The sequence below is a fragment of the Burkholderia humptydooensis genome, assembly GCF_001513745.1.
Taxonomy (GTDB): Bacteria; Pseudomonadota; Gammaproteobacteria; order Burkholderiales; family Burkholderiaceae; genus Burkholderia; species Burkholderia humptydooensis.
This window is the reverse complement of sequence record NZ_CP013380.1, coordinates 980418-1091358: the sequence shown is the minus strand read 5'-3', so window position 1 is coordinate 1091358 and position 110941 is coordinate 980418. Positions and strand designations below refer to the sequence as shown.

Below are 110941 nucleotides of genomic sequence, written 5' to 3'. Positions count from 1 at the left end.
CGGGCGACACCGCGCATCGCGAGCCGCGGCATCGTCCCGCTCAATAGATGACGACAGGCGCCGGCCGGTAATACACCGGCCGCGCCGGCACGACGACGCAGCCGGCCAGCGTCAGCGCGACGAGCGCGAGGGCGAACAGGGTCCGTTTCATCGCTAGCCCCTCCTCAGGCCCAGTGGCCGCGAACCCAGACCCAGCCCGGGCCGCGCTGCGACCAGTGCCCCGGCTCCCAGTGCATGCCGACGCGCTCGATTTCCCAATGCCCGGCGATCCACACATAGCGGTCGTGATCCCAGCGCCAGTGGCCGCGATCCCATACGTAGCCGACACGCGGCTCGGGCACGACCTCGTGGCGCACGGGTGGCGGCGCGCTCGGCGCGACGACGACGACTTCGCGCACGGCCGGCTCGATGACGACGGGCGCCGCCTGCGCGACGACGATTTCGTCGGCGCTCGCGACAAGCGGCGCGGCGAGCGCGCAAACGCCCGCGCCCGCGACGGCGAACGGCAGCACGACACGATGAAGAGAGAAAGACATCACGGCCTCCATGAACGATTGAACACGCGACGAGAGCGTATCCATTCAATGCTCAGGAAAGCGTAACGGCGGACAGGCGCTGCGTTACCGGCGGCCCGAAAGTGCAACGAGAAGTAAAGACGCGCGCGGCGGCGGCGCGCCGCGCGCGATGAGACGGGAAACGCGTCAGGCTTGCGGGATCTCGATCTTCACTTCGAGCACTTCCAGATCGTCCTGGCGCTCGAGGCTCACGCGGATGTCATCGTTCGAAATCTTCACGTACTTCGAAATGACCGCGACGAGTTCCTTTTGCAACGCGGGCAGATAATCGGCGGGCGGCCGGCCGCCCACGCGCTCGTGCGCGATGATGAGTTGCAGGCGCTCCTTCGCGACGGCCGCGGATTTCTTTTTCTCACCAAGCAGAAACGACAGAATCGACATGACGCGCCTCCGTTACTTGGAGCCGAAGAGGCGCTGCAGCAGGCCCGGCTTCTGATAGTCGGTGAAACGCAGCGGCTTGTCCTCGCCGAGGAAGCGCGACACGATGTCCTTGTACGCCTCCGCGACGTCGGTGCCGTCGAGGTGGACGGCGGGCAGGCCCTGGTTGGACGCGTGCAGCACCGCTTCGGACTCCGGCACGACGCCGATCAGCTTGATGCGCAGGATCTCGCTGATGTCGTCGAGCGACAGCATCTCGCCTTCGGTCACGCGTTTCGGGTTGTAGCGGGTGATGAGCAGGTGCTCCTTGATCGGATCCTTGCCTTCCGACGCGCGCTTCGTCTTCGACGACAGGATGCCGAGGATGCGGTCCGAATCGCGCACCGACGACACTTCCGGGTTCGTCACGACGAGCGCCTCGTCCGCGAAGTACATCGCGTGCAGCGCGCCCGACTCAATGCCCGCTGGCGAATCGCAGATGATGAATTCGAAGTCCATCCCGATCAGGTCATTGATGACCTTCTCGACGCCCTCGCGCGTCAGCGCTTCCTTGTCGCGCGTCTGCGACGCGGGCAGGATGTACAGGTTCTCGCACTTCTTGTCCTTGATGAGCGCCTGGTTCAGGTTCGCTTCGCCCTGGATCACGTTGACGAGGTCGTACACGACGCGGCGCTCGCAGCCCATGATGAGGTCGAGATTGCGCAAACCGACGTCGAAATCGATCACGGCCGTCTTGTGGCCGCGCAGCGCGAGACCGGAAGCAAAGCTCGCGCTCGTCGTCGTCTTGCCCACGCCGCCCTTGCCCGAAGTCACCACGATGATTTTTGCCATTTACCTACCCTGTGTTCGTCAATGAGGACCGACCGACCCGTTTGTCGCGCCACGCGTATCACGTGAGACGCAGCGGTTCGATCATCAGTTTTTCCTGTTCCAGCCGGATCTGCACCGACTTGCCGAGCACGTCGGCCGGCAGCGGGTTCTCGGTGGTCCGATAGATGCCCGCGATCGAGATCAGTTCCGGTTCGAGACACGTGCAGAAGATGCGCGCGTCGTGATTGCCGTGCACGCCCGCGAGCGCGCGGCCGCGCAACGGCGCGTAGATGTGGATGTTGCCTTCCGCGATGACCTCGGCGCCGTAACTGACCGGGCCGAGCACCACGAGATCTCCCTTCGCGTAAATCTGTTGTCCTGAGCGCAGCGGCTTGTCGATGACGAGCGTCGCCGACTGCGCCGCGACAGCGGGCGCGGCGGACACGGCCGGCGGCTCGCCCGCGTCGGCGCCGGCCGGCGTGGGCGGCTCCGCCTGCTGCGCGGGCGCGTCGTCCTCCGCCTTCGGCGCCGGCGCGCGCCGGTCGCGCGCCTCGAGCAGCGGCAGACCCGCGCCCGCCGCCCACGCGTGCTGCCCCGGTTGCGCGACGACGCCGATCGCGCGCATCCGCACGTCGCTCAGCATCCCGCGGATGTCGTCGAGCGGCACGCGCTCGTTATCCGCGAGCCGGCGCACGTCGATCGCGACGACGTCATCCGCAAAGAATTCGGGAGTCGCTTCGAAACGCTTGACCAACTCGGCGCGCAACGCATCGAGGTCGGCGGTTTTCACGATGAACAGCAACGTGTCGACCGAGCCGCTGCGCAGTTCGAAGAATGGCGATTTTTTAAGCGACATGGACGTTCTGCAAAAAAATTTTGCGTATTTTACAGGCGTCCGCGCCCGGGGCCATCATTTTCGGGCGCGCCGAATGCGCGCGCGGCGGCCAGCCTGCCCGCGGCACCCCGTCCGGGCGCGGCAAGGAAGGTCCGGGACCGGTTCGCACGCCGCTTACGCGTGCTCGCGCCAGACGAACAGCGACTTCATCGCACCCGGCACGCGGGTGATCGGCGCACGCTCGCCGGTGTCGGCGAAACCGACGTGCTCATAGAAACGGATCGCGCTGCGGTTCTGGTCGGCGATCCACGCGTAGATCTCGCCGGCGCCGCGTGTGGCGAGCCACGCGCGCGCCGTGTTGACGAGCAGCACGCCGCCGCGCAGATGACGGACCGCATGCGCGACCCACAGCTCGCTCACGAACGCGCGGCGCGCGGGCGTACTGTCGAAATACGCGCCGATCATGCCGGCCGGATGGCCTTCGGTGTACAGCACGAACGTGGTCGATTCATCGGACGCCGCGCGCTGCTGCGCGATCGCGGCCGCTCGCGCGGCGTCGACGGCCAGTTCGGCTTCCGGCGTCTCGCCGCTCGCATAGGGCTCGCGCAGCGAGGCCGCGCGCAGTTCGCGATACACGCCGCCCTGATCCGCGGCAATACGACGAACAGTCAAGGTCGAACTCATGCAGGCACAGCCCCCTTCGGACAGCAAGCCGTTAGCTTCAACCGAAAGCGGGGCATGAGTCAAATCGTAATTTTTGAATGGCTGCGAAATGTCGTCGATAAACGCGATATCGAGCGCAATTTCGCGCTTATGCGGCAGCGCAGCAATATGCGGCGGTCGGTCGACGGGACGTGCCGCGCGAAAACGGGCATCAACGTCATGGGTTTGATCAGTCGACGCGTTCGCCTCGCACGTCGTGCGCGCATGGCTCCGATTGGTCGCGCCGTTCAGTTCTTATGCAGTCCGTTCGATCGGAGCGAGTCGGGAAAACCTGTGCGCGCATCGGCGGCGGCTACCGTCTTGCCCCGGCCCGAGCCGCGTCTTTCGACATCGATCGAGCGGTCGAACGTGTCCACCCGCGCACCTCGATTCATTCGCTTCGGTCACGGCGCTCCCGCATCTCCCATCGTCCAATACCTTCATCGAGGCGCACTCCGCACCGCCGAAAAAATCTCACGCCGATCCGAGGATCAAATCATCCCAATAATCGATCCCCCCGATCAATATGCCGCCGCCTCGTTGGCGCAGGCATATCTGTCCGACAACGATTACCGAAACACCCTCCCGATGCGCCGGCGACGCACGACGATCTCCACTCGGCTCTCGTGTCTGCTCGACATGCACACATGCCGACGACGAACGTCAACGTTCCGTCGTGTCTTAAACTTCAAAGATTCGAGACGATTTTTCAGATTCCGGCATTGAGTCGAACTATAAACGGCAATGGCATCGGTCCGATTTCGCAACCCCTTTTTCAATTGCCGGCATGCCTACCAAATCTGGGCGTTTAGTCTCGGGTCGATTAATTTATTATTGTTTGCAGTCGATCTGCCATTACCCGCGCATTTCGATTGACCCAATCCTTTAACGAATTTCAGAAAGAGAAATTTCGTTATGGGAATCCGGCTAAAACAGACTGATAGACCGAGGTGAAATCATGGCGATAAGCGTCAAAAACAGCGCATCGAACACGGTTGAAGTGTCGATCAATCACTGGGAAACGGACGTAGACACCAGCACCAAGCCGTTCAAGATGGCGCCCGGAGCCAGCGATTCCTGGAATCGCACCGACCTACGTGGCTACGTCATCTATGTGCAGCTGGGCGGGTCGGCGACGCCGTACTATGTGCTGAGCACCAGTAATATCGTGATCTACGACGACAAGGTGACGGATAGCGGGCAAACGCTCCTTCCCGCAAACAAGCGTTTTGGCTGAGCGCGCGACAAGAAACCGGGCACATTGGCCTCTGAACGGCACCAGGGCGCCGATTGGCGCGGCGCGCGGAACAAGCCGAGCGCATCATCGACGTTGACCGCTCACGGCGTGCAACCACATTGCCCGATCGGAACGGATTGTTGATGCGCCGCTCAGCCACGATTCCCGTGACGCAATAGAAAAACCCCCGCAAGCCTTTTGGCGTTGCGGGGGTTTCCTGTGTATCTGGCGGAAAGGGTGGGATTCGAACCCACGATACGGTATAACCGTATACCGGATTTCGAGTCCGGCGCATTCGACCTCTCTGCCACCTTTCCTTTTTCGCTCACCGGCAGGTCAGCCCGGCGAAGCGAAGATTATAGAACAACTCTTCGCGGACTTCCAAGTTTTTTCTTCAAAAACTTTTCGAAGCCGCTCGGACGCCCGTTCAGGCCGCGCTCGACGGCGCGTCGATCCGCTCGACGCCGCCCATGTACGAGCGCAGCGCAACGGGCACCGTCACCGAGCCGTCGGCGTTCTGGTAGTTCTCCAGCACCGCGACGAGCGTACGGCCGACCGCGAGCCCCGAGCCATTCAGCGTATGCACGAGTTCCGGCTTGCCCTGCGCGTTGCGGAACCGTGCCTGCATCCGGCGCGCCTGGAACGATTCGGTGTTCGAGCAGCTCGAGATCTCCCGATACGTGTTCTGCGCGGGCAGCCATACCTCGAGGTCGAACGTCTTCGCCGCCGAGAAGCCCATGTCGCCCGTGCACAGCGTGATCACGCGGTAAGGCAGTTCGAGCTTCTGCAGGATCGCCTCAGCATGGCCGACCATCTCGTCGAGCGCCGCGTACGACGCTTCCGGCGTGACGATCTGCACCATCTCGACCTTGTCGAACTGGTGCTGGCGAATCATCCCGCGCGTGTCGCGGCCGTACGAGCCCGCTTCCGAGCGAAAGCACGGCGAATGCGCGGTCAGCTTGATCGGCAGCGCTGACGCCTCGACGATCGAATCGCGCACGGTGTTCGTCAGCGAGATCTCCGATGTCGAGATCAGGTATTGCGTCACCGTGTTCTCCGCGCCGCCCTTCTCGACGCGGAACATGTCCTCCGCGAACTTCGGCAACTGGCCCGTGCCGTACAGCACGTCCGGATTCACGATGTAAGGCGTATACGTCTCGCTGTAACCATGCTGCAGCGTGTGCGTATCCAGCATGAACTGCGCGAGCGCGCGATGCAGGCGCGCGATCGGGCCGCGCAGCACCGTGAAGCGCGCGCCCGACAGCTTCGCGCCCGTCTCGAAATCGAGGCCGAGCGGCGTGCCGACGTCGACGTGGTCCTTCACGTCGAAATCGAACTGGCGCGGCGTGCCCCAGCGGCGCACTTCGACATTCTCCGTCTCGTCGCTACCGACTGGCACGCTCTCGTGCGCCAGATTCGGCATCTGCAGCATCAGGTCGGACACGCGCGCCTGGATCTCGTCGAGCTTCACCGCCGATGCCTTCATCTCGTCGCCGATGCCGCCCACTTCGGCCATCACCGCCGTCGTGTCCTCGCCCCGCCCCTTCATCGCGCCGATCTGCTTCGACAGGCTGTTGCGGCGCGCCTGCAGTTCTTCGGTGCGGGTCTGGATCGCCCGGCGTTCCGCTTCGAGCGCGGAAAACGCGGCGACGTCGAGGGTGTAGCCGCGATCGGCGAGGCGTTTCGCGACGCCGTCGAGGTCTTTGCGCAGCAACTGGATGTCGAGCATGGGAGAACAGGAAAATCGTTGTGTAAGAGGGGAATTCTAACGCACCGCGCGTCCGCCACGGCGTCGGCTAAACGGCCGGTGTCGCAAACCGGGCGTCCGTGGCAGTATCGCGTTGCCGGCATGCGCGCCGGTCCACATCCGCTTCACAGGAGAATCGATGGCCATCGAATTGGACAAGGACGTGCGCGATCGCGCAATCGCGTCGCTGCAACGCTATTTCACCGAAAACCTGGAGGAGCCGATCGGCAATATCCAGGCCGGCGCGCTGCTGAATTTCTTCGTCGAGGAAATCGGCCCGGCGATCTACAACCTCGCGATCGCCGACGCGCAGTCGAGCCTGCACACGCGCGTCGCCGAACTCGACATCGACTGCCATCAGGAGCCGTTCGACTACTGGAAGAAGCAGCCGGCGCGCAAACGCTGAAGCAGCCGACGGACGACCGCCGCCGCCCGCGCCGGCTTCGCTAGTCCTTCTTGCCCGCTTCGCGGTCGAGCTCGCGCAGCCAGGCGAGCTTGTCGGCGATCTTCGTCTCGAGCCCGCGCGGCACCGGCTTGTACCAGCGCGGCTCGCGCATGCCGTCCGGCAAGTATGTCTCGCCCGCCGCGTATGCGTTCGGCTCGTCGTGCGCGTAGCGGTACGCGTGGCCGTAGCCGAGCTCCTTCATCAGCTTCGTCGGCGCGTTGCGCAGATGCACCGGCACCTCGCGCGACTTGTCCTGCCGCACGAACGCCATCGCCTCGTTGTACGCGTTGTAGCCGGCGTTGCTCTTCGCCGCGCACGCGAGGTAGAGCACCGCCTGCGCGAGCGCGAGCTCGCCTTCCGGCGAGCCGAGCCGCTCGTAGGTCTGCGCCGCATCGTTCGCGATCTGCATCGCGCGCGGATCGGCCAGGCCGATGTCTTCCCACGCCATGCGCACGACGCGCCGCGCGAGGTATTTCGGGTCCGCGCCGCCGTCGAGCATCCGGCACAGCCAATACAGCGCGCCGTCCGGGCTCGAGCCGCGCACCGACTTGTGCAGCGCGGAGATCTGGTCGTAGAAATTGTCGCCGCCCTTGTCGAAGCGGCGCGCGTTCATCGTCATCGCGCTCTCGACGAACGCCGCGTCGATCGTCGTCACGCCCGCGGACGTCGCCGCCGTCTGCGCCTGCTCGAGCAGATTCAGAAAACGCCGCGCGTCGCCGTCCGCGTAGCCGACGAGCGTGTCGACCGCCTTGCCGTCGAACGCGAGCCCGTCGAGCGCCGTGTCCTGCGCGCGCTTGAGCAACTGGCGCAACTCGTCTTCCGCGAGCGACTTCAGCACGTACACCTGCGCGCGCGACAGCAGCGCCGAATTCACCTCGAAGCTCGGATTCTCGGTGGTGGCGCCGATGAACGTGACAAGCCCCGATTCGACGAACGGCAGCAGCGCGTCCTGCTGCGCCTTGTTGAAGCGGTGGATTTCGTCGACGAACAGGATCGTGTGGCGGCCGGTGCGGTTCAGCGTATCGCGCGCCTGCTCCATCGCCTCGCGGATGTCCTTCACGCCGCCCAGCACCGCCGAAAGCGCAATGAACTCGCAATCGAACGCGAGCGCGGTCAGGCGCGCGAGCGTCGTCTTGCCGACGCCGGGCGGCCCCCAGAGGATCATCGAATGCGGCTTGCCCGATTCGAACGCGAGCTTGAGCGGCTTGCCTTCGCCGAGAAGATGCGTCTGCCCGATCACGTCGGCGAGCGTCTTCGGGCGCAGCGCCTCGGCGAGCGGCCGGCGCGGTTCGACTGCAAACAGGTCGGACATGGACCTTGGCTCCCACGAAAAACGATGGCGGCACGCATGCGCCGCCGGACCGGACATTATGACAGCCGCGCGGCGCAACGCCACGGCGCGCCGGACAGCGGCGCGACTGCCGGCTCTCGAGGCGGCGCCGCGCCGAAGAAACGAATCGGGCCCGCCATCGCTGGCGGGCCCGGTCGCGAATCGATGCGGCCGCCGCGCTCAGCCGGTAACGACGTCCGCGCCCTTCGGCACGACGAACCTGAACTGATCGGCCTTGAGCGGCGGATTCGTCTGAATGTTCGTGAACGTGAGCAGCGTCACGTTGCCGAACACGTCATGCAACTCCATCGCGGCGAGCATGCCGTTCCTGAAGCCGATGCCGATCCGCTGGAACTGCGTGTCCTGCGCCTTCGGCACCATTTCGAGCCAGTCGATCCCGCCCTTCTCGCCCGCGTCGCGCAGCGTGTAGTTCTTCTCGAGATCGTTGCTGCCGAACAGGATCGCGGCGGGGCTCGCGCCGAGCGCGCCCGCGAGCTTGCGCTCGGTGACCTGGTTCAGATCCTTGTCGTACACGTAGAGCTTGTCGCCGTCGGCCTGCAGCACCTGCTGGTACGGCTTCTGATACGTCCAGATGAACTTGCCGGGCCGCGAGAACACGAAGCTGCCGCTCGAATTGTCAGTGGGCTTCACGGTCGGCACCGCGCCGCTCGCCGCCTTCGACGGCGCCTTGACGATCTGCTGCGTGAAGTCGCCCCTCGCCGCGTGAACCTTCGCGACGAACGCCTTCAGTTGCTCGGTGCCGCTCGCGAATGCGCGCGACGCGACGAGCGCGAGCGCGGCGCCCGCGAGCGCGGCGCGCAGCGTGCGCGCGAACCCGCGCTTCGGCGCGGAACCCGAACCGGTATGAACTGCCAACGACTGATGCTGCATGCTGTGGTTTTCTCCGTAGAGGGCCGGCGCGCGTTCGGCAGGCGCGCCGGCGCGGATTCACTCCGCGTCGCGCGCGGGGGTGAGGATTTCGCGATTCCCGCTCGACGACATCGCTGACACGAGCCCCGACTGCTCCATTTGCTCGAGCAGCCGCGCCGCGCGGTTGTAGCCGATGCGCAGGTGGCGCTGCACGAGCGAGATCGACGCGCGCCGGTTCTTGATGACGATCTCGACCGCCTGGTCGTACAGCGGATCAGACTCGCCGTTCGCGTCGCCCGTTCCCGCGGCCGAGCCTTCGTCGCCGTCGACCGTACCGCCTTCGAGGAGGCCCTCGATGTAGTTCGGCTCGCCGTGCTCCTTCAGCTTCTCGACGACGCGGTGCACCTCGTCATCCGACACGAACGCGCCGTGCACGCGCACGGGCAGCCCGGTGCCGGGCGGCAGGTACAGCATGTCGCCCTGGCCGAGCAGCGATTCGGCGCCCATCTGGTCGAGGATCGTGCGCGAATCGATCTTCGACGACACCTGGAACGCGATCCGCGTCGGCACGTTCGCCTTGATGAGGCCCGTGATCACGTCGACGGACGGACGCTGCGTCGCGAGAATCAGATGGATGCCCGCCGCACGCGCCTTCTGCGCGATTCGCGCGATCAGCTCCTCGACCTTCTTGCCGACGACCATCATCAGATCGGCGAGCTCGTCGATCACGACGACGATGTTCGGCAGCCGGCCGAGCGGCTCCGGATCGTCCGGCGTCAGGCTGAACGGATTCGGGATCTTCTCCTCGCGCTTCTTCGCGTCTTCGATCTTGTTGTTGTAGCCGGCGAGATTGCGCACGCCGAGCTTGCTCATCAGCTTGTAGCGGCGCTCCATCTCGGCGACGGTCCAGTTCAGCGCGTGGCCCGCCTGGCGCATGTCGGTGACGACCGGACACAGCAGATGCGCAATGCCTTCGTAGACGCTCATTTCGAGCATCTTCGGATCGATCAGGATCAGACGCACCTGCTCGGGGCTCGCCTTGTAGAGCAGCGACAGGATCATCGCGTTGATCCCGACCGACTTGCCCGAACCCGTCGTGCCGGCGACGAGCAGGTGCGGCATCTTCGCGAGATCCGCGCACACCGGCTTGCCGCCGATGTCCTTGCCGAGGCCGAGCGTGAGCATCGACGGCGCGTCCGCGTAGACCTCGGAGCCGAGGATCTCGGACAGCCGCACCGTCTGGCGGCGCTGGTTCGGCAATTCGAGCGCCATGCAGTTCTTGCCGGGAATCGTCTCGACGACGCGGATCGACACGAGCGACAGCGAGCGCGCGAGATCCTTCGACAGATTGACGATCTGGCTGCCCTTCACGCCCGTCGCGGGCTCGATCTCGTAGCGCGTGACGACGGGGCCCGGGTACGCGGCGGCGACGCTCACCTCGACGCCGAAATCCTTCAGCTTCTTCTCGATCAGGCGCGACGTGAATTCGAGCGTGTCCGCGGAGATCGTCTCCTGCGACGCCGGCGCGGGATCGAGCAGCGAGATCGCGGGCAGCGTCGAATCGCCGGGCAGATCGGTGAAGAGCGGCTGCTGGCGCTCCTTCTCGGCGCGCTCGGATTTCGCGGGCGTGACGACGGGCGGCACGATCGTGACGGGCTCGTGCTCCTCGATGCGCACGCGCTCCTCCTCGACCTTGCCTTCGCGCTTGACGGCCGCGGCCTCGCCGAGCTTGCGGTCGCGCTCGGCCTCGCGGCGCAGCTTCGCGAGCGTGAACGCGTTGATGATCGCGTCGCCGACGCGCTCGGCGACCGACAGCCACGAAAAGCGGAAATACAGCGACAGCCCGATCGCGAGCGCGATCAGGAGCGCGAGCGTGCCGCCCGTGAAGCCGAACGCGTGCGACACGCCGCGCGCGACCGCCTCGCCGACGACGCCGCCCGGCGCGCGCGGCAGCTGCACTTTCAGCGACCACATCCGCAACGCCTCGATGCCGTCGCTCGCGAGCAGCACGAGCACGAACGCGAAGCCTTCGGCGAGCCAGCCGGCCGGCTTTTCCGGCTCGTCGGGCAGCGCGTCGTGCCGGGTGATGCGGCGATAGTTCGCGGCGACGCGCCGGCCGAGCAGCACGATGAGCCAATACGCGGAGAGGCCGAAGAGGAGCAGCATGATGTCGGCCGTCCACGCGCCGACGCGCCCTGCCCAGTTCGCGATGTGGTCGACCTGCGCGGCGTGCGTCCAGCTCGGATCGCGCCGGCTGTAGCTCAGAAGCGCCATCAGCAGGAAGGCGAGCAGCGCGACCTGGAGAATCCAGCGGATCTCGGTCAGCAGGCGCGACATCCGGTGCGGCAGTGCCTGGGCCTGAGCGGTATAAGGTGCTTTTGCCATGAATCCGTCAAAAGGGGCGATGAGGCGGCTGCGCGCGGCAGGACCGCCGATCGTTCGATCCGATCTATTGTAAACGCTGCGCCGCCGCGCCAAGTGTAAATGACGGTAACGCGCGGGCCGAGTCGCGCCGAAATGTGCGCGCGCCGCCACAACCGCGCCGCGCGACGCTATCGCGCCGATTGAAAAGTCCATTCGGCGGCGCAGCAGGCAGCCCTTTATAATGCGGGCTTTGCACCCATCTGCGACGGTATCCCGCTCGCAACGGGCCGCCCGGCAGCATCGTCCGCCCGGCCGGCCGCTTTTTACGGATCCTGCTCATGTCCACGCCCAAACACGCGAAAGTCCTGATTCTCGGTTCCGGCCCCGCCGGCTACACGGCGGCCGTCTACGCGGCCCGCGCGAACCTGTCGCCCCTCCTGATCACGGGCATCGCGCAAGGCGGCCAACTGATGACGACGACCGACGTCGAGAATTGGCCGGCCGACGCGGACGGCGTGCAGGGCCCCGAACTGATGCAGCGCTTTCTCGCGCACGCGCAGCGCTTCAACACCGAGATCGTGTTCGACCACATCCACACGGCGAAGCTGCACGAGAAGCCGATCCGCCTCGTCGGCGACGCGGGCGAATACACGTGCGACTCGCTCGTCATCGCGACGGGCGCGTCCGCGCAATACCTCGGCCTGCCGTCGGAAGAGGCGTTCATGGGCCGCGGCGTGTCGGCGTGCGCGACCTGCGACGGCTTCTTCTATCGCGGCCAGAACGTCGCGGTGGTCGGCGGCGGCAACACGGCCGTCGAGGAAGCGCTCTACCTGACGGGCATCGCGAAGAAGGTCACGGTGATCCACCGCCGCGACAAGTTCCGCGCGGAGCCGATCCTCGTCGATCGTCTCCTCGAAAAGGAAAAGGAAGGCGCCGTCGAGATCAAGTGGAACCACGTGCTCGACGAGGTGACGGGCGACGATTCGGGCGTCTCGGGCGTGCGCATCAAGCACGTGGCGACGGGCGCGACCGAGGACGTCGCGGTGCAGGGCCTCTTCATCGCGATCGGCCACAAGCCGAACACCGACATCTTCAAGGGCCAGCTCGAGATGAAGGACGGCTACATCATCACGAACAGCGGCCTGTCGGGCAACGCGACGGGCACGAGCGTGCCGGGCGTGTTCGCGGCGGGCGACGTGCAGGACCACATCTACCGCCAGGCGATCACGAGCGCGGGCACAGGCTGCATGGCGGCGCTCGACGCGCAGCGCTATCTCGAAAGCCTGCACGACCACAAGTAAGAAGCGGCGCGGCGCTACAATGGCGTCGCCGCGCGCCGCCTGACGGGTCTGACTGACGGGTCTGACACACCGCAGCCGCTGTGCCCCGCGCAGCGGCTTTCTCACGTCCGTCGGGCCGAACCGCAGCGTCGGCGCGCCCGCCCTTTTCGTATCCGATTCATCATGGCGAAGAACCAGCCTCATCCGAGCGACCCCGCGAAGCGGCAAGCCGCCGCCCGCGAGCCGGCGCCCGCGCCCGCAAGCCCGCCTCCCGCGCCCGCCGCGCTGCGCGGCCAGGGCCTCGCCGGGCTCGACGCGCTGCGCGCCACCCTCGCCGGCGAATCCGAGCGCCGCACGCGCGAAGCGGTGCAGGCGAAGCAGGCGGCCCGTCAGGCCAACGCCGACGCCGACCTCTTTCGCCGCGAGATCGGCGCGATCACGCCGCTCGCGGCGCCGCCGCGCGCCGCGGGCGGCCGCCCGGCGCCCGCGCCCGTGCCGAAGCACACGCAGCAGGACGAGGAGGCGGTGCTGTCCGAGACCTTGTCCGACGAATTCGATCCCGAGACGCTGCTCGATACCGACGAGACGCTGTACTACCACCGCCCCGGCGTGAGCCGCGACGTCGTGCGCAAGCTCAGAAGCGGCGCATGGATCGTCCAGGCGCAGCTCGATCTGCACGGAATGCGGCGCGACGAGGCGCGCGAGGCGCTCGCCGAATTCATCCGCGAATCGGGCAAGAAAGGCCTGCGCTGCCTGCGCGTGATCCACGGCAAGGGGCTCGGCTCGATCGGCAAGGAGCCGGTGCTCAAGGGCAAGGTGCGCGCGTGGCTCGTGCAGAAGGATGAGGTGATCGCGTTCTGTCAGGCGCGCGGCCATGACGGCGGGGCGGGCGCCGTGCTCGTGCTGCTGCAGCCGGCCTAGCCTCAACTCGCACGCGACACGCGACGCAAAAAGGGCGGCGCACGAAGGCGGCCGCCCTTTTTCCTCCTTGATTCCACCATCGTCCGGATCGCCCGAATCATCCCGGTCGATCGCCGCGTCCGCGCGCGCCGAATGGCGACGTCACGCCCGCGCGAGCCGCGCCGCGATCCAGCGCCGCCGCCCGCGCGCGTGATCGCGCGCGATCACGCGATGCGCGCCTCCGTCGACGGATCGAACAGCACCGCCTTCGACACATCGAACAACAGCGACAGCTTCTGCTGCGGCTGCGGGTTCGCGGCCGGATGCACGCGGCTCACGATCCGCTTGCCGTTGACCTGCGCGAACACATGCGTATCGGGGCCCGTCGGCTCGGTCACGTCGACCGTCACGTCGACGGGCTGCAGGCGCGAGCTCTCGCCGTTGTGCGCGCTCCGCGCGTCGGTGATCCGCTCCGGCCGCAGGCCGAGGATCACGTCGCGGCCGACGTGGCCGTTCATCCGCTTCGCGTCGAACGGCAGGTTCAGCACGCCGCGCATCGCGCCCGTGTCGAGCTCGATGCCGACGCCGCTGCCCTGCTCGACGAGCTTGCCGTTGATGAAGTTCATCGGCGGCGCGCCGATGAAGCCCGCGACGAACAGATTCGACGGCGAATCGTAGATGTCCTGCGGCGCGCCGAACTGCTGGACGACGCCGTCCTTCATCACCGCGATCCGGTCGCCCAGCGTCATCGCCTCGATCTGGTCATGCGTCACGTAGACGATCGTCGTGCCGAGGCGCTGATGCAACAGCTTGATCTCGGCGCGCATCTCGATGCGCAGCTTCGCGTCGAGGTTGGAGAGCGGCTCGTCGAACAGGAAGAGCGCCGGGTCGCGCGCGAGCGCGCGGCCCATCGCGACGCGCTGCCGCTGGCCGCCCGAGAGCTGCCCCGGCTTGCGATCGAGCAGGTGCTCGATCTGCAGCATCGCGGCGACGCGCTCGACGATGCTCTTCTGCTCGTTCTTCGGCACCTTGCGGATGTTCAGGCCGAACGAGATGTTCTCGCGCACCGTCATCGACGGATAGAGCGCGTACGACTGGAACACCATCGCGATGTCGCGATCCTTCGGCGACAGATCGTTGACGACCTTCTCGCCGATCCGGATCTCGCCCTTCGTCACGGTCTCGAGGCCCGCGATCATGTTGAGAAGCGTCGATTTCCCGCAGCCCGAACCGCCGACGAGAATCAGGAACTGACCGTCCTCGATGTCGATGTCGACGCCCTTCAGGACGGGCACGCCGTTCGGGTAGGTCTTGTACACGTCACGGATGGAAAGGCTTGCCATGCTGTGAATCCTCTGTCTCATTGCGGCGCGCGTGCGCCGCGTCATGTCTCGTATCGTTGCGCCGCGCGCGGCGCCCGTGTTCGCGTCGTGCGCGCCGCGCTCACCCCTTGACCGCGCCCGCCGTCAGGCCGCGCACGAAGTAGCGGCCGGCGATCACGTAGACGACGAGCGTCGGCAGCGCGGCGATGATCGCGCCCGCCATGTCGACGTTGTACTCCTTCACGCCCGTCGACGTGTTCACGAGGTTGTTCAGCGCGACCGTGATCGGCATCGAATCGACGCCGGAGAACACGATCCCGAACAGGAAGTCGTTCCAGATCTGCGTGAACTGCCAGATCAGGCACACCATGAAGATCGGCAGCGACACCGGCAGCAGGATCTTCGTGAAGATCGTGAAGAAGCCCGCGCCGTCGATGCGCGCCGCCTTCACGAGCTCGGCCGGCACGCTCACGTAGAAGTTGCGGAAGAACATCGTCGTGAACGCGATCCCGTACACGACGTGCACGAACACGAGGCCGGGAATCGTGTTGGCCATCCCGAAGTAGCCCTGCAGGCGCGCCATCGGCAGCAGGATCACCTGGAACGGGATGAAGCAGCCGACGAGCAGCATCGTGAAGAGCGCATCCGCGCCGCGAAAGCGCCAGTGCGTGAGCACGTAGCCGTTGAACGCGCCGATCAGCGACGAGATCAGCACGGCCGGGATCACCATCTTGATCGAGTTGAAGAAGAACGGCTTCATTCCGTCGCAGCGCACGCCGGTGCACGCCTCGCCCCATGCCTTCACCCACGGCGCGACCGTCCAGCTCGACGGCGGCGTCAGCAGGTTGCCCGTGCGCAACTGGTCGAGATCCTTGAACGACGTCGACAGCATCACGTAGATCGGGAACAGGAAGTACAGCGCGAACAGGATCAGCGCCGCGTAAATGACCGCCCGACTGAGTGTCATCTTAGGCTGCATTGCGGGTGCTCCTCGATTCCAGATACATGAGCGGCACGAGCACCGCGACGACGGTGGCGAGCATCATCACCGACGACGCCGCGCCGACGCCGAGCTGCCCGCGGTTGAACGAATACGTGTACATGAACATCGCGGGCAGCGACGACGACGTGCCCGGCCCGCCCGCCGTCAGCGCGACGACGAGGTCGAAGGTCTTGATCGTGATGTGGCAGAGGATCAGCAGCACCGAGAAGAACACCGGGCGCATGCTCGGGATCACGATCTTGCGGTAGATCGTGGGCAGCGTCGCGCCGTCGACCTGCGCGGCCTTGAAGATCTCGCTGTCGACGCCGCGCAGGCCGGCGAGGAAGAGCGCCATCACGAAGCCCGTCGATTGCCAGACGGCCGCGATCACGACGCAGAAGATCGCCTTGTCCGGATCGTCGAGCCAGCCGAACGAGAAGTTCGTGAAGCCCCAGTCGTGCATCACCTTCTCGAGGCCGAGGCCCGGGTTCAGTATCCACTGCCACGCGGTGCCCGTGACGATGAACGACAGCGCCATCGGATACAGGAACACCGCGCGCAGCGCGCCTTCGTTGCGGATCTTCTGATCGAGCAGGATTGCAAGGAAGAGGCCCAGCGCGACGCAGATCGCGATGAACGGGATGCCGAACCAGCCGAGGTTCGCGGCCGACGTCCACCAGACGTCGTTCTGGAACAAGTCGGAATAGCGGCCGAAGCCGTCGAACTCGTAGTTCGGCAGCAGCCGGGAATTCGTCAGCGACAGATAGCTGGTGACGACGATGAAGCCGTAGATGAAAACCAAGGCGATCGCGATGCTGGGCGCGAGCACCAGTTTCGGAATCCAGCGGTCGGCGAACGCCGACAGCGGCGACGTGCGGTGCGCGTCAGCCGCGCTGGTTCCGTTTCCGCTAAGAGGGGCAGCCACGTATTTCGACTCCTGGAACGAGGCCGCCGCGCGCGGGCGCGAAGCCGGCGCGGGCGGCGGGTACGGCGCGGGCCGGCTCGCGGCCCGTTTGCTGCGCCTGCGGCACGAAGCGCCCGGCGCAGCCGTGCGTTACGCGCCGTGCGTTACTTCACCTTCGCGGCGCGCGCGAGCGCGGCAACCGCGCTCTTCGCATCCTGCTGAGAGTTCATGAACTTCGTCACGACGTCGGAGATCGCGCCCGCCGTCGCGTCGCCCTGCGCCATGCCGTGCGCGAGCGACGGCACGTAGCCGTTCGACTTGATCGCCGTCTGTTCATCAGCGTAGGACTTCTTCGCGCAATCGTCGAACTTGTCCATCTTCACGCCGAGGCGCACCGGGATCGAGCCCTTCAGCAAGCTGAACTGCTCCTGGAACGCGGGCGTCATGATCGTCTTTGCGAGCGCAATCTGGCCGGGCGTCGCCGCCTTCTGGCCCTTCTGCTGGAAGAACACGAACGAGTCGACGTTGAACGTGTACGCATTCGCCGTGCCCGGCACCGCCGCGCAGATGTAGTCCTTGCCCGGCTTCTTGCCGGCCGCCTCGAACTCGCCCTTCGCCCAGTCGCCCATGAACTGCATGCCCGCGCGGCCGTTGATGACCATCGCCGTGGCCAGGTTCCAGTCGCGGCCGTTGCGGCCCGAATCGAAGTAGCCCTGGATCTTGCGGACCGTGTTGAACACGTCGAGCATCTTGTCCGACGTGAGCGTCTTCTGGTCGAGGTCGACGAGCGCCTTCCTATAGAAGTCGGCGCCTTGCGACAGCACGACATCTTCCCACAGCGTCAGGTCCTGCCACGGCTGGCCGCCCATCGCGACCGGCTGGATGCCCGCCGCCTTCAGCTTGTCGGCGATCTGGAAGAATTCGGGCCACGTCGCGGGCGGCTTCGCGCCGATCTTGTCGAGCGCGGCCTTGTTGATGTAGAGCCAGTTGACGCGGTGCACCGAGAACGGCGCCGCGACGGTGTTGCCCTTGTACTTGATGATCTTGTCGATCTCGGGCGGCAGGTTCTGCTTCCAGTCGCCCGCGGCGGAGTCGATGTTCACGAGCACGCCCTGGTCCGCCCACTCCTGGATGAGGGGGCCCTTGATCTGCGCGGCCGACGGCGCGTCGCCGCTGATGACCTTCGTCTTCAGCGCGGTCATCGCCGCGGCGCCCGCGCCGCCCGCGACCGCGAAGTCCTTCCAGACGTAGCCCTGCTTCTGCAGGTCGTCCTTCAGCACGCCGACCGCCTTCGATTCGCCGCCCGACGTCCACCAGTGCAGCACCGTGACGTTCTCTGCCGCTTGCGCCGCGGCAGCGCCGAACAGCAGGCCTGCGGCGCCGAGCGCGCCCATGATCGCGCGAATTTTCATCAGTTATCTCCTCCAGATTTGGATCGATTCGTCAGGCTTTCGACTGCGCGGATGCGCGAAAGCCGGCTTTGCTACGGAACGACACGGGAAATCGAGCCGCGAACGACGCATGATCGATGCGTTCGGGCCGATGCCGGCCGCGGGCTCAGGAACTGAGTGACTCGAGATTCAACGACCGTCTCCTCTTTGGGCTATCCGGTTCCGCCGCCGCATGGCTCGAACCCGGGGCAGCGACGCGCGCGAACATGCGCTTCATCAATGTCCGATAACATTTGCCGCGTGCGGCTCACACGCCGCACGGCCCGCCCGAAGTTCGCGCCTCTTCATGCCGTGCGCTTCTTTTCTTCGTTCGGGTGCTACCCCTTGCGGCGGATTGTAGTTAAACTACAATTCAGTGTCAAAAATATTTTTATCGCACTACGGCCCGCGTCGCGGGCATCCCCAAACGGCGGAGACACATGCATACCGATTCGAGCTTCACCTTCGTTCTCTTCGGCGGCACCGGCGATCTGTCGATGCGCAAGATCCTCCCCGCGCTCTTCGAGGCGCATCGCGCGAACATGCTGTCGGAAGCCGGCAGGATCGTTGCCGTGGCCCGCCATGCGGCGGACCGCGACGGCTACCTGCAGTGGGTCGAAGAGCACGTGAAGCCGCACGCGGCGAAGGCGGCGGGCGGCGCGTTCGACGAAGCGGTCTGGCGAAGCTTCCTCGAGCGCATCGTCTACGTGAAGCTCGACCTCGGCCGCGCGGAAGACTACGCGCTGCTGCGCGACACGGTCGGCCAGCTCTCGGGCATCCGCGTGTTCTATCTCGCGACGGGCCCGTCGCTCTTCGTGCCGATCTGCAAGGCGCTCGCCGCCGTGGGCCTGAACGAGGGCGCGCGGATCGTGCTCGAGAAGCCGCTCGGCTACGACCTGCGCTCGTCGAACGCGATCAACGACGCGGTGGGCGAGATCTTCGCCGAAGACCAGATCTACCGGATCGACCATTACCTCGGGAAGGAGCCGGTGCAGAACCTGCTCGCGCTGCGCTTCGGCAATGCGCTGTTCGAGCCGCTGTGGCGCCGCGAATGGGTCGAGAGCATCCAGATCACGATCGCCGAGGAGCTCGGCGTCGAGGCGCGCGGCGATTTCTACGACAATACCGGCGCGCTGCGCGACATGGTGCAGAACCACCTGCTGCAGCTCCTGTCGATCGTCGCGATGGAGCCGCCGCACTCGATGGATTCCGATTCGGTGCGCGACGAGAAGCTGCGCGTGCTGCGCGCGCTGAAGCCCGTCGAGCCGCGCGACATCGGCAAGGTCGCGGTGCGCGGCCAGTACCACGCGGGCGTGATCAAGGGCGCGCAGGTGCCCGCGTACGCGACCGAGCCCGGCGTGAAAGCGGACAGCCAGACCGAGACGTTCGTCGCGCTGAAGGTCGAGATCGAGAACTGGCGCTGGGCCGGCGTGCCGTTCTTCCTGCGCACCGGCAAGCGCCTCGCCGACCGCGTCGCGGAGATCGTCGTCAACTTCCGCCCGGTGCCGCACTCGGCGCTCGGGCCGACCGCGCTGCGCGCGGGCGCGAACCGCCTCGTGATCCGGCTGCAGCCGAACGAATCGATTCGCCTGTACTGCCTCGCGAAGCAGCCTGGCGAAGGGATGAATCTGGCGAGCGTGCACCTCGACCTCGCGTTCGACCAGTTCTTCAAGGAAGGCCAGATGGAGGCGTACCAGCGCCTGCTGCTCGACGTGATCAACGGCCGCCTCGCCCTCTTCGTGCGGCGCGACGAGCAGGAAGCCGCATGGCGCTGGGTCGAGCCGATCCTGAACGAATGGGCGCGCTCGCTGAAGCCGCCGAAGCCGTATGCAGCCGGCACGTGGGGGCCGGCCGCGGCGAGCGCGATGCTCGCGCAGCACGGCACCTGCTGGCTCGAAGAAGAAAACTGATGCAACGCGGCGCGCGGGCGGCTTCGTCCGCGCGCCGCCCGATGTCCCCATCGAATTCAATCCATTCAATAAAGGCAGTCTGGAGGAGAAGTGATCGAGGTTCACGCTTTCGAAACCCCGCGCGCGCAAACCGAAGCGCTCGCGCAAGCGGTCGGCGAAGCGCTCGCGGCTTCGCTCGCGCAACGCGCGCGCGCAACGCTCGCGGTGTCGGGCGGCACGAGCCCGCGGCCGTTCCTGCAAACGCTGTCGGGCGCCGCGCTCGACTGGCCGCGGATCGACGTGACACTCGTCGACGACCGCTGGGTGCCCGACACCGACGACGCAAGCAACGCGAAGCTCGTGCGCGAGACGCTGCTGCAGAACACGGCCGCGCACGCGCGCTTCGCGCCGCTCGTCGACATGCGCGAGTCGCTCGACGCGCAAGTCACCGCGCTCAACCAGAGCCCCGCGCACCCGCTGCCCGACGTCGCCGTGCTCGGCATGGGCGAGGACGGCCACACCGCGTCGATCTTCGCGGACGCGCCCGAATGGGACCACGCGATCGCGACGACCGAGCGCTTCGTCGGCGTCCACCCGGGCGCCGCGCCCCATGCGCGCGTGAGCCTGTCGCTCAGCGCGCTCAAGCGCATCGATCGGCTGTTCCTGCTGATCGCGGGAAGCCGCAAGCGCGCGGTGCTCGAGGCGGCCGCGGCCGCGTCGCAGAAGAACGCGATTTCGCAACTGGCCAACCACAACGGGACGAAGCTCGATGTCTACTGGTGCGCAAACTAAGGCCGCTGCGGCGAGCCAGCATGCGGACGGGCCGCGCCTATTGGCCGACGTCGGCGGCACGAACGCGCGCTTCGCGCTCGAGACGGGTCCGGGCGAAATCTCGCAGATCCGCGTGTACCCCGGCGCCGAGTATCCGACGCTCACCGACGCGATCCGCAGGTATCTGAAGGACGCGAAGATCGGCCGCGTGAATCACGCGGCGATCGCGATCGCGAATCCCGTCGACGGCGATCAGGTCCGGATGACGAATCACAACTGGAGCTTCTCGATCGAGGCGACGCGCCGCGCGCTCGGCTTCGACACGCTGCTCGTCGTCAACGATTTCACCGCGCTCGCGATGGCGCTGCCCGGCCTGACCGACGCGCAGCGCATGCAGATCGGCGGCGGCGCGCGCCGGCAGAACAGCGTGATCGGCCTGATGGGGCCGGGCACGGGGCTCGGCGTGTCGGGCCTCATCCCCGCCGACGACCGCTGGATCGCGCTCGGCAGCGAAGGCGGCCACGCGACGTTCGCGCCGATGGACGAGCGCGAGGATCTCGTGCTGCAGTACGCGCGCCGCAAGTACCCGCACGTGTCGTTCGAGCGCGTGTGCGCGGGCCCGGGCATGGAAATCATCTATCGCGCGCTTGCCGCGCGCGACAAGAAGCGGATCGCCGCGAACGTCGACACGGCCGACATCGTCGAGCGCGCACACGCGGGCGACGCGCTCGCGCTCGAAGCGGTCGAGTGCTTCTGCGGGATTCTCGGCACGTTCGCCGGCAACCTCGCGGTCACGCTCGGCGCGTTGGGCGGCATCTACATCGGCGGCGGCGTCGTGCCGAAGCTGGGCGAGCTGTTCATGCGCTCGTCGTTTCGCGCGCGCTTCGAGGCGAAGGGCCGCTTCGACGCGTATCTCGCAAACATCCCGACTTACCTGATCACAGCCGAGTATCCGGCGTTCCTCGGCGTATCGGCGATCCTCGCGGAGCAGTTGTCGAACCGCACGGGCGGCGCGTCGTCGGCCGTGTTCGAGCGGATCCGCCAGATGCGCGACGCGCTGACGCCCGCCGAGCGGCGCGTCGCCGATCTCGCGCTCAATCATCCGCGCTCGATCATCAACGATCCGATCGTCGACATCGCGCGCAAGGCCGACGTGAGCCAGCCGACCGTGATCCGCTTCTGCCGCTCGCTCGGCTGCCAGGGGCTGTCGGACTTCAAGCTGAAGCTCGCCACCGGCTTGACGGGCACGATCCCGATGAGCCACAGCCAGGTGCATCTCGGCGATACGGCCACCGACTTCGGCGCGAAGGTGCTCGACAACACGGTGTCGGCGATCCTTCAGTTGCGCGAGCACCTGAACTTCGAGCACGTCGAGCAGGCGATCGACATCCTGAACAACGCGCGGCGCATCGAGTTCTACGGGCTCGGCAATTCGAACATCGTCGCGCAGGACGCGCACTACAAGTTCTTCCGCTTCGGCATCCCGACGATCGCTTACGGCGACCTGTACATGCAGGCGGCGTCGGCCGCGCTGCTCGGCAAGGGCGACGTGATCGTCGCGGTGTCGAAGTCGGGACGCGCGCCGGAGCTTCTGCGCGTGCTCGACGTCGCGATGCAGGCGGGCGCGAAGGTGATCGCGATCACGTCGAGCAACACGCCGCTCGCCAAGCGCGCGACGGTCGCGCTCGAGACCGATCACATCGAGATGCGCGAGTCGCAGTTGTCGATGATCTCGCGGATCCTGCATCTCGTGATGATCGACATCCTCGCGGTCGGCGTCGCGATCCGCCGCGCCGCGCCGAACGCCGAGCTCGCGGAGGCGATGGCGCGCGCGAAGGCGCGCGCGGGCGCGGGCGACGAGGCCGCCGACGTGCTCGACTGGCTGAGCCACGGCGCGGCGCCCGCGGCGAAAGACTGACGCGCGTTGCGCGTCTCGGCTTGCAGCCATGCCGGAGCCTTCGCGCTCCGGTTTTTTTATCCAGTGAATTTCCGGCACGCGACACTAGCCGCGCGGCATCCGACCTGACGGGCGCCGCAGCCCTCACCATTGCGCCGGTTCAAGCGTGCGCTCGAACGCAGCCTCGAGCAGCGCGGTTTCGTCGTCGTCAAGCGTCAGCTCGAGCGCGGCGAACGCGTCGGCCGCCTCGTGCCGCTGCTGACCCGGCACGTCACCTGCCGTTACGGGCTCTACCTGTGCATGCCGCAGCGAACGCACGTACCGCGACGAAGCCGCCTGCTCATGGACTTCCTGGCCGCCCGGCTCGGCGAACATCCGGACATCGCGCCGATACGTTTTGATCAGGGCGCAAGTGATGCCGATTGGCGAACCCGTTCGATCGCCGATGAACCGTTAGCGTCCGAATAGCGTTTGCCTCGGCCCGATGATCCGTTTTCGAGGATGTTTCAAAAAGAGCAAGCGCGGCTGACCGGAACGTCGCCGCCGGCACACGGCACAAGTCGCAATGATTCATCGCTTACGAGACCCGCGACGACGCGGCGCCGCCCCGATCGCACCGGTTGCGCAACCCGCGCAAACGATAGAAAAACTTTCCACGCGGCGCTGTAAATCCGTACTTCTTTGGAAACATTTTCCATTTTGGCGAAATTAAGCTTGCCGTCAATCGTCACGCATTTGCAGCGTGCCGAACGGCGCCCTCGCCGCGCGCATGCCGCAAGATCGGCGTTCGCGGCGAGCGCCGTCGACATGACGATGCGGCCTCGAAATCGCTCGCTCGGTTTTCCCCACGGAGATCAAAGATGAAGGCATTCAAACCGATGTTCACGTCAACACTCGTCGCCGCGCTGCTCGGCATCGCAACCGCGTCCGCGCACGCGGCCGATCTGCTCGACAACGTCAGGCAGGCCGGCGTGCTGAAGATCGCGCTCGAAGGCACCTACCCTCCGTTCGACTACCGCAACGGCGACGGCCAGCTCGAAGGCTTCGACGTCGACGTCGCGAAGGAAGTCGCCGCGCGGCTCGGCGTGAAGCCGCAATTCGTCACGACCGAGTGGAGCGGGATTCTCGCCGGCCTGCAGGCGGGCAAATTCGACGTGATCGTCAACCAGGTCGGCATCACGCCCGCGCGCAAGCAGGCGCTCGACTTCAGCCAGCCGTATGTGTACTCGGCCGCGCAACTGATCCAGCGCGCGGACGACAAGCACGATTACGGCGCGCCGGGCGCGTTGCAGGGCAAGCGGATCGGCGTCACGCTCGGCACCAACTTCGCCGATCTCGCGAAGACGCTGCAAGGCGTCGACGTGAAGACCTATCCGGGCGCGCCGGAGAAGCTGCGCGACGTCGCCGCGGGCCGCATCGACGTCAGCATGGACGACCGGCTGATGCTGCCGTATCTGATCAAGAACGCGCACATGCCGCTGCGGCCCGGCGCGACGATCAAGGGCGGCGAGACGCAGATGGGCATCCCGTTCCGCAAGGGCAATCCGAAGTTCGCGAAGGCGATCGACGACGCGCTCGCGTCGATGCGCGCGGACGGCACGCTCAAGAAGATCTCCGTGCACTGGTTCGGCGTCGACACGTCGACCCCGACCGCGCAATGACCGGCCGGGCGCCGCCCGACCGCGCCGCGCGCGCCGGCGCGCATGCCGCCGCCGGCGCGCCCGTCAACGATCTGGAGACAAGTTCATGCAAGCGTTCGATCTGGTCGTGCACACCCTCCCCGTCCTCGCGAAAGGCGCGGTCCTCACGATGAAGTTCGCGGTCGCGGCGATGGTGCTCGGGTTGATCGTCGGCCTCGTCGTCGCGATCGTGCGGATCGGCGACAACCGGTTCCTCTGCGCGATCGCGCAGGGCTACGTGAGCCTGATGCGCGGCACGCCGCTCCTCGTGCAGATGTTCGTCGTCTACTACGGGCTGCCCGACATCGGCATCTCGCTCGACCCGACGGCCGCCGGCATCTTCACGCTGACGCTCAACGCGGGCGCGTACCTGTCCGAAAGCATGCGCGGCGCGATCCTCGGCATCGGCCGCGGCCAGTGGGCCGCGTCGCACAGCCTGGGCCTCACGCATGTGCAGACGCTGCGCCACGTGATCTGCCCGCAGGCGCTGCGCCTCGCGGTGCCGAGCCTCGGCAACACGCTGATCAGCCTCATCAAGGACACGTCGCTCGTCTCGGTCATCACCGTCACGGAGCTGCTGCGCTCGACGCAGGAAGTGATCGCGTCGACCTTCCAGCCGCTGCCGCTGTATCTCGCCGCCGCCGCGATCTACTGGGCGCTGAGCACGCTGCTCGCGCGGCTCCAGGGCCGCATCGAAACGCGCTGCGCGCTGCCGTCCGCGCACTGAACGCGCACCGGGGCCGCCCGTCCCGGCCGCGCCCGACCCATCTCGCGAAGAATCCCGACATGATCACGCTCGACAACGTATCGAAGTGGTACGGCTCGCATCAGGTCCTCGCCGATTGCAGCGCGGCCGTCTCGAAAGGCGAAGTGGTCGTCGTCTGCGGGCCGTCCGGCTCCGGCAAGTCGACGCTCATCAAGACGATCCGATCAACGGCCTCGAGCCGTTCCAGAAAGGCAGCATCACCGTCGACGGCGCGCGGCTCGGCGATCCGTCGGTCGAGCTCGCGCGGTTGCGCGCGCGGCCGCATCGAAGGAAACGGCCCGGTGCTGTTCGTGCATACGGGCGGCGCGCCCGCGCTGTTCGCGTATCAGGACGCGTGCCGCGCGAACCGATGACGCGCGGCGCACGCGCACATCGCCGGCCTGCGCGCCCGCGCCGCCGGCCGCGTTACGCGACGTCGGCGCTACCGAGCCTGCCCTTCACCGGCCGGCCGTGCCAGCGCAGCACGAGCGCCCGCCCGCCGAGACACAGCAGCCCGGTGACGCCGATCGTCACGCCCATCGCGAACGGGGTGCCGTCGGCGAGCGCGCCAATCGCGACGCTCGCGAGCGCGCCGAGCGCGAGCTGCATCGCGCCGAACACGGCGGCCGCGGCGCCCGCGTTGTGCGGATAGCGCAGCATCAGGTCGGTCGTGCAGTTCGCGGACAGGATTCCGACCACGCCAACGACGAAGAAGAGGCTCGCGACGATCGACCACAGTCCGCCCAGCCCCGTCAGCGCGAAGAACGCAACGCAGAACGACGCCGCGCAACTCAGCAGCGATGCGCCCGCGATGATCTTCAGCGAGCCGACACGGCCGACGAGGCGCGTGTTCAGGAGGTTGCCGGTCATGATGCCGGCGACGTTCAGCCCGAACAGCAGCCCGTAATGCTGCGGCGACACGTGGAAGTAGTCGATGTAGACGAACGGCGTCGCGGTGATGTACGCGAACATCGACGCGAACGCCATTCCGCCGCACAGCATATGGCCCCACGCGACGGGATCGACGAGGATGCGTCCATACGCGGCGAACGAATTCAGCACGGCCGAGCTCGCGCGCTTCTCGCGCGGCCAGGTCTCGGGCACGCGCAGGAACGCGGCAGTCGCGCAGACCGCGCCGAACAGCGCGAGCACGACGAACACGCCGCGCCAGCCGGAGAAGCGCAGCACCTGCCCGCCGACGAGCGGCGCGAGGAGCGGCCCGATCGCGGTGACGATCGCGACCATCGACAGCACCTTCGCGGCGTCGGAGGGCTCGTGCGCGTCGCGCGCGATCGCGCGCGCGAGCACCGACGCGGCACCCGCGCCGAACGCCTGCAGGAAGCGGACGGCGATCAGCATGTCGATCGATGCGGCGACGAAGCAGCCGATGCTCGCGAGCGTGAAGAGCGCGATGCCGCCGAGCAGCACGGGACGGCGGCCGTAGGTGTCGGACAGCGGGCCGTAGAGCAGCATGCCGATCGAGAAGCCGGCCATGAAGCTCGTCAGCGTGCGCTGCGCGGCGGCGGCGGTCACGCCGAAGCCGTCCGCGATCGCGGGCAGGCTCGGCAGATACATGTCGGTGGCGATCGGCCCGCACGCGGCAAGCGCGCCGAGCAAGAGGATCAGCCGGCCGTCGGGCCGGCGTCTTGCGACGTGAGGCATTGGAATTCCACGAAAAGCGGCGCCTCGCGCCGGTGGCGCGCAGACGGTCAGACAAGGAGGACGGCGGCCGGTCGGGTCGACGCCGAAAGGTCCTGATTGTACGCGTGCCTTCGCCCGGCCGCCGAACGCGCCGCCAACGGGTATATTGCGGGTTCGACACGAAGCGACGGGAGAATCGCGATGAAAGGCGGGCGGCAGACGCGCTGGATGCCGACGAGCAGCGATATCCGCAATCCGGCTCGTCCGAGATCCGGCCGAGTGGCTGCGCATCAAGCGCAAACGGGAATTCCCGACGCCCGGCAAGCTGATCGCCCACGTCGCGCAACGGGCGGCGTCGTTCGCCGTGACCGCCGCGTCGGTCGTCGCCGGCGTGGCGGTTGTCGCGGCGGTGTCGGGCGGTTCCGTGCATGCGATCAAGTTCGCTTTTTTCCTGCGCCTACCGGCTGTGCGTCGGGGAAGCGGCGGCGGTCAACCCGCTCATCGCGCCCGGACAGTCGCGCCTCGACGGCGCCGCCATGAACATTCTGAGCGGGATGCCGCTCGGGTTCCAGTTGACGGGCCAACGATCCGCCGCGCGCCGCGCGCGAGCTTGCCGGCGCTCCGGTCAAGCTCGCGCTTTCCATTCAATTCATCTGTTCGAGTGAGCGACATGACCGCCTTCCTGCTGATCTGGAGCCCCAAGAAATGGCCGTGGCCCGAGTTGCCCGAGATGGCCGCGCGCGTGAAGGCGGGCGAAGCGGTCGCGGACGTCTGGGGTTGCGGCTTCTCGCGCAGCATCCTGCCGGGCGACCGGGTGTTCCTGCATCGCGTCGCGAAGGAGCCGAAGGGCGTGTTCGGCTCCGGCTACGTCGCGCGCGGGCCGTACGAGGTGGCCGATCCGCAGATGAAGCGCGGCTACCGGCTTTGCATCGATTTCGTCTACGACTGGCTCGTCGACGGCCACCGCGAAGTGGTGATCCCGCGCGACGCGCTGCGCGCGCATCCGTTCTCGGTCCAGACGTGGGACGCGCAGACGTCCGGCATCTCGATCAAGCCGGTCGCCGAAGGCGCGCTCGAAAAGCGCTGGGCCGAACTCACCGGCAGGCGCAAGCCGCCGAAACGCGCGTAGCCCGCCGCGACGCGCGAAGCACGCGCGGGAGCGCATGTGCCGGGGGCATCTCGCCCCGCGCGTCACGGCGACGAATCTCGGCGGACGCCGCCGTGCCGCGTCGAACCCAACCGCCAATAACCGCCGATACCACAAGACGACGAAGCGCCGACGAATCACCGGCGAAACCCGCTCCCCGCGTCTCCGGTACAATCAGTCGGATCGATACGCCCGACGCGAGCCGCGGCGCTTCGCCGCTCGCGCGCACTCTCTCGCAGGTCCAAATTCATGTCGAACAATCAAACTCTCTTCGAACGCGCTCAGCGAACCATTCCGGGCGGCGTCAATTCGCCGGTGCGTGCGTTCCGCTCGGTCGGCGGCACGCCGCGCTTCGTCGCCCGCGCGCAGGGCGCGTACTTCTGGGACGCGGACGGCAAGCGCTACATCGACTACATCGGCTCGTGGGGCCCGATGATCGTCGGCCACGTGCACCCCGACGTGCTCGCGGCCGTGCAGCGCGTGCTCGCCGACGGCTTCTCGTTCGGCGCGCCGACCGAAGCCGAAATCGAGATCGCCGAGGAGATCTGCAAGCTCGTGCCGTCGATCGAGCAGGTGCGGATGGTGTCGAGCGGCACCGAAGCGACGATGAGCGCGCTGCGCCTCGCGCGCGGCTTCACCGGCCGCAGCCGGATCGTCAAGTTCGAAGGCTGCTATCACGGCCATGCGGACAGCCTGCTCGTGAAGGCGGGCTCCGGCCTTCTCACGTTCGGCAATCCGACGTCGGCAGGCGTGCCGGCCGACGTCGCGAAGCACACCACCGTGCTCGAGTACAACAACGTCGCGGCGCTCGAAGAGGCGTTCGCCGCGTTCGGCAACGAGATCGCGGCGGTGATCGTCGAGCCCGTCGCGGGCAACATGAACCTCGTGCGCGGCACGCCCGAATTCCTGAACGCGCTGCGCGCGCTCTGCACGAAGCACGGCGCCGTGCTGATCTTCGACGAAGTGATGTGCGGCTTTCGCGTCGCGCTGGGCGGCGCGCAGCAGCACTACGGCATCAAGCCGGACCTGACCTGCCTCGGCAAAGTGATCGGCGGCGGCATGCCGGCCGCCGCGTTCGGCGGCCGCAGCGACATCATGTCGCACCTCGCGCCGCTCGGCGGCGTCTATCAGGCGGGCACGCTGTCGGGCAACCCGGTTGCGGTCGCGGCGGGCCTGGCGACGCTCAGACTGATCCAGGCGCCGGGCTTTCACGACGCGCTCGCCGACAAGACCCGCCGGCTCGCCGACGGCCTCGCGGCCGAGGCGCGCGCGGCCGGCGTGCCGTTCTCGGCCGACGCGATCGGCGGGATGTTCGGCCTCTACTTCACCGAGCAGGTGCCCGCGAGCTTCGCCGACGTGACGAAGAGCGACATCGAGCGCTTCAACCGCTTCTTCCATCTGATGCTCGACGCCGGCGTGTACTTCGCGCCGTCCGCATACGAAGCGGGCTTCGTGTCGAGCGCGCACGACGACGCGACGCTCGACGCGACGCTCGACGCCGCGCGCCGCGCATTCGCCGCGCTGCGAGCCTGATCCGCCGCACGACTGACAGGACGAACCGATGTTCTCGGAAAGCGACTTCACCCACATGCAGCGCGCGCTCGCGCTCGCCGCGCGCGGGATGTACACGACGACGCCGAATCCGCGCGTCGGCTGCGTGATCGTCAAGGACGACGTCGTGATCGGCGAGGGCTTCACGCAGCCGGCGGGCCAGGATCATGCGGAGGTGCAGGCGTTAAAGGACGCGCGCGCGCGCGGCAACGACCTGCGCGACGCGACCGTCTACGTGACGCTCGAGCCGTGCAGCCACTTCGGCCGCACGCCGCCGTGCTCGCACGCGCTGATCGATGCGCGCGTCGGCAAGGTCGTCGCGGCGATGGAAGACCCGAACCCGCAGGTGTCCGGACGCGGCCTCGCGATGCTGCGCGACGCGGGCATCGACGTGCGCTGCGGCCTGCTCGCGCACGAGGCGCACGAAATGAACATCGGCTTCGTGTCGCGGATGACGCGCGGCCGGCCGTGGGTAAGGATGAAGACGGCCGCGTCGCTCGACGGCCGCACCGCGCTCGCGTCCGGCGAAAGCAAATGGATCACGGGCGACGCCGCGCGCGAAGACGGCCACAAATGGCGCGCGCGGGCCTGCGCGGTCCTGACGGGCATCGGCACCGTGCGCGAAGACGATCCGCAGCTCAACGTGCGCGGCGTCGACACGCCGCGCCAGCCGCGCCGCGTGCTGATCGACAGCCGTCTCGACATCCCGCTCGCCGCGCGCCTGCTCGAAGGCGGCTCGCTCCTCATCTTCTGCGGCGCGCTCGATTCGCAAAGCGAAGCGCGAGCGCAGGCGCTGCGCGCGCGCGGCGCGGAAATCGTGCCGCTCGCGAACGCGCGCGGCAAGGTCGATCTGCCCGCGATGCTCGCCGCGCTCGGCGAGCGCGGCATCAACGAACTGCATGTCGAGGCGGGCCACAAGCTGAACGGCTCGCTGCTGCGCGAGCGCTGCGTCGACGAGCTGCTCGTCTATCTCGCGCCAAGCCTGCTCGGCGCGGACGCGGCAGCGATGTTCGATCTCGCCGCGCCGGCGTCGCTCGTCGACCGCACGCGGCTTGCGTTCCATAGCGTCGAGCGCGTCGGCGACGACCTGCGCATCCTCGCGCGCTTCGCGAACGCCTCCCCTACCCATTCATAACGGAATCCGACACGATGTTTACCGGAATCGTCGCGGCGGTCGGCCGCATCGAAACGATCGAGCCGATCGCCTCCGCGCCCGACGCGGGCGTGCGCCTCACGTTGCGCGCGGGCGGGCTCGACCTCGCCGACGTCGCGATCGGCGACAGCATCGCGATCCAGGGCGCGTGCATGACTGTCGTCGCGAAGACGGCCGGCACGTTCGACGTCGAGGTGTCGCGCGAAAGCCTGAACAAGACGGTCGGCCTCGCCGAGCCGGGCGACGTGAATCTCGAAAAGGCGCTGCGCGCGCACGATCGCCTGGGCGGCCACATCGTGTCCGGGCACGTCGACGGGCTCGGCACCGTCACGCGCTTCGCGCCCGTGGGCGAATCGCACGAGTTGCGCGTGCTCGCGCCGCGCGCGCTCGGCCGCTATCTCGCGTACAAGGGCTCGATCACCGTCAACGGCGTGAGCCTCACCGTCAATTCGGTCGAAGACCGCGACGACGGCTGCGAATTCTCGATCAACCTGATTCCTCACACGGTCGAGGTGACGACGCTGCGGCATCTGACGACCGGCGCGAAGGTCAATCTCGAGATCGACATGATTGCGCGGTACGTCGAGCGGATGACGAACGCGCCGAAATAAGCGCGGATCGGCACGGCACGCGCGTCGGGCGGCCGGAATTGCCGCAGCGCGACGCGCGTTCGTTCGATCCGACTCCCGGACGGCTATCCGACGATCGATCGGACGAGCTGATGCTCGGGCGAGCAGCGGTCCGGCCCGCGCATTTGCGCCTTTTCGGGCCCGTTTTTCGGGGCCTCGTTTGGGGCCTGCGTGTGGCCTGCTTGTGGCCTCTTCGGGCCCCGTTTCGGCCCTCTTCGCGCCTGACCGCCGCGCCGCAACCGCTGCGCCCTTACCGCACCGGAAAACGCACCGGAAAACGCGCCGGATACCACGCCAATATCCGCCGGCGCCCGCCGAAAGGCCGCTGCCCGTCGATCCGGACGCGCCGTCCGGCGCCCCGCCATCGGCCATCCGGCCAACGCGGCCGCCCGTCACGCCGCGTCCGGCTAAAACCCGCCGCGCGTGGCGTAAAATACGCGCTTTCCCTTCCCCCTGATCCTTTTATGACGCTCGCCTCCACGCCCGACATCATTGCCGAGCTCAAAGCCGGCCGGATGGTGATCCTGGTCGACGAAGAAGACCGCGAGAACGAGGGCGACCTCGTGCTCGCCGCCGAGTTCGTCACGCCGGAAGCGATCAACTTCATGGCTCGCTACGGCCGCGGCCTGATCTGCCTCACGCTCACGCAGGAGCGCTGCAAGCAGCTCAACCTGCCGCTGATGACGTATCGCAACGGCACCCAGTACGGCACCGCGTTCACGGTCAGCATCGAGGCGGCCGAAGGCGTGACGACGGGCATCTCGGCCGCGGACCGCGCGCGCACGATCGCAACCGCGGTCGCGCACGACGTGCGTCCGGAGCACATCGTGCAGCCGGGCCACGTGTTCCCGATCATGGCGCAGCCGGGCGGCGTGCTCGTGCGCGCGGGCCACACCGAGGCGGGCTGCGATCTGACGGCGCTCGCGGGCCTCACGCCCGCCGCCGTGATCTGCGAGATCATCAAGGACGACGGCACGATGGCGCGCCTGCCGGACCTGCTCGAATTCGGCAAGGAGCACGGCCTGAAGATCGGCACGATCGCCGATCTGATCCACTACCGCAGCCGCACCGAATCGATCGTCGAGCGCGTCGCCGAGCGCACGATGCAGACGGCGCACGGCCCGTTCAAGACGGTGCTGTATCGCGACCACCCGACTGGCTCGCCGCACATCGCGCTCGTGCGCGGCACGCCCGCGCCGCACGACGAGACGCCCGTGCGCGTGCACGAGCCGCTGTCCGTGCTCGACTTGCTCGAGACCGGCGTGTCGACCCACTCGTGGACGCTCGACGCCGCGATGAAGGAAATCGCCGCACGTGAGCTCGGCGTGATCGTGCTCCTGAATTGCGGCGACACGAAGGAACATCTCGTCGACGTGTTCCTCGCATTCGACGAGAAGGAAAAGGCGGCCGAGCTCAAGCGCCGGCCGGTCGATTTCAAGACGTTCGGCATCGGCGCGCAGATCCTGCGCGACGTCGGTGTCGGCAAGATGCAGGTGCTGTCGAATCCGCGCAAGCTCGGCAGCATGTCGGGCTACGGGCTCGAAGTCACCGGCTTCGCGCCGATGCCGGGGAGCGCAACGTCCGCGTCCGACGCCGCATAGCGGGTTTCGCGTCATCGCCGTACTGTTGTCAGCCTGTGCTGCAGCCCCTATCACCGCTCATCCACTCTACGGAAAGAATATGGAAATCGGACAATATCAACCGAACCTCGAAGGCGATGGCCTGCGTATCGGCATCGTTCAATCGCGCTTCAACGAGCCTGTCTGCAACGGCCTCGCGGACGCATGCGTCGAAGAGCTGGAGCGCCTCGGCGTCTCCGGCGAAGACGTGCTGCTCGTGACCGTCCCGGGCGCGCTCGAAATCCCGCTCGCGCTGCAAAAGCTCGCGGAAAGCAACCAGTTCGACGCGCTGATCGCGCTCGGCGCGGTGATCCGCGGCGAGACGTATCACTTCGAGCTCGTGTCGAACGAGAGCGGCGCGGGCATCACGCGCATCGCGCTCGACTTCAACACGCCGATCGCGAATGCCGTGCTCACGACCGAGACCGACGAGCAGGCGATCGCGCGGATGACCGAAAAGGGGCGCGACGCCGCGCGCGTCGCCATCGAGATGGCGAACCTCACGATGACGCTCGATCAACTGAGCGACGACGAAGAGGACGAAGACGAGGACGAGGACGACGAAGACGAAGAGGAGCGCGCATGAAGAAGAGCGCCCGCCGACAATCGCGCGAGCTGGCGACGCAGGGCCTGTATCAGTGGCTGCTGTCGAACGCGGCGCCGGGCGAGATCGACGCGCAATTGCGCGGCGCGCTGGGTTACGACAAGGCCGACAAGACGCTGCTCGACACGATCCTGCATGGCGTGATCCGCGAGCATGCGACGCTTGCCGAGGCGATCTCGCCGAGCCTCGACCGTCCGATCGATCAGTTGTCGCCCGTCGAACGGGCGGTGCTGCTGATCGCGACGTACGAGCTCACGCATCAGATCGAAACGCCGTACCGCGTGATCATCAACGAAGCCGTCGAGCTCGCGAAGACGTTCGGCGGCTCGGACGGCTACAAGTACGTCAACGGCGTGCTCGACAAGCTGGCTGTCAAGCTGCGCCCGGCCGAAACGCAGGCGCGGCGCAACGCGTGATCCTCCGTTCGCGGGCGCGCGGCGCGCGCCCGCTTTTCACCTTCCCCACCGTTTTGATTCGACGATGAATGCCGCTGCCGATTCGCTCCTGAGACTCGCGTCGCGCGTCGACGCGATCGAGCCGTTCTACGTGATGGAAATCGTCAAGGAGGCCGCCGTGCTCGAGCGCGCAGGCCGCGACGTCATCCATATGAGCATCGGCGAGCCGGATTTCACGGCGCCCGAGCCCGTCGTCGACGCGGCCGCCGCAGCGCTGCGCCGCGGCGTCACGCAATACACGGGCGCGCTCGGCATCGCGCCGCTGCGCGAGGCGATCGCCGCGCACTATGCGCGTGCGTACGGGCTCGCGATCGAGCCGGAGCGCATCGTCGTGACGGCGGGCGCTTCGGCCGCGCTGCTGCTCGCGTGCCTCGCGCTCGTCGGCCGCGACGACGAAGTGCTGATGCCCGACCCGTCGTATCCGTGCAACCGCCACTTCGTCGCGACCGCCGAGGGCCGCGCGGTGCTCGTGCCGAGCGGCCCGGAAACCCGTTTCCAGTTGACCGCGGACGACGTGAAGGCGCGCTGGGGCGAGCGCACGCGCGGCGTGCTGCTCGCGTCGCCGTCGAACCCGACGGGCACGTCGCTCGAACCCGCCGAGCTCGGCCGGATCGTCGACGCCGTTCGCGCACGCGGCGGCTTCTCGATCGTCGACGAGATCTACCAGGGCCTGAGCTACGACGGCGAGCCCGTGTCGGCGCTGTCGTTCGGCGACGACGTCGTCACCGTCAACAGCTTCTCGAAATACTTCAACATGACGGGCTGGCGGCTCGGCTGGCTCGTCGTGCCGCCGGCACTCGTCGGCACGTTCGAGAAGCTCGCGCAGAACCTGTTCATCTGCCCGTCCGCACTTGCGCAGCACGCGGCGCTCGCGTGCTTCGAGCCGGACACGCTCGCGATCTACGAGGCGCGCCGCGCCGAATTCAAGCGCCGCCGCGATTTCATCGTGCCGGCGATCGAATCGCTCGGCTTCAAGGTGCCCGTGATGCCGGACGGCGCGTTCTATGTCTACGCGCAATGCGGCGGCGTCGCGCATCCGTCGTCGGGAGACAGCGCCGCGCTCGTGAGCGCGATGCTGCACGACGCGGGCGTCGTGCTCGTGCCGGGGATGGATTTCGGCGTTCATGCGCCGCGCGACTATATCCGGCTGTCCTATGCGACCGCATACTCGCGGCTCGAAGAGGCGGTCGAGCGTCTCGGCAAGCTGTTCGGTCGATAGGACGGAAGGACGCCTCGCCGCCGTCCACTCGGCCTCCAGCCGGTGCGCTGGAGGCCGACGTCCGTTGCGGCCGGTCTCGCGCGGCGCGCCGTTCGTCCAACGCCTCAGCGCCACGCTTCGGCGTTCGGGCATGGCGTCGGCGTATGCGGTTTGAGATTCGGCCCCGGACTTCAGCGTAGTCCGGGAACCCGCCCCACACCAAGCGCGACGAGCCATAACCATCCGCCGCAACAGCGGATGCCCAAACTTGCCGTTAGTTGCATCAAAAAAACCATACTGCAAACACCGCTCGCCCAAACGAAAAAAGCCGGGTCCCACTCAACGCAGGACCCGGCTTTTTCAATGATTCCCAGTCTTCGATGCCCGGCGGCCATCGCAGCCGAGGCGGCCAACCGCTCCGGCACGCGTCGATCCGCGTCGTCAGGTGCCGAGCTCCGAGGCGGAGGCTTCGTGCTTCGATGTCGTGTCGACGCTCGCGTCGTCCTGCTGCGGCGCCTTCGGCGCGGCGGCAGCCTTGATCGTCAGCGGGTGCGCGCCGTCGAGCGTCGTGCGCACGCGCTTTTGCGTCGCGCCCGAAGTCGACACCGTCGTCACCGCGCCCTGCGCCGGCTGCTGCGACGCATAGATCGACACCTTGCGGCCGCGCGCGACATCGCGCAGCCGGTCGCGTTCGCCGATCACCTTTCCGCCGTAGCCGCCGTCGTCGGGCGTCGTCGCGCCGACGTACAGACGCAGCCCGCCCGCGAGCGAGCCGCCGCGCGCGATGCAGTCCTTCAGCACGAGCGCGCCGACCTGGATGTTGACGACCGGCTGCAGCGCCGCGTCGGTGCCGCCGAAATACTCGAACTTGTCCGAATGAACCTTCGACATCACCTGCATCAGCCCCTGGGCCCCGACGCCGCTTTCGGCATACGGATTGAAGCCGGACTCGATCGCCATCACGGCGAGGATCAGGAGCGGGTCGAGCCCGACGTCGCGGCCCGTCTGGAACGCCGCCTTCACGAGCTGGCCGACGGGCTCCTGCGCGACACGGTAGCGGCGCGCGAGATAGGTGGCGACGAGCGCCTGTTCGCGGTTCGACGCGAGCGCGCGGTCGTCGCGCGCGTCGGCGGCGACGCGCTGCGTCGGAATGAGCTTCGCGAGCGACACGGGCGACGGGCTGATGCGCGTCGCGTCGAACGTCGCGCCGGCGTCGGCCGGGGTAGCTGCCGTCGAAGGCGACGCGTCCGCATTGATCGATTCGCTCTCGTCGGCGTTCGCCGGGCCGAAAGTCGGCAGCGGATGGCCGCTCAGCAGCCGCGCAGGACCGGCCTGGACCGCGGCCGACACGAACGGCATCACTTTGGCCGCGAGCGTGCCGCGCACATTGGGCAGCAGCCACAGCGCCAGCGCGATCGCGACCGCGCAGCAACCGACCACGCTGAATAGATGGTGACTGACACGCGTCCCGCGACGCAGCGCTGCGCGCAACATCTGCGCATGCCGCTCCTTGGGACGCCACGTTAACCAAGCGTTCATTCAGATCCTCCACGGACATGATTCGTGCGGCTCGCTCGGCGCTCGAAGCGAGACATGGCGCGCTGCCGCGGAATCAAGACACCGAGCGTCTTGGTCGGACCGCCTCGGTATCGGAGAAACGGTATAAGTACCGTTCGGAGCCACGTCGAAACAGGGCCTGCACTTGCGGCAGGCGGACGCGCGAGGCTCCTACGCAAAAAACCAGCGTCGACTGGGCGCTGACTAGGACAACAAACAGACCGTCAGAAGGCCGTGCAGGTATCGGCGGACGGCGACGCGCTGCGTCTATAGGGCCGGGGATTGATGGTTCAACTACAGGGGCCTGCAACCAATGTGAGCGGATTCTAGCAGGGTTTTATAGATCGTCAACACTATAGAAATGCAATTTCATAACAAAAAGTAATGATTTATTACGGATCGGAATCGGAAGCCGCATGCCGTCTGGCGTTCGGATCCGCCGCCATTTTCTACGTTTTCATCGCCTGGCCGTCCGGCCGGGTAAAATCGGCGCTCGTTCGGGCGTGCTCCGTGCCCAGCCCCCACCGCCGCCGCCTGTCGCGCGCGGCCTGGACATCCTTCATGAAATACAAAGATTTACGCGATTTCATTCACAGCCTCGAGCAGCGCGGCGAATTACGGCGCGTCACGCAACCCGTGTCGCCCGTCCTCGAAATGACCGAGCTCTGCGACCGCGTGCTGCGCGCCGGCGGTCCCGCGCTGCTGTTCGACGCGCCGGCCGGCTACCGGTTTCCGGTGCTCGGCAACCTGTTCGGCACGCCGCGGCGCGTCGCGCTCGGGATGGGCGTCGACGCCGCCGACGACGCGGCGCTCGCGTCGCTGCGCGACATCGGCCGCCTGCTGTCGGCGCTCAAGGAGCCCGATCCGCCGAAGAGCCTGAAGGACGCGGGCAAGCTGCTGTCGCTCGCGAAGGCCGTGTGGGACATGGGCCCGAAGACGGTGTCCGCGCCGCCGTGCCAGGAGATCGTCTGGGAAGGCGACGACGTCGATCTGCACAAGCTGCCGATCCAGACCTGCTGGCCGGGCGACGCCGGGCCGCTTCTCACATGGGGCCTCACCGTCACGCGCGGGCCGAACAAAACGCGCCAGAATCTCGGCATCTATCGGCAGCAACTGATCGGACGCAACAAACTGATCATGCGCTGGCTCGCGCATCGCGGCGGCGCGCTCGACTTCCGCGAATTCGCGCTGAAGCATCCGGGCCAATCCTATCCCGTCGCCGTCGTGCTCGGCGCCGATCCGGCGACGACGCTCGGCGCCGTCACGCCCGTGCCCGACACGCTGTCCGAATACCAGTTCGCAGGCCTGCTGCGCGGCGCGCGCACCGAGCTCGCGAAATGCCTGACGCCCGGCGTCGACACGCTGCAGGTGCCGGCGCGCGCGGAGATCGTGCTCGAAGGCTTCATTCATCCGCAGCGGGGCGCGCCCGCACCGGCGCCGGAAGGCGCGCCGCCGAGGCCGACGGCGGGCGCCGCGGCCGGCTACGAGCATGCGCTCGAAGGCCCATACGGCGACCACACCGGCTACTACAACGAGCAGGAGTGGTTTCCGGTCTTCACGGTCGAGCGGATCACGATGCGCCGCGACGCGATCTATCACTCGACGTACACCGGCAAACCGCCCGACGAGCCGGCCGTGCTCGGCGTCGCGCTGAACGAGGTGTTCGTGCCGCTGCTGCAGAAGCAGTTCCCCGAGATCACCGACTTCTATCTGCCGCCCGAGGGTTGCAGCTACCGGATGGCGATCGTCCAGATGAAGAAGAGCTACGCGGGGCACGCGAAGCGCGTGATGTTCGGCGTCTGGAGCTTCCTGCGGCAGTTCATGTATACGAAGTTCATCGTTGTCGTCGACGAGGACGTGAACGTGCGCGACTGGAAGGAAGTGATCTGGGCGATCACGACGCGCGTCGATCCGGCGCGCGACACGGTGCTCGTCGAGAACACGCCGATCGACTATCTCGACTTCGCGTCGCCCGTCGCCGGTCTCGGCTCGAAGATGGGGCTCGACGCGACCAACAAGTGGCCGGGCGAAACCCAGCGCGAATGGGGCCGGCCGATCGAGATGGACGCCGCCGTGAAAGCGCGCGTCGATCGTCTGTGGACCGAAATCGGCCTGTCGTGAACGCTCGCGCGTCGAACATGTTCAATAACAACCGCACATGATGAGCTTCGCCCCCACGTCGATGCTGTCCGACGGCTTTTTCCTGTCGCTTTCCCTGTGTCTCGACATCGGCCTCGTGAATGTCGCGATGCTGTCGCTCACGCTGTCGCACGGATTCAAGCCGGGTTTCTGGCTCGGCGTCGGCTCGTGCGTCGGCGACCTCGTCTATGCGGCGCTCGCGCTCGCCGGCATGGCCGTGCTGCTGCAGTTCGAGGCCGTGCGTTGGGTCGTGTGGCTCGGCGGCGGCGCGGTGCTGCTGTTCCTCACCTGGAAGATGGCGCGCGAGGCGCTCCTTCCCGAGCCGGCGCGCGACATCGGCGACGATGCGCCCGCCGCCCTTGCCCGGAAGGGCACGTGGCGCAACTTCGCGCGCGGGATGCTGCTCGCGATGTCGTCGCCGTCGGCGATCCTGTGGTTCGCGGCGGTCGGCGGCGCATTGATCGCGAAGGCCGGCGCGACGACGCCCGCGACCGCATCGGTGTTCCTGTCGGGCTTCTTCCTCGGCGGGCTCGCGTGGACGCTCTTCCTCTGCACGCTCGCGAGCCAAGGCCGCAAGCGCGCGGGCGCGGGGCTGATGCGCGCGTGCCACGTCGTGTCGGCGCTGCTTTTTGCGTACTTCTCGTACAGCGTGATCGTCGGCGGCTATCGCGACCTGATCCTGAACGCGGCGGCTTGATGCAATGCGGCGCGGCTCGCCGCCCTCGCGGGCGGGCGGCGCGATGCGCGTCGGTGAGCGTGCGCGCGCGGCACGGCTCGCCCGCGCGCGCCGGCCGATCGGGTCAGGCGCGCGCCGCAATCCTGAATCGACGCAACGCATTCCGGCCGGCGCGGCAACGCACGCCGCCAGCCGTCCGCATCCACGCTCACCCGCGCAGGAACTCGCCGTAGCGCGCGAGATCGACGTTGCCGCCGCTCAGGATCACGCCGATACGCTTGCCCGCGACGGGCAGCACGCCGTCGAGCACCGCGGCCGCGCCGAGGCAGCCGGTCGGCTCGACGACCATCTTCATCCGCTCCGCGAAGAAACGCATCGTATCGACGAGTTGCGCGTCGCTCGCCGTGACGATTCGCTTGACGAGCCGCTGAAGGATCGGAAAGTTGTACGCGCCGACGTGCGTCGACGCCGCGCCGTCCGCGATCGTCCGCGGCACCGGAATGCGCACGACCTCGCCGCGCTCGAGCGACTGCTGCGCGTCGTTGCCCGCCTCCGGCTCGACGCCGATCACCGCGCAGCCCGCCGACAGCGCGGCGGCCGACAGCGCAGTGCCCGCCATCAGCCCGCCGCCGCCGAGCGGCGCGACGAGCATGTCGAGCTCGCCGACTTCCTCGATCAGCTCTTTCGCGGCCGTCCCCTGCCCGGCGATCACGTGCAGATGATCGTAAGGCGGCACGAGCGTCATGCCGCGCTCCTGCGCGAGCCGCGCGCCGATCTCCTCCCGGCTCTCCGTATAGCGATCGTAGGTGATGACTTCGCCGCCATAGCCCTTCGTGGCCGCGACCTTCGCGGCCGGCGCGTCGTGCGGCATCACGATCGTCGCGCGAATGCCCGCGAGACGCGCGGCGAGCGCGATCGCCTGCGCGTGGTTGCCCGACGAATACGTGAGCACGCCCGCGCGGCGCCGCTCGGCGTCGAAGTGCGAGATCGCGTTGTACGCGCCGCGGAACTTGAACGCCCCCATCCGCTGGAAGTTCTCGCATTTGAAGAAGACCGTCGCGCCCGTGCGCGCATCGGCCGTGCTGGACGTGAGGACGGGTGTGCGATGCGCGACGCCGGCGAGCCGGGCGGCTGCGTCGGTCACGTCGTCGAAGGTCGGGAGAACGAGGTCGGAGGCGGATTGAACAGGCATGGCAGCGAGTGCGAAAACGCATTGGACAAGGAAGCGGCCATTGTCCCAGCTTCGCTCGACTCGCGCAGCAACCGGAAAAGAAAACGGCGCGGCACGGACATCGCCGTGACGCGCCGCAGCGTCAGACGCTGCCGCCCGCCAGGCGGCGCGTCGACGTCATCAATCAGTAGCGCCAGTACGGACGGCCGTAGTAGCCGCGGTGATGGTGCCAGTACGGACGGCCGTAGCCGTAATAGCCGCCGCCGACCACGACGGCGGGCGGCCCGTAGTACACGGGCGCTGGCGCGTAGACGACGGGCGGAGGCGGCGCGTAATAAACGGGCGGCGGCGGCGCGTAGACCGGATACGCCGGCGCAATCGGCACCCCGATGCCGACACCGATCGACACGTGCGCCTGGGCGGCGCTCGCAGCTCCGAGGCCCAGTGCTGCGACGGCGATCAACGGAATGAGCTTTTTCACTTTGGTTCTCCTAACGGCGGGCGGCGGCGCTCGCCGTATCGACAGCGACGGCATCCTTGCCGTATGAGACGAATGTAGCGAAATCCGGAATCGCGAGCCACGCCCATTTGTTGCAAATTGCAATTGCACAAAGCTCTGCGGCACGGCGGCGCGGGCGCGGTCCGGCGGCCGTTCGGCGGATCGCGAGACATCGCGGGCGGCGCTGCGGACGCCGCCGCGCCGCTCGTTCGGCGCGCGGTAATGAACGATTACAAATTAGAGACAGTATGCGGACGGCGCGACACGGAAGGACGCCGCCGCATGCTCCGCCCCCGTCATCGATGCGGATTTGGGGCCAGACCGAACGCCGTCATGGCCGAATACGCGATACTGATGGTTTACCGCAGATGACGGATCGCTTCCATGTCCCTTTCCGCTACGCCCCGCATCGGCTTCATCGGCGCCGGCCGCCTCGCCCGCTGCGTCGCCCGCCGCTTCGCGCGCGCCGGGCATGACGTCGCGGCGATCGCGAGCCGCTCGAGCGCGTCGGCCGCCGCGCTCGCCGCGCAAATCGACGCCGAGCGAGCCGCGCACGCCGCCGCCGCGCGTGCCGCCCCGCACGCCGCTTCCGACGCCGACCGCGGCCGCACGCGCTGCGCCGCGCTCGATACGCCGCAGGCAGTCGTCGACGCGGCCGACCTGATCTTCGTCACCACGCCCGACGACGCGCTCGGCCGAATCGCCGCCGAGCTGCGCTTCGCCCCCGCGCGCGCCGGCGGCCAGGCGCTCGTCCATTGCAGCGGCGCGTCGAGCGTCGACCTGCTCGATCCCGCGCGCGCGCAAGGCGCGGCGACGGGCGGCTTCCATCCGCTCTACCTGTTCGGCGGCGGCGACGCCGATCTCGCGCGAATCGACGGCTGCTCGGTGACGATCGAAGCCGACGGCGCGCTGAAGGACGTGCTCGCCGCACTCGCCGCGGCGCTCGGCTGCCATCCGCTGTCGATCCCGGCGGGCGGCCGGATGCTCTATCACGCGGCCGCGAACTACGCGGCGAGCTTCGCGCTCTGCAACCTCGCCGAATGCGTCGAGCTGTGGCGCGCGCTCGGCTTCGCCGAGGACGAGGCGCTGCGCGCGCTGCTGCCGATGCTCGCCGGCACGCTCGAGACCGCGCGCGACAAGGGGCTCGCGAACGCGCTCGCCGGACCCGTGTCGCGCGGCGACGTCGGCATCGTCGAGCGGCAGCTCGCGCTGCTCGAATCGCGCGGCGGCGACCACGCGGCGTTCTACGCGCTCCACACCCGCCGCGCGGTCGCGCTCGCGCGCAGGCGCGCGTCGCCGCCCCCGTCACTCGACGCGCTAGAGCACGCGCTCGACGCATCGCTCGCCCGTTCGCTCGACCTCGCGCGCCCCGCCCGCGACGAGCCGTGATAAGGTGACGCCCGATGCACGCCGCCCGAAGGCGGCGTCGGCACGCTACCCGACTGGACTGGATAACGAAAAGGATTCAAAGATGTTCGGCGAAATCGCCCGTTTTCTGCTCAATACCATCTTCACGCTGTTCGGCGCCGCATTGATCCTGCGCGTCTGGCTGCAGGCCGTGCGCGTGCCGCCGTACAACCCCGTCACGCAGGCCGTGCTGCAGGTGACGAACTGGCTCGTGCTGCCGCTGCGGCACATCGTCCCGGGCGTGCGCGGCGTCGACTGGGCGAGCATCGTCGCGGCCGTCGTCACGTCGCTCGTCTACGTCGCGCTGATGGTGACGATGGCGGGCGTCGACGCGCTGTCGATCATCCCGACGATCCTCGTCGTCGCGCTGCTGACCGTCGTCAAGTGGGCGCTCAATCTCGTGCTGTGGCTCACGATCCTGATGGCGCTGCTGTCGTGGCTGAACCCCCGCTCGCCCGCGATGGCGATCCTGTATCAACTGACGGCGCCGTTCCTGAACCCGCTGCGCCGGCTGATCCCGCATCTGGGCGGCATCGACCTGTCGCCGATCCTGCTGTTCGTGATCGTTCAGGTGCTGATCATGATCGTCACGCGCGCGGCGGTGTCGCTCACGCTGTTCGGCATCTGACCGGCGGCAGGCGCTAGGCGGCAGGCGGCGCGGCGCCGGGCGCGCCGTCGCCGAGATTGTCGATCACGCCGAGACGTGCGGGAATCGTCGCGTAGCACACGCGCACCTTCTCGCGCGACACGCGCTCGATGAGCCGCCGCGCCTCGTCTTCCGTGACGACGAATTCGACCTCGATCGCAAGCGACCCCTGCAGCTCGAAGAAGCGGTCCTCGTGCAGCACCCGGTGCTGGCCGAACCCCGCCATCGCGCGAAACGCGGAGCCGCCCGCGACGCCCATCCGGTTCGCTTCCTCCAGCAGCCACTCCCAGAGCGGCTTCCAGTGCAGCCGGTGATTCTCGTGTACGTAGAAACGCAGAAAGATCCCGTCCATAGCCGCCTCCCCCGACGCCGGATCAGGCCGGCGCGAGCCATGCCCGCGCGGTCCACATGCCGAGCCCCGTCAACGTGAACGAACCTATCAAGTGTAGGGCAGCCACGGCGAGCGCCCAGCCGAACTCGCCCTGAACCGCGTGCGTCATCACTTCGACCGAGTACGTCGAGAACGTCGTGAGCCCGCCCATGAAGCCCGTGATCACGAACAGCCGCCATTCGGGCGGCAGCCCCGCCCGCGTCGCGAACGCGACCACCGCGATGCCGATCAGATAGCCGCCGATCAGGTTCGATGCAAGCGTGCCGAGCGGCACTTCGGGCAGGAGCGCATTGAGGCCGATGCTCAGGAACCAGCGCAGCAACGCGCCGAGCCCGGCGCCGACGAAAATCGCGACGATCGAATAGAACAAGGCGGCCCCCCACGCGTGACGGAGAAGATTGGCGCGACGCTTGCCGGGCCCGAGCCCGGCGTCATGCCGACGCAGTTGCGCGGCTGCATGGCTTCGCGGCTTCGGACGCGCCCGGCCGGCGACGCACATGCTCAACTTTATGCGGATTTCCGCACGCCCGGCAATCGGCCTGCTCGGCGCGCATCGGCACGCATCGGCGGGCCGGCCGGAACGTGCTGCGTCGTTTCGCCTGCCGGCCGCTTCGTCTCTTCGCCAATCCGGCTCCGTCGCCATGACGTAAAACTCCAAATAAAACTTCCGTTCGTTCTATTTTCAACAAGCCGAATAAAACGAAAACGATAAACACAAAAAATCAATTATTCGGATTATTAAGAACGAACGGCTCGGGTTACGCAGGATGTCGAATGCACGAATCGGTCGAATCGGCCGATGCTGCCGATTCGACCGATTCGCCGCGCGCTCGCCCGGCTCGGCGGCCTTCCCCCACCCGGCCTGGTCTCCCCGTTGATTCGACAGTGGCAACGATGCCCGTTTTCAGTGCTTGGAAACAGGCTCGGGAAATCCCTCGGCATGCCGATTTTTTTATTCAAAAAACCTTTCCGGTTCGTAGAATTCAAACAGACCACTCCATTTATTGATATGGAGAATACAGCATGAAAAACAAACCCTTGCTGTCCATCCTGATAACGGCCGCCTGCATTCAGGCATTCGCGGCGACAGCCTCGCTCGCGCAGGGCCCCGCGCACCCGCCGTCGTACGTCGAGGGCACTCGCGTGCCGATAGGCTTCGCGCGGCCGCCGTTCCACACGAATCCGGCGCGCTTCTCGGCGACGACCGTCTCGGGCCTCGCGCCCGCCACCGTGCGGCACGCGTACGGCTTCGACTCGATCGCGAACCAGGGCGACGGCATGATCGTCGCGATCGTCGACGCATACGACGATCCGAAGATCGAATCCGATCTTGGCGTCTTCAGCAAGAATTTCTCGCTGCCGCCCTGCACGACGTCGAACGGCTGCTTCAGGAAGCTCTACGCGAGCGGCAGCAAGCCGCGCGCCGACGCCGGCTGGTCGCTCGAGATGTCGCTCGACGTCGAATGGGTGCACGCGATCGCGCCGAAGGCGAAGATCGTGCTCGTCGAGGCGGCGTCGAACGGCTTCAACGATCTGATGACCGCGGTCGACGCGGCAGTCGGCGCGGGCGCATCCGTCGTGTCGATGAGCTTCGGCGGCAGCGAATTCAGCTCGGAAACGGGCTACGACAGCCACTTCAGCGCGCCGTCGCGCGTCACGTTCGTCGCATCGTCCGGCGACAGCGGCAACGGCACCGAATATCCGGCTGCGTCGCCGTACGTCGTCGCGGTCGGCGGCACGACGCTCGCCGTCGACGCATCCGGCAACTACGTCGGCGAAACCGCGTGGAGCGGCAGCGGCGGCGGCGTCGGCACATACGAGCCGGAGCCGTCGGGCCAGGCGCTGTGGCCGATTCCGTATGCCGGCAGCCGTGGCGTGCCCGACGTCGCATACGACGCGGATCCGGGCTCGGGCTTCGCGGTGTACGACTCCGTCACCTACCTGGGGCAATCAGGCTGGTTCGTCGTAGGCGGCACGAGCGCGGGCGCGCCGCAATGGGCGGCGCTCTTCGCGATCGCGAACTCGATGCGCGCCGCGGCCGGCAAGGGCAAGCTCGCCGGCTCGTACAACCAGCTCTATACGGTCGGCAAGTCCGCATACGGCAGCGACTATCATGACATCACGTCGGGCACCAACGGCAGTTGCGGGACGATCTGCACCGCGAGCGGCGGCTACGACTACGTGACGGGATTGGGCTCGCCGCAGGCGCTCGACCTGGTTCAGGGGCTCGTCGCGCAACCCTGACGAGTTGACCGGCTGCCCCCGCTCGGCGGCGGGCGACGCCGCGCCGCGAGAAGAATCCGGTAACGCGGGCCGAACGCGGACGAGCAGACGTTCGAGACGATCAAGAGAGGCGATGCGCGCAGCATGGCCTCTTTCGTTTTTCCCGGCAGCGCCCGGATCGCCGCCGATATCCGGTCGATCGTTCGCCCACCGGCCGGCAACCGCACGCGCCGACGCGCGTGGCCCACGCCGCTCGCGACCGCGCGAAGCACCCGCACGGCAACAGCCGTCGCGCGCGCAGTCGAGCGTCAATCCCGCCGCCACGCGGCGTCGAGCGCGCGCAGCGTCTCGAGCGCGCCGCCCGGCAATCCGATCACGTCGCCGCGCCGCGCGTGCGCTTCACGAACGTTGATCCGGATCACGTCGTCGCCGATGCGTTCGCTGAAGAAGCGCACCATCGGCACCGCGGTGCCGGCGCCGATTTCGACCACCGCCACGCGTCCCGCGCGCCGAGCCAACCGGCATCGTCGAACATCAGGATTCGTGGAACGCGTAGCCGACATCGCCGAGCGCCGGGTACGCGCGCCACAATCCTTCCGCGCCGCGGAAATCCGGCAGCCCGGAATCGATGCCGATGCCCGCGCGCGCCGTGACGAGCAGCGCATCGGCGCGCGACAACGCGCGAACGGCCGCGTCGACGAGCTCGGCCGCGACGGGCGTCGCGGCGGCGCGCATCGCGGACGACAGGTTCGAAGGCGGGCGGCGTGAATCGGACATGGCGCGGCGGTTTCGCTCCAGATTTCGTTCGAAGTCGGGACGATCATACGCTCGCGCGGCGCACCGCCAAGCGTTTTGGACCTTTGGACGGCAAGCGACGAGCGGCGCGCGGGCACGACCGATCCCATGCGCATCCACCGCCGCGCGATCAATGCGCCATCGCGCTCGAACGCTGCAGCGCGGGCGTGCCCTGCACCCGCTCGACGATGAAATCCATCACCGCGCGAATCGGCGGCGACGCCTTCAGTTGCCGATGCACGACGAGCCAGATGTCGCGCACGAACGGCTCGGCGTCGACGTCGAGCTCGACGAGATCGTCGCCCGCGGCCGGCAGAAAGCGCGGCAGCATCCCGATTCCGGCGCCGGCGCGCGTCGCCGCGTATTGGCTCGTGATGTCGCCGAGCCGGCACGCGATCGCCCGCTTGCCCGCGATCTTCTTCAGCCATCGCTGCTGCGGCATGTCGTCGAACTGATCGTCGTAGCCGACGAATTCCCAGCGTGCCGGCTCCTGCAGATACGGATAGCGCCGCGCCGCATAGAGCGCGAACTCCATCGCGCCGATGCGGCGCACGACGTTGCCCGCCTCCTTCGGGCGCACGAGCCGCACCGCGACGTCCGCCTCGCGCCGGCTCAGCGACACGCTCTGCGCCTGCCCCGACAGCGCGAGCTGAATGCCCGGATAGCGCTCGCGAAACGCAGTCGTCGCCTTCGCGAAGAAGTTCGTGACAAGTACGGGCGGCGCGCTGACGACGACCGCACCCGCCAGTTGCGAGCGCTCCGCCTGGATCGTGCGCTCGATCGCGAACGCGCCCGCCTCCATCGCCGACGCGATCTCGAAGATCCGCCGTCCCGCGCCCGTCAGCGCGCAATGGCGCGGAAAGCGCTCGACGAGCCGCACCTGCAATTCGGTTTCGAGCATCGTCACGCGCCGGCCGACCGTCGCATGATCGACGCCGAGCGCGCGCGCCGCGCCCGAAAGCGTGCCGACTCGGGCGACCGCCAGAAAATGCCGCAGGTTTTCCCAATCGAACATCGGTGCAATTTTCCACAGACACAGTGCAGATCCGGGGAATTTACACCGGATCGCATCGAGCCATAACCTTGGTTTCGATTCGGCGCATGGATCCGCGCCCGGCTCCCCCTTCTGTTCATCACGTTGGAGAAAACACCATGACGCTTGCGATGGCGATCACGCAAACCGGCGGCCCCGAAGTACTGAAGGCGATCGAACTCGACGTTCCCGATCCGGGGCCGCTCGACGCGCGCATCAGGCAATCGGTGATCGGCGTGAACTTCGTCGATACGTATTTCCGCAGCGGGCTGTATCCGGTCGCGTCGCGGCCCGCCGTGCTCGGTTTCGAAGGCGCGGGCGTCGTCGAAGCGGTAGGCAGCGAGGTGACGCGGCTGCGACCGGGCGACCGCGTCGCGTATGCGGGCGCGCCGATCGGCGCTTATGCCGAGTCGCGCGTGCTGCCGGCCAGCCGGCTCGTCAGGATTCCCGATGCGCTGTCGTTCGAGGCGGCGGGCAGCTCGATGCTGCGCGGCCTCACCGCGCACATGCTGCTGCACGAAGTGCATCCAACGACGCGCGGCGACTGGATTCTCGTGCACGCGGCGGCGGGCGGACTCGGACAGATCGTCGTGCGATGGGCGAAGCGGCTCGGCGCTCAAGTGATCGGCACGGTAGGCTCGGCGGGCAAGATCGAGCTGGCGCGCGCGGCAGGCGCCGATCACGTGCTGCTCCATACCGATCCGGGCTGGACCGACGAAGCGGTGCGCATCGCGGAGCGCCGTGGCGTCCATCTGGCGATCGACGGCATCGGCGGGAACATGGTCGCGCAGACACTGCGCGTCGTTCGTCCGTTCGGCGTCGTCGCGAGCCTCGGTCAGCCGGCGGGGCCGATTCCACCCGTGCGCGTCGAGGATCTCGGCTTCGCGCGTTCGATCGGCCTGATGCGGCCGAGCTCGCTTGCGTACGCGAACGATCCTCGGTTGTATGCGCGCGGCACGAGCGATCTGCTCGACGTGCTTGCCGACGGGGTGGTCGCGCCGATCGGCTCGAGCTACGCGCTGAGCGATGCGGCGCGCGCGCATGCGGCGCTCGAAGCGGGGAAGACGACGGGGAGCGTGATATTGACCGTGTGACGCGGAGGGCGGCGGGCGCGATGCGTCGCGCCTGCTCGCGGAAATCGATCTGGGCGCGCGGCGCCGCTCGTGCGGACGTGTGCGCAGCGCGTGATGGCGCTGGACGATGCCCGTCGGGTGATAACGGCGGCAATGCATCGAACGGTGGCCGGCCCATTGCATTTCTCCCGTCAAACCCTGTAGAATTATTTATTTTGCGGGCGTCGTATAATGGCCATTACCTCAGCTTCCCAAGCTGATGACGTGGGTTCGATTCCCATCGCCCGCTCCACTTGAGCTTCCATGGATATCCACCGATTTCCATAAGCTGCTGTCGATAAAGGTTTTTTCCTCGACAGTCCTCCAGCGAAATCCATCGAAATCCCCCTACTGCTGGACTGATTTGGTCCATCCGCTAGTCCACCAAAGCGGTCGGGTTCGAGTCCGGATTGTTGCTGGGGTCAAGCGAGCCATGGGATGAGTATCTGACTCCTGACTCTGTTCAGGAGCAGAGATGGCACTCACTGACATGGCCGTCCGGCAGGCCAAGGCCACCGGAAACGCTTACACCCTCCCCGATTTCGATGGCCTCTCGTTGGCAGTCTCGAAAACAGGCGCCAAGTCCTGGCACTTCCGCTACACGTGGCAGGGCCGTCAGAAGCGGATGTCCCTGGGAGACTACCCGGAGATCAGCCTGCGCGAGGCCCGCAACCGCCGCGATGATGCACGGACGCTGGTGGCCAAGAACATCAATCCGCAGCGGCAACAAGAAAAGGATCGGCACATCGCCACTCAAGTCGAGCAGAACACCTTCGAGGCGGTGTACGAAAAGTGGCTCACGTTCCGCCGCGAACACGGACGCCTCAAAATGGGTCGGCAGACCACGCTCGCGATGATCCCGCGCATCTTCGAAAAGAACATCCTCCCCCTTCTGCGCAAGCAGTCGATCTATAACGTCACCCGTGTTGATCTGCTCGAGATCGTCGGTCGTATCGAAAAGCGCGGCGCGCCGTCCGTCGCCGAGAAGGTACGCACCTGGTTCAACCAGCTTTTCCGGTATGCACTGGTGATCATGCCGGGCCTGGAGCAGAACCCACGCGAGCGTACAACAGGCCGGTGGCGGCGCTGTGCAGGCGGTATTCGCGTTCAGGGCGGTAGCGGAAGCGGTACGCCCGGCACAGCGGGCCGTGCCAAGGATGCCAGACGACGCCGTCGCCATACTCGACGTGCAGATCGACGGCCACCTTACCAATATCGTGCAGCAGCACCGCATAGGCGGTGCCGGCAGTCCACGCCTCGGCTTGGGCGGCCTGCGCTTCCGGCGTGGCACCGGCCGGCAGCAGATGGGACTGCCGCAGCTTCAGTGCATAGGCCACGATCTCCAGACCGTGATCCAGCATGCCGCCGGGGTAGTCGTGATGGTGGCTTTCCGATGCGGGGAACTGCTGGACCAACTCGGCGTAGGGCTCCAGCGGCGCGCGGTACAGCGCGGCGAATTGGCTGCGTGAGACGGACGTGCGTTGCCAGATGTGTTCCAGTAGCCGCTGCCGCCGCGGCGTCGCCAGCAGCGACGCGGCCAGCTCTGGCCGCGTCAGCCCTTTGGATGGCTCGATGGGCCGTGCCGACGGCGCGCTGGCGGCCGGCGGAACCTTTTTGCAGTGGAACAGCGAGAGCATGGCGAATCCCGGTGATGGACTGGCGGGGGAGTCTTTTGGCCCTTTCGGGTAGGGCCTTTCCCCTTGCCCCCCGTTCCCTTGCCCCTTGCCAGCCCTTTGACCTTCAACTTTTTGGGTATAGGGCAACCCGGAAGGTGGTTCCACCATCAATGTGGGATGGCCCCGATCGGATTGGCCGGCGCTCAGGCGCGAGGAGCCGTCCTATGCTGCGCGAGTGCCGCGTCCGCCCTGTCGATGACGGTCGGGTCGCGGAGGAAATCCGCAATTTTACAAAGTTGACAAACGAGACAAAGGAGATTAGAGTGGTTCTCGTGTTTCAATCCTGCCTGCGGGAGACGACCATGCCCAAGACCCTTGAATTCATTGCCGACCACCTGCCGCGCGTCACGGTGGAAGATGTGCATCGCTTCTTCACGACCGTCGAAATCCGGGACGCCCGTGCCTTTGCGGCCGAGCTTCAGGCGTTCGTGCATGAGCGCGTGGAAGCGGTCGAACTGCCTGCCAACCTGGAAGCGGAGACGGTGGAGCAAACCTTGGCACGCAAGGCGGCTGCATTGCGTGCCGGTACGCGCTGGACGCCTGGCGCAACTGACATCCAGCGTGGTCGCGCCGCGATGCTGGAAGCCTTCGAGCAGCCGCACAATCTGCCGCTCGCCGAGTTCGCCAAGTTGGCGGACAAGTCGCGCCAGCAAATCTACAAGGACATCGACGCTCGTCGGCTGCTGGCGTTGAACGTGGGGCCGCGCGGCCAGAAGCTGCCCGACTGGCAGCTCGACCCAGTGAAACAACAGTTGACGCAGGCCGTGCTCCAGGAAGTCGAAGGCATCGACAACTGGACGATCTACCGTGCGCTGTCCGAGCCGCTCGAAGGCCTGGACCGGCGTTCGCCGGTGGATGCGGTGACGGCCGGCTCGATCGACGACGTCGCCAGGGCGGTGTTCAACGTGCTGGGCGTGCACGCTCATTGAGACGAGGTTGGAGTGAGTATTGAATTGCCGTCGTTCCCGATCGAGGCCGGTGAACTGCTTCAGCACGTAAGCCGCGTTGCGTATCGGGGAGACCCGCTGTACTACGGCCGCGACGGCACCAACCGCTACGACGACCCCGCACGGAGCTACGGTGTGCTCTACTTGGGCCGCGACCTGCCCACGGCGTTGATGGAATCGGTGTTCCACAAACACCAATGGCTCGCGGACACGAAGCGCGCCATCGCGCTGAAAGAAGTTCAGAGCCGACTGGTGCGCGCCGTGGGTGTTCTGGACGACCTGCGCCTCGCGGACCTCACGGCCCCGGGCGTCATGGCGGGCTACTTCGGCTTGAATCTGGAGCAGTTGGCCAGCCGCGACTACACCCACACGCAGCAGGTGTCCGCTCAGGTGCATGCGATGCTCGGCGACGAAGGCTTTCCGCTGTTCGCAGGCGTGCTCTACCCATCGCGCAACAACTACCCCGCTGCGAGCATCGCCTTGTTCGACCGTGCCGAGGCGATGGTCAGGGTTATTGAGGACATCGACCTGATTGACCATGCGGATTGGCCACGCTTCGTCGATACCTATCGTGTCGCCGTGGAGCCTGATCCCGGCCCGGTGGAACCTGATGACGAAGTGTTCTGAGGCAGGTATGGAACGCATTGAAGCCATTAGCAGAACCGATTGGAGCAAACTGGCATAGCCCACACGCATGTAGCAGGTGACGAGAGCCATGAGCACGAAGACCCATCGCAGCCACGCAGAACGCCTCGGCCGCTGGTTAGGCAGGATGTGGCGTGCCTACGTCCGCCGTGAGCGCGAAGCTGTGGCCTGGCTGGTGGCTCAGGGGATGCCCGCCGGCGGCGCTACTACCACGCTGTGGATCGTCAAGCTCGGCGTGGTGGCCATCCTGTTCTACGCCGTCTTTTGGCTGGCACTGTTGCTGATATTTGCAGTCGTAGCAGCTTGGCTTGCGGAGCACGGTGGCTTGGATCAGGATGATCCGCAACCTGAGTGGCGGGAAGGCCCCAACGGCTTCGGCCTCTACGACAAGAGCAACTGGCGGATTGATCCGCACGTATCCGACGACGATTGAGCGGCGGGTCACTTCTTTGATCTTCAGAAACGACAGCACCATCGGCAGTGCCTCACGCACCACGTCCATCGCCGGGAAAAAGCCCAGCGAGCCCACGGCCAGCCCCACGTCGCCGGCACCGCGCGTCACCTCGTTCGGCAACGTCATGCCCACCTGGCCGCCGTAATCCGCATAGACCTGCCCTTGGTTCATCTTCTGCTGCTGGGGAGAAACGGTCGCCCGGATCACCGAGTCGTCGACCTCTGCCTGCGACAGGAAGCCGGCCCATTTCCCGATACGGGTCAGCAAGTCGGGATCGACCTGCGCCAGCAAACGGCTGCGCAGCCCCTGGCGCCCATCCGACCGCCACTGCCGGCACGTCGGATACCCGCCGCCGCTGTCCACCTGAGCCAACCCCGCGTCGCGGCTGGCATCGTAGGGCCAGGCCGTGCGCACCGCGCTCGAATGATAGGTGTCGTAGAAGCCGCCCGTGTAGAGAAAGTAGTTCGAGCCGATCCAGGTCACGTCGTTCATCTGCGCGTCCGACAGCGTGGGCCGGTTCATGAAGAGCTTGGCGCGCGACGGCCCGTAGCAGTCGTGCGTGAAGTCGGCGACCTCCTGGGCAAGCACCGGGTCGTTGATACGGGTGGCATCCACGTCCATACGGATCTGGCGCAGGTCGGTGCCGCACGGGATCGCCGCCACGGCTGCCCCGGTGACGGCCTTCGAGATGGCGTACATGAAGAACCACCAGACGAGCACCAGCGCGCTCTGGTTGTTAAGCGCGGTATACGACGTGCCCCAGCCCGTGTCCGCTGGCTGCGGGACTTTGACCTGGCACTGCTCGGAGCGGGTCGTGTCGAACTTGATCGTGGAGAGATTGACCGGGATGAACGGGATGCCGGCGAACATGATGAGCACGATCGCCACGAACAACCGGCACACCGTACACGCTGGCCGATTTCGGCGGACTCTGTCTCTACGTCTCCGCCACCGGCGCCAAAGACCTGGCGCTTCCGTTGCTCATGGGGCGACAAATGCGAGCGCATGTCGTTCGGAAGCTATCCGGTGCTCTCCCTGAACTATAGGCAGGACATTCCGAGGATATCGCGCGCGTCCTGATTCGGCAGTGCGTCATCCGCGTATGCGAAATCCCCTTCTCTCTGCCGTTTCGCGAGTTGCTGCAGCAGAATTCGATAGCGCAGACCGGCCTGATCAAAGCGCGAGAAAAGATCGCGACGCTCGCCAGATTCGAGGTAGCGACCACGTTGCCTATCAACCATGCTGTTGTCTTGAGGTCCAACGACATAGGGCATGAATGGCAATATGAGGCGCAACGGCCACGGCGATGCCGTCGCATTCAATGCGAAATTGAGCCGACAGTGGTTGCCCGACTCGGGCACGCACGGATGGAACAAGGGCAGATCGCTGCCCGGAATGTGGCGACCATACGCGAGCGCGATCGAACTGCGCACATGCACATGAATCACCGCATGAACGTCCTGATACTTCGCACGCACGCCACCGAACCAACGCATGATTGGTATCACCGACTTGTTCTTGCAGCGGCGGATCATCGTCACCGTTTCAGATGTATAACGCACGTCGATCCGATCCTCATCGGACCGTTCGTTACCAAACACCTTCGCGTGCAGGAAATCCGAGTGCGTCAAATCCAGCAGATTTTCGATCAGGAGCGGCGCGCAACAATTGAAACGGATGTTGCCCTGCATATATTTGGGCAGACCGCCATCGCGCGGCAGAAACGGCACATCTGGGAGAAAGGTGTCGCTTGCGGCCTCGGGATCGCCGTACCAAATCCATACATAGCCATATCGTTCGATCACCGGGCAATGTTCCGCGTGCTCCTGCCGATGCGACGGGGGACGTTTTGAGATTGGCAATTCGGGATGCCACTGGGATGTGTGGATGCGACCACCCGTTCGCCAGAGGTAGTACGGTTCCGATCGAATATGCCAGCGCGAAACCCGTTCGCTGATCTCAAACGCATGGGCAAGTGGAAGCCACGCGTTGCGCAGGCTAATCCGATCGGGTATCCAATCGTTCTCGTTGCGATGGTTCGTCAGATTGCAATCCTCGTGAACGGATAGCATCGTCTCCTCCTTACGTGGCAATCGATCGACATCGAGTTTCGCGACACACGCATCCTGCGAGGTCGGGCATTTTCATCCCGTTGAATTGAACTCATCAAGCATTAACAGCGCCAGGCTGTCGATCTGCTCGCGCATCGCGAACGGCGCGCCACAGGACATTCGTCGCGCCGCGGGAACGATGGCGAGACGGCGCTGCGGGCGTCGGGCGCTCGAACGCCTCGTAATCGCGGCGAGGAATGCCGCGCCGGTCGCGCCGGCCGGCCCGCCGCCGACGACGAGGACTCGTGTGCGATTCAGTAGACGCATGCTTGTTTCTCCTTGCATGGGGGACGCCATGATCGCGAGCGCGTGCGCCCCCCGGATCGGCGATTCAATTCGGATTCTTTAACGATTCGGCCGGGCCTCGGTCTCGCCCGAATCATGCCCGGGTGAACATTGCGGTCTCATCAACGGCGCGCTTGAGTTGGTAGACGCTTCTCGACACGATTGGTACCGTCATGCACGTGCCGTCCTCGTCCGCCTGGTTGCCCCAAAGCGATGTGTTCCGACGAAGTTCCGGCATTCGGAATGCATCGTCATCGCGAAGGAAATCAAATTGGCCCTCATAAAAGGAACCGTAAAGCGGACCCTCAGCTTGGAAATGTTGCTCAGGCTTTTCGAAAAAGGCGTGCGTACCGTGCTGGACGCGTGCCGAAATCGCGTGAAGATGCTCTTGCGCCATACATCCGAGAGGTTGCACTTCTACTGGCCCAAACCGAGTCTGGAGTACACGGCTTGCGTTCGAAGAGATCGCCGGGAAGCTCGGCCTCGGCACTAGCTTGGCCAGCAAAAAGATTGAGTGCCGATTGATCATCGATCCGCCACTTCGACACCGCTGTTTCGCCCTCCCTGATGCGACATTGAGGTACTTTCTTCGAACTGGTCCGGTAGTAAGCCGACCCTTGAGAAGGGCGCTCGTCGATAACAACCAATTGCAGAGGTAGGACTATCTCCACCGAGCCATCCGGATAGCGCTCGGCGACGCCGCGAGTCAAGCGGCAATCGCGCGTACTGCGGTAGACGGCGAAACCACAATCGCATTTGATTTGACTGTTTCTCATCTATAGCACTCCTTATTTATCAAGTGAGAAACGAAGAAAAACGGTTCCAATTGGATGACGAGCGGCGTAAGTCAGGTAAAAGTCCCTTGTGGACGATGACACTTCGCGTGGCGGGCTTCGAACGCGTCGTGGACTCAGGACAGTCCGACCCTGACCGTCTCTCGTTGTCCTATAATGTCATTATTGTCAACGTTGACACATTTGTCAAAGAACGTTGCAAGTGGAACCTTAACCGCTCTTTGAGGAGTATCGTTTTCATGGCGATGGTCAGGCAGTTCGACGAGGAATCCGTGTTGGACAAGGCACTGGAAGTCTTCTGGCAGAAGGGCTGGCAGGCCACGTCCATGTCGGACCTCGCCGAGGCGACTCAGGTCCAGCGCGGTTCGCTCTATCACGCCTACGGTGGGAAAGAGCAAATCTTTCTGCTTGCCTATGAGCGATACACGAAATGCTTCTTGTCGGAAGCGCAAGCCGCGCTTGATGCACCCTCCGCATCACTCGCTTTGCGACGCTTTTTCGACTTCGCAATCGGAAACATGTCGATTGGTTCTCCCCCACGCGGATGCCTGACGACAAAGATGGCGGGAGAAAGTGACGAGGTAAGCCCAGTGGTTCAAGAGTGCTTGCGGACGTTGCTCGATAGGTTGGAGACGCGCATAGCGGAATCTCTCTCGCGCGAGCCGCTTCGGTCATCGTTAAGCATTCCCCCGGCCCAGGCCGCCCGAATGATCGTGGTGTTCTCGCGAGGGCTTACCGTGATCGAGCGCGTTTACCACGATCCGGATCGACTGCACGCAACCGCCAGAAGCTTTACCAAACTGCTGTTAGGCACGTCCGCCTGACGTTTCGATAGCGAGACCCGCTGTTATTTTCCGCATGACGGTGACGGCCACGAGCAGCGAGTTCGCGTGGAAGCACGGCATGCAAGCGGCCCCGGTTGACGTGGGTCGGAGCTGGCTCACGCCGCAGGGGCACGCGAACTCACAGTGAACGCCGAAGCGATCCCGGTGCAGCAACGCCACGCTCGCACCGCTCGCCGGGCCGCGACGCGGCAGTGAAGGCGCTCGGATAGCTTTGCCACGCCCGGATTCGGTTCTGTTTCATCGATCAAAAGTCCTCGCGCTCCCTGCCAACCCATGCATCGGCCACCGCAGCGCCGCGTCGAACGGATTGGTGCGCGGCCCGATCGCATCGGTCTGCCGCCTGAGCAGTTCGACGACCATCGGCAGCCGGTCGTCGCCGAGGCGCGACGCGAGCGTGCCGACGCTCAGCGCGCCGACCGGATAGCCGGTGCGATCGAGGATCGGCACCGCGACGCCAGCCATCCCGTCGAGCACGCCGCTGTTGCGGCCCGCATAGCCGAGTTGCCTCACGCGTTCGATCTCGGTGCGCAGGTACACCTCGTCGAGCACGCCGTAGCCGCGAATGCGCGGTACATTGAAGCGGATCACTTCCTCGCGCTCGGCTTCGGGCAGGAACGCGAGGATCGCGAGGCTGCCCTGCCCCACGCCGAGCGCGATGCGCCCGCCGATGTCGCCGGTAAACGAGCGAATCGGGAACGGCCCTTCGCACAGGTCGAGACAGACCGCGTCGAAGCCGCTCTTCACGAGCAGAAAGATCGTCTCGCCGAGGCTCGCGCACAGCCGCAGCAGTGCCGGGCGGCACAGCGTGCGCATGCTGCTCGGGTTGCCGGCCTGCGCGGCGAGCGCGAAGAAGTCGACGCTCAGCCGGTACAGCTTCGACTGTACGTCCTGCTCGACCATCCCTTCGGCAATCAGCGATTGCAGGATTCGGTGCGCGGTGCCTTGCGTGAGACCGACGGCCTTCGCGAGATGCGTGACGCGCACGCCATCCTGCTGCATGCCGGCCAGCGCGCGCAGGATCGCGAATGCGCGTTGCAGCATGCCGGTGCCCGGCGCGCCGGCCGGATCGGCGGCGCGCGCGTCGTCGCCCGGCAAGCGCGCCGCGGCGGCCATTCCGTGCGAAAGAGGTTCCTGCATGCGGGTGCTCCTCGGCGATTTCGTTGAACGGAATACAGTAGCCGCCATTCTCGCCGTGTCGAAATTTCGCGGGCATTCGGGTGTGCACGGGATTGACGCATGCATTTCCGGATCTTTGCGCCCTTCACTCATCGGAACGGTTTGCACGCGGCTTGCCGTTTCATTCCGATCACCGGAATTTTCCAAAAATTCCTCCCGTTCAGCAGAATTCGAAATTGACGCTCCGAAATATGGCTGGCTAGAGTCCGCGTCAACGACCCATCGGCCGCACGATGCGCGAATCCGGAGCGCCCCATGTCGTTTCTCACGCTAACCGACTTGACGAAATCGTTCGGCAAGCTCGTCGCCGTGGCCGACGTCAACCTGTCGGTCGAAAAAGGCGAGTTCGTATCGCTGCTCGGCCCCTCGGGCTGCGGCAAGACCACGACGCTGCAGATGATCGCCGGTTTCGTCGACGTGACGCGCGGGCGCATCGCGCTCGACGGGCGGGACATCACGCGGATGAAGCCGAACCGCCGCGGGCTCGGCATCGTGTTCCAGAGCTACGCGCTGTTTCCGCACATGAGCGTCGCGGAGAACGTCGGCTTCGGCCTCGACATGCGCGGCGTCGACAAGGCCGAGCGGGCCGAGCGCATCCGCGCCGCGCTCGCGCTCGTGCGCCTCGACACGCTCGCGCACCGCTTCCCGCGCGAGTTGTCGGGCGGCCAGCGGCAGCGCGTCGCGATCGCGCGCGCCGTCGTGATCGAGCCGCCCGTGCTGCTGCTCGACGAACCGATGTCGAACCTCGACGCGAAGCTGCGCGAGGACATGCAGTTCGAGCTGCGCGCGATCCAGCGCAAGATCGGCACGACGACGATCATGGTCACGCACGACCAGTCGGAAGCGCTGTCGATCAGCGACCGCGTCGTCGTGATGGAAGCGGGCCGCATCACGCAGATCGACACGCCTTATCACGCGTACGAACGCCCGGAAAACCATTTCGTGTCGCAGTTCATCGGCAAGGCGAACCTGCTGCCCGGCACGGTCGTCGCGCACGATGGCGACGCGATCCGCATCGACCTCGGGCACGATCTCGCCGAAACAGGCCGCACCGCGCACCTGCCGCCGCGCGAGCGTGACGTGCGCGTCGGCGACGCCGTGTCGCTGTGCATCCGCCCCGAGAAGCTGCGGCTGTGCGCGCCAGGCGCGGGCCGCTTCGCGGCGACCGTCACGAGCCGCTTCTTCCTCGGCAGCCAGTGGCTATATCGCGTCGACAGCGCGCTCGGCGAGGTGCTCGTGTGCTGCCAGAACGAAGGCGCGGAACCGCTCGCGGAAGGCGCGCCGGTCGGCGTCGACTGGCGCAGCGACGCGGTGCGCGTGATGCGCCGGGAGGCTTGAATGCGACAGCCTTCCCGCCCGTTGCCGTCCGACGGCGCGCCGCCGGCCGGCCTTGCGCGCCCGGCCGCCGCCGCGGATGCCGCGCCTGCCCTCGTGCCCGCACGCGTCGCCGCCGCGCGCGCACTGCGTGCGACAGGGTCTGCGCATGCGCCGCCGTGGCTGATGTGCGCGCCCGCGTTCGCGCTGTTCGCCGCGCTCGTGCTCGTGCCGCTCGCGATGACGTTCGTGCTCACGTTCTACCGCTTCGACCCGGCCACGGGCCCGATCGCCGCGTTCCAGCTTCGCAACTATGCGGAAGTGCTCGGCGCGTCCTACTTCCACACGATCTTCGCGCGCACGTTCGGCATCGCCGCGCTGACGACGGCGATCTGCATCGCGATCGGCACGCCGGAAGCGGTGGTGCTGTCGAAAATGCGCGACCCGTGGCGCTCGCTGTTCCTGCTCGCGATCCTCGCGCCGCTGCTCGTGTCGGTCGTCGTGCGCGCATTCGGCTGGAGCATGCTGCTGAACACGAACGGGCTCGTGAACCAGGCGCTCGGGCTCGCCGGCCTTGGGCCGTACAAGCTCGAATACACGACCTTCGCGATCGTGATCGCGCTCGTGCATGTCATGCTGCCGTTCATGGTGATTCCCGTATGGACCGCGCTGCAGCGCCTCGATCCGCAGACCGAGCACGCGGCGCTGTCGCTCGGCGCGTCGCCGTTCACGACGCTGCGCCGCATCGTGCTGCCGCAGCTCGTGCCGGGCGTGCTGTCGGGCAGCCTGATGGTGTTCGGGCTGTCGGCAAGTGCGTTCGCGATCCCCGGCCTGCTCGGCGGGCGCCGGCTGAAGGTCGCCGCCACGGCCGTCTACGACGAATTCCTCGGCTCGCTGAACTGGCCGCTCGGCGCGACGATCGCGGTGCTGCTGCTGGTGGCTAACCTCATCGTGATGCTCACCTACTACCGCGTGCTCGAACGCCGCTACGCGCGCAGCCTCGGGGGCGCCTCCCGATGAGCAAGAACGGCCCCTTCGCCCTCGCGTTCCACACGCTCGTGATGGCGTTCGTGCTCGCGCCGCTCGCGATCGTCGTGCTCGTCGCGTTCACGCCCGACGAAACGCTGACGCTGCCCACGCACGGGCTGTCGCTGCGCTGGTTCCGCGCGATCCTCGACTACCCCGACTTCGTCACCGCGTTCGTCAACAGCGTGAAGCTCGCGTTCGCATCGGCGACGCTGTCGCTCGCGATCGCATTGCCCGCCGGCCTTGCGATCGGCCGCGCGACGTTTGCCGGCCGCGCGTTCCTGAACGGCCTGCTGCTGTCGCCGCTCGTGATCCCCGGCCTTGTGCTCGGCATCGCGCTGCTGCGCTTCTTCGCGCTGATCGGCGCGACTGGCTCGTTCGCGTGGCTCGTGCTCGCGCACATGATCGTGATCACGCCGTTCGTGATGCGGCTCGTGCTCGCGTCCGTCGCGGGCCTCGACCGCAGCGTCGAGCAGGCCGCCTGCTCGCTCGGCGCGGACCCGTGGACGACCTTGCGCCGCATCACGCTGCCGATGATCGTGCCCGGCATCACGGGCGGCTGGCTGCTCGCGTTCATCAACAGCTTCGACGAACTGACGATGTCGATCTTCATCACGTCGCCGCAAACGGTCACGCTGCCCGTGCGCATGTACATGTATGCGACCGAGTCGATCGACCCGATGATGGCGTCAGTGTCGGCGCTCGTCATCTTCATCACCGCCGGCGCGATGCTGCTGCTCGATCGCGTGTACGGCCTGAACCGCATCCTGATCGGTCAACATTGATGTCGACTCCCGTTTCCCGTTCCACCACGTCCGAAGCCACGGCCGACGGCGCGCAGTTCGTGCGCATCGCCGAGCGCGAGCGTGCGCACGTCGCGTTCACGCTCGACGGCCGCCCCGCGCACGCGCTCGCCGGCGACACCGTGCTCACCGCGATCCTCGTCGCGCAGCGCCGCGTGCGCGTGAGCGAATTCGGCGGCCAGCCGCGCGCGGGCTTCTGCCTGATCGGCGCATGCCAGGACTGCTGGGTGCGCACCGAGGCGGGCGCGCGCGTGCGCGCCTGTTCGACGCCGATCGCCGACGGCATGCGGATTCTCACCGGCGCGCGGCCGCCCATCACCGGAGACGCGCGATGAACGACGCGCTGCAACCGGTGATCGTCGGCGCGGGGCCGGCCGGCGTGCGCGCGGCGGAGGCGCTCGTCGACGCGGGGCTGCGCCCTGTCGTCATCGACGAGAACGCGTGCTGGGGCGGCCAGATCTACCGTCAACCGCCTGCCGACGGCGGCTTCGCGCGCGGCAAGCGCACGCTGTATGGCTTCGAAGCCGCGAAGGCCGATGCGGTGCACCGGACGATGGCCGCGCTGCTGCCGCACGTCGACTATCGGCCGGACACGCTCGCGTGGGCATGCGGCGCGGGCCGCGTCGACACGCTGCAGGACGGCCACGAAGTGACCGTGCCGTTCTCGCACCTGATCGTCGCGAGCGGCGCGACCGACCGCATGCTGCCCGTGCCGGGCTGGACGCTCGCGGGCGTCTACACGCTCGGCGGCGCGCAGGTCGCGCTGAAGGCACAGGGCTGCGCGATCGGCCGGCGCATCGTGTTCGCGGGCACGGGGCCGCTGCTGTATCTCGTCGCCTATCAGTATGCGAAGGCCGGCGCGCACGTCGTGGCCGTGCTCGACACGAGCCCGCTGCGCCGCCAGGCTGCCGCCGCGCCGGCGCTGCTGCGCATGCCGTCAACGTTCGCGAAGGGCCTCTATTACATCGGCTGGCTGCACGCGCACGGTGTCGCGATCGAAACGGGCGTCGCGCTCGAACGCGTGCTCGGCGAACAGCACGTGACGGGGCTCGCATGGCGCGCGGCCGGCAACGAAGCGCCGCCGCGCGTGCTCGACTGCGATGCGCTCGGTCTCGGCTTCGGTCTGCGTTCGGAAACGCAACTCGCCGATCTCGCCGGCTGCCGGTTCCGTTTCGATCCGGTCAATCGCGCATGGCTGCCCGAACGCGACGCAGCCGGCCGCACGTCGGTGCGCGGCGTCTATGTCGCGGGCGACGGCGCGGGCATCGCAGGCGCCGTCGCGGCCGAGGCATCGGGCCGGCGCGCAGCGCTCGCGTTGCTCGACGACGCCGGCATCGCGTCTGCGTCTCCGTCGCTGTCCGGCAAACCCGATGCGACCACGCTCGAACGCACGCTTGCTCGCATCGGCGCATTCCGCGCGGGCCTCGAAGCGGCGTTCGCACCGCCCGCCGAGGAAGCCGCGCGCTGCCCCGACGATACGATCGTGTGCCGCTGCGAGGAGATCGACGCGGGCGCGCTGCGGCGCTGCATCCGCGGCGGCGAAGCGACCGAGCTCAACCGGCTGAAGGCGCTGACGCGCGTCGGGATGGGCCGCTGCCAGGGCCGCATGTGCGGCGACGCGGCCGCGCTCGTGCTGGCCGCCGAAACCGGCCGGCCGCTCGCCGACGTCGGCCGGTTGCGCGCGCAGCCGCCCGTGAAGCCGTTTCCGATCGCGGCCGCGCTCGCGGGCGACGACGTCGCGGCGATTCCGGACGAGGCGCGCGATGAGTGAGACCCGGCATTACGACGTCGCGATCGTCGGCGGCGGCCTCGTCGGCGCGGCGGCCGCGCTTGCGCTGGCCCGGCGCGGCCTGCGCGTCGGGCTGTTCGAGCGGCGCGACTGCGGCGCGCAGGCGAGCGGCGTGAACTACGGCGGCGTGCGCTGCCAAGGCCGCCCGGTCGAACAATTGCCGCTCGCGCTGCGCGCGCGGCGCATCTGGGATCGTCTGCCCGAGTTGATCGGCATCGACGGCGAATTCATCGTGTCGGGCCACTTGCGGCTCGCGCGCAGCGACGCCGACCTCGACGCGCTCGACGCGTACGCAACGCTCGCCGGCGAGCACGGGCTGCCGCTGCGGGTGATGCGCGGCGACGCGTTCCGCCGCCGCTATCCGTGGCTCGGCCGCGCGGCGCTCGGCGGCTCGCTGTGCGCGACCGACGGCCACGCGAACCCGCGCGTCGTATCGCCCGCGTTCGCGCGCGCGGCCCGCGCGGCGGGCGCGGACGTGTTCGAGCACACGAGCGTCGACGACGTCCGGCACGACGGCGCACGTTTCCATCTGCATGCGGCCGGCCGCGCGTGCACCGCGACGTGGCTGATCAACTCGGCCGGCGCCTGGGCGAACGCGATCGCGGCACGCTTCGGCGAAGCCGTGCCGATGGAGCCGATCTACCCGAACATGTGGGTGACCGAACCGCTGCCGCCGTTCATCGCGCACAACCTCGGCGTGTACGGCGGCGGCGTCTACGCGCGGCAGGTCGCGCGCGGCAACTGCGTGATCGGCGGCGGACGCGGGCGCGGCGACGGCGAATTCGGCCAGCCGTCGGTCGACACGACGCGCGCCGTGATGCGCGACGCGTGCGCGCTGCTGCCCGCGCTGCGCGACGCGCTGCTGATCCGCACGTGGAGCGGCGTCGAAGGCTGCACGCCCGATCACAACCCGATCATCGGCGCGAGCGGCACGACGCCGCGCCTGCTGCATGCATTCGGCTTTTCTGGCGGCGGCTTCCTGCTCGCGCCGGGCGTCGGCGACGCGCTCGCCGATCTCGTCACGACAGGCGAAACCGCCACGCCGCTCGACGCATTCTCGATCGGCCGCTTTGCGCCGCAAGCCGCGCCGACCGCCCCTTTCCCCCATGAGGAAACCCAACGATGAAACTGCTCCGGACGATCGCGGCCGCCGCCGCGCTTTGCGTAACGTGCGTCAGCGCCCCTGCGTTCGCGCAAATGAAGACGATCTACGTCGGCATGAACGGCGGACCGATGGAAAAGGCCTACACGAGCCAGGTGCTGCCCGACTTCGAGAAGGCGAACAACGTAAAGGTCGTCATCGTGCCCGGCACGTCGTCGGACGTGCTCGCGAAGCTGCTCGCGAACCGCAACAAGCCGCAAATCCACGTCGCGTTCCTCGACGACGGCGTGATGGCGCGCGCGGTCAGCCTCGGCGTGTGTCAGAAGCTCGACGATTCGCCGGCGCTGAAGGAGTTGTATCCGTTCGCGCGGATGAAGGACGACGTCGGCGCGGGCGTGCAACTCGGCATGACCGGCATCGCATACAACAAGAAGTTGTTCGCGGAGAAAGGCTGGACGCCGCCGGCTTCGTGGATGGATTTCGCCGCCCCGAAATACAAGGGCAAGGTCGTGTTCCAGTCCGCGTCGAGCAGCACGTTCGGGCTGCACGGCTTTCTCGCGATCAACCGCCTGCTCGGCGGCAACGAGCAGAACGTCGAGCCCGGCTTCAGCAAGTGGCCGAGCACGGTCGGGCCGAACGTCGTCGAATACATCCCGAACTCGGCGAAGATCTCGGAGATGGTGCAGACGGGTGAAGCCGGGCTGTTCCCGCTGACGCCGACGGCCGTCGGCGACCTGCAGGACAAGGGCATTCCGGTCGCGTATGTGAACCCGAAGGAAGGGCCGGTGCTGCTGCTCGTCGATCTATGCGTGGTCGCGAACAATCCCGATCCGCAGTTGGCTCAGAAGCTCGCGCAGTTCCTGCTGTCCGCGCCGGCACAGACGAAGGCCGCCGAAGCCGGCAAGCAGATCCCGACCAACCGTCTCGCGAAGATGCCGGCGGCGATGCAGCAGAGCCTGGGCAACGTCGACGATCTCGTGCGCAAGGTGACGGTGGTCGACTGGACGGCGATCAACGCGCGCCGCGCGCAGTGGGATACGCGCTGGAATCGGCAGATCGAGCGGTAAGCGGGATGGCCCCGGCCACCCGCTCCTCGCGCGCCTACTGTATAGGCGGCCGGCCGACGTGTCGCATGAAGGCGCCGCCGAAGGTGCTGGCGGAACTGTAGCCAACCCGCTGCGCTATCTCGGCGGCACGGCCTTCGTTGCGGCGCCCGAGTTCGTCCCGATCGCAACGGTACGCGAGCTTTATCACACACGCGCAGGACGTGGCCGAAGCGGTGTGGCGCCCGGCGAACGATCCGTCGAGCCCCCTGCGAATCCCGGCCGGGGCCGACGCCGTGAGCTGGTCCAAGGCGAGCCGGCCCCGAAGCTGAAGCTGCATTCGCTGCAATGCCGATAGTTTGAATTCGCCGCTGACATGAACCGCGAGAACCTGCTCTCGGTCCGCATCCTGAGATGCAGACCAAGCAAGCCTTGGCCGCAGTGAGTAGCCGTCGATGGATGTCAGCAGACAGCCTGACTTGCCGAAAAAGGACCGGCCGGTACATAATACGGCCTTGCCCCATTGAGCGAACAGAAAGAAACTGTTTTTTAATCAATGGGTTGGGTGCAGCGTTATGTTCCCATCGCCCGCTCCACCTCCCCGGCTATGGATGCCCTCCGTCGCCGGAGCATGCGAAGCCGCCTCGTCGAAGGCGGCTTTTTCGTATTTCATACGCAGTACGGGCGGCCCGTCGAACGCGACGCCGTCGCGCGCCGCGCATCCGGCCCGCCCCTCGCCTTTCATTGTCACGATGACCCACGACGACCCGAACGCCCCTGGCGTGCCGCACGACGACGCCAACGACGCCGCCCCCGCTTCGGCAACCGACGCCGCTCAGGCCACCGGCCACGCCGACGACGAATCGAACCCGCTTCATCTGCGCCGCATCCGCAGCTTCGTCACGCGCGCCGGCCGCGTGTCCACTGGCCAGCGCCGCGCAATCGACGAGCTCGGCCCGCGCTTCGTCGTCCCATACGACAACGCACTGCCGGACTGGGACGCGATCTTCGGCCATCGCGCGCCGCGCGTGCTCGAGATCGGCTTCGGGATGGGCGCGTCGACGGCCGAGATCGCCGCGCTTCGCCCGGGCGACGACTTCATCGGCGTCGAGGTGCACGAGCCGGGTGTCGGCGCGCTGCTGAAGCTGATCGGCGAGCAGCGACTGTCGAACATCCGGATCGTCCAGCACGACGCGGTCGAAGTGCTCGAGCACATGATCGCGCCCGGCAGCCTCGACGGCGTGCACATCTTCTTCCCGGACCCGTGGCACAAGGCGCGCCATCACAAGCGCCGGCTGATCCAGCCGACATTCGTCGCGCAGCTCGCGGCCCGGCTCCAGCCGGGCGCGTACCTGCATTGCGCGACCGATTGGCAGAACTACGCGGAGCAGATGCTCGAGGTGCTGAGCGCGGAGCCGTCGCTCGAAAACACCGCGCAAGACTTTGCGCCCCGCCCCGACTATCGTCCGGTGACGAAGTTCGAGCGCCGCGGTCTGCGGCTCGGGCACGGCGTATGGGATCTCGTGTTCAGGAAGAAGCGCGCGGACTGACGCGCGACGCCGCGCGCGCTAGGCGCGGCGTCGACCGGCATGCCCGCCGGTCGAACTGAAAGCCCGCAACGGCGGCGGCACGCTCGCCGCCGCGATCGACGAATATCCGGGCAATGCGTCGCAGCAGAACGGCCGCCGGAACGCCGGACTTCAGGTCCACTCGATCCAGCCGCTATACCCGACGAGCAGCACGAACAGCCCGAACACGATCCGATACCACGCGAACACGGTGAAATCGTGCGACGCCACGTAGCGCAGCAGCCAGCGCACGCACGCGAACGCGCTGACGAACGCGGCGACGAGCCCGATCGCAAACAGCCCGACCGAATCGACGTTGAACGCGCGCCAGTCCTTCGCGGTTTCGTACAGCGTCGCGCCGAAGATCACCGGAATCGCGAGAAAAAACGAGAATTCGGTCGCGACGCGCCGCTCGAGGCCGAACAGCATTCCACCGATGATCGTCGAGCCGGATCGCGACATCCCCGGGATCAACGCGAAGCACTGCGCGAGGCCCACCTTCAGCGCATCGAGCGGCGTCAGCGCGTCGATCGACTGCACGCGCGCCGGCTCGCCCCGCTCGCGCTGCCGCCCCTCCACCCACAGGATCACCGCGCCGCCGACGACGAGCGCGACGGCCACGGGCACCGGCGCGAACAGCACCGACTTGATCGTTTTCTCGAACAGCAGCGCGAGCGCGACCGCCGGGATCGTCGCGATCACGACGTTCATCGTGAACCGCCTGGCTTCGCGCTGCGCGGGCAGCCCGGTCACGACGTCGACGATCCTGCGGCGGTATTCCCAGCACACCGCGAGAATCGCGCCGAACTGGATCACGACGTCGAATGTCTTCGCCTGCTCAGGATGAAAGCGCAGGAAGCTGCCCGCGACGATCAGGTGGCCGGTGCTCGATACCGGCAGGAATTCAGTCAGCCCCTCGACGATGCCGAGCGCCAGCGCTTTGCAAATCAGTATCCAGTCCATCCGTGGCCCGCTTCCGAAGTGAATCAACCGAGGCCACGAGACCGCCGCGGCCGCTCCGGCCGCGCGCGGCGCGACGTCATTTCTCGACGATCGCCACGCGTATGCCGTTTGTAAGAATTGTGATTGTACCGGGTTCGTAATTCACGCCGGCAAATTGCAGTTGCTCCGGCTTGAACGTGTAGATCGGATAGTTGGTCAGCAACTGGGTCGCGAGCAGGCCCGCCGCCGCGCTGATCTGCTGCGTGTACAGTTGCGCATCGCCGTCGACGTTCACGCTATCGACGGCGGGCGTCTTCAGCACGACGGAGCGGCTCGGCGCGTCGTACGCGAGCTGGCCCGACACCGTGAACTTGCCGTTGACGGGCGCGCGCAGGAACGGGCTCTCGAAGCGCGCATCGAGGCGCACCGCGACGCGGTTCTGGTCCGGCAGCAGCCCGACGACCGGATTCGCGAGCGCGACGTCGATCACCTGCGCGACCGTCTTCTGGTATGGGAACTTGCGGGCGACCGCGCGCTGCACGTCGCCTTGCGAGAACGTGTAGTGATCGGGGATGAACGGAAACGTCGACGCGCACGCGGCAAGCGACACGGTAACGCCCGCGGCCGCGCACGCGGCGATCAGGAAGCGGCGCCGGCCCGGCGCGCTCATGTGGGTCATGCTGAATCTCCTGCTGAGGCAAGCGGTGCGGCGGGCCGCGTGTCGGCTTCGAGCCGGGCGAGCCACGCGAGCGCGCTCGCGCGCGACGCGCCGCACATCTCGTCGCTCGGCTGCAGCCCCGTGCAGCACGCGGGGCGTTCGGGCCGGCCGAAGATCGCGCAGCGCTCGCCGTCGAGCAACTGCGCGCAGCGCGCGCCGGCCGGCTTGCCGTCCGGCATGCCGGGAATCGGGCTCGAGATCGACGGCGCGATGCAGCACGCGCCGCAGCCTTCGCGGCACGCATGCGCGGACGTTTCCCTCGAACTCGCGGCAATTTCACCAATCATCACATCAAATATCCGAAAATCCACGCCAATCACCGCCAATCGTCACGAAACGCCCGGCAAGCGGGCAGTCGCGCGCGAACGCCGTATTGTGCCATCCGCCGCTGCGACGTTATTACACAATTCAATGAAACCGCCGGTTCCTATACTGGTCGACGTCACAGAGCACGACTTCGAGCTTCCAGCATGACGCAGCCGATTCCGTCCGAGGCGCTGTTTCGCCCCGACCTGCTCGCCAAGTACATGGCGAACGGCCCTCGCTATACGTCCTACCCCACCGCCCCGCAGTTCCGCGAAAACTTCGATCCCGCCGACTACATCCGCGCGGCGGCCGATCCGGGCGCGTCGGCGAGCGATCTGTCGCTCTATTTCCATATTCCGTTCTGCGCGACCGCGTGCTTCTACTGCGGCTGCAACAAGATCGCGACGCGCAACCGCAAGCGCGCGCGGCCGTATCTCGATCAGTTGAAGCACGAGATCGCGCTGCAGGCCGCGCTCTTCGATCCCGAACGGACCGTCACGCAGCTCCACTGGGGCGGCGGCACGCCGACCTTCCTGTCGAACGCCGAGGCAACCGAGCTGATGGCGGCCACGCGCGATTACTTCACGCTCGCGTCGGACCGCACCGGCGAATTCTCGATCGAGATCGACCCGCGCACCGCGTCGCCCGCGACGCTCGTCCATCTGCGCACGATCGGCTTCAACCGCGTGAGCCTCGGCGTGCAGGACTTCGACCCCGACGTGCAACGCGCGATCAACCGCGTGCAGCCGCTCAAGATGACGTCCGACCTCGTGCGCGCCGCGCGCGCGACGGGCTACCACTCGATCAGCATCGACCTCATCTACGGGCTGCCGCACCAGACGGTGTCGAGCTTCGCGCGCACGCTCGACACGATCGTCGAGCTCGAGCCCGACCGGCTCTCCGTGTTCGGCTACGCGCACATGCCGCATCTGTTCAAGATGCAGCGCCAGATCGACGGCGCCGCACTGCCGCCGCCCGCGACGCGCATCGCGCTGCTCGGCCTCGCGATCGAGCAGCTCACGCGCGCGGGCTACGTGTACATCGGCATGGACCATTTCGCGCGCACGGGCGACGAGCTCGTCCGCGCGCAGCGCAACGGCACGCTGCAGCGCAACTTCCAGGGCTACAGCACGCAGGCGGACGCCGATCTGATCGGCATCGGCGCGTCGTCGATCGGCAAGGTCGGCGACGTGTACGCGCAGAATGCGAAGGATCTGCCCCGCTACGGCGCGGCGCTCGCCGACCAGCGGCTGCCAATCGTGCGCGGCGTAACGCTGTCCGCCGACGACCGGCTGCGGCGCGACGTGATCACGCATCTGATGTGCAACCTCGTGCTGCCGTTCTCGCACGTCGAGGCCGCGTACGGCATCCGCTTCGCGAACAAGTTCGCGCGCGAGCTCGACACGCTGCGCGGCTTCGAGCGCGACGGCATGCTGTCGATCGGCGCCGATCATCTGACGATTCATCCGGCCGGACGCCTCTACGTGCGCAACATCGCGATGGTGTTCGACGCGTATTTGTCGGGCGCGTCCGAAAGCCGCTACTCGAAGACCGTCTGAGCGCGTTCGGCCCGCGTTGTTGATAAAGTGTCGGCTTCACCGCACTTTCGTTTTTGACGCACGATGCGCACCACGCAAGCGACCCGCGCGGTCGAACGCCTGAAAACCCGCACCGGCAACCCGCAGTATTCGGCGGTCGGCATGCCGGGCGGCCTCTTCTACCTCGTCGACCGCTCGGGCGGCGCCGCGGAGAAGCTCTGCGCGCCGTTGCCGCTCGAGGATTTCGTCGCGTTCGTCGACGGCCTCGGCCCGAAGAAGCCGCGCAAGGTCAGCAAGCTCGACGTCGCGTTCGAGCAGCAGATCAAGAACAGCAAGCGCTAGCCGCTTCGGGCACGCAGGCATTCTGAAGGCAAGACCTCGACCCCGTTTGGTACAATCCGAGCGTTTTTCGTCCCCTCGCTGACGGCCGACCCGGCCCGCATGACACCATGAATATCGAAAAAGCACGTTTCAACATGATCGAACAGCAGATCCGCCCCTGGGATGTACTGGATCTAGACGTCTTGAGCCTGCTGTCGGTCGTCAAGCGTGAGAACTTCGTGCCGGCCGCGTATCGCGACCTGGCGTTCGCCGACGTCGAGCTGCCGCTGCCGAACGGCCAGAAGATGCTGTTCCCGCGCGTCGAGGCGCGCATCCTGCAGGAACTCGCGGTGAAGAAGCACGAGAACGTGCTCGAGATCGGCGCGGGCTCCGGCTACATGGCAGCGCTGCTGGCCGCGCGCGGCCAGCGCGTGACGACGGTCGAGATCGATCCGGATCTTGCGAAGTTCGCCGAAGAGAACCTGAAGAAGAACGGCGTGACGAACGCCGAAGTCGTGCTCGGCGACGGCTCGCGCGGCTGGCCCGCGAAGGCGCCGTACGACGTGATCTGCGTGTCGGGCGGCCTGCCCGTCGTCCCGCAGGAACTGCTCGAGCAACTGAAGGTGGGCGGCCGCCTCGCGGCGTTCGTCGGCGGCCGGCCGGTGATGAAGGCGCAGATCATCACGCGCATCGACGACAAGCAGTACCGCGTCGCCGACGTGTTCGAAACCTACGTCGACCACCTCGTCAACGCGATCGAGCCGTCGCGCTTCAAGTTCTGAGACGATTCACGCCGATGCAGATCCTGACCGCCACCGCGCTCGCCGAATGGCTGCGCGATCCGGCGCGCCCCGCGCCCGTCGTGCTCGACGTGCGCGAGCCGTGGGAAATCGCGACCGCGAAGATCGACGGCAGCGTGTCGATCCCGATGCAGCAGATTCCCGCGCGCAGCGAGGAGCTCGACGACGAAGCGCAGATCGTCTGCGTGTGCCATCACGGGATGCGCAGCGCGCAAGTCGCGATGTTCCTCGAATCGCGCGGCTTCACCAAGCTCTACAACCTGCAAGGCGGGATCGACGCGTGGTCGCGCGACGTCGATCCTTCGGTGCCGCGTTACTGAGCGCGTATCGCATCGCGGCGGCGGCGGCGCGCCGCTTCACCTGGGCGTACCGCCCGTCTCTCCTGCCCGCCTACTCCGTTTCCTTCAGCGCCTGCGCGACGATCGAGAACAGCTCGACGAGCTGCGCCTCCTCGACGATGAGGGGCGGCGAGAACGCGAGGATGTCGCCCGTATGGCGGATCATCGCGCCCTTCGCGAAGCACCTGACGAAAACCTCGTACGCGCGCACACCCGGCTTGCCGTCGCGCGGCTTCAGCTCGACGCCGCCGACGAGGCCGAGGTTGCGCACGTCGATCACGTGGCGCGCGTCCTTCAGCTTGTGGATCTCGCGCTCGAAGATCGGCGCGATCCGCGCGGCGCGCGTGAGCAGCCCGTCGCGCTCGTACAGATCGATCGTCGCGACGGCCGTAGCCGCCGCGAGCGGGTGCCCCGAATACGTGTAGCCGTGAAAGAGCTCGATGCCGACCGGCGCGCCGTTCACGATTGCGTCGTGAATCGCGCCGCTCGCGGCCACCGCGCCCATCGGCACCGCCGCGTTGTTCGTGCCTTTCGCCATCGTCAGCAGATCGGGCGTCACGCCGAAGAACTGCGACGCGAACGGCGCGCCGAGCCGCCCCCAGCCGGTGATCACTTCGTCGAAGATCAGCAGGATGCCGTGCCTGTCGCACAATTCGCGCAGGCGTTCGAGATAGCCTTGCGGCGGAATCAGCACGCCCGTCGAGCCCGCGACGGGCTCGACGATCACCGCGGCGATCGTCGACGCGTCGTGCAGCGCGACGAGCCGCTCCAGCTCATCGGCCAGATGCGCGCCCCACGCGGGCTGCCCCTTCGAGAACGCGGCCTCCTTCAGGTTCAGCGTGTGCGGCAGATGATCGACGGACGGCAGCAGCGCGCCCGAATACGCCTTGCGGTTCGGCGCGATGCCGCCCACCGAGATGCCGCCGAAGCCGACGCCGTGGTAGCCGCGCTCGCGTCCGATGAAACGCGTGCGCTGGCCTTCGCCGCGTGCGCGGTGATACGCGAGCGCGATCTTGAGCGCCGTGTCGACCGCCTCCGATCCGGAGTTCGTGAAGAAGATGTGCTTCAGGTCGCCCGGCGTGTGGCGCGCGATCTTCGTCGCCGCTTCGAACGCCTTCGGGTGCCCCATCTGGAACGTCGGCGCGAAATCCATCTCCTCGGCCTGCGCCTTCATCGCGGCGACGATCTCGTCGCGCCCGTGCCCCGCGTTCACGCACCAGAGGCCCGCGGTGCCGTCGAGGATGCGGCGGCCGTCGTGCGACGTGTAATACATCCCCTTCGCCGCGACGAGCAGGCGCGGCGCTTCCTTGAATTGCCGGTTCGCGGTGAACGGCATCCAGAATGCGGAAAGGTCGGGGGTCTGCGAAACGTGCTCGGTCATGAAAGGCTCCTCGGAGATCGATCGAACGATGTCTGGAATGCGTCGCGATGCGCGCTGACGGATGCGACACCCAAGCGCCGCATCGATGGAAATTCGCCTTGAGAGTGTAAGCATGCGGCTCGCGATGCACAACCATGCAGCACGCGCGTGCACGGCGCTGCACCGCAACGGCCCACGCAATGCACGCACGCGGGCGCTGCAGGCACCGCGGCGCATCGTCGGAAGCCCCGTGGACGGGCGCGCGCACGCGCGCCGGCCCGCATCTGGCACATGCCTTGCGTAACCGGTTCGCCGCGCGTCCGCTCCGGTGCGCGCCCACACTCCAACAGGCAAGGGGAACTCGATGAAACGTCGCAGTCTTTTGAAGTTCGGATCGATGGCAGGCGTCATGGCGCTCGCGGGACAAAGCCCCCTCGCGCGCGCGGCGGATTCGGGCAAAGGCCCGATCAAGGTCGGCATCCTGCATTCGCTGTCGGGCACGATGGCGATCTCCGAAACTTCGCTCAAGGACACCGCGCTGATGACGATCGCCGACATCAACAAGAGCGGCGGCGTGCTCGGGCGGCCGCTCCAGCCCGTCGTCGTCGACCCCGCATCGAACTGGCCGCTCTTCGCCGAGAAGGCGCGCCAGTTGCTCACGCAGGAGAAGGTCGCGTGCGTGTTCGGCTGCTGGACGTCGGTGTCGCGCAAGTCGGTGCTGCCCGTGTTCGAGGAGCTGAACGGCCTGCTCTACTACCCGGTGCAGTACGAGGGCGAGGAGATGTCGCGCAACGTGTTCTACACGGGCGCCGCGCCGAACCAGCAGGCGATTCCGGCCGTCGAGTACATGATGAGCGCCGAAGGCGGCGGTGCGAAGCGCTTCTTCCTGCTCGGCACCGATTACGTGTATCCGCGCACGACCAACAAGATCCTGCGCGCGTTCCTGAAATCGAAGGGCGTGAAGGAATCCGATATTCAGGAAGTCTACACACCGTTCGGGCACAGTGATTACCAGACCATCGTCGCGACCATCAAGACCTTCGCGCAAGGCGGCAAGACGGCCGTGATCTCGACGATCAACGGCGATTCGAACGTGCCGTTCTACAAGGAGCTCGGCAACCAGGGGATCAAGGCGACCGACGTGCCGGTCGTCGCGTTCTCGGTCGGCGAGGAGGAACTGCGCGGGATCGACACGAAGCCGCTCGTCGGGCATCTGGCCGCGTGGAATTACTTCATGTCGGTGAAGGGTCCGGCGAACGCGAAGTTCAAGGAGCAGTTCGCCGCGTGGGTGAAGTCGCAGAACCTGCCGGGCGGCGCGAAGCGCGTGACCAATGATCCGATGGAGGCGACGTTCGTCGGCATCCACATGTGGAAGCAGGCGGTCGAGAAGGCGAAGAGCACCGATGTCGACCGCGTGCGCGCGGCGATGATCGGCCAGAGCGTCGCCGCGCCGTCGGGCTTCACGCTGACGATGGACGGCAACCATCATCTGCACAAGCCGGTGATGATCGGCGAGATCCGCGGCGACGGCCAGTTCAACGTCGTCTGGAAGACGAAGACGGCGGTCCGCGCGCAGCCGTGGAGCCCGTTCATCGCGGGCAACCAGGGCAAGCCCGATGTGGTCGGCTCGATTCCCGAGTTCCTGCGCCGCCGTCGCGCGGCGCTCGCCTGACGCCCGCGCAGGCGCCGCGCAACGGCGCGGCGCCGTCCTCGCGCGCGGCCACGCCGCGCGCTTTCTCCCCTTTCGCGAGGACCTACCGATGCCCACGCCTTTGAGCCGCGCCGCTCGTGCGCTCGCGGCGTTCGCCGTCTGCGCGGCGCTTTCGCTCGGCGCGCCGCGCGCGGCGCTCGCGGTCACGGCCGCCGACACCGCCGCGCTCGCCGGCGACGACTTCGATGCAAAGAGCGCCGCGATCGACCGTCTTGCCGCCGAGCGCGACGCCGCCGACGTCGCGCTGCTGAACGCGCTCGCGAACGGCGACGCGCTCGCGACCGACGCGGGACGCATCCTGATCCAGAGCGGCGACGCCGCGCGCGACGCGCTGACGAACGCCCCCGCGCAGGCGGGCGACGCGCAGCCCGTGATGCTCAACAATCTGCTGCGCACGAGGATCGCAAATGTGTTGTCGGGGCTCGATCTCGCGTCGCCCGACGTCGACACGCGTCGCCGCGCGATCGACGCGCTGCTGAAGAGCCCCGACGCTTCGGTCAAGCCGATGATCGACGCGGCGCGCGCGAAGGAAACCGACCCGACGCTCAAGCGCCGCCTCGACGCGCTGTGGGCGATCGCCGCGCTGCGCGATGCCGATCCCGCGAAGCGCCTCGAAGCGGTGCGGCTCGTCGCCGCGCGAAGCGATCTCGACATGATCGAGCAGTTGCGCCCGCTCGTCGCGAAGCGTCCCGACGGCAGCGATGCGGAACCCGATGCGCGCGTGCGCGAAGCCGCGCAGCAAGGGCTCGACGCGCTCTACACGATCCAGCGGCGCGGCGAAATCGCGGGCACGCTGTTCGCGGGGCTGTCGCTCGGCAGCGTGCTGCTGCTCGCCGCGCTCGGCCTCGCGATCACGTACGGCCTCATCGGCGTCATCAACATGGCGCACGGCGAGTTCCTGATGATCGGCGCATACGCGACCTACGTCGTGCAGACGCTCGTGCAGCGCTATCTGCCCGGCGCGTTCGACTGGTATCCGCTCGCCGCGATTCCCGTGTCGTTCGTCGCGGCGGCCGCGCTCGGCGTCGTGCTCGAACGCACGGTGCTCAGGCACCTGTACGGCCGCCCGCTCGAGACGCTGCTCGCGACCTTCGGCGTAAGCCTCATCCTGATCCAGGCGACGCGGATGATCTTCGGCGCGCAGAACGTGCAGGTCGTGAATCCCTCGTGGATGAGCGGCGGCGTGGCCGTGATGCAGAACCTGATCCTGCCGTACAACCGGCTCGCGATCCTCGCGTTCGCGCTCGCCGTCGTCGGCATCGCGTGGGCGGCGCTGACGAAGACGCGCCTCGGCCTCTTCGTGCGCGCGGTCACGCAGAACCGCCGGATGGCCGCGTGCGTCGGCGTGAAGACAGCGCGCGTCGATTCGTATGCGTTCGCGTTCGGCGCGGGCATCGCGGGCCTCGGCGGCTGCGCGCTGTCGCAGATCGGCAACGTCGGCCCGGACCTCGGCCAGAGCTACATCATCGATTCGTTCATGGCGGTCGTGCTGGGCGGGGTCGGCCAGATCGCCGGCACCGTGCTCGGCGGCTTCGGGCTCGGCCTCGTCAGCAAGGCGATCGAGCCGTTCTGGGGCGCCGTGCTCGCGAAGATCGCGGTGCTCGTGATGATCGTGCTGTTCATCCAGAAACGCCCGCAAGGGATGTTCGCCCTGAAGGGCCGCAGCGCGGAGGCATGACATGACTTCGACGATCCATTCCCTTTCCGTCGCGCGCAGCGCGTCGTCCGCGGCATCCGCGACATCGGCCGCGCCCGCTTCGCCGCGCTTCGCGCTCGGGCTGCCGCCGCGCCCCGCGCTGCTGTCGCGGCGCGCGTGGCTCGCGCTCGTCGCGCTGTGCATCGCGGTCGGCGTCGGCGTGCCGCTCGCCGCGCTCGCCGCCCCGGAGTCGAGCGCGTTTCATCTGTCATCCTACGCAATGACGCTCGCGGGCAAGCTGATGTGCTACGCGATCGCCGCGCTCGCGCTCGATCTCGTCTGGGGCTACTGCGGCATCCTGAGCCTCGGCCACGGCCTGTTCTTCGCGCTCGGCGGCTATGCGATCGGCATGTACCTGATGCGCGCGATCGGCCGCGACGGCAAGTACGGCAGCGATCTGCCCGACTTCATGGTGTTTCTCGACTGGCACCGGCTGCCGTGGTACTGGAGCGGCACCGAGCATCTCGCGTATGCGCTCGCGCTCGTCGTGCTCGCGCCCGCCGCGCTCGCGTGGGCGTTCGGCTTCTTCACGTTCCGCTCGCGCGTGAAGGGCGTGTATCTGTCGATCATCACGCAGGCGATGACGTTCGCCGCGATGCTGCTCTTCTATCGCAACGAGACGGGCTTCGGCGGCAACAACGGCTTCACCGACTTCAAGCGCATCGCCGGCTTCGCGATCACGTCGCCGGGCACGCGCACGGTGCTGTTCCTGATCACGTTCGCCGCGCTCGTCGCGTCGTTCGTCGCCGCGCGCGCGATCGTCACGACCAAGCTCGGCCGCGTCGTCACCGCGATCCGCGACGGCGAGACGCGCGTCATGTTCCTCGGCTACAGCCCGCTCGCGTACAAGCTCTTCGTGTGGGTCGTGTCGGCCGTGCTGTGCGGCATCGCGGGCGCGCTGTACGTGCCGCAGGTCGGCATCATCAATCCTAGCGAGATGTCGCCCGGCAACTCGATCGAGATGGCGATCTGGGTCGCGGTCGGCGGGCGCGGCACGCTGATCGGCCCGATCGTCGGCGCGTTCGCGGTCAACGGCGCGAAGAGCGTGTTCACCGCGTACTTCGCCGAATACTGGCTGTTCTTCCTCGGCCTCATCTTCGTGCTCGTGCCGCTCGTGCTGCCGCGCGGAATCATGGGCCTCGTCGAAACCGTCACGCGCCGGGCAACGCCACGATGAACGAGAACGCAATGATTCCCGACCTCGCGCAGCCGGACGGCGCCGATCAACCCGCCGTCAGCGGCACGGCCGGGATGTCGCACGTCGTCGCGCCGGGCGCGATCGACACGTCGCACGGCACGATCCTCTATCTCGAGGACATCGAAGTGAGCTTCGACGGCTTTCGCGCGCTGAAGAAGCTGTCGCTCGCGATCGACGTGGGCGAGCTGCGCTGCGTGATCGGCCCGAACGGCGCCGGCAAGACGACGATGATGGACGTGATCACCGGCAAGACGCGGCCGGATTCGGGCAAGGCGTTCCTCGGCCAGACGCTCGACCTCGCGCGGATGAACGAGCCGCAGATCGCGCGCGCGGGCATCGGCCGCAAGTTCCAGAAGCCGACCGTGTTCGAGCAGCATCCGGTGTGGGAGAACCTCGAGCTTGCGATGGCGGCCGACAAGCGCTGGTTCGCGTCGCTGCGCGCGCGGCTCGATCGCGCGGCGCAGGCGCGGATCGAGGAGACGCTCGCGCTGATCCGGCTCGAGGACAGCGCGTTCCGGCTCGCGGGCGAGCTGTCTCACGGGCAGAAGCAGCGGCTCGAGATCGGCATGCTGCTGATGCAGCGCCCCGCGCTCCTGCTGCTCGACGAGCCCGCGGCCGGCATGACCGACCACGAGACGATGGCGCTCGCCGAGCTGCTGAACACGCTGCGCGGCACGTGCTCGATGATGGTCGTCGAGCACGACATGGAATTCGTCGCGGCGCTCGCGGGCGAGACGGGGCGCGTGACCGTGATGGCGGAAGGCGCGGTGCTCGCGCAAGGCACGCTCGATCAGGTGAAGCGCGACGAAGCGGTGATCGAGTCTTACCTCGGACGATGATGCGATGCTGACAATCGAATCGCTGAACCAGTACTACGGCGGCAGCCACATCCTGCGCGACGTGAGCCTCACCGCCGAAGCAGGCCGGCTCACCGTGCTGCTCGGACGCAACGGCGTCGGCAAGACGACGTTGCTGCGCTGCCTGATGGGCGTCGTGCCGACGAAAAGCGGCAGCATCGCGTGGCGCGGCAAGCCGCTCGGCGCGCTGCCGCCCCATGCGCGCGTCGCGTCGGGGCTCGCCTATGTGCCGCAGGGCCGCGACATCTTTGCGCGCCTCACCGTCGAGGAGAATCTGCTCGTCGGCGCGGCGAGCCGCAAGGCGCCGTCCAGAGTGCCCGACCGGATTTACTCGCTCTTTCCGGTGCTCAAGGACATGCGCGCGCGCCGCGGCGGCGATCTGTCGGGCGGCCAGCAGCAGCAGCTCGCAATCGGCCGCGCGCTGATGAGCGAGCCGCAGCTCCTGATCCTCGACGAGCCGACGGAAGGCATTCAGCCGTCGATCATCCAGGACATCGGCCGCACGCTGCGCCAACTCGTCGGCGAAACGAAGATGACGGTGCTGCTCGTCGAGCAGTACTACGATTTCGCGCGCTCGATCGCCGACCGCTACTGGGTGATGAGCCGCGGCGAGATCGTCGCGGGCGGCGCGGGCAGCGAGATGGACGCGCACGGCGTGCGCGAGCTGATCGCGGTCTGAGCGTCGGCGCCGGCGTCCGCATCGGCGTGCAGGCCGGGCGGCATGCGTCGCATGCCCGGCGCGCACGACGCGGTACGCCATCCGCGAGCGGCCGGCTTCGGTGCCCATCCGCGCGCGCGTTCGCGCGCCATCGTCATCCTCCGCCGCGCGCGGCGGCGAGCCGGTATCCTGTAGCATTGGCGCGCCCGCTTGCCCGATTCTCCCGATTCGACCGATGTCCGCCCACGAAACCCACGCCTGCCTCATTCGCCCCGCCGCCAAGGCGTGGCACGCCCGCCTCGAACTCGGCTTCGAGCGGCAGCCGGGCGGGCGCACGGCGCTCGCGCATCGGCGGCACGTCGGCCCGCTGCGCGTGCAGCGCCCGCTCTATCCGGAAGGCGACGCGATCTGCCACGCGGTGATCGTGCATCCGCCGGGCGGCGTCGCGGGCGGCGACCGGCTCGAGATCGACGTGAAGCTCGGCGCCGACACGCACGCGGTGCTGACGACGCCCGGCGCGACGAAGTGGTACAAGTCGAACGGGCTCGACGCGCGGCAGCGGATCGACATCGACGTCGGCGCGCGCGCAAAGCTCGACTGGCTGCCGCAGAACAATCTGTTCTTCGACGCCGCGCACGCGTCGCTCGAATTCGTGCTGAAGCTCGGCGACGGCGCGAGCGCGCTCGGCTGGGACGCGACGCAGCTCGGCCGCCAGGCGGCGGGCGAAGCCTGGTCGGCGGGCAGCATCGCGTCGTTCTCGAAGATCGTCGGGCCGTCGGGCGGGCCGATGTGGGTCGAGCGCGCGCGCCTCGATGCAGGCGATCCGCTGCGCGCCGCGCCGCAAGGGCTCGGCGGCTTCCCCGTGTACGGCACGCTGTGGGCGCTCGGCGCGGCCTGCACGGACGCGCTCGCCGAATCGATCGCGCCCGCGCTGCCGTTCGACGACGCGCTGCGCGCGGGCGTCACCTGCGTCGCGCCCGGCACGATGCTGATCCGCGCGCTCGCGCATTCGATGGAGGCGCTGCAGCGTCTCTTCGCCGAGCAATGGCTCGCGCTGCGCCCGATCGTCCACGGCGTCGACGCGAAACCGCTGCGCCTCTGGCAAACCTGAACGCCGCACATTCCTGACGCACGCCTTTCGGAAAAACGCGCCATCGCGGTGCGCGCCGCACCGCCGCGCGGCATGAACGCGCGCGCAACACGCATGGCACATGCCTTGCTCACTTACACCTGAAGGCTTCGCCGCACGCGCACGTTCGCGGTGCTACGATAGCTTCGCGACTGCCGCGACACGCGCCGCACGAATATTACGTTTTCCAAAATGTTTCTTTCATGAAACTGACTCCCCGAGAAAAAGACAAGCTGCTGATCTTCACGGCGGCGCTCCTCGCCGAGCGCCGCCGCGCGCGCGGGCTCAAGCTCAACTATCCGGAGACGGTCGCGTTCATCACCGCCGCGCTGATGGAAGCGGCGCGCGACGGCAAGACGGTCGCCGAAGTGATGCATTACGGCACGACGCTGCTCACGCGCGACGACGTGATGGAAGGCGTGGCCGAGATGATTCCCGACATCCAGGTCGAAGCGACGTTTCCCGACGGCACGAAGCTCGTGACCGTCCACCACCCGATTCCGTGAAGGCGCGTCATGATTCACTGCATGGCTCATTTCCTCCCGCCGTCCGGCAGCGGACTCCGCGCCCATCGCACGCAACGCCGGAGGGCCGCATGATTCCCGGCGAACTCCTCACCGACGACGGCGAGCACGAGCTGAACGCCGGCCGCCACACGATCGCGCTCGTCGTCGCGAACACGGGCGATCGCCCGGTGCAGGTCGGCTCGCACTACCACTTCCACGAAGTCAACGACGCGCTGTCGTTCGATCGCGCGGCCGCGCGCGGCTTTCGGCTGAACATCGCGGCGGGCACCGCGGTGCGCTTCGAGCCGGGCCAGACGCGCACGGTCGAGCTCGTCGAGCTCGCGGGCGCGCGCGCCGTCTACGGCTTCCAGGGCAAGGTGATGGGGCCGCTCTGAGCCGCCGGCGCTCCGCTGACACGCCCGCACGGGCATCCGAAGGATTCGACGACATGACATTACGTTTGAGCCGCCGCGCGTACGCGGAAATGTACGGGCCGACGACGGGCGACCGCATTCGCCTCGCGGACACCGGGCTGCTGATCGAAGTCGAGCGCGACTACACGATCTACGGCGAGGAAGTGAAGTTCGGCGGCGGCAAGGTGATCCGCGACGGGATGGGGCAATCGCAACTGAGCGCGGCCGACGTCGCGGACACCGTGATCACGAACGCGGTGATCCTCGATCACTGGGGCGTCGTGAAGGCGGACATCGCGATCAAGCACGGCCGCATCGCGGCGATCGGCAAGGCGGGCAATCCGGACATCCAGCCCGGCGTGACGATCGCGATCGGCGCGGCGACCGAGATCATCGCGGGCGAAGGCCTGATCGTGACGGCGGGCGGCATCGATACGCACATTCACTTCATCAGTCCGCAGCAGATCGACGAGGCGCTCGCGTCCGGCGTGACGACGATGATCGGCGGCGGCACGGGCCCCGCGACGGGCACGAACGCGACCACCTGCACGCCGGGGCCCTGGCACCTGGAACGGATGCTGCAGGCGGCCGACGGCTGGCCGATCAACCTCGGCTTTCTCGGCAAGGGCAACGCGAGCCGGCCGCAGCCGCTCGTCGAGCAGATCGGGGCGGGCGCGATCGGCCTGAAGCTGCACGAGGACTGGGGCACGACGCCCGCCGCGATCGACAACTGCCTGACGGTGGCCGACGACACCGACACGCAGGTCGCGATCCACACCGATACGCTGAACGAAGGCGGCTTCGTCGAGGCGACGGTCGCCGCGTTCAAGGGCCGCACGATCCATACGTACCACACCGAGGGCGCGGGCGGCGGCCACGCGCCCGACATCCTGAAGGTGTGCGGCGAGCCGAACGTGCTGCCGTCGTCGACGAATCCGACGCGCCCGTACACGATCAACACGCTCGACGAGCACCTCGACATGCTGATGGTCTGTCATCACCTCGATCCGTCGATCGCCGAAGATCTCGCGTTCGCCGAATCGCGGATTCGCCGCGAAACGATCGCGGCCGAGGACATCCTGCACGATCTCGGCGCGCTGTCGATGCTGTCGTCCGATTCGCAGGCGATGGGCCGCGTCGGCGAAGTGATCATCCGCACGTGGCAGACCGCGCACAAGATGAAGGTGCAGCGCGGCGCGCTCGCCGAGGACAGCGCGCGCAACGACAATTTCCGCGCGAAGCGCTACGTCGCGAAGTACACGATCAATCCGGCGCTCACGCACGGCATCGCGCACGAAGTCGGCTCGATCGAGCCGGGCAAATGGGCGGACCTCGTGCTGTGGCAGCCCGCGTTCTTCGGGGTCAAGCCGGCGATGATCGTCAAGGGCGGGATGATCGCGATCGCGCAGATGGGCGACCCGAACGCGTCGATCCCGACGCCGCAGCCTGTCCACTACCGCGAGATGTTCGCCACCCGCGGCGGCGCGCTCGCGCGCACGTCGCTCACGTTCGTGTCGCAGCTCGCGCTCGACGCGGGCATCGGCAAACGCTACGGACTCGCGAAGCGGCTCGTGCCGGTGCGCGGCTGCCGCACGGTGACGAAGCGCGACATGATCCACAACGCATGGCAGCCGGCCATCAGCGTCGACCCCGAAACCTACGACGTCGTCGCCGACGGCGCGCTGCTCACCTGCGAGCCCGCCGCCGTACTGCCGATGGCGCAGCGCTACTTCCTGTTCTGAAGTCCTGACGAATCATCATGCGCACGATCGACAAACGCATCGCCCCGAACGTGAAACTCGCCGCGACGCTCGTCGCGCGCGCGCCTGCGCTCACGCTCGCCTATGACGCGCGCTGCCGGAGCCGGCTCGCCGCGACGCTCGACACGGGCGAGGACGTCGCGCTCGTGCTGCCGCGCGGCACCGTATTGCGCGACGGCGACGTGCTTGTCGCCGACGACGGCGCGCTCGTGCGCGTGGCCGCCGCGCACGAGGCCGTGCTGCTCGTGCGCGCGCCCGACGCGCTCACGCTCACGCGCGCCGCGTATCACCTCGGCAACCGCCATACGCCCGTCGAAATCGGCGCGGGCTGCCTGAAGCTCGAATACGATCCGGTGCTGGCCGACATGCTGACGCGGCTCGGCGCGACGATCGAGCGCGCGAACGCGCCGTTCCAGCCGGAAGCCGGCGCGTATGGAGGCGGGCACCGTCACGGGCACGACGCGACGTTCGCCGAGGATTACGCGCTCGCGCAGCAGGTGTTCGACGAGCATCACGGCCACTCGCACGATCACGATCATGATCATGATCATCGGCATGGTCCGTCCTGCTCGCACGGCCACGGTCATGGACACCGCTGAGCTCGTCGCGCTGCTGCACCTCGCGTCGCCGGCCTTGCCGATCGGCGCGTTCAGCTATTCGCAGGGGCTCGAAGCGGCGCTCGACGCGCCGCTGATTCGCAATGCCGACGGCGTGCGCGACTGGATCGCGAGCGGGCTTGCCGACGTGCTCGCGCACGGCGAGCTGCCGTTCCTCGCGCATCAGCTCGCGCGCTGGCGCGCGCACGACGCGACGGCGCTCGCCGACGCGAACGAGGAATTCGTCGCGAGCCGCGAATCGTCGGAGCTGCGCCGCGAGACCGAGCAGATGGGCTGGTCGCTCGCGCAGCTTTGCGCATCGCTCGAATGGGGCGACGCCGCGCGCCGCGCGACGCTCGCGTCGATCTCGCCGATCGCGCTGCCGAGCGCGTTCGCGTTCGCCGCCGCCGCGCACGGCGCGACGCCCGACGCGGCGCTCGCCGCGTATGCGTTCGGCTGGGTCGAGAACCAGACGGCCGCCGCGATCAAGGCGGTGCCGCTCGGCCAGCTCGCCGGCCAGAAAATCATCGTCGCGCTGCGCGAGCCGATCCGCGACGCGGTGCGCCGCGCGCTCGCGACGCCGCCCGATGCGATCAACACGTTCGCGCCGCAGCTCGGCATCCTGTCCGCGCGGCACGAATCGCAGTATTCGCGGCTGTTCCGTTCATAAGCACCCCAGAGCATTGTCACGCACCGAATCATGAACGCACCTCGCTCAGCGGCGGCAGCCCGCCGCACGAAGAAGCTCCCGCCGCTGCGCGTCGGCATCGGCGGCCCTGTCGGCTCCGGCAAGACGACGCTCCTCGAAATGCTCTGCAAGGGCATGCGCGAGCGCTACGACCTCGTCGCGATCACGAACGACATCTACACGAAGGAAGACCAGCGCCTCCTGACGATCGCGGGCGCGCTGCCCGAAGAGCGGATCATGGGCGTCGAGACGGGCGGCTGCCCGCACACGGCGATCCGCGAGGATGCGTCGATCAATCTCGAGGCGGTCGACCGGATGCTCGCGCGCTTTCCGAACGCGGACATCGTGTTCATCGAATCCGGCGGCGACAATCTCGCGGCGACGTTCAGCCCCGAGCTGTCGGACCTGACGATCTACGTGATCGACGTCGCGGGCGGCGAGAAGATTCCGCGCAAGGGCGGCCCGGGGATCACGAAATCGGATCTGCTCGTGATCAACAAGACGGACCTCGCGCCGCTCGTCGGCGCGAACCTCGACGTCATGGCGTCCGACACGAAGAAGATGCGCGGCGAGCGCCCGTACGTGATGTGCAATCTGAAGGCGCTCGATGGCGTCGCCGACGTGATCGCGTTCATCGAGAAGAAAGGATTGCTGACGGTCTGAGCGCCGAGCATTCGCGCGGCCGCGCCGCACGGCCGCCGCGCGACGCGGCCGCCGAGACGGCATGAATACGGCGCCCGCGCGCGCCGCTCAGTCGATTGCGGCGCCCGCGTCGAGCCCGCCCTCCCCGCCTTCGTCGTTTGCCGCCGACGCGACGCGCGGCGGCGGCAGCAGCGCGTTCAGCACGTCGACGGTGCGCGCCGTCGCGCCGCGATGCCGCGCGGCGAACGCGGCGCCCGCCGCGCCCATCGCGGCGCGGCGCGCGTGATCGGCGAACAGCGCGTCGAGCGTGCGCGCGAGGTCGGCCGGGTCCTGCACTTGCGCGCACGCGCCCGCCGTGACCGCATCGGCCGTCGCCTGCGTGAAGTTGAACACATGCGGCCCGATCAGCACCGGCACGCCCACCGCGCACGCCTCGATCAGATTCTGGCCGCCGAGCGGCAGCAGGCTGCCGCCGATGAACGCGACGTCGGCGGCCGCATAGTACGCGCCCAGCTCGCCCATCGAATCGCCGAGCAGCACCGAGACATCCGCCGGCAACGCGGATGCGGCCGGCCGGCCCGCGGCGGCGGCCGTCGCGTCGGCCGCCCATTCGGTGCGGCGCACGAGGCGCTGCCCGCGCCGCTCGGCGAGCGCCGCGACTTCGGCGAAGCGCTGTGGATGACGCGGCACGAGGATCAGCAGCGCGTCCGGCGTCCGCAGCGCCGCGAACGCGTCGAGCACGAGCGCCTCTTCGCCGTCGCGCGTGCTCGCCGCGACCCATACCGGCCGCCCGCCGATCGCCGCGCGCCACGCGCGCCCGCGCGCGGCGAGCTCGGGCGGCGTCGTCATGTCGAATTTCAGATTGCCGAGCACCGCGACGTTGCGCGCACCGAGCGCGCTCAGGCGCTGCGCGTCGGCCGGGCTTTGCGCGAGCACGCGCGAGAAGCCGCCGAACACTTCGCGCGCGGCGGAGCCGAACTTCATCGCACGCCCGAACGAGCGCGCCGACATCCGCGCATTCGTCAGCACGAGCGGCACGTCGGCGCGGCGGCATTCGTCGATGAGCGTCGGCCACACTTCCGTCTCCATCACGAGCCCGAGCGACGGCCGCCATGCATGCAGGAAGCGCCGCACGGCGTGCGGCAGATCGTACGGCAGATAGCAGCGCGACACGCGCTCGCCGAAGATCTGCTCGCCCGTCGCGCGGCCGCTCGGCGTCATGTGCGTGAGCAGCACGTGCACGTCGGGGCGCGCGCGCATCAGCGCGTCGACGAGCGGCTGCGCGGCGCGCGTCTCGCCGACCGACACCGCGTGCACCCAGACGACCGGCGTCGATTCGTCGACGTGGCGCGCGAGCGCGCGCCCCGCCCCGAAGCCGAAGCGCTCGCCGACGTGCTCGCGATAGCCGCGCTCCTTGCGCGAGCGCCACAGAAGGCGCAGCACCGCGAGCGGCGCGATCAGCCACCACAGCGCGCGATAGATCGCCCTCAGCATCGCGCGGCGGCTCCGGCGGAGAACCAGTCGCGCGCGCTCAAACGAGGGCCCTGCCCTGCAGGCGCTCGAGAATGCCGAGCGGCGCGCGCTCCGGGCGAACCATCGCGCCGACCGGCAGGAAGAAGGTCTGCTCGAGCATGAACTGGCCGGACATCACCGCGTGCGACGCCTGATCGGAGAAACACACCCACACGCTGCCCGACGGAAACGGCATCGTCTGCTGCGGGCTGTTCTTCTGGTAGTCGAGATCGGCCTTCATGCTGTCGTGCAGGTTCAGCATCAGGTGGTCGTACGCGCTTCTGCGCGACTTCGTCACGTGCAGCAGTTCGAGCAGCCGCGCGGAGCCCGGCAACTGCGGCTTGATGTGCGGCAAAAAGCGCTTCGCGACGGCCTCGAACGGCTCGCCGACGCGCCACACGCGCGGCACGCCCGCCGGATTCACGTTCGTGAACACACGCAGGATCCGCTCGCCGTAGTTCGGCCGCGACGGAAACGCGTCGACGTGCAGCCGGCTGTCGTCCTTGCGCCACGACGTCTGGCGCGTCTCGACCTGCATCAGGCGCAGGCTCGTCGGCGCGACGCGCAGCTTGCCGCGGTACTCGGGAAAGAGCCCGTCGACGAGCATGCCCGCCTGCTGCTGGAAGCGCGCGATCAGCGCGCGCACGGCAGACTGCGTGACCGCGTCGCCCGCCACGCCGGCGAGCGTGCCGCCGTTCGGCGCGAGGCTGATGTTCTTGCGCTTCGGATCGGCGAGCGCCGGATCGAGCAGCGCTTCCTCGCCGCCTTCGATCGCGAAGCGCAGGCGCGGAAAGAACAGCACCTTGCCGTCCTCGAGCCCGGCGAGCAGTTGCTCGCGCGGCACGGACAGTTGTTGCCCGCTCCAGTCGGCGGACGCAATTTCGATGATCTGGGATTCGCTCATGATCGCCTGTCGGGATGACTCGGGATTACAAGAGGCCGAACGACGCGAGTGCGTCCTTCGCCTGCGAAAGGGATGGCGGCGCGCCGGCGGTGCCGAGGTTGACGACGTTGGGCGACCAGTAGCCGCCCGTGCGCCAGGCTGTCGCAAAATTGTACAGTTCGACGGTCGGGCGCTTCAGCGCCGCCGCGATGTGGATGAGGCCGGTATCGACGCCGACCGTCGCCGCCGCGCCGTCGATCAAGCCGACGACCGCGGGCAGCGACAGCTTCGGCGGCACGATCGCCGCCGCGCCGAACGCCTTCGCGAGACGCTCGCTCGTCGCGCGCTCGGCGTCGCTGCCCCACGGCAGCACGAGCGACGCGCCGCGCCGCACGAGCGCCTCGCCCAGGCCGATCCATGCGTCGTCGGGCCACTGCTTGTCGGCGCGCGACGTCGCATGGACGAACACGACGTACGGCACCGGCAGGTTCAGGTCGAGCGACGCGAGCGCGCGCGCCGCGCCGTGCGTGTCGAGGCCGAAGTCGACCGGATCGCCCGGCGTCGGCGCGGGGTCTCCCAACGCCGCCGCGACGAGCTGCCGCGAGCGCTCGACGACGTGCGTGCGCGGCGCGATCGGCACGCGCCTGTCGTAGAAGAAGCGCACCGGCCACTCGTAGCCGGCGCCGTCGGTGCGGTTGCCGAGGCCGACGAGCGGCCCGCGCGCCCAGCTCGCGACCCACGCGGTCTTGATGAGCCCCTGGCAGTCGATCACGAGGTCGTAGCGCTCTTCGGCCAGGCGCCGCCGGAACGCGCGGATCTCTCGCCACGTCTGCGACGCGCTCAGGCGCTTGCGCCAGCGCCGCAGCGAGAACGGCAGCACGTTGCGCACGCCGTCGACGAGCCGCACGAGATCGGCGAAGCCTTCCTCGACGAGCCAGTCGATCTGCGCATCGGGATGGCGCCGGCGAATATCGGCGATCACCGGCATGTTATGCACGACGTCGCCGAGCGACGACACGCGCACGATCAGAATTTTTTGCACGCTGAAAAAAATGGCCGGCGGCGGCCGGCACAGACCGAAAGGACGGATTTTATCGCGCCGGGCGGCCGGCACAGACAAAAAGCGGCGAACGCACGATTGCGTCGCCGCTTTTTCGACAAGGCTTGCGTCAGCGCAAGCTCGGGCAAGCCGCCCTCGCCGCGTGACGCACCGCCGTCAGGCTCAGAACGGCAGGTTCGCGTCCGGCTTCGCCGCCTTCAGCGCGCGCCGGAAATCGTCCTGAATTCGCGCGAGCGCCGCGTCGGACGTCGCCTCGAAGCGCAGCACGATCACGGGCGTCGTGTTCGACGAGCGCGCGAGGCCGAAGCCGTCCGGATACTCGACGCGCAGGCCGTCGATCGTCACGACCTCGTCGGCGCCGTCGAACTTCGCGGTGGCGCGCAGCTTGTCGATCAGCTTCACGTTCTCGCCTTCGTCGAGCTTCAGTTGCAGCTCGGGCGTCGACACCGCGTTCGGCAAGCCGTTCAGGAGCGCGCTCGGATCGGCCGCGCGCGCGAGGATCTCGAGCAGGCGCGCGCCCGTGTAGAGGCCGTCGTCGAAGCCGTACCAGCGATCCTTGAAGAATACGTGGCCGCTCATCTCGCCCGCGAGCGGCGCGCCCGTCTCGCGCAGCTTCGCCTTCACGAGCGAGTGGCCCGTCTTCCACATCAGCGGCTCGCCGCCCTTCTCGCGCACCCACTGCGCGAGATTGCGCGTGCACTTCACGTCGTAGATGATCTGCGCGCCCGGGTTGCGCGACAGCACTTCCTCGGCGAACAGCATCAACTGGCGGTCCGGATAGATGATCTGGCCGTCCTTCGTGACGACGCCGAGGCGGTCGCCGTCGCCGTCGAACGCGAAGCCGATCTCGGCATCGGTCGTCTTCAGCTTCGCGATCACGTCCTGCAGGTTCTCCGGGTGCGCCGGGTCCGGGTGGTGGTTCGGGAAGTTGCCGTCGATGTCGGTGAAGAGCTCGACGAGCTCGCAGCCGAGCGCCTTGAACAGGCGCGCGGCGAGCGGGCCCGCGACGCCGTTGCCCGCGTCGACGACGAGCTTCAGCGGCCGCGCGAGCCTGATGTCGCCGACGATGCGCTCGACGTATTGATCGGCGACATCGTATTGCTCATACGAACCGTTGCCGGTCTCGAAACGCGCGTCGACGATGCGCTTGTAGAGGCCCTGGATCTGCTCGCCGTAGATCGCGGCGCCGCGCAGGACCATCTTGAAGCCGTTGTAGTCGGGAGGATTGTGGCTGCCCGTGACGACGATGCACGAATCGACGCGGCGCTCGCCGCCCGACAGCGCGAGCGGCACGCTCGCCGCGAAGTAGCCGACAGGCGTCGGCACCATGCCGACGTCGACGACATCGACGCCCGCCGCGCGCAGCCCGTCCGCGAGCGCGCCGACAAGCTCGGGGCCCGACAGCCGGCCGTCGCGCGCGACGACGACCGCGTCGCCGCCCTGCGCGCGCACTTCGCTGCCGAATGCGCGGCCGATCGAGCGCGCGACGCCGGCGTCGAGCGTCTTGCCGATCACGCCCCGAATATCGTATGCCTTGAAGATGGATTGGGAGATCATCGATTCACTCTCTATGTCGTCCATAAAAAATTTGGCCGCCTCAACGCGAATGCGTAAAAAATATCGCCCGAACGGACCGACGAGGGGCAACGCGAAGCCCTGTGGATGCCGGAAGCGAATCCGATCCAACTTATAATCGCTGGTTTCAGCTACGCCGATCGCGCCCATTTTAATGCCTGAATGCTTCATCGCAGCAAAACCGCTCCCGCGGTCGGCCGGCCCGGTCATCTCGCGCACGCTGCCGTGCAGCGCGCGATGCTGAAATCCAGGCTGTCGAACCCCGACGTCGCGAAGGCCGTCGCGAACCTCGCGTGGCTCGGGCTCGAGCGGCTCACGCAGATCGGCGTCGCGATCGTCGTGAGCGGCCTGCTCGCCCGCTACTTCGGCCCCGACGCGTTCGGCAAATGGCAATACGCGAACACGCTCCTGCTCGTGCTCGCGCCCCTCACATGGGTATGCGGCGCGGAGATCCTCGTGCCGACGATCGTCCAGCGCACGGGCGCGCAACTGGGCGCCGTGCTCGGCAGCGCGTTCGCGCTGCGCTTCGCGGTGTCGGTCGCGGCGCTCGCGCTCACGTGGGCGGCCATCGCCCTGGGCGCGTTCGATCCGCTCGTCGGCGCGATGCTGGCCGGGCTCGCGGTGACGCTCGCGCTGCGCGAGCCGTTCGTCGGCATCGTCAACGCGTGGCTGCAAAGCATGACGTACAGCAAGCCGCAACTGCTCGCGAGCATCGCGGCCGCGCTCGCGAAGATGGCGCTCGTGTGGCTCTTCGTGCGCGCGGCCGCCGCGCCCGCGCGCTTCGGCTGGCTGTGGGCGCTCGAAGCCGCGGCGATCGCGGCCGCGCTGATCTGGTATTACCGCAGCCGCAACGGCGGCGCGCTCGGCTGGCGCGTCGAGCGGCCGCTCGTGCGCGAGTTCGCGACGGCGGGCACCGTGTTCTGGCTCGGCCTCGTCTGCATGTACCTGTTCCTGAAGCTCGACCGGCTGATGCTCGAGCGCTACGTGTCGTTCGCCGAGCTCGGCCGCTACGCGGCCGCGCAGCAACTGAACGAGAACTGGATCACGCTCGCGCTGATGCTCGCGCAGACGATCGCGCCCGCGTTCGTCTACCGCGTGCAGGACGCGCTGCAACTGCGCCGCAACGTGTGGCGCCTGATCGGCATGACGGCCGCGCTGATGGTCGCGGGCGCGCTCGTGCTCGACCTGCTCGCGGGCTTCATCATCCGCAAGGTGTTCGGCCCCGGCTTCGACACGTCGGTCGACGTGTTCCGCTGGGCGGTGTGGCTGTCGGTGCCGGCCGGCATCGAGGCGATCGGCAATCTCGTCGTGCTCAAATATCAGGCAAAGTTCGTGCTGCTCGCGAAATGGTCGATGGCGCTCGCGCTCGCCGCGCTCGTGAACCTGATCGCAATCCCCGCGCTCGGCCTCCACGGCGCGCTCGCGGGCCTCGCCGCCGGCTACCTCGCCGCCGCGTCGGTCAATTTCCACTACATTCGCCTGAAGCTGCGCCCATGACGCCTTCCTCCGCCCCGCCCGGCGCCGCCCGCCCGCTCGACGACGTCGCCGTGCTGATTCCCGCGTACAACGCGCACGACGATCTGCTGCGCACGCTGACGTCGTTGCGCGAGGACGCGCCCGTGCACGTGCTCGTCGTCGACGACGGCAGCACGCCGCCCATCGCCGCTCCCGAATTGCCCGGGCTGTCGGTCGACGTGCTGCGGATGCCGCAAAACGGCGGAATCGAGCGCGCGCTCGCGGCCGGCATCGACGCGCTCGCCGCGCGCGGCGTGCGCTACGCGGCCCGCATCGATGCGGGCGACCTCGCCGCGCCCGGCCGGCTCGCGAAGCAGCGCGCGTATTTCGACACGCATCCGAACGTCGCGGGCCTCGGCACGTGGGCCCAGGTCGTCGCGCGCGACGGCCGGCCGCTCTTCATGCTGACCCCGAGCGCCGATCCGGCGACGCTGCGCCGCACGCGCTTCCTGCGCTCGCCGTTCGTCCATCCGTCGATGATGCTCGACGTCGCGGCGGTGAAGGAAGTCGGCAACTATCGGATCAAATATCGCGCAGCGGAAGACCTCGATCTTTTTTTACGGTTAATGGAACGCTACGATTGCGCGAATTTGCCGGAGCTCGGCTTGTATTACGAATTGAACGAGGGCGGCATCAGCGCGACGAAGCGGCGGCGGCAGATCGCGTCGACGCTCGCGCTCGCGCTGCGCTACTTCGATCCGCGCAATCCGTGCGATTGGCTCGGCGTCGCGAAAAACCTGCTGCATTTCGTCACGCCCTACTCGACGCTGCAGCGCGCGAAGCGCCTGCTGTTCAACCCGAGCGGCGCGGCGTGACGCGCCGCGCCCCATCGCGTTCGTGCGCGCATCCGATCATTTTTTTCAGCCCGACATGAGTTCCGCTTCCGCCCTGCGCATCGTTCTCGTCTGCAATACCGCGTGGGCGATCCACACGTACCGGCACGGCCTGATCCGCATGCTGATCGCGCGCGGCGCGCAGGTGACGGTGCTCGCGCCGCGCGACCGCACCGTCGAGCCGCTCGTGCGGATGGGCTGCCGCTACGCGGAGCTGCCCGTCGCGTCCAAAGGCACGAGCCCGCGCGAAGACCTGCGCACGCTCGTCGCGCTCTATCGGCACTATCGCGAAATCCGGCCCGATCTCGTGTTCCATTACACGATCAAGCCGAACATCTACGGCTCCGTCGCCGCATGGCTCGCGCGCGTGCCGTCGATCGCGGTGACGACGGGCCTCGGCTACGTGTTCATCCAGAAGAGCCGCGCCGCACGCGTCGCGAAGCAACTATACCGCTTCGCGTTCCGCTTTCCGCGCGAAGTCTGGTTCCTGAACCGCGACGATCTCGACACGTTCACGCGCGAGCAGCTCCTCGCGCATCCGGCGCGCGCGCGCCTGCTGCACGGCGAAGGCGTCGACCTCGAGCAGTTCGCGCTCGCGCCGCTGCCCGCGCGCGACACGTTCACGTTCGTGCTGATCGGCCGGCTGCTGTGGGACAAGGGCGTGCGCGAATACGTGGACGCGGCGCGCACGCTGCGCGCGCGCTATCCGCACGCGCGCTTCGCGCTGCTCGGCCCGGTCGGCGTCGACAATCCGAGCGCGATCTCGCAGGCCGACGTCGACGCGTGGGTGCGCGAAGGCGTGATCGATTATCTCGGCGAGGCGCACGACGTGCGGCCGCACATCGCCGGCGCCGACTGCGTCGTGCTGCCTTCGTATCGCGAGGGCGTGCCGCGCACGCTGATGGAGGCGTCCGCGATGGGCCGGCCGATCGTCGCGACCGACGTGCCGGGCTGCCGCGACGTCGTCGCCGACGGCAGCACGGGCCTTCTGTGCGCGGCCCGCGACAGCGCGAGCCTCGCCGCGCAGCTCGCGCGGATGCTCGACATGAGCGCGGCCGAGCGGCGCGCGATGGGCGAGCGCGGCCGGGAGAAGGTCGTCGCGGAATTCGACGAAGCGAAGGTCGTCGACCGTTATCATCAGACCATTTCCGCCCTGACGGGCATCACACTTTGACGGAGCAATCAGCAATGAGCACGAAGGGCACGATCCTCGTCACCGGCGGCGCGGGCTATATCGGTTCGCACACCGCCGTCGAACTGCTCGAGCACGGCTACGACGTCGTGATCGCCGACAATCTCGTCAACAGCAAGCGCGAGGCGATCGCGCGGATCGAGAAGATCACCGGCAAGACGCCCGCGTTCCACGAAGTCGACGTGAGCGACGAGCGCGCGCTCGCGCGGATCTTCGACACGCATCCGATCACGGCCGCGATTCACTTCGCGGCGCTGAAGGCGGTCGGCGAATCGGTCGCGAAGCCCATCGAGTACTACCGCAACAACCTCGACAGCCTGCTGTCGCTGCTGCGCGTGATGCGCGAGCGCAACGTGAAGCGGATCGTGTTCAGCTCGTCGGCGACCGTGTACGGCGTGCCCGAGCGCTCGCCGATCGACGAGACGTTCCCGCTTTCGGCGACCAACCCGTACGGCCAGACAAAGCTGATGGCCGAACAGATCCTGCGCGACGTCGAAATCGCCGATCCGTCCTGGCGCGTCGCGACGCTGCGCTACTTCAATCCGGTCGGCGCGCACGAGAGCGGCCTCATCGGCGAGGACCCGGCCGGCATTCCGAACAACCTGATGCCGTACGTCGCGCAAGTCGCGGTGGGCAAGCTCGAGAAGCTGCGCGTGTTCGGCAGCGACTACCCGACGCCCGACGGCACCGGCGTGCGCGACTACATCCATGTCGTCGATCTCGCGCGCGGCCACATCGCGGCGCTCGACGCGCTCGAGCGCCGCGACGCGAGCCTCACCGTCAACCTCGGCACGGGCCGCGGCTACAGCGTGCTCGAAGTCGTGCGCGCGTTCGAGAAGGCCTCGGGGCGGCCCGTGCCGTACGAGCTCGTCGCGCGCCGCCCGGGCGACGTCGCCGAGTGCTACGCGAACCCCGCCGCGGCGGCCGAGGTGATCGGCTGGAAGGCCGAACGCGACCTCGACCGGATGTGCGCGGACCACTGGCGCTGGCAGGAAAACAACCCGCGCGGTTTTGTATAATCCGCTGTCCAATTTCCGGGCACGCCCATGCTCAGCTTCGCCGTCGGCTTCATCGTCTCGCTTCTCGTCACGCTGCTCATCGTCCGCTATGCGCATCTGCACGAGAAATTCTCGATCGACAACGATCTTGCCGGCGTGCAGAAATTCCATGCGCGACCGGTGCCGCGCGTGGGCGGCATCGGCATCCTGATCGGGCTCGTCGCCGCGACGGCGCTGCTGTCGCGCCGCTACCCGGCGATCGCGGGCGGCATCCTCGGGCTCGCCGCGTGCGGGCTGCCCGCCTTCGCGTCCGGGCTGATCGAAGACTTGACGAAGAAAGTGACGCCCGCGGTGCGGCTCGTCTGCACGATGGCGGCCGCGGCGCTCGCGTTCGTGCTGATGGGCATCGCGATCACGCGCATCAGCGTGCCGCCCCTCGACTTCCTGCTCAGCTACAAGGCGATCTCGGCCGCGGTCACGGTGCTCGCCGTCGCTGCGCTCGCGAACGCGGTCAACATCATCGACGGCTTCAACGGCCTCGCATCGATGGTCGCGTTCATGATGTTCGCATCGCTCGCGTACGTCGCGTTCCAGGTGGGCGACCCGATCGTGATGTCCGGCTCGATCGTGATGATGGGCGCGATCATGGGCTTTTTCATCTGGAACTTCCCGGCGGGCCTCATCTTCCTCGGCGACGGCGGCGCGTACTTCATCGGCTTCATGCTCGCCGAGCTCGCGATCTCGCTCGTGATGCGGCACCGCGAAGTGTCCGCGTGGTACCCGGTGCTGCTCTTCATGTACCCGATCTTCGAGACCTGCTTCTCGATCTACCGGAAGAAATTCGTTCGCGGGATGTCGCCGGGCATCCCGGACGGCGTGCACCTGCACATGCTCGTCTACAAGCGGCTGATGCGCTGGGCGGTCGGCACGCGCGCCGCGCACGAGCTCACGCGCCGGAACTCGCTGACGTCACCGTATCTGTGGCTGCTCTGCCTCATCGCGGTGGTTCCCGCGACGCTCTTCTGGCAGCACACGATCCACCTGTTCGCGTTCGTCATCGTGTTCGCGCTCACTTACGTGTGGCTCTACGTGAGCATCGTGCGGTTCAAGTCGCCGAGGTGGATGGTGATTCGCAAGCAGCGGCCGAAGCGGTGACGCGGCGCGGGCAAAACGGCGGGCGATGAAAAAAGCGCGAATCGATTTTTCGACTCGCGCTTTTTTCATGGAGCGGCCCGTTCTGAACGAGCGCGGGCTTCGCGCGCCGCCCGGCTCTTCAGCGTCCGGCCTCGCGCCCGATGCCGACGACGAGCCCGTTGCCCGTCGGCACGCTCTGCAGCGTCGGGCCGACGGCCGGCTGATACTCGGGCACCCAGCGCCGCAGATCGCGCCGCACTTCGTCGTCGCTCAGCACGCGGTGCTGCATCAGCCACGGCAGCAGCTCGTCGAGCAGATGATCGGGCACCTCGCGCGCCTTCGCGGTGCGCAGCTTCGGATGCGGCGTGCGGGTGGTCGTCTCGTCGTCGGCGAGCAGCTCCTCGTAGAGCTTCTCGCCCGGACGCAGTCCGCTGAACTCGATGCGGATGTGGTCCTCGGTAAAGCCGTACAGGCGAATCAGGTCGCGCGCGAGATCGACGATCTTCACCGGCTCGCCCATGTCGAGGATGAAGATCTCGCCGCCCTGCCCCATGCTCGACGCCTGCAGCACGAGCTGCGACGCCTCGGGAATCGTCATGAAGAAGCGCGTGATCTCCGGATGCGTGACCGTCACCGGGCCGCCCTTCGCGATCTGCTGCTGGAATTTCGGAATCACGCTGCCCGCGCTGCCGAGCACGTTGCCGAAGCGCACCGTCTCGAACTGCGTGCGCGCGCTCGTCTGCTGCAGCGCCTGACAGGCCATCTCGGCGAGGCGCTTGCTCGCGCCCATCACGTTCGTCGGGTTCACGGCCTTGTCGGTCGAGATCAGCACGAAATGCTTGACGTCATGACGAATCGCCGCGCGCGCGACGCGATAGGTGCCGAGCACGTTGTTGCGCAGCGCCTGCCATGCGTTGAGCTCCTCCATCAGCGGCACGTGCTTGTACGCGGCCGCATGGAACACGATGTGCGGCGCGTAGCGCGACATCACCTGGTCGAGCAGCAGCGAATCCTTCGCATCGCCGATGATCGGCACGACGGGCAGATCGGGGAAGCGCTCGCGCAGCTCTTCCGTGAGCCGATACATCGCGTATTCAGACAGGTCGAACGCGATCAGTTGCGCGGGCTGGAACTTCAGGATCTGGCGGCACAGCTCCGAGCCGATCGAGCCGCCCGCGCCCGTCACCATCACGACACGGCCGCGCAGCAGCGCTTCGACGTGCGGCGTGTCGATCGTCACGGCCTCGCGGCCAAGCAGGTCTTCGAGGTCGATCTGGCGGATCTGCGACAGGATGCCCTGGCCGGGCATCAGCGCGGTCAGCGACGGCAATACCATCGCCTTGACGCCGGCGCGCACGCAGAGGGTGGCGACGCGGCGCTGCGCTTCGACCGAAGCGGACGGAATCGCGATGATCGCGTATTCGACCTTCGCGGTCCCGGCCCAGTGCGCGACTTCGCTAATGGGGCCAAGCACCTTGTAGCCGTAGACTTCGCGCCCGTGCTTCGCTGAGTCGTCGTCGAGCAGGCCGGCGAGACGCCATTCGCCGGAACGCGACAGCTCGCGCGCGAGGCTCGCGCCCGCAGAACCCGCACCGAGCACGAGGACCGGCTTACCCTGGCCCACGAGTCCGCCGTACAGGTAAAACTCCTTCGTCGTGCGATAAAGCGCACGGGCACCGCCCATTGCCAGGAACAACAGCATCGGCGTCAGCACGAGCACCGAACGCGGGATGATCGGCGCAGGTTGCAACATGACGGCACCGATCATCACAATCAAGCTGCCGAATATGACCGCTTTGGAAATCCGTACCAAGTCGGGCAAACTCGCGAACACCCAAAGGCCACGGTAGAGCCCAAACACATGAAACATCACCCCATACACTGGGATGATCCAGGCGAGCGCGATTAGTCCACCGGACAGGAACTCTCCCGGAACGGAACCATTGAATCTGACAAGATAAGCAATCAGCCATGCGCCGCAAACTGCCGTCAAGTCGAACAAGAATGCGCTTAGCGACAGCCACGATGCTTTTGGTCTAATCATAAGTGGCAAACCTCATATAGCTATTTTGTTTTCGCTGCGGATACGTGATGCCATCGGAGATCAATCGCGGCACCGACAATCGCCAGTACGCCGTACCACAGGCAGAACACGGCCCATTGCTTGCATGTCGATCGGCCCAACGCCCACAGTGCCGCGGCGATACCGACGCACATGATGACGTATGCACACTCCGCCATACGCGCATGTCCGACGCCCGAACGAATCACCCGCTGATAGTAATGCTCGCGATGCGCTTGCCAAAACTTCTCACCTCGTAACAAACGTCTCAGTAATGTTATGGATGCGTCACATATAAAGGGAGCAAACACCATGGCCGGAAACCAGATCGGCCATGCACTCGTGCGCCACCCCCAGTAGCCGAACGCGCCCGCGAGGAAGCCGACGGAAATAGATCCGGCATCGCCGAGAAAGAGTTTCGCCGGGTGAAAGTTCAACCACAGGAACCCCCCTGCCGCTCCCGCGATCGCTGCGGATGCGAGCGCAAGTCCCGGTGACGAATTCGGCGCCAGAAACGCCGCGGCTGAATAAGCACCGAAGCCGAACAGCGTCATGCCACCCGCCAGTCCGTCCGCGCCATCCATGAAATTATAGAGATTGATGAGCCATAACATCAGAAAAGCAACGAGCGTCAGCCACCACCACGGCGCCAAAGCCGGATACGCGAGCATCAATATCGCCACCGCCAAGAGATGTCCAGCGAATCGCACGCGCGCAGACAAGCCTCGGCGATCATCGACTTGAGACATGGTTGCGAGTCCCAATGTGAGCAAGGCGATCACCCAAAGTTCGGGGGTGAAGAGCATCATGGCCGCAACCGACATCGGCACGACCCCCCATCCGCCGACGCGCGGCGTCGGACGAACATGAAGCGAACGGTCATTGGGGATGTCGGTCGCCAAGCGCCACGCAAGACCGGTCGCCAGCAAACCACGCAAGATCGCAGCGCACACCGCCGCTGCGCACAGGAAAATTCCAATGGCGCCCAGCCACGGAGAAACCAAACCATTCAGCATGACGGAATTCTACTCGGGAGAACAAGTGGTTCGATACCATCGAGCGGTCGCACACAAACCTTCACGTGTAGAAAATGGGGGGCGCCAGTCGAGCGTGCGACGTATCAGCGATGCATCTACGCGAAGACTGCCGGTCAGCCGCTCGATTTGCGGCGTGCGTCCCATCACGCGCCCCAACAGGTACAGCGCTCGCGTTGGCACTGGAAAGAGTCGTGCTGGCTTGTTCAACTGCTCGCCAACAATTTTCAGCAGATCCGTCACCGTCGGTGCGTCGTCGTCGGCCACATGAAAGGTGCAATTGGCTGCTCTCGGATCGTCCACGCAGCATGTCAGCACATCGGCGAGATTACCAACGTACAAGAGGCTGCGCCGTGCGCTGATCATTCCAAGCGGCAGTGGAACGCCACGCGCAACTACACGCATGAGACTCAAGAAATTCGCCCGCACGCCCGGCCCATAGACGAGTGGTGGACGGATGATCACAATCTCCATTCCGGACGCTCGCCCGAGCTGTCGCAGCGCCTCTTCCGCTTTCCACTTCGAACGCCCATAGGCATCTTCGGGGCGCGGCTCGGCGTCTTCGGTCAACGGCACGCCGCCGTCGCGTTCCGCCACCGCCTTGATGCTACTCACGAACACGAAGCGGCGTGCGCCCAGTTGGCGAGCAGCACGTGCGATCCGCAATGTTCCAGCCACGTTGGTCGCGTCGAAAGCTGCCTGTGGATCGCGCACGCCATCCCGCATGACATGTACACGGGCAGCTAGGTGGACAACGCAGTCGATCACCTCGCCCGACCGAAATGCATTGTCATCGAGACCGACGAAATCGGCGCGATCGTCAACCCATTCCACTACGCCATGAACGCAACCGCCCGCCCGTCTGACGAGTCCTGTCACGTGATGTCCGCGATTCAGAAGGGACTCACACGCCGCACGCCCCACAAAACCGTTCGCGCCAGTCACGAGAATTCGACTCACCACCATCTCCAGCCGAAACGATTAAAGAACTTAAATGCCGACGCGACAAACAAGCGGACGTGCAACCATCCCTTACGAGCCGCCCCTCCGCCGTAATGCACGATGCGCACGTCGGGAACATAGGCGACGCGCGTCACGTCGTGCGCGCGCAAGCTGAGATCATAGTCCTCGAAATAAAGGAAGTAGCGCGCATCGAAGCCAGCAAGCGATTTGAGCACGTCCGTTCGAAACAACATGAAACAACCGCTGACGATCGGCGGTTCCCAAACGACGTCCCGCTCGTTGATCCGATCACGCATCTCATACCGCGCAAGACGCGCGCCGAATGGCTTTCGCAAACGAACCGGCAGGAAACCGCGCACAAAAAGATCGAGGACAGTCGGAACACGTCGACAAAGATATTGAATGTGCCCGTCCTCGCCTGCAATGAAAGGGGACAACAAGCCGAGAGCGGGATGACGGTCGAAGAAGTCAAGCGAACACGCCAGCGCATCGTTATCGAGATCGATATCCGGATTCAGGATGAGGTGATACCCGCTGTCGATCTGATCGATTGCAAGATTGTGCCCGCATCCATAGCCGACATTGCCGTGTCCTGACAGGACTGCGCTGCCGATGCCGTGATCGCGCAGCAAATCTGACGCCGGAGAGAGATCATGTGCGCCGCCGTTGTCCACGAGGTAGACGAAGATCGGCAATGCTGGCCACCGGCTGCGAAGTCTGTCGACGGCAACGCACAGACTGTACGCGGTCCGCATCAACACTGTCATGTCCGGCCGGTACACGACGATCGATATGGTCAATCCCCGCCCAAATCCGGGCTGCAACGTGGAGACAGTCATTTCAGAATCAGGAAAACTCGCCCCTTGCCAATTGGCAGGCGAGTCATGCATCGAAAATGCAAGTTTGATGAAAAGTCGCGAAACGAGCAAGCCGGCTCACGCTCGACAAGCGCCCTCTACGCACCCAGTCCAGTGGCAAGAAATCTCGTAAGCGATCGTCAGAACATCGCACGAGCCCGCTCACGATTGATTACACGCCATACGCCCGCACCGGATGCCAACACAAATTCCAAAACCGTTACAGTTGTTACAATCCGCGAATTTCATTATGAAAAATTACAAAACGTCATCATCTCTCCAACCGCGCTACACTACGAAGACGATTAGCTTCAACACCATCGGGCGCCGCCCGCCGTAAGGACTAGACGCTATGGTCGCCATGTCTCGGCGGCGCAGTTAAGTGGATTAGGCTTGCACGTCACTCGTTCAGCATGCCCAACTCCGGAACGTCATGTCGCTCGACACAGCCGCGTCGAGCGGCGCGCTTCCGAGCGGACATGTCTGCGGTGTCGGTTGGAATTTGCGCCATCCCGACTTTTACGAAGCAAGCTGCCTCCGGCTGCGCCGTTCGCCCGAAGCGCTCCCCGCGCCGGAGATCGAATCCCATTCCCAAATCCCTCTAGATAGTCAGCAACATAATGTTCATCCTGTTCGGCTCGCCGAGATCGGGCACCACCCTCTTCAAAGAATCCCTCAATCTCCACAGTGCGATATTCATTCCGAATCAAACCACGTTCATCAGCCCGGTCGCTCACGTCATCGGCTGCATCAGCGATTGGCCGGCCGCGCGCAAAATCATCGCCGAGATCATTGTCTCGACCGATGACTACCGCGAAGTGCTTGAGCCGTACATCTCGGTTCAGGAAGTCGAAGCCGTGCTTGCGCAAGCCGAACCGACGCTCGCGGGCGTCCTGTCAGCGATCTACGGCCGCATCGCAAGCAACACGGGCAAACACGTCTGCGGCGACAAGACCCCGGACGACCTGCTGTCCATCCGTAAGCTCGAACAGGTCGGCCTGCTCAACTCAAATCTCAAGTTCATCCACATCGTCCGCGACGTTCGCGGCGCGATGGCATCGCTGAGAAATGTGACGTGGGCCCCCCAGGGGATCGACGAGTACTTTCCCCGCCTCTGGAACTACACCAACCTGCATCTTTTCAAAGCGATGCAGGGGCGAACGAACTATCTGCTCGTTCGCTACGAAGACCTCGTGTCCGATCCGCGCATCGCACTATCGTGCACTACGTTTTTCCTCGGCCTGCCGTTCGAGGAAAACATGCTCGACAATACGCAACGAGCGCCTGTGTTGCGCAACGATCAGAGCCATCTGAACCTGTCGCAGCCCTTCCTCAAGGAACGGGCGCAGTCCTGGCAAAACGAACTCCCGCCAGAGATCAACCGTCATTGCGTCACCACGGCGGCCGAGGCAATGGCAGCATTCGGCTACCTCTGAGCGTGCGCGTTGGCAAGGCCACGGCGCCAACGCGCCCTCGCCTTGCTGCGCCACCAATGACACCGTTTACGCTCACGAGCCGACGGCATCGATCACGCTCCAATAGTCAACCAATTACCGTCGATCCAAAGGCTTCCGCGTGACGCGGGTCGATGGCGTATTCGTAGAATGCCGCCCGTGTCGGAAAGGCTGGCAGCGTCGTCTGAAAGAAGCACAGCAGTTCCGTCATGCCCTTGTTGTCGAGAAAACGCTTGAACGCGGCCAGATCCGCCGCGCCCAACTCGGCGGAAAAGAGCCTCGGACCGGACATTGCCAACGCTTGGGCAATCACGGCCGCAATTTCGATCCGTACTTTGCTCAGATCTTCCTTGATCGTATTGCGCTCGTGCACTCGGTAGACAATATGCTCATGATCGCCATCGACACACACTGAACTGTGTGCAAACGCAAACATCAGGAAATCGAGGTCATGGCAGTACCGCAACGGCTGGAAACCACCCGCAGCTTGCCACAGCGCACGGTCGAACACCATGTTCGACGTCGTCGCGACAAAATTCTCGTTCAGGAGCGCCAGTTGAGCAAGCTTAGTGTCGTCGAGGAACTGCTGCGCCCGCCTCAGCCAATCGATCGCGGCGCCGCTATGCTGCCTAACGCCGTTGTCATCCATGATGCTGACTCGCCCCGCAATGAGACCGACGCCGGGTTGCTCGCGCACGATCGCTCTGCAACGCGCGAGTTTGGTAGGTACAAAAACGTCGTCGGAGTTGAGAACAGCGACAAAGTCACCACGGCTCAAGCCAATCGCGCGATTGATCGTGTTATGCGCTCCAGCGTTGTCTTGTCGATACGCCTTCGCCTTTGGAATCTTCGACAGCACGCGCTGCGCGATGTCAAAGCCGTTGTCGGACGAACCGTCGTCGATCAGAATGATCTCGTCGGCCTGCGACGTCTGCGACAGCACGCTATCCAGCGCGCTTTCGATGTAACGGGCATGATTGTAGAGAGGGATCACGACCGAGATGGTGGCGGCCTCTACTGCTCCCGCAGAGGTCGCACGACAGAATCGGAAAATCGACATATTCGTCAATCAGTATATGCTGACCGGTCGCAAGCGGCCGGTGCTTCGTTCATTGAATATCGGTATCGAAGAACGGGAAGTAGCGCGATCGGTAGTGCAAATCTCTCGTTCGTTCCTTGATGAAGCGCGCGGGATTTCCGCCGACGATCGTATAAGGCGCCACGTCACGCGTCACGACCGCCCCCGCACCGACAACCGCCCCTTCGCCGATGTGTACGCCGGGACAAATGATCGCGCGCGCGCCGATCCACGCGTGATCCTCGATCACCACCGGTTTGCATAGACACACGAAATCCGGATTCTGCGGATCGTGCGTCAAGGTCTGGATCAACGTGTAGTGTGAAATGTTGACGTTGTTCCCGATCGTCAGCGGCACGCGGCCGTCGAGATACGTGTAGCGGTTGACGACGGTGTTGTCGCCGATCGAGATGTGATAGCCGGTAACGAAGCATCCCATCGCAATGCTCGAATCCCGGCCGATCCGCACCTGGCAGAATCGCCGCAAAAACCAATGCCGGATGCGATACGGCATGTAGTTCATGAAGAGGTGATTGCCGAGATAAAAACACACTGCCGGCTTGAAACGCCAGCGGACGAAACGGCAGAACGACTTCAACGAATGGATCATGCGCCCCCTCTCACGCCGCTCAGCGATTCGCGGCCTTCACTGCGCCCTCGATGATTTCCTCGTACCGCTTGACGATATTCGCGAAATCGAATCGCTCATAGATCTTGCAACGACCAAGCATGCCGCGCTTTTGCCACACGTCGGCATTCGATGCCATCTCGTCCATCGCATCGGCAAGGCGCGGAGCGATCGCATACTGCCGAGGCACATAGGCAAGTTCATCCAGCAGTTTCGAGTTCAGGTTCGGCGTATCGCCGTATTCGTTTGGAATCAGTATGCCAATATCGCCGTTCTCGATCACTTCCGCCGACGCGCCGGTGTCGGTCAGGATCATCGGCTTTTGATAGAACATCGCCTCGTTCATTGCGATGCTCCACCCTTCGATGAACGACGGCAGAAGAAAAGCATCCGCCATTCGATGCACGTCCTCGACATCGGGGAAATAACCCGGCATCAGAATATGCTGCTCGAGTCCATGTTCGACAAGATACTGGCGCAGCGCGTCAACGTGCGGCGGGAAGATAACATTGCCAAAGCACAGTATCTTTACGTCCCGTCGGCGCTTCAGCAAATGGCGCATCGCATCCGCCATCACGTAGTGCCCCTTGTGCAAATTGTAGGACGCAACGTTCGCGAAGACGTAATCCGTGTCGGCGAGACCTAGCTGCGCACGTGTCAGCTTTGCCGGTTTCCTCTCCCTCGCTTCGTGCTCCGAAAGGATCAACCCGTTCGGCACGGTCACGACCTTGCTCTCCGATACGCCGAGCTTCTGCACCGCGTAACGCGTCGCATTTTTCGAGACCGACACGTAGCGGTCCACGTACCGGTCGTTGCTCGCGAACGACTGCGCCTGCGCGTCCGAAAAGAACGCGTAAACATTGTGGATGAACGTGATGTTCGGAATGCCGAGCCGCGCGAACAGCGGATAACCGGTATCCGAGAAGTGAGACATCGAGACATCTGCGGTCAATTCACGGAGCACGCGCTCGTACGCCGCAAGCGTGTTCGAAGACGGCAGACCGACCACCGTCAAACCAGCGTCGCGCGCAACAGCGCCGAGATGCCCAACCTTGCCCGGCGTGACGATCGTTACGTCGAATCGGTTTCTATCGAATGCGATCGCCGAGTCGAGCACCACTTTTTCAAGACCGCCTTTATCGAACGACGCCAATTCGATCACGACGCCGAGTCGGCCGTCCGAACGCGGGCGACGCTGCGGCGGCTTACGAAACATTGAAAGCAAGGAGCGCAACATGAATTTGAATGAAGTCCAGTATTTCGTCAGTGAATATCGAACGCGTTCGACCGGAGTTTGCGGGAGCCCGCCTTGACTCCGATGGAGTCGAGCAAACCCGACAACAGGTTCGCGACGCTCTCCACGGAATACTCGGCGGCCGCCGCCACAAAGCCGGCATCGGCGACATGCTGCCAAAGCTGGCGATCTTCGTACAGTTTCACGATCGCATCGGCGATCTCCTCCGCGCCGTCGCCCTCGAGCACCTGCTCGCCAGCGACGAGCCCCATCCCCTCGCTCGCCACCTTGCTCAGTACGCACGGTAGCCCGTGCAATAGACTGGACACAACCTTGCCTTTGATTCCTGCACCGAAACGCAGCGGCGCGACTGAAACTCGCGCGGCGTCCATCACTTCTCCAAGGTTCTCCACGAAACCGACGATCGTCACGCCGGCGACAGGGTTATCGAGCGTGCGCACTTCATCTGTCGTGCCGCTACCCACGATGCGCAATTCCGCATCCGGCAAACGGCGGCGCACGAGCGGCCAAATGTCCTTTACCAGGAACTTCACGGCATCGACGTTGGGACGGTGAGCAAAACCGCCGACAAACAGCACGCCCGAGCGCTCGTCGAACGAACGGGTCGACCGAGTAGGCAAGCGCGGAATCGGAATTCGATGTACGTTCGCGTCCGGCACGATGTCTCTGAGGATGTCGCCCTCGAGGCGACTGACGACGATCGTCGCGTCGGCCTCGGACACCGCCTGAATCTCCGCTCGCCGCAACAGCAGCGCCTCTTCGAGAGCCTCCGGCGAACGCTCGAGAATCGCCGCTCGCTCTTCCCGCAGATAATGCAAGTCGACTGTGCCGAACACGATCTTGATACCCGGCACATCATGGCGAAGCGGCTCGATCACGTGTCGCGCGACAATGATGCGCTGTGCGATCACAACCGCGGCGCCCTTCGCTTCTTCTGTCACGAGACGATTGAGCGACGGAAGATCGGTAGCATATTGCACGCGCACGCCCCAGCGCCGAAGCGCGTCCGCATAGCTTTCGACTGGCGTCTGCTCGAAGGCCGCGATGAAACTTACGTCGAATCCGAACTCGCGGAAGATGCGCATGTACCAGTACGCGTCGACCGATCCGGAGTCTTGATCGGGCTTCGGCACGAACGCATCGACGATCACGATCTTCGGACGATGCGGCAGCGGCAGCACGTCACCGAACGCCCGATCAACGCGGAACAATTTTTCGTAACGCTGCCGAAGCGACCAGCGTTGATGCGCATCATCCCATGTAGAACTGACGGGAACGTCGGCGCACTCGTCCGGACCATGTGCGGTAAACCGCGCGAACGGCTGCAGATACGTATTCGCACCGCGCTTGGCGAGTTCGAGCGCAATCAACACAAGACCAGTCGAAACCGGCGGCACATGATCGAACGCGCTTGCGATATCGTCCCAGATGCGCTTGCGGATTGCAATGATCCCGGGGCTCGCCGCCCTCACCGGAACGACGGTGCGAATCAACGGGTTGTCCGCCGCCAAGCCGACGCCGAACGGCTTCATCCGAGCGCTCGCATCGACAACGGCGCCTGCCGCCCGCACCTGCCCGAGCCTGTTGAGCACGAGCCCTGTCACGGCCGCCGCATCGGGAAAGCGCGCGAAGACCTCGTCAATCGCCTCAAGCCAACCGGGATGTGCAGCGAGATCTTCCGAAATCAACACGACGAATGCCTCGTCCGGCGACGCGATGAACTCGGCCAGCGTGGCGAGCGACATCCCCGCCTCCACGATCGCAAGTGCGCGGACCCCACTGTCGGCCACGAGCCGCGCGTCGGCTGGACCGGCCAGCAATACCTGGAACGGAACCGACGTCGTATGCTGACTCAACGCAGCGAGACAGTGGTCGAGCGCCTTGCCGCGACCGGTCGATTGAACGACCACGATCGCGCGCGGCACGGCAGATTGCTCGAATCGACGCAGCGTGCTCGCCGATACGGCGGTGGATGTGACGGCCTCGGCGACACGGCCTCCCGGACCAGCATCCGAACGTGCCGCAGCTTGCCGCTGGCGAGCCGTGCGCAGACGCCGCGCAGCAAAACGCAACGGTTTCGTGACGCGCCAAGAGGCCGAGCGGAAAATCATGTCGGCTTGTTGGCGCAGACCTTCGTTCTCACGCAGCAGCGCCGCTATCGAAGGCTCAATCGCGGGTTCAGCCGCCGGCCCGGCAGCAGACGCGTGCAGCGAACCAACCCCACCCGCGTTCGCGCGCTTCACATACCTCGCCATTTCGTCGACTTGCGACAGCAGCTGCCTCGACACTTCTTTCTGCTCAGCGAGCGCATTCAGCACTTCCCGAACGGGCATTGCATCGGCAGGCTGCGCGGCGACAACCGCCCGAGGCACATCGCCCCCCCCCCTCAGGCGGCCCAGTTCGCTCGTGAGCTTCGCGATCTGCGCGTTGCCCTCGATGATGACTTCATTAAGTCTCACGGTTTCGACCGTTAGACGACCGATTTCCGCATCGCGCTTAAGCACCTCTTCGGTCAGTCTGACAGTGTCGGCCACCAGACGGCCGATTTCGTCAGCACGGCTCATCGTCTCGGTCGTCAAGCGCACGATCTCGGCGCCTTGGGCGCCGATCTGATCGTTGCGGGCGTTGTCGTAACGGCCGAATGACACGCCGCCGTCCAGGAGATCGTCGTCCGGCTCCGGAATCGGGCCGTCGGATGCGATCGCGATGAAATAGACCGGATCCACGACGCCGAGCGTCGAACGATATTCGCCGATCGAAGTTTCCGACCAGCAATGGATCTCGCGTGCGCCCACCCTCCCTTCTCGCTGCAGCACGGAACCCGCGATCGGCTTCTGCTCGAAGAGAACGAAATGCTTGAATCCACTCTTCAACCATTCGACGAACTCGTCGCGATCAAGTTCGCGTACGTGATATTCGTTCGGCGGCGCACCCGGCGGCGAATAGATCGGTCGATTGGGTGTCGAAATGATCATCAGACCATTGGGTTTCAGCACGCGACGGGCCTCGCGCATGAAAGCCTCGTGCTCACGGAAATGCTCTAGCGTCTCGAACGAATTGAGTATGTCGACCGAAGCATCCGGCAGCGGGATGCTTGTCGCGCTACCGTATTCGAATCGCAAATTGGCCTGGTCGCCATACCTGACGCGTGCGTTCTGTACGGCTCGCGCGTCGATATCGACGCCGATCACGGACTTCGCAGCTTGCGCGAGCAGTGCCGACCCATAGCCCTCCCCGGATGCGATGTCGAGCACATCCTTGCCCGCGCAGAGCCCCGTCGAGAAGAGATAGCGATGATAGTGCTCGTATTGAATCGGGCCGCCTACCCCTGGCAGATAACGCTCACCGGTAAACTCGTGGCCGTTTTCTGCACCTTTGAATCGAAACCTTCGGGCTTGCATTGTCATGTTGAAAAATCCTGCTCTACTAACTGGCGTAGCCTGGATGAACTGATCTCATTATTTGCTCCGCGGTCCTCCGCTGGTAGCGGCGACAATCACGCGACGCGATCGAATCCGCCCGTCACTACGATGCCGGCGAAACTTCGACGTGCACCATCGGCACACCAACGAGCGCGTGTCTGACCCTCGACGTATGCACGTCGAGCGGCAGCGCATCATGAATCCAATGGAGTTGGATGTGATCGTATTGCGTGCCTTCCGCCACGGCCACATTGATCGAGAAACGCCCTACGGGCAAGACGGGCATCAAGAACGAAAACTCCGCGCAAAGCGTAGTGTCCCCGTCACAGCGAACCGGCCTGTCTGCGTAACTCGCGTAGGTATTATCTCCGATCAGTTCCTGCCCCCGCTCATTCTTCAGAAAGAAGCCAACGATGGGCGACACGAGTGCATCGTCCACCTTGATGGCGACGCGCAACGTCACGGCCTCGCCACCGACGATCCACTCGAGCCGCCGCTTCTCGCCATCGACGAACGAGACGTCGACAATCTGCGCGCCACCGGAGCCGAACGCCCGTGCATGGTGATCGAACGGCAGCACCTGAATGTCATTGCGCAGCGGCGATGCATTAATGATGTCTCGACGCTGGTCGTGCGCAGCGGGCACCTGCTTCGGCTCGACACGCTGCGTGCCGCTGGCAGTCCGCGCACTCGACGCCCCATATCGCGCCTCCAAGTACGCAGTACAGACTTCTGCAGGGTCGCCCTCGGCAACGATTCGCCCGCTATCGATCCAGATTACCTTCGAGCACAGTTTCTTGATCGTCGACGTATCATGGCTGACGAACAGAATGGTTCCGTGCTTCTTGAAGACATGAAGAAACCGGTAACACTTCTGATTGAAGAAGGCGTCGCCCACGGCAAGCGCCTCGTCGATGATCAGGATGTCCGCATCGACGTGTGCAATCACTGCGAACGCCAGGCGCACGAACATGCCACTCGAATAGGTCTTGACCGGTTGATCGATGAAGTCGCCAATGTCGGCGAACGCCACGATCGAATCGTAGCGCTCGTCGATCTGCTGACGCGACAGCCCGTACAACTGCGCGTTCAGATAGATGTTCTCGCGGCCCGTGTATTCGACGTCGAAGCCGGAGCCGAGTTCGAGGAGCGCAGCCACCTTTCCGCGAACCACGATGTCCCCTGCCGTCGGCGCCAGCGTCCCGCACACGATCTGCAAAAGCGTGCTCTTGCCCGAGCCATTGCGACCGATGATGCCGACCGTCTCGCCTGCGGCCACGAAAAAGCTCACGTCGCGCAGTGCCCAGAACATGTTTGAAAGCGTGTCCGCACGGCGATGTGCCGCACTGCGCGCGGCCGCATTCGGCGCGAACCTGGCTGCGGCTCCAAGCACACTTCTTTTCAGCCGATCGGCAGGCCGTTCGTATGACGCGAACCCCTTGCTGATCTGGATAGCTTCGATTGCTATGTTTTCAGGCATGTAAACTGTTGGTCCCGAGGCGGCTTCGCGAGTCGCAAGGCGAACCGAGTGCGACATGCTCGCCCGCGAAAGGTGACGCTTCGGCCGTGGGAAACGACGCCGATGGCAAATAGGCCGTGATTCTACCTCGTTTCTCCATTTCACAATATGGGAAATTCTGCGTAGGCCTCGTTCGCTGCTCGCGGCTACGCGCCGGGCATCCAAATCCCACGGGCTATTGCGACTGTGACATTGCCACGTCGGTGCACAATCCGGCCCCTCCGGCATGCGCAACCGATTTCAGCATTTACACTTCGACACAAACGGTGCCGAAGCCCCGCCCGATCAACTGCAAATCCAGTGTGAGATAATTGCGCGTGCCGAGTGAGCCCTTGCCCCGCAACGCCGCCTCGAGATAGTCAACACAGATGCCGGCGCCCTTGCTCCATGCCCGCGAAGTTGCGACCAGCCGTCGCGCCGATCGTTTAAATGCCAGACATCCTTTGTCATTTCCCCTGAGATAGCCAATCGAATCTATGCAAAGCTTTAGCGTTTCGCCGCGATACCTCGCCGCATCGCTGGTGAAGAACCGGCGTCTGATGCTCGATCTTGCACGACGCGACGCCGTCGGACGCTACAAAGGATCGTTCCTCGGCATACTCTGGTCGTTGCTCACGCCGATCATGATGCTAAGCGTCTATACATTCGTGTTCAGCGAGGTCTTCAAGTCGCGCTGGAGCGATTCCGCGCACAGCGCATCGAAAGGCGAGTTCGCAGTCGTACTATTCGCCGGCATGATCATGTTCAACCTGTTCTCGGAATGCATCAACCGTGCGCCGTCGCAGATTCTGTCGAATACGAACTTCGTCAAGAAGATCGTGTTTCCGCTCGAAGTCCTGCCATGTGTGACTCTACTGTCAGCTTTGTTCCACCTCTGCGTCAGCGTGCTCATTCTCCTCGTTGCCGAATGGTTCATCGTTGGCACCGTACCCACAACCGCCTTGCTGTTTCCAATCGTCCTCGCCCCCCTTTGCGTCTTCATCATGGGCGTGAGCTGGATGCTTGCCGCGACGGGGGTCTATTTGCGCGACATCGGCCAAACGGTCGGCATCGCCATCACGGCGCTGATGTTCCTGTCACCGGTTTTCTTTCCGGTTTCCTCTCTGCCGGAGCGGTTTCGAGGATTCGTCTATTTTAATCCCATGACGTTCCCGATCGAGCAAAGTCGCGATGTGCTCGTCTGGGGCCGCATGATCGACTGGAATCACTGGATTTCTTATTCGGTGATGGCGGCAATCATCGCCTGGATCGGATTTGCCTGGTTCCAAAAAACCCGCAGGGGCTTTGCAGATGTCATCTGAAGTCGTAATCCGCGCTACTTCGCTGAGCAAGGGTTTCGAGTCGTACAGCAAGCCGGCCGATCGCCTGAAGCGAAGCGTCTACGGATTGCTGGGCGGCATCGCGCCGCTAGCCACGCTAAGGCGCAGGCTGCTCAAGCACGCACGATCTTGCGTTCGCATGTTCTGGGCACTCA

General features: G+C 66.4%; 105 protein-coding genes, 2 tRNA genes and 8 pseudogenes (2 of these 115 only partly in view). 66 read left to right on the top strand and 49 right to left on the bottom strand.

Annotated features, from left to right (window positions below):
• A protein-coding gene (locus AQ610_RS05035; RefSeq protein WP_006025608.1) for a chloride channel protein crosses the window boundary here: on the top strand, nucleotides 1-47 show its 3' end. 1651 nt of this gene lie to the left of the window's left edge; the window shows 47 of its 1698 coding nt (coding positions 1652-1698); the start codon falls outside the window, past its left edge; the stop codon is at nucleotides 45-47.
• A 117-nt stretch (nucleotides 48-164) separates the two neighbouring features.
• Here the strand turns inward: AQ610_RS05035 and AQ610_RS05030 are convergent, their stop codons facing one another.
• From AQ610_RS05030 to AQ610_RS05010, 5 genes are all read right to left on the bottom strand, one after another.
• On the bottom strand, nucleotides 165-581 hold the full coding sequence (locus AQ610_RS05030) for a YXWGXW repeat-containing protein (protein ID WP_006025607.1): 417 nt from the start codon (nucleotides 579-581) through the stop codon (nucleotides 165-167).
• Nucleotides 582-701: 120 nt separating this feature from the next.
• Nucleotides 702-956 carry a cell division topological specificity factor MinE gene (gene minE / locus AQ610_RS05025; RefSeq protein WP_004186076.1) on the bottom strand — a complete coding sequence of 85 codons (255 nt, stop codon included), beginning with the start codon at nucleotides 954-956 and terminating at the stop codon, nucleotides 702-704.
• A gap of 12 nt (nucleotides 957-968) precedes the next feature.
• A complete protein-coding gene (gene minD / locus AQ610_RS05020; protein ID WP_006025606.1) occupies nucleotides 969-1784 on the bottom strand; it encodes a septum site-determining protein MinD in 816 nt (271 codons plus the stop codon).
• A 58-nt stretch (nucleotides 1785-1842) separates the two neighbouring features.
• Nucleotides 1843-2619 (bottom strand): septum site-determining protein MinC, encoded by a 777-nt coding sequence (gene minC / locus AQ610_RS05015; RefSeq protein ID WP_006025605.1) that lies wholly within the window; start codon nucleotides 2617-2619, stop codon nucleotides 1843-1845.
• Nucleotides 2620-2772: 153 nt separating this feature from the next.
• Nucleotides 2773-3270 carry a GNAT family N-acetyltransferase gene (locus AQ610_RS05010; RefSeq protein WP_006025604.1) on the bottom strand — a complete coding sequence of 166 codons (498 nt, stop codon included), beginning with the start codon at nucleotides 3268-3270 and terminating at the stop codon, nucleotides 2773-2775.
• Nucleotides 3271-3336: 66 nt separating this feature from the next.
• On the opposite strand from AQ610_RS05010, the gene AQ610_RS36755 reads away from it, so the two are divergent.
• Nucleotides 3337-4026, top strand: coding sequence for a hypothetical protein (locus tag AQ610_RS36755; RefSeq protein WP_009913313.1), 690 nt, complete (start codon nucleotides 3337-3339; stop codon nucleotides 4024-4026).
• Nucleotides 4027-4258: 232 nt separating this feature from the next.
• Nucleotides 4259-4537, top strand: a complete 279-nt coding sequence (locus AQ610_RS05000; RefSeq protein WP_009913315.1) for a hypothetical protein — start codon at nucleotides 4259-4261, stop codon at nucleotides 4535-4537.
• Between the two features lie 226 nt (nucleotides 4538-4763).
• Here the strand turns inward: AQ610_RS05000 and AQ610_RS04995 are convergent.
• Together AQ610_RS04995 and serS are read right to left on the bottom strand one after the other, a co-directional pair.
• Nucleotides 4764-4854 (bottom strand) — tRNA-Ser (locus tag AQ610_RS04995).
• Nucleotides 4855-4964: 110 nt separating this feature from the next.
• On the bottom strand, nucleotides 4965-6266 hold the full coding sequence (serS, locus tag AQ610_RS04990) for a serine--tRNA ligase (RefSeq protein WP_006025602.1): 1302 nt from the start codon (nucleotides 6264-6266) through the stop codon (nucleotides 4965-4967).
• A 157-nt stretch (nucleotides 6267-6423) separates the two neighbouring features.
• Here serS and AQ610_RS04985 point away from each other — a divergent pair, with 157 nt between their 5' ends.
• Complete coding sequence (locus AQ610_RS04985; protein ID WP_006025601.1) at nucleotides 6424-6690, top strand: DUF2164 domain-containing protein; 267 nt, start codon at nucleotides 6424-6426, stop codon at nucleotides 6688-6690.
• Between the two features lie 40 nt (nucleotides 6691-6730).
• Here the strand turns inward: AQ610_RS04985 and AQ610_RS04980 are convergent, their stop codons facing one another.
• From AQ610_RS04980 to AQ610_RS04970, 3 genes are all read right to left on the bottom strand, one after another.
• Nucleotides 6731-8041: a replication-associated recombination protein A gene (locus AQ610_RS04980; RefSeq protein WP_006025600.1), complete on the bottom strand. Its 1311-nt coding sequence runs from the start codon at nucleotides 8039-8041 to the stop codon at nucleotides 6731-6733.
• A gap of 198 nt (nucleotides 8042-8239) precedes the next feature.
• Nucleotides 8240-8950 (bottom strand): outer membrane lipoprotein chaperone LolA, encoded by a 711-nt coding sequence (gene lolA / locus AQ610_RS04975; RefSeq protein WP_006025599.1) that lies wholly within the window; start codon nucleotides 8948-8950, stop codon nucleotides 8240-8242.
• Between the two features lie 57 nt (nucleotides 8951-9007).
• Nucleotides 9008-11314: a DNA translocase FtsK gene (locus AQ610_RS04970; RefSeq protein WP_006025598.1), complete on the bottom strand. Its 2307-nt coding sequence runs from the start codon at nucleotides 11312-11314 to the stop codon at nucleotides 9008-9010.
• A 317-nt stretch (nucleotides 11315-11631) separates the two neighbouring features.
• On the opposite strand from AQ610_RS04970, the gene trxB reads away from it, so the two are divergent.
• Nucleotides 11632-12594, top strand: coding sequence for a thioredoxin-disulfide reductase (gene trxB, locus AQ610_RS04965; RefSeq protein WP_006025597.1), 963 nt, complete (start codon nucleotides 11632-11634; stop codon nucleotides 12592-12594).
• A gap of 162 nt (nucleotides 12595-12756) precedes the next feature.
• Nucleotides 12757-13494, top strand: coding sequence for a Smr/MutS family protein (locus AQ610_RS04960; protein WP_006025596.1), 738 nt, complete (start codon nucleotides 12757-12759; stop codon nucleotides 13492-13494).
• Nucleotides 13495-13697: 203 nt separating this feature from the next.
• Here AQ610_RS04960 and AQ610_RS04955 read toward each other — a convergent pair whose 3' ends face one another.
• The 4 genes from AQ610_RS04955 to AQ610_RS04940 all read right to left on the bottom strand — a co-directional run bounded on the left by AQ610_RS04955 (nucleotide 13698) and on the right by AQ610_RS04940 (nucleotide 18093).
• Nucleotides 13698-14816: an ABC transporter ATP-binding protein gene (locus AQ610_RS04955; RefSeq protein ID WP_009913321.1), complete on the bottom strand. Its 1119-nt coding sequence runs from the start codon at nucleotides 14814-14816 to the stop codon at nucleotides 13698-13700.
• Nucleotides 14817-14916: 100 nt separating this feature from the next.
• Nucleotides 14917-15774 (bottom strand): carbohydrate ABC transporter permease, encoded by an 858-nt coding sequence (locus AQ610_RS04950; RefSeq protein WP_009913322.1) that lies wholly within the window; start codon nucleotides 15772-15774, stop codon nucleotides 14917-14919.
• Entirely contained in the window at nucleotides 15764-16702 is a 939-nt protein-coding gene (locus AQ610_RS04945; RefSeq protein ID WP_006025593.1) for a carbohydrate ABC transporter permease, read from the bottom strand. Before AQ610_RS04945 ends, AQ610_RS04950 begins: the two co-directional genes overlap by 11 nt.
• A gap of 143 nt (nucleotides 16703-16845) precedes the next feature.
• Entirely contained in the window at nucleotides 16846-18093 is a 1248-nt protein-coding gene (locus tag AQ610_RS04940; protein WP_009913323.1) for an ABC transporter substrate-binding protein, read from the bottom strand.
• Nucleotides 18094-18551: 458 nt separating this feature from the next.
• On the opposite strand from AQ610_RS04940, the gene zwf reads away from it, so the two are divergent.
• From zwf to AQ610_RS04925, 3 genes are all read left to right on the top strand, one after another.
• Nucleotides 18552-20021, top strand: a complete 1470-nt coding sequence (gene zwf, locus AQ610_RS04935) for a glucose-6-phosphate dehydrogenase (protein ID WP_006025591.1) — start codon at nucleotides 18552-18554, stop codon at nucleotides 20019-20021.
• Nucleotides 20022-20111: 90 nt separating this feature from the next.
• Nucleotides 20112-20792, top strand: coding sequence for a 6-phosphogluconolactonase (gene pgl, locus AQ610_RS04930; protein ID WP_006025590.1), 681 nt, complete (start codon nucleotides 20112-20114; stop codon nucleotides 20790-20792).
• Nucleotides 20770-22689 (top strand): bifunctional transcriptional regulator/glucokinase, encoded by a 1920-nt coding sequence (locus AQ610_RS04925; protein WP_043282353.1) that lies wholly within the window; start codon nucleotides 20770-20772, stop codon nucleotides 22687-22689. The genes pgl and AQ610_RS04925 overlap by 23 nt, the downstream gene beginning before the upstream one ends.
• A gap of 123 nt (nucleotides 22690-22812) precedes the next feature.
• On the opposite strand, the gene AQ610_RS04920 is transcribed toward AQ610_RS04925, so the two are convergent.
• Both AQ610_RS04920 and AQ610_RS36750 read right to left on the bottom strand, forming a co-directional pair.
• Complete coding sequence (locus AQ610_RS04920; RefSeq protein WP_009913328.1) at nucleotides 22813-23043, bottom strand: hypothetical protein; 231 nt, start codon at nucleotides 23041-23043, stop codon at nucleotides 22813-22815.
• 131 nt (nucleotides 23044-23174) lie between these two features.
• A complete protein-coding gene (locus AQ610_RS36750) occupies nucleotides 23175-23477 on the bottom strand; it encodes a hypothetical protein (RefSeq protein ID WP_162486745.1) in 303 nt (100 codons plus the stop codon).
• Nucleotides 23478-23528: 51 nt separating this feature from the next.
• On the opposite strand from AQ610_RS36750, the gene AQ610_RS04915 reads away from it, so the two are divergent.
• The 3 genes and pseudogenes from AQ610_RS04915 to AQ610_RS04905 form a co-directional block, all read left to right on the top strand.
• The gene (locus AQ610_RS04915) at nucleotides 23529-24329 is read left to right on the top strand and encodes a transporter substrate-binding domain-containing protein (RefSeq protein ID WP_006025588.1); all 801 of its coding nucleotides are present in this window, start codon (nucleotides 23529-23531) and stop codon (nucleotides 24327-24329) included.
• An 85-nt stretch (nucleotides 24330-24414) separates the two neighbouring features.
• Nucleotides 24415-25074 (top strand): amino acid ABC transporter permease, encoded by a 660-nt coding sequence (locus AQ610_RS04910; RefSeq protein WP_006025587.1) that lies wholly within the window; start codon nucleotides 24415-24417, stop codon nucleotides 25072-25074.
• Nucleotides 25075-25133: 59 nt separating this feature from the next.
• A pseudogene (locus AQ610_RS04905) lies at nucleotides 25134-25372 on the top strand (ATP-binding cassette domain-containing protein); the annotation flags it as partial.
• 146 nt (nucleotides 25373-25518) lie between these two features.
• On the opposite strand, the gene AQ610_RS04900 reads toward AQ610_RS04905, so the two are convergent.
• On the bottom strand, nucleotides 25519-26754 hold the full coding sequence (locus tag AQ610_RS04900; protein ID WP_006025585.1) for a Bcr/CflA family multidrug efflux MFS transporter: 1236 nt from the start codon (nucleotides 26752-26754) through the stop codon (nucleotides 25519-25521).
• A 238-nt stretch (nucleotides 26755-26992) separates the two neighbouring features.
• Between AQ610_RS04900 and AQ610_RS37210 the strand changes: the two are divergent.
• From AQ610_RS37210 to AQ610_RS04860, 9 genes and pseudogenes are all read left to right on the top strand, one after another.
• A pseudogene (locus AQ610_RS37210) lies at nucleotides 26993-27314 on the top strand (hypothetical protein); the annotation flags it as partial.
• Between the two features lie 89 nt (nucleotides 27315-27403).
• Nucleotides 27404-27862: a hypothetical protein gene (locus tag AQ610_RS04895; RefSeq protein WP_006025583.1), complete on the top strand. Its 459-nt coding sequence runs from the start codon at nucleotides 27404-27406 to the stop codon at nucleotides 27860-27862.
• 267 nt (nucleotides 27863-28129) lie between these two features.
• Nucleotides 28130-29413, top strand: coding sequence for a glutamate-1-semialdehyde 2,1-aminomutase (gene hemL, locus AQ610_RS04890; protein ID WP_006025582.1), 1284 nt, complete (start codon nucleotides 28130-28132; stop codon nucleotides 29411-29413).
• 28 nt (nucleotides 29414-29441) lie between these two features.
• A complete protein-coding gene (ribD, locus tag AQ610_RS04885; RefSeq protein WP_006025581.1) occupies nucleotides 29442-30566 on the top strand; it encodes a bifunctional diaminohydroxyphosphoribosylaminopyrimidine deaminase/5-amino-6-(5-phosphoribosylamino)uracil reductase RibD in 1125 nt (374 codons plus the stop codon).
• 14 nt (nucleotides 30567-30580) lie between these two features.
• Complete coding sequence (locus AQ610_RS04880) at nucleotides 30581-31195, top strand: riboflavin synthase (RefSeq protein ID WP_006025580.1); 615 nt, start codon at nucleotides 30581-30583, stop codon at nucleotides 31193-31195.
• Between the two features lie 482 nt (nucleotides 31196-31677).
• On the top strand, nucleotides 31678-32814 hold the full coding sequence (ribBA, locus tag AQ610_RS04875) for a bifunctional 3,4-dihydroxy-2-butanone-4-phosphate synthase/GTP cyclohydrolase II (RefSeq protein WP_006025579.1): 1137 nt from the start codon (nucleotides 31678-31680) through the stop codon (nucleotides 32812-32814).
• Nucleotides 32815-32893: 79 nt separating this feature from the next.
• Nucleotides 32894-33418: a 6,7-dimethyl-8-ribityllumazine synthase gene (gene ribH / locus AQ610_RS04870; RefSeq protein WP_006025578.1), complete on the top strand. Its 525-nt coding sequence runs from the start codon at nucleotides 32894-32896 to the stop codon at nucleotides 33416-33418.
• Complete coding sequence (nusB, locus tag AQ610_RS04865; protein WP_006025577.1) at nucleotides 33415-33852, top strand: transcription antitermination factor NusB; 438 nt, start codon at nucleotides 33415-33417, stop codon at nucleotides 33850-33852. The genes ribH and nusB overlap by 4 nt, the downstream gene beginning before the upstream one ends.
• Nucleotides 33853-33916: 64 nt before the next feature.
• Nucleotides 33917-35110, top strand: coding sequence for a pyridoxal phosphate-dependent aminotransferase (locus tag AQ610_RS04860; protein ID WP_006025576.1), 1194 nt, complete (start codon nucleotides 33917-33919; stop codon nucleotides 35108-35110).
• Between the two features lie 420 nt (nucleotides 35111-35530).
• Here the strand turns inward: AQ610_RS04860 and AQ610_RS04855 are convergent, their stop codons facing one another.
• Entirely contained in the window at nucleotides 35531-36628 is a 1098-nt protein-coding gene (locus AQ610_RS04855; protein WP_009913331.1) for a lytic transglycosylase domain-containing protein, read from the bottom strand.
• Between the two features lie 579 nt (nucleotides 36629-37207).
• Here AQ610_RS04855 and AQ610_RS04850 point away from each other — a divergent pair.
• Together AQ610_RS04850 and AQ610_RS04845 are read left to right on the top strand one after the other, a co-directional pair.
• On the top strand, nucleotides 37208-38767 hold the full coding sequence (locus tag AQ610_RS04850; RefSeq protein ID WP_006025574.1) for a UbiD family decarboxylase: 1560 nt from the start codon (nucleotides 37208-37210) through the stop codon (nucleotides 38765-38767).
• Nucleotides 38768-38807: 40 nt separating this feature from the next.
• Nucleotides 38808-39482 carry a LysE family translocator gene (locus AQ610_RS04845; protein WP_015601550.1) on the top strand — a complete coding sequence of 225 codons (675 nt, stop codon included), beginning with the start codon at nucleotides 38808-38810 and terminating at the stop codon, nucleotides 39480-39482.
• A gap of 187 nt (nucleotides 39483-39669) precedes the next feature.
• Here AQ610_RS04845 and AQ610_RS04840 read toward each other — a convergent pair whose 3' ends face one another.
• Both AQ610_RS04840 and AQ610_RS04835 read right to left on the bottom strand, forming a co-directional pair.
• Nucleotides 39670-40653: a threo-3-hydroxy-L-aspartate ammonia-lyase gene (locus tag AQ610_RS04840; protein ID WP_009913339.1), complete on the bottom strand. Its 984-nt coding sequence runs from the start codon at nucleotides 40651-40653 to the stop codon at nucleotides 39670-39672.
• 163 nt (nucleotides 40654-40816) lie between these two features.
• Complete coding sequence (locus tag AQ610_RS04835) at nucleotides 40817-41113, bottom strand: hypothetical protein (protein ID WP_009913340.1); 297 nt, start codon at nucleotides 41111-41113, stop codon at nucleotides 40817-40819.
• Nucleotides 41114-41515: 402 nt separating this feature from the next.
• Between AQ610_RS04835 and AQ610_RS04830 the strand changes: the two genes are divergently transcribed.
• Nucleotides 41516-42520: a Rossmann-like and DUF2520 domain-containing protein gene (locus AQ610_RS04830; RefSeq protein WP_006025570.1), complete on the top strand. Its 1005-nt coding sequence runs from the start codon at nucleotides 41516-41518 to the stop codon at nucleotides 42518-42520.
• A gap of 82 nt (nucleotides 42521-42602) precedes the next feature.
• On the top strand, nucleotides 42603-43166 hold the full coding sequence (locus AQ610_RS04825; protein WP_009917458.1) for a YggT family protein: 564 nt from the start codon (nucleotides 42603-42605) through the stop codon (nucleotides 43164-43166).
• Nucleotides 43167-43179: 13 nt separating this feature from the next.
• Here the strand turns inward: AQ610_RS04825 and AQ610_RS04820 are convergent, their stop codons facing one another.
• Together AQ610_RS04820 and crcB are read right to left on the bottom strand one after the other, a co-directional pair.
• Complete coding sequence (locus AQ610_RS04820; RefSeq protein WP_006025568.1) at nucleotides 43180-43536, bottom strand: DUF190 domain-containing protein; 357 nt, start codon at nucleotides 43534-43536, stop codon at nucleotides 43180-43182.
• A 22-nt stretch (nucleotides 43537-43558) separates the two neighbouring features.
• Nucleotides 43559-43945: a fluoride efflux transporter CrcB gene (gene crcB / locus AQ610_RS04815; protein WP_004522284.1), complete on the bottom strand. Its 387-nt coding sequence runs from the start codon at nucleotides 43943-43945 to the stop codon at nucleotides 43559-43561.
• A gap of 653 nt (nucleotides 43946-44598) precedes the next feature.
• Between crcB and AQ610_RS04810 the strand changes: the two genes are divergently transcribed.
• Complete coding sequence (locus AQ610_RS04810; protein WP_009917460.1) at nucleotides 44599-45819, top strand: S53 family peptidase; 1221 nt, start codon at nucleotides 44599-44601, stop codon at nucleotides 45817-45819.
• Nucleotides 45820-46106: 287 nt separating this feature from the next.
• Here AQ610_RS04810 and AQ610_RS38330 read toward each other — a convergent pair.
• Together AQ610_RS38330 and AQ610_RS04795 are read right to left on the bottom strand one after the other, a co-directional pair.
• Nucleotides 46107-46533 (bottom strand): annotated as a pseudogene (locus AQ610_RS38330) (hypothetical protein).
• A gap of 190 nt (nucleotides 46534-46723) precedes the next feature.
• Nucleotides 46724-47608 carry a LysR family transcriptional regulator gene (locus tag AQ610_RS04795; RefSeq protein WP_006025564.1) on the bottom strand — a complete coding sequence of 295 codons (885 nt, stop codon included), beginning with the start codon at nucleotides 47606-47608 and terminating at the stop codon, nucleotides 46724-46726.
• A 137-nt stretch (nucleotides 47609-47745) separates the two neighbouring features.
• Here AQ610_RS04795 and AQ610_RS04790 point away from each other — a divergent pair, with 137 nt between their 5' ends.
• The 3 genes and pseudogenes from AQ610_RS04790 to AQ610_RS38030 form a co-directional block, all read left to right on the top strand.
• Complete coding sequence (locus AQ610_RS04790) at nucleotides 47746-48720, top strand: quinone oxidoreductase family protein (protein WP_006025563.1); 975 nt, start codon at nucleotides 47746-47748, stop codon at nucleotides 48718-48720.
• Between the two features lie 196 nt (nucleotides 48721-48916).
• Nucleotides 48917-48991, top strand: a tRNA-Gly gene (locus AQ610_RS04785).
• A gap of 222 nt (nucleotides 48992-49213) precedes the next feature.
• Nucleotides 49214-49708, top strand: a pseudogene (locus tag AQ610_RS38030) (tyrosine-type recombinase/integrase); the annotation flags it as partial.
• 85 nt (nucleotides 49709-49793) lie between these two features.
• Here AQ610_RS38030 and AQ610_RS04780 read toward each other — a convergent pair.
• Nucleotides 49794-50375 (bottom strand): annotated as a pseudogene (locus AQ610_RS04780) (TraI domain-containing protein); the annotation flags it as partial.
• A gap of 341 nt (nucleotides 50376-50716) precedes the next feature.
• Between AQ610_RS04780 and AQ610_RS04775 the strand changes: the two are divergent.
• From AQ610_RS04775 to AQ610_RS32635, 3 genes are all read left to right on the top strand, one after another.
• Nucleotides 50717-51343 (top strand): hypothetical protein, encoded by a 627-nt coding sequence (locus AQ610_RS04775; protein WP_009917463.1) that lies wholly within the window; start codon nucleotides 50717-50719, stop codon nucleotides 51341-51343.
• Nucleotides 51344-51355: 12 nt separating this feature from the next.
• Nucleotides 51356-51988: an RES family NAD+ phosphorylase gene (locus tag AQ610_RS04770; protein WP_009917464.1), complete on the top strand. Its 633-nt coding sequence runs from the start codon at nucleotides 51356-51358 to the stop codon at nucleotides 51986-51988.
• A gap of 88 nt (nucleotides 51989-52076) precedes the next feature.
• Nucleotides 52077-52439 (top strand): DUF3742 family protein, encoded by a 363-nt coding sequence (locus AQ610_RS32635; protein ID WP_009917465.1) that lies wholly within the window; start codon nucleotides 52077-52079, stop codon nucleotides 52437-52439.
• A gap of 18 nt (nucleotides 52440-52457) precedes the next feature.
• On the opposite strand, the pseudogene AQ610_RS04765 reads toward AQ610_RS32635, so the two are convergent.
• The 4 genes and pseudogenes from AQ610_RS04765 to AQ610_RS35760 form a co-directional block, all read right to left on the bottom strand.
• Nucleotides 52458-53357: pseudogene (locus AQ610_RS04765) on the bottom strand (conjugal transfer protein TraG N-terminal domain-containing protein); the annotation flags it as partial.
• A 143-nt stretch (nucleotides 53358-53500) separates the two neighbouring features.
• A complete protein-coding gene (locus AQ610_RS04760) occupies nucleotides 53501-54532 on the bottom strand; it encodes an aromatic ring-hydroxylating oxygenase subunit alpha (RefSeq protein WP_043282347.1) in 1032 nt (343 codons plus the stop codon).
• Nucleotides 54533-54604: 72 nt separating this feature from the next.
• Nucleotides 54605-54838 (bottom strand): hypothetical protein, encoded by a 234-nt coding sequence (locus AQ610_RS04755; protein ID WP_009917466.1) that lies wholly within the window; start codon nucleotides 54836-54838, stop codon nucleotides 54605-54607.
• A gap of 341 nt (nucleotides 54839-55179) precedes the next feature.
• The gene (locus tag AQ610_RS35760; RefSeq protein WP_144411918.1) at nucleotides 55180-55632 is read right to left on the bottom strand and encodes a hypothetical protein; all 453 of its coding nucleotides are present in this window, start codon (nucleotides 55630-55632) and stop codon (nucleotides 55180-55182) included.
• Nucleotides 55633-55889: 257 nt separating this feature from the next.
• On the opposite strand from AQ610_RS35760, the gene AQ610_RS04745 reads away from it, so the two are divergent.
• On the top strand, nucleotides 55890-56474 hold the full coding sequence (locus tag AQ610_RS04745; RefSeq protein ID WP_043282344.1) for a TetR/AcrR family transcriptional regulator: 585 nt from the start codon (nucleotides 55890-55892) through the stop codon (nucleotides 56472-56474).
• A 258-nt stretch (nucleotides 56475-56732) separates the two neighbouring features.
• Here the strand turns inward: AQ610_RS04745 and AQ610_RS04740 are convergent, their stop codons facing one another.
• Nucleotides 56733-57632 carry an IclR family transcriptional regulator gene (locus AQ610_RS04740; protein ID WP_015602013.1) on the bottom strand — a complete coding sequence of 300 codons (900 nt, stop codon included), beginning with the start codon at nucleotides 57630-57632 and terminating at the stop codon, nucleotides 56733-56735.
• Between the two features lie 294 nt (nucleotides 57633-57926).
• On the opposite strand from AQ610_RS04740, the gene AQ610_RS04735 reads away from it, so the two are divergent.
• Genes AQ610_RS04735 through AQ610_RS04705 form a run of 7 tightly spaced genes read left to right on the top strand, consistent with a single transcriptional unit; the run spans nucleotide 57927 to nucleotide 64772 of the window.
• Nucleotides 57927-59009 (top strand): ABC transporter ATP-binding protein, encoded by a 1083-nt coding sequence (locus tag AQ610_RS04735; RefSeq protein WP_006025556.1) that lies wholly within the window; start codon nucleotides 57927-57929, stop codon nucleotides 59007-59009.
• Nucleotides 59010-60005, top strand: coding sequence for an ABC transporter permease (locus AQ610_RS04730; protein ID WP_043282342.1), 996 nt, complete (start codon nucleotides 59010-59012; stop codon nucleotides 60003-60005).
• Entirely contained in the window at nucleotides 60002-60796 is a 795-nt protein-coding gene (locus tag AQ610_RS04725) for an ABC transporter permease (RefSeq protein ID WP_006025555.1), read from the top strand. The genes AQ610_RS04730 and AQ610_RS04725 overlap by 4 nt, the downstream gene beginning before the upstream one ends.
• A complete protein-coding gene (locus AQ610_RS04720) occupies nucleotides 60796-61149 on the top strand; it encodes a (2Fe-2S)-binding protein (protein WP_006025554.1) in 354 nt (117 codons plus the stop codon). Before AQ610_RS04725 ends, AQ610_RS04720 begins: the two co-directional genes overlap by 1 nt.
• Nucleotides 61146-62585, top strand: a complete 1440-nt coding sequence (locus AQ610_RS04715) for an FAD/NAD(P)-dependent oxidoreductase (RefSeq protein WP_006025553.1) — start codon at nucleotides 61146-61148, stop codon at nucleotides 62583-62585. Before AQ610_RS04720 ends, AQ610_RS04715 begins: the two co-directional genes overlap by 4 nt.
• On the top strand, nucleotides 62578-63729 hold the full coding sequence (locus AQ610_RS04710; protein ID WP_006025552.1) for an NAD(P)/FAD-dependent oxidoreductase: 1152 nt from the start codon (nucleotides 62578-62580) through the stop codon (nucleotides 63727-63729). Before AQ610_RS04715 ends, AQ610_RS04710 begins: the two co-directional genes overlap by 8 nt.
• Nucleotides 63726-64772 (top strand): ABC transporter substrate-binding protein, encoded by a 1047-nt coding sequence (locus AQ610_RS04705; RefSeq protein ID WP_009913343.1) that lies wholly within the window; start codon nucleotides 63726-63728, stop codon nucleotides 64770-64772. Before AQ610_RS04710 ends, AQ610_RS04705 begins: the two co-directional genes overlap by 4 nt.
• Before the next feature lie 34 nt (nucleotides 64773-64806).
• Here the strand turns inward: AQ610_RS04705 and AQ610_RS37190 are convergent.
• Nucleotides 64807-64926 (bottom strand): annotated as a pseudogene (locus AQ610_RS37190) (AraC family transcriptional regulator); the annotation flags it as partial.
• A gap of 28 nt (nucleotides 64927-64954) precedes the next feature.
• On the opposite strand from AQ610_RS37190, the pseudogene AQ610_RS37185 reads away from it, so the two are divergent.
• A pseudogene (locus AQ610_RS37185) lies at nucleotides 64955-65080 on the top strand (short-chain dehydrogenase/reductase); the annotation flags it as partial.
• A gap of 420 nt (nucleotides 65081-65500) precedes the next feature.
• Nucleotides 65501-66298, top strand: coding sequence for a tRNA (guanosine(46)-N7)-methyltransferase TrmB (trmB, locus tag AQ610_RS04695; RefSeq protein WP_043282463.1), 798 nt, complete (start codon nucleotides 65501-65503; stop codon nucleotides 66296-66298).
• 150 nt (nucleotides 66299-66448) lie between these two features.
• Here the strand turns inward: trmB and AQ610_RS04690 are convergent, their stop codons facing one another.
• From AQ610_RS04690 to AQ610_RS38325, 4 genes are all read right to left on the bottom strand, one after another.
• Nucleotides 66449-67279: an undecaprenyl-diphosphate phosphatase gene (locus AQ610_RS04690; RefSeq protein WP_006025549.1), complete on the bottom strand. Its 831-nt coding sequence runs from the start codon at nucleotides 67277-67279 to the stop codon at nucleotides 66449-66451.
• 76 nt (nucleotides 67280-67355) lie between these two features.
• Nucleotides 67356-67937 carry a DUF1439 domain-containing protein gene (locus tag AQ610_RS04685; protein ID WP_043282338.1) on the bottom strand — a complete coding sequence of 194 codons (582 nt, stop codon included), beginning with the start codon at nucleotides 67935-67937 and terminating at the stop codon, nucleotides 67356-67358.
• Nucleotides 67934-68263, bottom strand: a complete 330-nt coding sequence (locus tag AQ610_RS04680) for a YkgJ family cysteine cluster protein (RefSeq protein WP_009913347.1) — start codon at nucleotides 68261-68263, stop codon at nucleotides 67934-67936. The genes AQ610_RS04685 and AQ610_RS04680 overlap by 4 nt, the downstream gene beginning before the upstream one ends.
• Before the next feature lie 42 nt (nucleotides 68264-68305).
• Nucleotides 68306-68422: a hypothetical protein gene (locus tag AQ610_RS38325; protein ID WP_006025546.1), complete on the bottom strand. Its 117-nt coding sequence runs from the start codon at nucleotides 68420-68422 to the stop codon at nucleotides 68306-68308.
• Between the two features lie 24 nt (nucleotides 68423-68446).
• On the opposite strand from AQ610_RS38325, the gene hemN reads away from it, so the two are divergent.
• The 4 genes from hemN (at nucleotide 68447) to AQ610_RS04660 (ending at nucleotide 71261) form a co-directional block, all read left to right on the top strand.
• On the top strand, nucleotides 68447-69841 hold the full coding sequence (gene hemN, locus AQ610_RS04675) for an oxygen-independent coproporphyrinogen III oxidase (RefSeq protein ID WP_006025545.1): 1395 nt from the start codon (nucleotides 68447-68449) through the stop codon (nucleotides 69839-69841).
• 63 nt (nucleotides 69842-69904) lie between these two features.
• Nucleotides 69905-70162: a hypothetical protein gene (locus AQ610_RS04670; protein WP_006025544.1), complete on the top strand. Its 258-nt coding sequence runs from the start codon at nucleotides 69905-69907 to the stop codon at nucleotides 70160-70162.
• 107 nt (nucleotides 70163-70269) lie between these two features.
• Entirely contained in the window at nucleotides 70270-70923 is a 654-nt protein-coding gene (locus tag AQ610_RS04665; protein ID WP_006025543.1) for a protein-L-isoaspartate O-methyltransferase family protein, read from the top strand.
• Nucleotides 70924-70937: 14 nt separating this feature from the next.
• Nucleotides 70938-71261, top strand: a complete 324-nt coding sequence (locus AQ610_RS04660) for a rhodanese-like domain-containing protein (RefSeq protein ID WP_006025542.1) — start codon at nucleotides 70938-70940, stop codon at nucleotides 71259-71261.
• A gap of 70 nt (nucleotides 71262-71331) precedes the next feature.
• On the opposite strand, the gene aptA is transcribed toward AQ610_RS04660, so the two are convergent.
• A complete protein-coding gene (aptA, locus tag AQ610_RS04655; RefSeq protein WP_009913348.1) occupies nucleotides 71332-72660 on the bottom strand; it encodes an omega-aminotransferase AptA in 1329 nt (442 codons plus the stop codon).
• Nucleotides 72661-73003: 343 nt separating this feature from the next.
• On the opposite strand from aptA, the gene urtA reads away from it, so the two are divergent.
• From urtA to ureG, 12 genes are all read left to right on the top strand, one after another.
• Nucleotides 73004-74311 carry an urea ABC transporter substrate-binding protein gene (gene urtA, locus AQ610_RS04645; protein ID WP_009913349.1) on the top strand — a complete coding sequence of 436 codons (1308 nt, stop codon included), beginning with the start codon at nucleotides 73004-73006 and terminating at the stop codon, nucleotides 74309-74311.
• Between the two features lie 88 nt (nucleotides 74312-74399).
• Nucleotides 74400-76028, top strand: coding sequence for an urea ABC transporter permease subunit UrtB (gene urtB, locus AQ610_RS04640; RefSeq protein ID WP_043282333.1), 1629 nt, complete (start codon nucleotides 74400-74402; stop codon nucleotides 76026-76028).
• Between the two features lies 1 nt (nucleotide 76029).
• On the top strand, nucleotides 76030-77223 hold the full coding sequence (gene urtC / locus AQ610_RS04635; protein WP_006025538.1) for an urea ABC transporter permease subunit UrtC: 1194 nt from the start codon (nucleotides 76030-76032) through the stop codon (nucleotides 77221-77223).
• Complete coding sequence (urtD, locus tag AQ610_RS04630) at nucleotides 77220-78083, top strand: urea ABC transporter ATP-binding protein UrtD (protein WP_006025537.1); 864 nt, start codon at nucleotides 77220-77222, stop codon at nucleotides 78081-78083. Before urtC ends, urtD begins: the two co-directional genes overlap by 4 nt.
• 4 nt (nucleotides 78084-78087) lie before the next feature.
• Nucleotides 78088-78780: an urea ABC transporter ATP-binding subunit UrtE gene (gene urtE / locus AQ610_RS04625; protein ID WP_006025536.1), complete on the top strand. Its 693-nt coding sequence runs from the start codon at nucleotides 78088-78090 to the stop codon at nucleotides 78778-78780.
• 214 nt (nucleotides 78781-78994) lie between these two features.
• A complete protein-coding gene (locus tag AQ610_RS04620) occupies nucleotides 78995-79870 on the top strand; it encodes an urease accessory protein UreD (RefSeq protein ID WP_006025535.1) in 876 nt (291 codons plus the stop codon).
• A 221-nt stretch (nucleotides 79871-80091) separates the two neighbouring features.
• Nucleotides 80092-80394, top strand: coding sequence for an urease subunit gamma (gene ureA, locus AQ610_RS04615; protein WP_006025534.1), 303 nt, complete (start codon nucleotides 80092-80094; stop codon nucleotides 80392-80394).
• An 89-nt stretch (nucleotides 80395-80483) separates the two neighbouring features.
• Nucleotides 80484-80789 carry an urease subunit beta gene (locus AQ610_RS04610; protein WP_006025533.1) on the top strand — a complete coding sequence of 102 codons (306 nt, stop codon included), beginning with the start codon at nucleotides 80484-80486 and terminating at the stop codon, nucleotides 80787-80789.
• A gap of 53 nt (nucleotides 80790-80842) precedes the next feature.
• Nucleotides 80843-82549: an urease subunit alpha gene (gene ureC / locus AQ610_RS04605; protein WP_006025532.1), complete on the top strand. Its 1707-nt coding sequence runs from the start codon at nucleotides 80843-80845 to the stop codon at nucleotides 82547-82549.
• A gap of 17 nt (nucleotides 82550-82566) precedes the next feature.
• Nucleotides 82567-83166 carry an urease accessory protein UreE gene (gene ureE, locus AQ610_RS04600; protein ID WP_006025531.1) on the top strand — a complete coding sequence of 200 codons (600 nt, stop codon included), beginning with the start codon at nucleotides 82567-82569 and terminating at the stop codon, nucleotides 83164-83166.
• Nucleotides 83153-83833, top strand: coding sequence for an urease accessory protein UreF (locus AQ610_RS04595; RefSeq protein ID WP_006025530.1), 681 nt, complete (start codon nucleotides 83153-83155; stop codon nucleotides 83831-83833). The genes ureE and AQ610_RS04595 overlap by 14 nt, the downstream gene beginning before the upstream one ends.
• 30 nt (nucleotides 83834-83863) lie before the next feature.
• Nucleotides 83864-84514, top strand: a complete 651-nt coding sequence (gene ureG / locus AQ610_RS04590; RefSeq protein WP_006025529.1) for an urease accessory protein UreG — start codon at nucleotides 83864-83866, stop codon at nucleotides 84512-84514.
• Nucleotides 84515-84601: 87 nt separating this feature from the next.
• Here the strand turns inward: ureG and waaA are convergent, their stop codons facing one another.
• The 4 genes from waaA to AQ610_RS04570 all read right to left on the bottom strand — a co-directional run bounded on the left by waaA (nucleotide 84602) and on the right by AQ610_RS04570 (nucleotide 89529).
• Nucleotides 84602-85987, bottom strand: a complete 1386-nt coding sequence (gene waaA / locus AQ610_RS04585) for a lipid IV(A) 3-deoxy-D-manno-octulosonic acid transferase (RefSeq protein ID WP_006025528.1) — start codon at nucleotides 85985-85987, stop codon at nucleotides 84602-84604.
• Nucleotides 85988-86024: 37 nt separating this feature from the next.
• Nucleotides 86025-86909 (bottom strand): Kdo hydroxylase KdoO, encoded by an 885-nt coding sequence (kdoO, locus tag AQ610_RS04580; protein WP_006025527.1) that lies wholly within the window; start codon nucleotides 86907-86909, stop codon nucleotides 86025-86027.
• 25 nt (nucleotides 86910-86934) lie between these two features.
• Complete coding sequence (gene waaC, locus AQ610_RS04575; protein ID WP_162486744.1) at nucleotides 86935-88002, bottom strand: lipopolysaccharide heptosyltransferase I; 1068 nt, start codon at nucleotides 88000-88002, stop codon at nucleotides 86935-86937.
• Between the two features lie 108 nt (nucleotides 88003-88110).
• Nucleotides 88111-89529, bottom strand: a complete 1419-nt coding sequence (locus AQ610_RS04570) for a phosphomannomutase/phosphoglucomutase (RefSeq protein ID WP_080594966.1) — start codon at nucleotides 89527-89529, stop codon at nucleotides 88111-88113.
• A 156-nt stretch (nucleotides 89530-89685) separates the two neighbouring features.
• Here AQ610_RS04570 and AQ610_RS04565 point away from each other — a divergent pair, with 156 nt between their 5' ends.
• The 5 genes from AQ610_RS04565 to AQ610_RS04545 are packed head-to-tail and all read left to right on the top strand — an operon-like array spanning nucleotide 89686 to nucleotide 95216.
• Nucleotides 89686-91020: an oligosaccharide flippase family protein gene (locus AQ610_RS04565; protein ID WP_009913367.1), complete on the top strand. Its 1335-nt coding sequence runs from the start codon at nucleotides 89686-89688 to the stop codon at nucleotides 91018-91020.
• A complete protein-coding gene (locus AQ610_RS04560) occupies nucleotides 91017-91853 on the top strand; it encodes a glycosyltransferase (RefSeq protein ID WP_009913368.1) in 837 nt (278 codons plus the stop codon). Before AQ610_RS04565 ends, AQ610_RS04560 begins: the two co-directional genes overlap by 4 nt.
• Nucleotides 91854-91908: 55 nt before the next feature.
• A complete protein-coding gene (locus AQ610_RS04555; RefSeq protein WP_009913369.1) occupies nucleotides 91909-93045 on the top strand; it encodes a glycosyltransferase family 4 protein in 1137 nt (378 codons plus the stop codon).
• A gap of 14 nt (nucleotides 93046-93059) precedes the next feature.
• The gene (gene galE / locus AQ610_RS04550) at nucleotides 93060-94082 is read left to right on the top strand and encodes a UDP-glucose 4-epimerase GalE (RefSeq protein ID WP_006025521.1); all 1023 of its coding nucleotides are present in this window, start codon (nucleotides 93060-93062) and stop codon (nucleotides 94080-94082) included.
• A gap of 27 nt (nucleotides 94083-94109) precedes the next feature.
• Nucleotides 94110-95216 (top strand): MraY family glycosyltransferase, encoded by a 1107-nt coding sequence (locus tag AQ610_RS04545; protein WP_006025520.1) that lies wholly within the window; start codon nucleotides 94110-94112, stop codon nucleotides 95214-95216.
• Between the two features lie 118 nt (nucleotides 95217-95334).
• Here AQ610_RS04545 and AQ610_RS04540 read toward each other — a convergent pair whose 3' ends face one another.
• The 4 genes from AQ610_RS04540 to AQ610_RS04530 are packed head-to-tail and all read right to left on the bottom strand — an operon-like array spanning nucleotide 95335 to nucleotide 100093.
• Nucleotides 95335-97239: a polysaccharide biosynthesis protein gene (locus AQ610_RS04540; RefSeq protein WP_006025519.1), complete on the bottom strand. Its 1905-nt coding sequence runs from the start codon at nucleotides 97237-97239 to the stop codon at nucleotides 95335-95337.
• A 20-nt stretch (nucleotides 97240-97259) separates the two neighbouring features.
• Entirely contained in the window at nucleotides 97260-98273 is a 1014-nt protein-coding gene (locus AQ610_RS04535; RefSeq protein ID WP_006025518.1) for an MraY family glycosyltransferase, read from the bottom strand.
• 9 nt (nucleotides 98274-98282) lie between these two features.
• Nucleotides 98283-99251, bottom strand: coding sequence for a UDP-glucose 4-epimerase family protein (locus AQ610_RS31750; protein WP_009913376.1), 969 nt, complete (start codon nucleotides 99249-99251; stop codon nucleotides 98283-98285).
• Nucleotides 99248-100093, bottom strand: a complete 846-nt coding sequence (locus AQ610_RS04530) for a glycosyltransferase family protein (protein WP_009913377.1) — start codon at nucleotides 100091-100093, stop codon at nucleotides 99248-99250. Before AQ610_RS04530 ends, AQ610_RS31750 begins: the two co-directional genes overlap by 4 nt.
• A 638-nt stretch (nucleotides 100094-100731) precedes the next feature.
• Here AQ610_RS04530 and AQ610_RS04525 point away from each other — a divergent pair.
• Nucleotides 100732-101547: a sulfotransferase family protein gene (locus AQ610_RS04525; RefSeq protein WP_006025515.1), complete on the top strand. Its 816-nt coding sequence runs from the start codon at nucleotides 100732-100734 to the stop codon at nucleotides 101545-101547.
• Between the two features lie 106 nt (nucleotides 101548-101653).
• Here the strand turns inward: AQ610_RS04525 and AQ610_RS04520 are convergent, their stop codons facing one another.
• The 5 genes from AQ610_RS04520 to AQ610_RS04500 all read right to left on the bottom strand — a co-directional run bounded on the left by AQ610_RS04520 (nucleotide 101654) and on the right by AQ610_RS04500 (nucleotide 109428).
• Nucleotides 101654-102625, bottom strand: a complete 972-nt coding sequence (locus tag AQ610_RS04520; RefSeq protein WP_009913378.1) for a glycosyltransferase family 2 protein — start codon at nucleotides 102623-102625, stop codon at nucleotides 101654-101656.
• 49 nt (nucleotides 102626-102674) lie between these two features.
• Nucleotides 102675-103253 carry an acyltransferase gene (locus tag AQ610_RS04515; protein ID WP_006025513.1) on the bottom strand — a complete coding sequence of 193 codons (579 nt, stop codon included), beginning with the start codon at nucleotides 103251-103253 and terminating at the stop codon, nucleotides 102675-102677.
• A 19-nt stretch (nucleotides 103254-103272) separates the two neighbouring features.
• Nucleotides 103273-104508 (bottom strand): glycosyltransferase family 4 protein, encoded by a 1236-nt coding sequence (locus tag AQ610_RS04510; protein WP_043282328.1) that lies wholly within the window; start codon nucleotides 104506-104508, stop codon nucleotides 103273-103275.
• A gap of 26 nt (nucleotides 104509-104534) precedes the next feature.
• Complete coding sequence (locus tag AQ610_RS04505; protein WP_009913379.1) at nucleotides 104535-107933, bottom strand: glycosyltransferase; 3399 nt, start codon at nucleotides 107931-107933, stop codon at nucleotides 104535-104537.
• A 118-nt stretch (nucleotides 107934-108051) separates the two neighbouring features.
• Nucleotides 108052-109428, bottom strand: coding sequence for an ABC transporter ATP-binding protein (locus AQ610_RS04500; protein ID WP_043282326.1), 1377 nt, complete (start codon nucleotides 109426-109428; stop codon nucleotides 108052-108054).
• A 515-nt stretch (nucleotides 109429-109943) separates the two neighbouring features.
• Here AQ610_RS04500 and AQ610_RS04495 point away from each other — a divergent pair.
• Both AQ610_RS04495 and AQ610_RS04490 read left to right on the top strand, forming a co-directional pair.
• A complete protein-coding gene (locus AQ610_RS04495; RefSeq protein WP_006025509.1) occupies nucleotides 109944-110768 on the top strand; it encodes an ABC transporter permease in 825 nt (274 codons plus the stop codon).
• On the top strand, nucleotides 110758-110941 hold the beginning of the coding sequence (locus AQ610_RS04490) for an ABC transporter ATP-binding protein (RefSeq protein WP_043282324.1). Its footprint extends 1244 nt past the window's final position; the window shows 184 of its 1428 coding nt (coding positions 1-184); its start codon is at nucleotides 110758-110760; its stop codon lies off the right edge, out of view. Before AQ610_RS04495 ends, AQ610_RS04490 begins: the two co-directional genes overlap by 11 nt.

What these genes read in the sequence shown, in the direction of transcription:
- aptA (WP_009913348.1), bottom strand. Translation starts at nt 72,660, where the DNA reads ATGACCGAGCACGTTTCGCAGACCCCCGACCTTTCCGCATTCTGGATG.
- lolA (WP_006025599.1), bottom strand. Translation starts at nt 8,950, where the DNA reads ATGCAGCATCAGTCGTTGGCAGTTCATACCGGTTCGGGTTCCGCGCCG.
- ureA (WP_006025534.1), top strand. Translation starts at nt 80,092, where the DNA reads ATGAAACTGACTCCCCGAGAAAAAGACAAGCTGCTGATCTTCACGGCG.
- AQ610_RS04560 (WP_009913368.1), top strand. Translation starts at nt 91,017, where the DNA reads ATGACGCCTTCCTCCGCCCCGCCCGGCGCCGCCCGCCCGCTCGACGAC.
- AQ610_RS04570 (WP_080594966.1), bottom strand. Translation starts at nt 89,529, where the DNA reads ATGGACGACATAGAGAGTGAATCGATGATCTCCCAATCCATCTTCAAG.
- AQ610_RS04685 (WP_043282338.1), bottom strand. Translation starts at nt 67,937, where the DNA reads ATGACCCACATGAGCGCGCCGGGCCGGCGCCGCTTCCTGATCGCCGCG.
- AQ610_RS04895 (WP_006025583.1), top strand. Translation starts at nt 27,404, where the DNA reads ATGACCGCCTTCCTGCTGATCTGGAGCCCCAAGAAATGGCCGTGGCCC.
- AQ610_RS04555 (WP_009913369.1), top strand. Translation starts at nt 91,909, where the DNA reads ATGAGTTCCGCTTCCGCCCTGCGCATCGTTCTCGTCTGCAATACCGCG.
- AQ610_RS04830 (WP_006025570.1), top strand. Translation starts at nt 41,516, where the DNA reads ATGTCCCTTTCCGCTACGCCCCGCATCGGCTTCATCGGCGCCGGCCGC.
- AQ610_RS04960 (WP_006025596.1), top strand. Translation starts at nt 12,757, where the DNA reads ATGGCGAAGAACCAGCCTCATCCGAGCGACCCCGCGAAGCGGCAAGCC.
- nusB (WP_006025577.1), top strand. Translation starts at nt 33,415, where the DNA reads ATGAAGAAGAGCGCCCGCCGACAATCGCGCGAGCTGGCGACGCAGGGC.
- AQ610_RS04950 (WP_009913322.1), bottom strand. Translation starts at nt 15,774, where the DNA reads ATGCAGCCTAAGATGACACTCAGTCGGGCGGTCATTTACGCGGCGCTG.
- AQ610_RS04850 (WP_006025574.1), top strand. Translation starts at nt 37,208, where the DNA reads ATGAAATACAAAGATTTACGCGATTTCATTCACAGCCTCGAGCAGCGC.
- AQ610_RS04775 (WP_009917463.1), top strand. Translation starts at nt 50,717, where the DNA reads ATGCCCAAGACCCTTGAATTCATTGCCGACCACCTGCCGCGCGTCACG.
- AQ610_RS04985 (WP_006025601.1), top strand. Translation starts at nt 6,424, where the DNA reads ATGGCCATCGAATTGGACAAGGACGTGCGCGATCGCGCAATCGCGTCG.
- AQ610_RS04910 (WP_006025587.1), top strand. Translation starts at nt 24,415, where the DNA reads ATGCAAGCGTTCGATCTGGTCGTGCACACCCTCCCCGTCCTCGCGAAA.
- urtA (WP_009913349.1), top strand. Translation starts at nt 73,004, where the DNA reads ATGAAACGTCGCAGTCTTTTGAAGTTCGGATCGATGGCAGGCGTCATG.
- AQ610_RS04730 (WP_043282342.1), top strand. Translation starts at nt 59,010, where the DNA reads ATGCGACAGCCTTCCCGCCCGTTGCCGTCCGACGGCGCGCCGCCGGCC.
- AQ610_RS04745 (WP_043282344.1), top strand. Translation starts at nt 55,890, where the DNA reads ATGGCGATGGTCAGGCAGTTCGACGAGGAATCCGTGTTGGACAAGGCA.
- AQ610_RS04620 (WP_006025535.1), top strand. Translation starts at nt 78,995, where the DNA reads ATGTCCGCCCACGAAACCCACGCCTGCCTCATTCGCCCCGCCGCCAAG.
- AQ610_RS04925 (WP_043282353.1), top strand. Translation starts at nt 20,770, where the DNA reads ATGTCTACTGGTGCGCAAACTAAGGCCGCTGCGGCGAGCCAGCATGCG.
- urtB (WP_043282333.1), top strand. Translation starts at nt 74,400, where the DNA reads ATGCCCACGCCTTTGAGCCGCGCCGCTCGTGCGCTCGCGGCGTTCGCC.
- AQ610_RS04810 (WP_009917460.1), top strand. Translation starts at nt 44,599, where the DNA reads ATGAAAAACAAACCCTTGCTGTCCATCCTGATAACGGCCGCCTGCATT.
- AQ610_RS04880 (WP_006025580.1), top strand. Translation starts at nt 30,581, where the DNA reads ATGTTTACCGGAATCGTCGCGGCGGTCGGCCGCATCGAAACGATCGAG.
- AQ610_RS04860 (WP_006025576.1), top strand. Translation starts at nt 33,917, where the DNA reads ATGAATGCCGCTGCCGATTCGCTCCTGAGACTCGCGTCGCGCGTCGAC.
- AQ610_RS04720 (WP_006025554.1), top strand. Translation starts at nt 60,796, where the DNA reads ATGTCGACTCCCGTTTCCCGTTCCACCACGTCCGAAGCCACGGCCGAC.
- AQ610_RS04510 (WP_043282328.1), bottom strand. Translation starts at nt 104,508, where the DNA reads ATGTTGCGCTCCTTGCTTTCAATGTTTCGTAAGCCGCCGCAGCGTCGC.
- minD (WP_006025606.1), bottom strand. Translation starts at nt 1,784, where the DNA reads ATGGCAAAAATCATCGTGGTGACTTCGGGCAAGGGCGGCGTGGGCAAG.
- kdoO (WP_006025527.1), bottom strand. Translation starts at nt 86,909, where the DNA reads ATGAGCGAATCCCAGATCATCGAAATTGCGTCCGCCGACTGGAGCGGG.
- AQ610_RS04515 (WP_006025513.1), bottom strand. Translation starts at nt 103,253, where the DNA reads ATGATCCATTCGTTGAAGTCGTTCTGCCGTTTCGTCCGCTGGCGTTTC.
- AQ610_RS04725 (WP_006025555.1), top strand. Translation starts at nt 60,002, where the DNA reads ATGAGCAAGAACGGCCCCTTCGCCCTCGCGTTCCACACGCTCGTGATG.
- AQ610_RS32635 (WP_009917465.1), top strand. Translation starts at nt 52,077, where the DNA reads ATGAGCACGAAGACCCATCGCAGCCACGCAGAACGCCTCGGCCGCTGG.
- AQ610_RS35760 (WP_144411918.1), bottom strand. Translation starts at nt 55,632, where the DNA reads ATGAGAAACAGTCAAATCAAATGCGATTGTGGTTTCGCCGTCTACCGC.
- AQ610_RS04940 (WP_009913323.1), bottom strand. Translation starts at nt 18,093, where the DNA reads ATGAAAATTCGCGCGATCATGGGCGCGCTCGGCGCCGCAGGCCTGCTG.
- minC (WP_006025605.1), bottom strand. Translation starts at nt 2,619, where the DNA reads ATGTCGCTTAAAAAATCGCCATTCTTCGAACTGCGCAGCGGCTCGGTC.
- AQ610_RS04540 (WP_006025519.1), bottom strand. Translation starts at nt 97,239, where the DNA reads ATGATTAGACCAAAAGCATCGTGGCTGTCGCTAAGCGCATTCTTGTTC.
- AQ610_RS04535 (WP_006025518.1), bottom strand. Translation starts at nt 98,273, where the DNA reads ATGCTGAATGGTTTGGTTTCTCCGTGGCTGGGCGCCATTGGAATTTTC.
- AQ610_RS04500 (WP_043282326.1), bottom strand. Translation starts at nt 109,428, where the DNA reads ATGCCTGAAAACATAGCAATCGAAGCTATCCAGATCAGCAAGGGGTTC.
- AQ610_RS36750 (WP_162486745.1), bottom strand. Translation starts at nt 23,477, where the DNA reads ATGTCGACGGCGCTCGCCGCGAACGCCGATCTTGCGGCATGCGCGCGG.
- hemN (WP_006025545.1), top strand. Translation starts at nt 68,447, where the DNA reads ATGACGCAGCCGATTCCGTCCGAGGCGCTGTTTCGCCCCGACCTGCTC.
- waaA (WP_006025528.1), bottom strand. Translation starts at nt 85,987, where the DNA reads ATGCTGAGGGCGATCTATCGCGCGCTGTGGTGGCTGATCGCGCCGCTC.
- serS (WP_006025602.1), bottom strand. Translation starts at nt 6,266, where the DNA reads ATGCTCGACATCCAGTTGCTGCGCAAAGACCTCGACGGCGTCGCGAAA.
- hemL (WP_006025582.1), top strand. Translation starts at nt 28,130, where the DNA reads ATGTCGAACAATCAAACTCTCTTCGAACGCGCTCAGCGAACCATTCCG.
- urtC (WP_006025538.1), top strand. Translation starts at nt 76,030, where the DNA reads ATGACTTCGACGATCCATTCCCTTTCCGTCGCGCGCAGCGCGTCGTCC.
- AQ610_RS05000 (WP_009913315.1), top strand. Translation starts at nt 4,259, where the DNA reads ATGGCGATAAGCGTCAAAAACAGCGCATCGAACACGGTTGAAGTGTCG.
- ribBA (WP_006025579.1), top strand. Translation starts at nt 31,678, where the DNA reads ATGACGCTCGCCTCCACGCCCGACATCATTGCCGAGCTCAAAGCCGGC.
- AQ610_RS04705 (WP_009913343.1), top strand. Translation starts at nt 63,726, where the DNA reads ATGAAACTGCTCCGGACGATCGCGGCCGCCGCCGCGCTTTGCGTAACG.
- AQ610_RS05030 (WP_006025607.1), bottom strand. Translation starts at nt 581, where the DNA reads ATGGATACGCTCTCGTCGCGTGTTCAATCGTTCATGGAGGCCGTGATG.
- AQ610_RS36755 (WP_009913313.1), top strand. Translation starts at nt 3,337, where the DNA reads ATGAGTCAAATCGTAATTTTTGAATGGCTGCGAAATGTCGTCGATAAA.
- AQ610_RS04820 (WP_006025568.1), bottom strand. Translation starts at nt 43,536, where the DNA reads ATGGACGGGATCTTTCTGCGTTTCTACGTACACGAGAATCACCGGCTG.
- AQ610_RS04760 (WP_043282347.1), bottom strand. Translation starts at nt 54,532, where the DNA reads ATGCTATCCGTTCACGAGGATTGCAATCTGACGAACCATCGCAACGAG.
- AQ610_RS04660 (WP_006025542.1), top strand. Translation starts at nt 70,938, where the DNA reads ATGCAGATCCTGACCGCCACCGCGCTCGCCGAATGGCTGCGCGATCCG.
- AQ610_RS04520 (WP_009913378.1), bottom strand. Translation starts at nt 102,625, where the DNA reads ATGTCGATTTTCCGATTCTGTCGTGCGACCTCTGCGGGAGCAGTAGAG.
- ureG (WP_006025529.1), top strand. Translation starts at nt 83,864, where the DNA reads ATGAACGCACCTCGCTCAGCGGCGGCAGCCCGCCGCACGAAGAAGCTC.
- AQ610_RS04845 (WP_015601550.1), top strand. Translation starts at nt 38,808, where the DNA reads ATGAGCTTCGCCCCCACGTCGATGCTGTCCGACGGCTTTTTCCTGTCG.
- ureE (WP_006025531.1), top strand. Translation starts at nt 82,567, where the DNA reads ATGCGCACGATCGACAAACGCATCGCCCCGAACGTGAAACTCGCCGCG.
- ribH (WP_006025578.1), top strand. Translation starts at nt 32,894, where the DNA reads ATGGAAATCGGACAATATCAACCGAACCTCGAAGGCGATGGCCTGCGT.
- AQ610_RS04795 (WP_006025564.1), bottom strand. Translation starts at nt 47,608, where the DNA reads ATGTTCGATTGGGAAAACCTGCGGCATTTTCTGGCGGTCGCCCGAGTC.
- urtD (WP_006025537.1), top strand. Translation starts at nt 77,220, where the DNA reads ATGAACGAGAACGCAATGATTCCCGACCTCGCGCAGCCGGACGGCGCC.
- trxB (WP_006025597.1), top strand. Translation starts at nt 11,632, where the DNA reads ATGTCCACGCCCAAACACGCGAAAGTCCTGATTCTCGGTTCCGGCCCC.
- AQ610_RS04670 (WP_006025544.1), top strand. Translation starts at nt 69,905, where the DNA reads ATGCGCACCACGCAAGCGACCCGCGCGGTCGAACGCCTGAAAACCCGC.
- trmB (WP_043282463.1), top strand. Translation starts at nt 65,501, where the DNA reads ATGACCCACGACGACCCGAACGCCCCTGGCGTGCCGCACGACGACGCC.
- AQ610_RS04710 (WP_006025552.1), top strand. Translation starts at nt 62,578, where the DNA reads ATGAGTGAGACCCGGCATTACGACGTCGCGATCGTCGGCGGCGGCCTC.
- galE (WP_006025521.1), top strand. Translation starts at nt 93,060, where the DNA reads ATGAGCACGAAGGGCACGATCCTCGTCACCGGCGGCGCGGGCTATATC.
- AQ610_RS04690 (WP_006025549.1), bottom strand. Translation starts at nt 67,279, where the DNA reads ATGGACTGGATACTGATTTGCAAAGCGCTGGCGCTCGGCATCGTCGAG.
- AQ610_RS04915 (WP_006025588.1), top strand. Translation starts at nt 23,529, where the DNA reads ATGAAGGCATTCAAACCGATGTTCACGTCAACACTCGTCGCCGCGCTG.
- zwf (WP_006025591.1), top strand. Translation starts at nt 18,552, where the DNA reads ATGCATACCGATTCGAGCTTCACCTTCGTTCTCTTCGGCGGCACCGGC.
- AQ610_RS04665 (WP_006025543.1), top strand. Translation starts at nt 70,270, where the DNA reads ATGAATATCGAAAAAGCACGTTTCAACATGATCGAACAGCAGATCCGC.
- AQ610_RS04740 (WP_015602013.1), bottom strand. Translation starts at nt 57,632, where the DNA reads ATGCAGGAACCTCTTTCGCACGGAATGGCCGCCGCGGCGCGCTTGCCG.
- AQ610_RS04790 (WP_006025563.1), top strand. Translation starts at nt 47,746, where the DNA reads ATGACGCTTGCGATGGCGATCACGCAAACCGGCGGCCCCGAAGTACTG.
- AQ610_RS04825 (WP_009917458.1), top strand. Translation starts at nt 42,603, where the DNA reads ATGTTCGGCGAAATCGCCCGTTTTCTGCTCAATACCATCTTCACGCTG.
- AQ610_RS04680 (WP_009913347.1), bottom strand. Translation starts at nt 68,263, where the DNA reads ATGATTGGTGAAATTGCCGCGAGTTCGAGGGAAACGTCCGCGCATGCG.
- AQ610_RS04595 (WP_006025530.1), top strand. Translation starts at nt 83,153, where the DNA reads ATGGACACCGCTGAGCTCGTCGCGCTGCTGCACCTCGCGTCGCCGGCC.
- AQ610_RS04955 (WP_009913321.1), bottom strand. Translation starts at nt 14,816, where the DNA reads ATGGCAAGCCTTTCCATCCGTGACGTGTACAAGACCTACCCGAACGGC.
- AQ610_RS04920 (WP_009913328.1), bottom strand. Translation starts at nt 23,043, where the DNA reads ATGTTCGCCGAGCCGGGCGGCCAGGAAGTCCATGAGCAGGCGGCTTCG.
- AQ610_RS04840 (WP_009913339.1), bottom strand. Translation starts at nt 40,653, where the DNA reads ATGCCTGTTCAATCCGCCTCCGACCTCGTTCTCCCGACCTTCGACGAC.
- AQ610_RS04530 (WP_009913377.1), bottom strand. Translation starts at nt 100,093, where the DNA reads ATGACTGTCTCCACGTTGCAGCCCGGATTTGGGCGGGGATTGACCATA.
- AQ610_RS04525 (WP_006025515.1), top strand. Translation starts at nt 100,732, where the DNA reads ATGTTCATCCTGTTCGGCTCGCCGAGATCGGGCACCACCCTCTTCAAA.
- AQ610_RS04565 (WP_009913367.1), top strand. Translation starts at nt 89,686, where the DNA reads ATGCTTCATCGCAGCAAAACCGCTCCCGCGGTCGGCCGGCCCGGTCAT.
- ribD (WP_006025581.1), top strand. Translation starts at nt 29,442, where the DNA reads ATGTTCTCGGAAAGCGACTTCACCCACATGCAGCGCGCGCTCGCGCTC.
- ureC (WP_006025532.1), top strand. Translation starts at nt 80,843, where the DNA reads ATGACATTACGTTTGAGCCGCCGCGCGTACGCGGAAATGTACGGGCCG.
- AQ610_RS04855 (WP_009913331.1), bottom strand. Translation starts at nt 36,628, where the DNA reads ATGAACGCTTGGTTAACGTGGCGTCCCAAGGAGCGGCATGCGCAGATG.
- AQ610_RS04715 (WP_006025553.1), top strand. Translation starts at nt 61,146, where the DNA reads ATGAACGACGCGCTGCAACCGGTGATCGTCGGCGCGGGGCCGGCCGGC.
- AQ610_RS04970 (WP_006025598.1), bottom strand. Translation starts at nt 11,314, where the DNA reads ATGGCAAAAGCACCTTATACCGCTCAGGCCCAGGCACTGCCGCACCGG.
- AQ610_RS04755 (WP_009917466.1), bottom strand. Translation starts at nt 54,838, where the DNA reads ATGCGTCTACTGAATCGCACACGAGTCCTCGTCGTCGGCGGCGGGCCG.
- AQ610_RS04545 (WP_006025520.1), top strand. Translation starts at nt 94,110, where the DNA reads ATGCTCAGCTTCGCCGTCGGCTTCATCGTCTCGCTTCTCGTCACGCTG.
- AQ610_RS04980 (WP_006025600.1), bottom strand. Translation starts at nt 8,041, where the DNA reads ATGTCCGACCTGTTTGCAGTCGAACCGCGCCGGCCGCTCGCCGAGGCG.
- AQ610_RS04610 (WP_006025533.1), top strand. Translation starts at nt 80,484, where the DNA reads ATGATTCCCGGCGAACTCCTCACCGACGACGGCGAGCACGAGCTGAAC.
- AQ610_RS04735 (WP_006025556.1), top strand. Translation starts at nt 57,927, where the DNA reads ATGTCGTTTCTCACGCTAACCGACTTGACGAAATCGTTCGGCAAGCTC.
- minE (WP_004186076.1), bottom strand. Translation starts at nt 956, where the DNA reads ATGTCGATTCTGTCGTTTCTGCTTGGTGAGAAAAAGAAATCCGCGGCC.
- urtE (WP_006025536.1), top strand. Translation starts at nt 78,088, where the DNA reads ATGCTGACAATCGAATCGCTGAACCAGTACTACGGCGGCAGCCACATC.
- AQ610_RS04495 (WP_006025509.1), top strand. Translation starts at nt 109,944, where the DNA reads ATGCAAAGCTTTAGCGTTTCGCCGCGATACCTCGCCGCATCGCTGGTG.
- AQ610_RS04505 (WP_009913379.1), bottom strand. Translation starts at nt 107,933, where the DNA reads ATGACAATGCAAGCCCGAAGGTTTCGATTCAAAGGTGCAGAAAACGGC.
- AQ610_RS04900 (WP_006025585.1), bottom strand. Translation starts at nt 26,754, where the DNA reads ATGCCTCACGTCGCAAGACGCCGGCCCGACGGCCGGCTGATCCTCTTG.